General features: G+C 54.3%; 113 protein-coding genes and 1 riboswitch (2 of these 114 running past the window's edge). Of the genes, 30 read left to right on the forward strand and 83 right to left on the reverse strand.

What is annotated here, in order from left to right; genetic code table 11:
* Positions 1-677: the 5' portion of a divergent polysaccharide deacetylase family protein gene (locus NI000_RS05965; protein WP_253408662.1), read on the reverse strand. 100 nt of this gene lie to the left of the window's left edge; 677 of the gene's 777 nt are visible here — the first part of the coding sequence; the start codon lies at positions 675-677; its stop codon lies off the left edge, out of view.
* A gap of 187 nt (positions 678-864) precedes the next feature.
* On the opposite strand from NI000_RS05965, the gene NI000_RS05970 reads away from it, so the two are divergent.
* The gene (locus NI000_RS05970; RefSeq protein WP_253408664.1) at positions 865-2,832 is read left to right on the forward strand and encodes a ComEA family DNA-binding protein; all 1,968 of its coding nucleotides are present in this window, start codon (positions 865-867) and stop codon (positions 2,830-2,832) included.
* A 137-nt stretch (positions 2,833-2,969) separates the two neighbouring features.
* A complete protein-coding gene (locus tag NI000_RS05975; RefSeq protein WP_309247876.1) occupies positions 2,970-4,163 on the forward strand; it encodes a cytochrome P450 in 1,194 nt (397 codons plus the stop codon).
* Between the two features lie 90 nt (positions 4,164-4,253).
* Here the strand turns inward: NI000_RS05975 and ispG are convergent, their stop codons facing one another.
* The 6 genes from ispG to NI000_RS06005 all read right to left on the reverse strand — a co-directional run bounded on the left by ispG (position 4,254) and on the right by NI000_RS06005 (position 10,635).
* The gene (gene ispG, locus NI000_RS05980; protein WP_253408669.1) at positions 4,254-5,363 is read right to left on the reverse strand and encodes a flavodoxin-dependent (E)-4-hydroxy-3-methylbut-2-enyl-diphosphate synthase; all 1,110 of its coding nucleotides are present in this window, start codon (positions 5,361-5,363) and stop codon (positions 4,254-4,256) included.
* 101 nt (positions 5,364-5,464) lie between these two features.
* On the reverse strand, positions 5,465-6,730 hold the full coding sequence (gene clpX, locus NI000_RS05985) for an ATP-dependent protease ATP-binding subunit ClpX (RefSeq protein WP_253408671.1): 1,266 nt from the start codon (positions 6,728-6,730) through the stop codon (positions 5,465-5,467).
* A 15-nt stretch (positions 6,731-6,745) separates the two neighbouring features.
* Complete coding sequence (gene clpP / locus NI000_RS05990) at positions 6,746-7,336, reverse strand: ATP-dependent Clp endopeptidase proteolytic subunit ClpP (protein WP_010493986.1); 591 nt, start codon at positions 7,334-7,336, stop codon at positions 6,746-6,748.
* A 348-nt stretch (positions 7,337-7,684) separates the two neighbouring features.
* The gene (tig, locus tag NI000_RS05995; protein ID WP_253408673.1) at positions 7,685-8,974 is read right to left on the reverse strand and encodes a trigger factor; all 1,290 of its coding nucleotides are present in this window, start codon (positions 8,972-8,974) and stop codon (positions 7,685-7,687) included.
* 171 nt (positions 8,975-9,145) lie between these two features.
* Entirely contained in the window at positions 9,146-10,054 is a 909-nt protein-coding gene (locus tag NI000_RS06000) for a hypothetical protein (RefSeq protein ID WP_253408675.1), read from the reverse strand.
* Positions 10,055-10,293: 239 nt separating this feature from the next.
* Positions 10,294-10,635: a hypothetical protein gene (locus NI000_RS06005; protein ID WP_054977838.1), complete on the reverse strand. Its 342-nt coding sequence runs from the start codon at positions 10,633-10,635 to the stop codon at positions 10,294-10,296.
* Between the two features lie 311 nt (positions 10,636-10,946).
* On the opposite strand from NI000_RS06005, the gene asnB reads away from it, so the two are divergent.
* The gene (gene asnB, locus NI000_RS06010; protein WP_253408677.1) at positions 10,947-12,791 is read left to right on the forward strand and encodes an asparagine synthase (glutamine-hydrolyzing); all 1,845 of its coding nucleotides are present in this window, start codon (positions 10,947-10,949) and stop codon (positions 12,789-12,791) included.
* 16 nt (positions 12,792-12,807) lie between these two features.
* Here the strand turns inward: asnB and NI000_RS06015 are convergent, their stop codons facing one another.
* The 3 genes from NI000_RS06015 to NI000_RS06025 form a co-directional block, all read right to left on the reverse strand.
* Entirely contained in the window at positions 12,808-13,437 is a 630-nt protein-coding gene (locus NI000_RS06015; protein WP_253408679.1) for an XTP/dITP diphosphatase, read from the reverse strand.
* Positions 13,421-14,179: a ribonuclease PH gene (rph, locus tag NI000_RS06020; protein WP_253408680.1), complete on the reverse strand. Its 759-nt coding sequence runs from the start codon at positions 14,177-14,179 to the stop codon at positions 13,421-13,423. The genes NI000_RS06015 and rph overlap by 17 nt, the downstream gene beginning before the upstream one ends.
* A 151-nt stretch (positions 14,180-14,330) precedes the next feature.
* Positions 14,331-15,371, reverse strand: a complete 1,041-nt coding sequence (locus NI000_RS06025; protein ID WP_253408682.1) for a GerMN domain-containing protein — start codon at positions 15,369-15,371, stop codon at positions 14,331-14,333.
* A gap of 197 nt (positions 15,372-15,568) precedes the next feature.
* Here NI000_RS06025 and NI000_RS06030 point away from each other — a divergent pair, with 197 nt between their 5' ends.
* A complete protein-coding gene (locus NI000_RS06030; protein WP_253408684.1) occupies positions 15,569-16,441 on the forward strand; it encodes a sensor domain-containing diguanylate cyclase in 873 nt (290 codons plus the stop codon).
* 10 nt (positions 16,442-16,451) lie between these two features.
* The gene (locus NI000_RS06035) at positions 16,452-16,967 is read left to right on the forward strand and encodes a phosphatidylglycerophosphatase A family protein (protein ID WP_253408686.1); all 516 of its coding nucleotides are present in this window, start codon (positions 16,452-16,454) and stop codon (positions 16,965-16,967) included.
* 73 nt (positions 16,968-17,040) lie between these two features.
* Here NI000_RS06035 and NI000_RS06040 read toward each other — a convergent pair whose 3' ends face one another.
* The 4 genes from NI000_RS06040 to NI000_RS06055 form a co-directional block, all read right to left on the reverse strand.
* Positions 17,041-17,691 carry a hypothetical protein gene (locus NI000_RS06040; protein WP_253408687.1) on the reverse strand — a complete coding sequence of 217 codons (651 nt, stop codon included), beginning with the start codon at positions 17,689-17,691 and terminating at the stop codon, positions 17,041-17,043.
* A gap of 2 nt (positions 17,692-17,693) precedes the next feature.
* The gene (locus tag NI000_RS06045; RefSeq protein ID WP_253408689.1) at positions 17,694-18,770 is read right to left on the reverse strand and encodes a Ger(x)C family spore germination C-terminal domain-containing protein; all 1,077 of its coding nucleotides are present in this window, start codon (positions 18,768-18,770) and stop codon (positions 17,694-17,696) included.
* A 209-nt stretch (positions 18,771-18,979) separates the two neighbouring features.
* Positions 18,980-19,975 carry an MBL fold metallo-hydrolase gene (locus NI000_RS06050; RefSeq protein ID WP_253408691.1) on the reverse strand — a complete coding sequence of 332 codons (996 nt, stop codon included), beginning with the start codon at positions 19,973-19,975 and terminating at the stop codon, positions 18,980-18,982.
* Between the two features lies 1 nt (position 19,976).
* The gene (locus NI000_RS06055) at positions 19,977-20,714 is read right to left on the reverse strand and encodes a class I SAM-dependent methyltransferase (protein ID WP_253408693.1); all 738 of its coding nucleotides are present in this window, start codon (positions 20,712-20,714) and stop codon (positions 19,977-19,979) included.
* 212 nt (positions 20,715-20,926) lie between these two features.
* On the opposite strand from NI000_RS06055, the gene NI000_RS06060 reads away from it, so the two are divergent.
* A complete protein-coding gene (locus NI000_RS06060) occupies positions 20,927-22,135 on the forward strand; it encodes an ROK family transcriptional regulator (protein ID WP_253408695.1) in 1,209 nt (402 codons plus the stop codon).
* Between the two features lie 31 nt (positions 22,136-22,166).
* Positions 22,167-22,298: a hypothetical protein gene (locus NI000_RS36705; RefSeq protein ID WP_301292352.1), complete on the forward strand. Its 132-nt coding sequence runs from the start codon at positions 22,167-22,169 to the stop codon at positions 22,296-22,298.
* Between the two features lie 428 nt (positions 22,299-22,726).
* On the opposite strand, the gene NI000_RS06065 is transcribed toward NI000_RS36705, so the two are convergent.
* From NI000_RS06065 to NI000_RS06075, 3 genes are all read right to left on the reverse strand, one after another.
* Positions 22,727-23,899: a DNA sulfur modification protein DndB gene (locus tag NI000_RS06065; RefSeq protein WP_253408697.1), complete on the reverse strand. Its 1,173-nt coding sequence runs from the start codon at positions 23,897-23,899 to the stop codon at positions 22,727-22,729.
* Entirely contained in the window at positions 23,899-25,074 is a 1,176-nt protein-coding gene (locus NI000_RS06070) for a DNA sulfur modification protein DndB (RefSeq protein ID WP_253408699.1), read from the reverse strand. The genes NI000_RS06065 and NI000_RS06070 overlap by 1 nt, the downstream gene beginning before the upstream one ends.
* Positions 25,075-25,324: 250 nt before the next feature.
* On the reverse strand, positions 25,325-26,077 hold the full coding sequence (locus NI000_RS06075; protein WP_253408701.1) for a YqjF family protein: 753 nt from the start codon (positions 26,075-26,077) through the stop codon (positions 25,325-25,327).
* A 540-nt stretch (positions 26,078-26,617) separates the two neighbouring features.
* On the opposite strand from NI000_RS06075, the gene NI000_RS06080 reads away from it, so the two are divergent.
* On the forward strand, positions 26,618-28,291 hold the full coding sequence (locus tag NI000_RS06080) for a glycerol-3-phosphate dehydrogenase/oxidase (protein ID WP_375540945.1): 1,674 nt from the start codon (positions 26,618-26,620) through the stop codon (positions 28,289-28,291).
* A gap of 21 nt (positions 28,292-28,312) precedes the next feature.
* Here NI000_RS06080 and NI000_RS06085 read toward each other — a convergent pair whose 3' ends face one another.
* Together NI000_RS06085 and NI000_RS06090 are read right to left on the reverse strand one after the other, a co-directional pair.
* Complete coding sequence (locus tag NI000_RS06085; RefSeq protein WP_253408703.1) at positions 28,313-28,915, reverse strand: glycerol-3-phosphate responsive antiterminator; 603 nt, start codon at positions 28,913-28,915, stop codon at positions 28,313-28,315.
* Positions 28,912-29,799 carry an alpha/beta hydrolase family protein gene (locus NI000_RS06090; RefSeq protein ID WP_253408705.1) on the reverse strand — a complete coding sequence of 296 codons (888 nt, stop codon included), beginning with the start codon at positions 29,797-29,799 and terminating at the stop codon, positions 28,912-28,914. Before NI000_RS06090 ends, NI000_RS06085 begins: the two co-directional genes overlap by 4 nt.
* A 275-nt stretch (positions 29,800-30,074) precedes the next feature.
* Between NI000_RS06090 and NI000_RS06095 the strand changes: the two genes are divergently transcribed.
* From NI000_RS06095 to NI000_RS06105, 3 genes are all read left to right on the forward strand, one after another.
* Positions 30,075-31,379, forward strand: a complete 1,305-nt coding sequence (locus NI000_RS06095; protein ID WP_253408707.1) for an MFS transporter — start codon at positions 30,075-30,077, stop codon at positions 31,377-31,379.
* A gap of 134 nt (positions 31,380-31,513) precedes the next feature.
* Positions 31,514-33,187 (forward strand): ribonuclease J, encoded by a 1,674-nt coding sequence (locus tag NI000_RS06100; RefSeq protein ID WP_301292353.1) that lies wholly within the window; start codon positions 31,514-31,516, stop codon positions 33,185-33,187.
* 1,086 nt (positions 33,188-34,273) lie between these two features.
* Positions 34,274-34,750, forward strand: a complete 477-nt coding sequence (locus NI000_RS06105; RefSeq protein ID WP_253408708.1) for a hypothetical protein — start codon at positions 34,274-34,276, stop codon at positions 34,748-34,750.
* A 32-nt stretch (positions 34,751-34,782) separates the two neighbouring features.
* On the opposite strand, the gene NI000_RS06110 is transcribed toward NI000_RS06105, so the two are convergent.
* The 23 genes from NI000_RS06110 to NI000_RS06220 all read right to left on the reverse strand — a co-directional run bounded on the left by NI000_RS06110 (position 34,783) and on the right by NI000_RS06220 (position 57,576).
* Positions 34,783-35,121, reverse strand: a complete 339-nt coding sequence (locus NI000_RS06110; RefSeq protein ID WP_253408710.1) for a hypothetical protein — start codon at positions 35,119-35,121, stop codon at positions 34,783-34,785.
* A 203-nt stretch (positions 35,122-35,324) separates the two neighbouring features.
* Complete coding sequence (locus NI000_RS06115) at positions 35,325-35,549, reverse strand: helix-turn-helix domain-containing protein (RefSeq protein WP_010493958.1); 225 nt, start codon at positions 35,547-35,549, stop codon at positions 35,325-35,327.
* Between the two features lie 118 nt (positions 35,550-35,667).
* A complete protein-coding gene (locus NI000_RS06120; protein WP_253408712.1) occupies positions 35,668-38,871 on the reverse strand; it encodes an alpha-mannosidase in 3,204 nt (1,067 codons plus the stop codon).
* A gap of 223 nt (positions 38,872-39,094) precedes the next feature.
* A complete protein-coding gene (locus tag NI000_RS06125) occupies positions 39,095-40,285 on the reverse strand; it encodes a GntR family transcriptional regulator (RefSeq protein ID WP_253408714.1) in 1,191 nt (396 codons plus the stop codon).
* A gap of 84 nt (positions 40,286-40,369) precedes the next feature.
* Entirely contained in the window at positions 40,370-41,137 is a 768-nt protein-coding gene (locus NI000_RS06130; RefSeq protein ID WP_253408716.1) for a VOC family protein, read from the reverse strand.
* Between the two features lie 187 nt (positions 41,138-41,324).
* Entirely contained in the window at positions 41,325-42,176 is an 852-nt protein-coding gene (locus tag NI000_RS06135) for a MetQ/NlpA family ABC transporter substrate-binding protein (RefSeq protein ID WP_253408718.1), read from the reverse strand.
* Positions 42,177-42,231: 55 nt separating this feature from the next.
* Entirely contained in the window at positions 42,232-42,894 is a 663-nt protein-coding gene (locus tag NI000_RS06140; RefSeq protein WP_036690760.1) for a methionine ABC transporter permease, read from the reverse strand.
* A complete protein-coding gene (locus NI000_RS06145) occupies positions 42,887-43,909 on the reverse strand; it encodes a methionine ABC transporter ATP-binding protein (protein WP_253408719.1) in 1,023 nt (340 codons plus the stop codon). The genes NI000_RS06140 and NI000_RS06145 overlap by 8 nt, the downstream gene beginning before the upstream one ends.
* Before the next feature lie 111 nt (positions 43,910-44,020).
* Positions 44,021-44,155, reverse strand: a riboswitch (SAM riboswitch).
* 144 nt (positions 44,156-44,299) lie between these two features.
* Positions 44,300-45,730, reverse strand: coding sequence for a sensor histidine kinase (locus NI000_RS06150; protein ID WP_253408965.1), 1,431 nt, complete (start codon positions 45,728-45,730; stop codon positions 44,300-44,302).
* Between the two features lies 1 nt (position 45,731).
* Positions 45,732-46,421, reverse strand: coding sequence for a response regulator transcription factor (locus tag NI000_RS06155; protein WP_253408721.1), 690 nt, complete (start codon positions 46,419-46,421; stop codon positions 45,732-45,734).
* Positions 46,390-47,031 (reverse strand): DedA family protein, encoded by a 642-nt coding sequence (locus NI000_RS06160; RefSeq protein WP_253408722.1) that lies wholly within the window; start codon positions 47,029-47,031, stop codon positions 46,390-46,392. Before NI000_RS06160 ends, NI000_RS06155 begins: the two co-directional genes overlap by 32 nt.
* Positions 47,028-47,612, reverse strand: coding sequence for a class I SAM-dependent methyltransferase (locus tag NI000_RS06165; RefSeq protein WP_253408724.1), 585 nt, complete (start codon positions 47,610-47,612; stop codon positions 47,028-47,030). The genes NI000_RS06160 and NI000_RS06165 overlap by 4 nt, the downstream gene beginning before the upstream one ends.
* A gap of 250 nt (positions 47,613-47,862) precedes the next feature.
* Positions 47,863-48,324, reverse strand: a complete 462-nt coding sequence (gene mscL, locus NI000_RS06170; RefSeq protein ID WP_253408967.1) for a large conductance mechanosensitive channel protein MscL — start codon at positions 48,322-48,324, stop codon at positions 47,863-47,865.
* A gap of 165 nt (positions 48,325-48,489) precedes the next feature.
* Positions 48,490-49,131: a YcnI family copper-binding membrane protein gene (locus NI000_RS06175; protein WP_253408726.1), complete on the reverse strand. Its 642-nt coding sequence runs from the start codon at positions 49,129-49,131 to the stop codon at positions 48,490-48,492.
* An 87-nt stretch (positions 49,132-49,218) separates the two neighbouring features.
* The gene (locus tag NI000_RS06180; protein ID WP_253408728.1) at positions 49,219-49,893 is read right to left on the reverse strand and encodes a response regulator; all 675 of its coding nucleotides are present in this window, start codon (positions 49,891-49,893) and stop codon (positions 49,219-49,221) included.
* Entirely contained in the window at positions 49,893-50,708 is an 816-nt protein-coding gene (locus tag NI000_RS06185) for a sensor histidine kinase (RefSeq protein WP_253408969.1), read from the reverse strand. Before NI000_RS06185 ends, NI000_RS06180 begins: the two co-directional genes overlap by 1 nt.
* A gap of 246 nt (positions 50,709-50,954) precedes the next feature.
* The gene (rbsB, locus tag NI000_RS06190) at positions 50,955-51,905 is read right to left on the reverse strand and encodes a ribose ABC transporter substrate-binding protein RbsB (protein WP_253408730.1); all 951 of its coding nucleotides are present in this window, start codon (positions 51,903-51,905) and stop codon (positions 50,955-50,957) included.
* A gap of 23 nt (positions 51,906-51,928) precedes the next feature.
* Positions 51,929-52,882, reverse strand: a complete 954-nt coding sequence (locus NI000_RS06195; RefSeq protein WP_253408732.1) for an ABC transporter permease — start codon at positions 52,880-52,882, stop codon at positions 51,929-51,931.
* Positions 52,854-54,380 carry a sugar ABC transporter ATP-binding protein gene (locus NI000_RS06200; RefSeq protein WP_253408734.1) on the reverse strand — a complete coding sequence of 509 codons (1,527 nt, stop codon included), beginning with the start codon at positions 54,378-54,380 and terminating at the stop codon, positions 52,854-52,856. Before NI000_RS06200 ends, NI000_RS06195 begins: the two co-directional genes overlap by 29 nt.
* A gap of 16 nt (positions 54,381-54,396) precedes the next feature.
* Positions 54,397-54,792: a D-ribose pyranase gene (gene rbsD / locus NI000_RS06205; RefSeq protein ID WP_253408736.1), complete on the reverse strand. Its 396-nt coding sequence runs from the start codon at positions 54,790-54,792 to the stop codon at positions 54,397-54,399.
* 17 nt (positions 54,793-54,809) lie between these two features.
* Positions 54,810-55,724 carry a ribokinase gene (gene rbsK / locus NI000_RS06210; protein ID WP_253408738.1) on the reverse strand — a complete coding sequence of 305 codons (915 nt, stop codon included), beginning with the start codon at positions 55,722-55,724 and terminating at the stop codon, positions 54,810-54,812.
* The gene (locus NI000_RS06215; RefSeq protein WP_253408740.1) at positions 55,711-56,724 is read right to left on the reverse strand and encodes a LacI family DNA-binding transcriptional regulator; all 1,014 of its coding nucleotides are present in this window, start codon (positions 56,722-56,724) and stop codon (positions 55,711-55,713) included. Before NI000_RS06215 ends, rbsK begins: the two co-directional genes overlap by 14 nt.
* A gap of 309 nt (positions 56,725-57,033) precedes the next feature.
* Positions 57,034-57,576, reverse strand: coding sequence for a collagen-like protein (locus tag NI000_RS06220; protein WP_253408742.1), 543 nt, complete (start codon positions 57,574-57,576; stop codon positions 57,034-57,036).
* Positions 57,577-57,783: 207 nt separating this feature from the next.
* Between NI000_RS06220 and NI000_RS06225 the strand changes: the two genes are divergently transcribed.
* The 8 genes from NI000_RS06225 to NI000_RS06260 all read left to right on the forward strand — a co-directional run bounded on the left by NI000_RS06225 (position 57,784) and on the right by NI000_RS06260 (position 66,873).
* The gene (locus tag NI000_RS06225; RefSeq protein ID WP_253408744.1) at positions 57,784-58,824 is read left to right on the forward strand and encodes a YheC/YheD family endospore coat-associated protein; all 1,041 of its coding nucleotides are present in this window, start codon (positions 57,784-57,786) and stop codon (positions 58,822-58,824) included.
* A 253-nt stretch (positions 58,825-59,077) separates the two neighbouring features.
* On the forward strand, positions 59,078-60,244 hold the full coding sequence (locus NI000_RS06230; protein WP_253408745.1) for a glycosyltransferase family 4 protein: 1,167 nt from the start codon (positions 59,078-59,080) through the stop codon (positions 60,242-60,244).
* Positions 60,245-60,347: 103 nt separating this feature from the next.
* On the forward strand, positions 60,348-61,355 hold the full coding sequence (locus NI000_RS06235; RefSeq protein ID WP_253408747.1) for a mannose-1-phosphate guanylyltransferase: 1,008 nt from the start codon (positions 60,348-60,350) through the stop codon (positions 61,353-61,355).
* A 23-nt stretch (positions 61,356-61,378) separates the two neighbouring features.
* On the forward strand, positions 61,379-62,332 hold the full coding sequence (locus NI000_RS06240) for a GDP-mannose 4,6-dehydratase (protein ID WP_253408749.1): 954 nt from the start codon (positions 61,379-61,381) through the stop codon (positions 62,330-62,332).
* Positions 62,333-62,374: 42 nt separating this feature from the next.
* On the forward strand, positions 62,375-63,712 hold the full coding sequence (locus tag NI000_RS06245) for a glycosyltransferase family 4 protein (RefSeq protein ID WP_253408750.1): 1,338 nt from the start codon (positions 62,375-62,377) through the stop codon (positions 63,710-63,712).
* A gap of 34 nt (positions 63,713-63,746) precedes the next feature.
* Positions 63,747-65,459 carry a DUF4214 domain-containing protein gene (locus NI000_RS06250; protein WP_253408751.1) on the forward strand — a complete coding sequence of 571 codons (1,713 nt, stop codon included), beginning with the start codon at positions 63,747-63,749 and terminating at the stop codon, positions 65,457-65,459.
* Between the two features lie 33 nt (positions 65,460-65,492).
* Positions 65,493-66,122 (forward strand): acetyltransferase, encoded by a 630-nt coding sequence (locus tag NI000_RS06255; RefSeq protein WP_253408752.1) that lies wholly within the window; start codon positions 65,493-65,495, stop codon positions 66,120-66,122.
* 127 nt (positions 66,123-66,249) lie between these two features.
* Positions 66,250-66,873 (forward strand): class I SAM-dependent methyltransferase, encoded by a 624-nt coding sequence (locus tag NI000_RS06260; RefSeq protein WP_253408754.1) that lies wholly within the window; start codon positions 66,250-66,252, stop codon positions 66,871-66,873.
* A 15-nt stretch (positions 66,874-66,888) separates the two neighbouring features.
* Here the strand turns inward: NI000_RS06260 and NI000_RS06265 are convergent, their stop codons facing one another.
* Positions 66,889-67,035: a hypothetical protein gene (locus NI000_RS06265; RefSeq protein WP_157261474.1), complete on the reverse strand. Its 147-nt coding sequence runs from the start codon at positions 67,033-67,035 to the stop codon at positions 66,889-66,891.
* A 234-nt stretch (positions 67,036-67,269) separates the two neighbouring features.
* On the opposite strand from NI000_RS06265, the gene NI000_RS06270 reads away from it, so the two are divergent.
* The 3 genes from NI000_RS06270 to NI000_RS06280 all read left to right on the forward strand — a co-directional run bounded on the left by NI000_RS06270 (position 67,270) and on the right by NI000_RS06280 (position 68,005).
* Complete coding sequence (locus tag NI000_RS06270) at positions 67,270-67,551, forward strand: hypothetical protein (RefSeq protein WP_253408756.1); 282 nt, start codon at positions 67,270-67,272, stop codon at positions 67,549-67,551.
* Between the two features lie 85 nt (positions 67,552-67,636).
* On the forward strand, positions 67,637-67,807 hold the full coding sequence (locus NI000_RS06275; protein WP_253408758.1) for a hypothetical protein: 171 nt from the start codon (positions 67,637-67,639) through the stop codon (positions 67,805-67,807).
* Positions 67,808-67,840: 33 nt separating this feature from the next.
* Positions 67,841-68,005: a hypothetical protein gene (locus NI000_RS06280; RefSeq protein WP_253408760.1), complete on the forward strand. Its 165-nt coding sequence runs from the start codon at positions 67,841-67,843 to the stop codon at positions 68,003-68,005.
* A 61-nt stretch (positions 68,006-68,066) separates the two neighbouring features.
* Here the strand turns inward: NI000_RS06280 and arsC are convergent, their stop codons facing one another.
* The 12 genes from arsC to NI000_RS06340 all read right to left on the reverse strand — a co-directional run bounded on the left by arsC (position 68,067) and on the right by NI000_RS06340 (position 78,095).
* Positions 68,067-68,492 (reverse strand): arsenate reductase (thioredoxin), encoded by a 426-nt coding sequence (arsC, locus tag NI000_RS06285; protein WP_253408762.1) that lies wholly within the window; start codon positions 68,490-68,492, stop codon positions 68,067-68,069.
* Between the two features lie 25 nt (positions 68,493-68,517).
* Complete coding sequence (locus NI000_RS06290; protein WP_253408764.1) at positions 68,518-69,930, reverse strand: arsenic transporter; 1,413 nt, start codon at positions 69,928-69,930, stop codon at positions 68,518-68,520.
* A gap of 13 nt (positions 69,931-69,943) precedes the next feature.
* A complete protein-coding gene (locus NI000_RS06295) occupies positions 69,944-70,255 on the reverse strand; it encodes an ArsR/SmtB family transcription factor (RefSeq protein ID WP_253408766.1) in 312 nt (103 codons plus the stop codon).
* A 129-nt stretch (positions 70,256-70,384) separates the two neighbouring features.
* On the reverse strand, positions 70,385-71,164 hold the full coding sequence (locus NI000_RS06300) for a YheC/YheD family protein (protein WP_253408768.1): 780 nt from the start codon (positions 71,162-71,164) through the stop codon (positions 70,385-70,387).
* The gene (locus tag NI000_RS06305; protein WP_253408769.1) at positions 71,145-72,296 is read right to left on the reverse strand and encodes a 2-aminoethylphosphonate aminotransferase; all 1,152 of its coding nucleotides are present in this window, start codon (positions 72,294-72,296) and stop codon (positions 71,145-71,147) included. The genes NI000_RS06300 and NI000_RS06305 overlap by 20 nt, the downstream gene beginning before the upstream one ends.
* A 33-nt stretch (positions 72,297-72,329) precedes the next feature.
* A complete protein-coding gene (gene aepY / locus NI000_RS06310; RefSeq protein ID WP_253408771.1) occupies positions 72,330-73,457 on the reverse strand; it encodes a phosphonopyruvate decarboxylase in 1,128 nt (375 codons plus the stop codon).
* The gene (gene aepX, locus NI000_RS06315) at positions 73,454-74,353 is read right to left on the reverse strand and encodes a phosphoenolpyruvate mutase (RefSeq protein WP_253408773.1); all 900 of its coding nucleotides are present in this window, start codon (positions 74,351-74,353) and stop codon (positions 73,454-73,456) included. Before aepX ends, aepY begins: the two co-directional genes overlap by 4 nt.
* Positions 74,354-74,368: 15 nt before the next feature.
* A complete protein-coding gene (locus NI000_RS06320) occupies positions 74,369-75,106 on the reverse strand; it encodes a YheC/YheD family protein (RefSeq protein ID WP_253408971.1) in 738 nt (245 codons plus the stop codon).
* A gap of 376 nt (positions 75,107-75,482) precedes the next feature.
* Positions 75,483-76,235: a DUF1259 domain-containing protein gene (locus tag NI000_RS06325; RefSeq protein ID WP_253408775.1), complete on the reverse strand. Its 753-nt coding sequence runs from the start codon at positions 76,233-76,235 to the stop codon at positions 75,483-75,485.
* Positions 76,236-76,631: 396 nt separating this feature from the next.
* Positions 76,632-76,724, reverse strand: a complete 93-nt coding sequence (locus NI000_RS06330) for a dihydroorotate dehydrogenase (RefSeq protein WP_100085706.1) — start codon at positions 76,722-76,724, stop codon at positions 76,632-76,634.
* Positions 76,725-76,960: 236 nt separating this feature from the next.
* A complete protein-coding gene (locus NI000_RS06335; protein ID WP_253408776.1) occupies positions 76,961-77,770 on the reverse strand; it encodes a DUF2935 domain-containing protein in 810 nt (269 codons plus the stop codon).
* 73 nt (positions 77,771-77,843) lie between these two features.
* On the reverse strand, positions 77,844-78,095 hold the full coding sequence (locus NI000_RS06340; RefSeq protein WP_253408778.1) for a hypothetical protein: 252 nt from the start codon (positions 78,093-78,095) through the stop codon (positions 77,844-77,846).
* A gap of 163 nt (positions 78,096-78,258) precedes the next feature.
* On the opposite strand from NI000_RS06340, the gene NI000_RS06345 reads away from it, so the two are divergent.
* Positions 78,259-79,746 carry a hypothetical protein gene (locus NI000_RS06345; RefSeq protein WP_253408780.1) on the forward strand — a complete coding sequence of 496 codons (1,488 nt, stop codon included), beginning with the start codon at positions 78,259-78,261 and terminating at the stop codon, positions 79,744-79,746.
* Between the two features lie 5 nt (positions 79,747-79,751).
* Here NI000_RS06345 and NI000_RS06350 read toward each other — a convergent pair whose 3' ends face one another.
* The 10 genes from NI000_RS06350 to NI000_RS06395 all read right to left on the reverse strand — a co-directional run bounded on the left by NI000_RS06350 (position 79,752) and on the right by NI000_RS06395 (position 90,104).
* Positions 79,752-80,759, reverse strand: coding sequence for an N-acetylneuraminate synthase family protein (locus tag NI000_RS06350; RefSeq protein WP_253408782.1), 1,008 nt, complete (start codon positions 80,757-80,759; stop codon positions 79,752-79,754).
* A 21-nt stretch (positions 80,760-80,780) separates the two neighbouring features.
* Positions 80,781-81,410 carry an acetyltransferase gene (locus NI000_RS06355; RefSeq protein ID WP_253408784.1) on the reverse strand — a complete coding sequence of 210 codons (630 nt, stop codon included), beginning with the start codon at positions 81,408-81,410 and terminating at the stop codon, positions 80,781-80,783.
* Entirely contained in the window at positions 81,407-82,918 is a 1,512-nt protein-coding gene (locus NI000_RS06360; protein ID WP_253408786.1) for a hypothetical protein, read from the reverse strand. The genes NI000_RS06355 and NI000_RS06360 overlap by 4 nt, the downstream gene beginning before the upstream one ends.
* 134 nt (positions 82,919-83,052) lie before the next feature.
* A complete protein-coding gene (locus tag NI000_RS06365; RefSeq protein WP_253408788.1) occupies positions 83,053-83,259 on the reverse strand; it encodes a hypothetical protein in 207 nt (68 codons plus the stop codon).
* Positions 83,260-84,825 carry a CDP-glycerol glycerophosphotransferase family protein gene (locus NI000_RS06370; protein WP_253408790.1) on the reverse strand — a complete coding sequence of 522 codons (1,566 nt, stop codon included), beginning with the start codon at positions 84,823-84,825 and terminating at the stop codon, positions 83,260-83,262.
* Between the two features lie 51 nt (positions 84,826-84,876).
* Entirely contained in the window at positions 84,877-85,926 is a 1,050-nt protein-coding gene (locus NI000_RS06375; protein WP_253408792.1) for an N-acetylneuraminate synthase family protein, read from the reverse strand.
* Positions 85,926-86,738, reverse strand: coding sequence for a cytidylyltransferase domain-containing protein (locus tag NI000_RS06380; protein WP_253408793.1), 813 nt, complete (start codon positions 86,736-86,738; stop codon positions 85,926-85,928). Before NI000_RS06380 ends, NI000_RS06375 begins: the two co-directional genes overlap by 1 nt.
* Positions 86,739-86,751: 13 nt before the next feature.
* The gene (locus NI000_RS06385; protein WP_301292357.1) at positions 86,752-87,723 is read right to left on the reverse strand and encodes a Gfo/Idh/MocA family protein; all 972 of its coding nucleotides are present in this window, start codon (positions 87,721-87,723) and stop codon (positions 86,752-86,754) included.
* 15 nt (positions 87,724-87,738) lie between these two features.
* Positions 87,739-89,055: a glutamate-1-semialdehyde 2,1-aminomutase gene (locus NI000_RS06390; RefSeq protein ID WP_253408797.1), complete on the reverse strand. Its 1,317-nt coding sequence runs from the start codon at positions 89,053-89,055 to the stop codon at positions 87,739-87,741.
* Positions 89,052-90,104, reverse strand: a complete 1,053-nt coding sequence (locus NI000_RS06395; RefSeq protein ID WP_253408799.1) for a polysaccharide biosynthesis protein — start codon at positions 90,102-90,104, stop codon at positions 89,052-89,054. Before NI000_RS06395 ends, NI000_RS06390 begins: the two co-directional genes overlap by 4 nt.
* Before the next feature lie 169 nt (positions 90,105-90,273).
* Here NI000_RS06395 and NI000_RS06400 point away from each other — a divergent pair, with 169 nt between their 5' ends.
* Both NI000_RS06400 and neuC read left to right on the forward strand, forming a co-directional pair.
* A complete protein-coding gene (locus tag NI000_RS06400; protein WP_253408801.1) occupies positions 90,274-91,386 on the forward strand; it encodes a DegT/DnrJ/EryC1/StrS family aminotransferase in 1,113 nt (370 codons plus the stop codon).
* Positions 91,387-91,394: 8 nt separating this feature from the next.
* Positions 91,395-92,537, forward strand: coding sequence for a UDP-N-acetylglucosamine 2-epimerase (neuC, locus tag NI000_RS06405; protein WP_253408802.1), 1,143 nt, complete (start codon positions 91,395-91,397; stop codon positions 92,535-92,537).
* Between the two features lie 216 nt (positions 92,538-92,753).
* Here the strand turns inward: neuC and NI000_RS06410 are convergent, their stop codons facing one another.
* Complete coding sequence (locus NI000_RS06410) at positions 92,754-93,809, reverse strand: DNA-binding protein (protein ID WP_253408804.1); 1,056 nt, start codon at positions 93,807-93,809, stop codon at positions 92,754-92,756.
* Between the two features lie 406 nt (positions 93,810-94,215).
* Between NI000_RS06410 and NI000_RS06415 the strand changes: the two genes are divergently transcribed.
* The gene (locus tag NI000_RS06415; RefSeq protein ID WP_253408806.1) at positions 94,216-94,461 is read left to right on the forward strand and encodes a hypothetical protein; all 246 of its coding nucleotides are present in this window, start codon (positions 94,216-94,218) and stop codon (positions 94,459-94,461) included.
* Between the two features lie 402 nt (positions 94,462-94,863).
* Here NI000_RS06415 and NI000_RS06420 read toward each other — a convergent pair whose 3' ends face one another.
* The gene (locus NI000_RS06420) at positions 94,864-95,979 is read right to left on the reverse strand and encodes a DegT/DnrJ/EryC1/StrS family aminotransferase (protein WP_309247877.1); all 1,116 of its coding nucleotides are present in this window, start codon (positions 95,977-95,979) and stop codon (positions 94,864-94,866) included.
* 244 nt (positions 95,980-96,223) lie between these two features.
* Between NI000_RS06420 and NI000_RS06425 the strand changes: the two genes are divergently transcribed.
* Entirely contained in the window at positions 96,224-96,793 is a 570-nt protein-coding gene (locus tag NI000_RS06425; RefSeq protein ID WP_253408809.1) for a hypothetical protein, read from the forward strand.
* Between the two features lie 79 nt (positions 96,794-96,872).
* Here the strand turns inward: NI000_RS06425 and NI000_RS06430 are convergent, their stop codons facing one another.
* Entirely contained in the window at positions 96,873-98,699 is a 1,827-nt protein-coding gene (locus NI000_RS06430; protein WP_253408811.1) for an APC family permease, read from the reverse strand.
* Between the two features lie 276 nt (positions 98,700-98,975).
* Between NI000_RS06430 and NI000_RS06435 the strand changes: the two genes are divergently transcribed.
* The gene (locus NI000_RS06435) at positions 98,976-100,013 is read left to right on the forward strand and encodes a ketoacyl-ACP synthase III (RefSeq protein ID WP_253408813.1); all 1,038 of its coding nucleotides are present in this window, start codon (positions 98,976-98,978) and stop codon (positions 100,011-100,013) included.
* A gap of 35 nt (positions 100,014-100,048) precedes the next feature.
* Here the strand turns inward: NI000_RS06435 and NI000_RS06440 are convergent, their stop codons facing one another.
* From NI000_RS06440 to NI000_RS06510, 15 genes are all read right to left on the reverse strand, one after another.
* Positions 100,049-100,345: a hypothetical protein gene (locus NI000_RS06440; RefSeq protein WP_253408815.1), complete on the reverse strand. Its 297-nt coding sequence runs from the start codon at positions 100,343-100,345 to the stop codon at positions 100,049-100,051.
* Between the two features lie 17 nt (positions 100,346-100,362).
* Positions 100,363-100,686, reverse strand: a complete 324-nt coding sequence (locus tag NI000_RS06445; protein ID WP_253408816.1) for a hypothetical protein — start codon at positions 100,684-100,686, stop codon at positions 100,363-100,365.
* Positions 100,687-100,724: 38 nt separating this feature from the next.
* A complete protein-coding gene (locus NI000_RS06450) occupies positions 100,725-101,015 on the reverse strand; it encodes a nucleoside-diphosphate sugar epimerase (protein WP_253408818.1) in 291 nt (96 codons plus the stop codon).
* Between the two features lie 95 nt (positions 101,016-101,110).
* Complete coding sequence (locus NI000_RS06455) at positions 101,111-101,839, reverse strand: glycosyltransferase family 2 protein (RefSeq protein ID WP_253408820.1); 729 nt, start codon at positions 101,837-101,839, stop codon at positions 101,111-101,113.
* Positions 101,839-103,026, reverse strand: coding sequence for a glycosyltransferase family 2 protein (locus NI000_RS06460; RefSeq protein ID WP_253408822.1), 1,188 nt, complete (start codon positions 103,024-103,026; stop codon positions 101,839-101,841). Before NI000_RS06460 ends, NI000_RS06455 begins: the two co-directional genes overlap by 1 nt.
* Before the next feature lie 8 nt (positions 103,027-103,034).
* Positions 103,035-103,838 (reverse strand): glycosyltransferase family 2 protein, encoded by an 804-nt coding sequence (locus NI000_RS06465; protein WP_253408824.1) that lies wholly within the window; start codon positions 103,836-103,838, stop codon positions 103,035-103,037.
* Positions 103,839-103,904: 66 nt separating this feature from the next.
* Complete coding sequence (locus NI000_RS06470; protein WP_253408826.1) at positions 103,905-104,819, reverse strand: dTDP-4-dehydrorhamnose reductase family protein; 915 nt, start codon at positions 104,817-104,819, stop codon at positions 103,905-103,907.
* 212 nt (positions 104,820-105,031) lie between these two features.
* On the reverse strand, positions 105,032-105,298 hold the full coding sequence (locus NI000_RS06475; protein ID WP_253408828.1) for a hypothetical protein: 267 nt from the start codon (positions 105,296-105,298) through the stop codon (positions 105,032-105,034).
* Between the two features lie 106 nt (positions 105,299-105,404).
* Entirely contained in the window at positions 105,405-106,580 is a 1,176-nt protein-coding gene (locus NI000_RS06480; protein ID WP_253408829.1) for a CgeB family protein, read from the reverse strand.
* 44 nt (positions 106,581-106,624) lie between these two features.
* Entirely contained in the window at positions 106,625-107,740 is a 1,116-nt protein-coding gene (locus NI000_RS06485; protein ID WP_253408831.1) for a CgeB family protein, read from the reverse strand.
* Between the two features lie 21 nt (positions 107,741-107,761).
* Positions 107,762-108,226 carry a dTDP-4-dehydrorhamnose 3,5-epimerase family protein gene (locus tag NI000_RS06490; protein WP_253408833.1) on the reverse strand — a complete coding sequence of 155 codons (465 nt, stop codon included), beginning with the start codon at positions 108,224-108,226 and terminating at the stop codon, positions 107,762-107,764.
* On the reverse strand, positions 108,183-109,076 hold the full coding sequence (gene rfbD, locus NI000_RS06495; protein WP_253408835.1) for a dTDP-4-dehydrorhamnose reductase: 894 nt from the start codon (positions 109,074-109,076) through the stop codon (positions 108,183-108,185). Before rfbD ends, NI000_RS06490 begins: the two co-directional genes overlap by 44 nt.
* Entirely contained in the window at positions 109,073-110,059 is a 987-nt protein-coding gene (rfbB, locus tag NI000_RS06500; RefSeq protein WP_253408837.1) for a dTDP-glucose 4,6-dehydratase, read from the reverse strand. Before rfbB ends, rfbD begins: the two co-directional genes overlap by 4 nt.
* Positions 110,056-110,778: a sugar phosphate nucleotidyltransferase gene (locus NI000_RS06505; protein WP_253408839.1), complete on the reverse strand. Its 723-nt coding sequence runs from the start codon at positions 110,776-110,778 to the stop codon at positions 110,056-110,058. Before NI000_RS06505 ends, rfbB begins: the two co-directional genes overlap by 4 nt.
* A 197-nt stretch (positions 110,779-110,975) precedes the next feature.
* Positions 110,976-114,059, reverse strand: coding sequence for a leucine-rich repeat domain-containing protein (locus NI000_RS06510; RefSeq protein ID WP_253408841.1), 3,084 nt, complete (start codon positions 114,057-114,059; stop codon positions 110,976-110,978).
* Positions 114,060-114,214: 155 nt separating this feature from the next.
* Between NI000_RS06510 and NI000_RS06515 the strand changes: the two genes are divergently transcribed.
* The gene (locus NI000_RS06515; RefSeq protein WP_253408843.1) at positions 114,215-114,883 is read left to right on the forward strand and encodes a response regulator transcription factor; all 669 of its coding nucleotides are present in this window, start codon (positions 114,215-114,217) and stop codon (positions 114,881-114,883) included.
* Positions 114,880-115,343, forward strand: the beginning of a protein-coding gene (locus tag NI000_RS06520; protein WP_253408845.1) for a sensor histidine kinase. The gene runs 904 nt beyond the window's last position; only the first 464 of its 1,368 coding nucleotides appear in the window; the start codon lies at positions 114,880-114,882; the stop codon falls past the right edge of the window. Before NI000_RS06515 ends, NI000_RS06520 begins: the two co-directional genes overlap by 4 nt.

The following is a 115,343-nucleotide window of genomic DNA, read 5'->3' on the forward strand; positions in this document are numbered from 1 at the left end:
CCGACATGACCGATGACGATCGTGCTGTCATTCTCACGGACGAGCTTTTGCAGCCTTACCGCCTGCTTGAGAATATGGCTCCGGGTGTAGGTATCATCCATGAACAAATTGTTTTCCGCCGTACGCACGCCCATTTCTTTCGCCAGCTTACCGATGACGCTCTTGTCGGTCGTCCGGCTATCCAAAAAATACAAATTGCGCTCTTTGCATACGTTCAACACGATGCGCATGACCCGTTCGTCGGACGTCGCCTTCGATCCCATATGGTTATTGATGCCTACCGCATGCGGCACATCCTCAATAGCGGCGATGACTCTGCGCCGGATTTCATCGTCGGGAAGTCTCGTGGTTATCGCACCCGGACCAAGCCATTCCGGTTTTCCGTTCCGCGGCTCCATCGGCAGATGTACGATGACTTCCTTGCCGAGCTTATGCGCCCATTCCGCATCGCGTTTCGTTGTCGGCAGAAAAGGCATGACCGCCGCAACAAACGGAATCGGCAGCTCCATCATTTGCTCGGTGCCCGCTTGACCGTTACCGAAATCGTCGATGACGACGGCGATTTGCTTCGTTCCTGTCGCCGGGTCGATGGCTGAATATTGCCCAGCTGCGGTTACCGGAATGATCACACATAGACAAAGCCATCCTGTGACGGACGCCCACCATTTCCTTCTCATGGACCGCTCCTCCTTATCCGTGATTTCCTAACCTCATTGTTTGCAGTACGCCAAAAACCTATACGAGCGTTTGCTAATTTTGGATTTTTGGTCCAGAAATCGTATCCCGTTTTGAAGGAAAAATGCAGTTTAGTTCGTCAATAATTATTGGAATAACTTACATAGAGACAAGAAAGTGGGAGCTCAAATGAAACGATGGAAGCTGCTCTGCTTCACAGGACTTTTATGGATGGGGATGTGTGCTTGCGATGCCGCCCAAGCCGCAGAGTCTTCGGTTAAGGAAACCGATTCTTTTCTATCCTACGTCAGACCGGACCCCTCCCCGCCGTTCCGAATCGTTCGGGATACCGGAGAGAAGAAAGGCGAATACCCGATTTTCGAACATACCGACGATCCGAAGACGGAGCATTTATTCCGCGACTCGTTTATGGCTGAGTCCGTACGTTTGTTTTTCCTCGCTCAAAACTTGGTTAACCGCCCTAAGGAAACGCAGGCGCAAACGGAACCCCGCCAGGCAAGCACCCCGGCTTACTTGCTATTATCCGAACGGGAAGGCGGCTTCCCCGGGAAGGGCTTTTATTTGAAGCAGAATGGAGAGCTGCTCGACCATACGGGCACGCCGTATGTCGACCTTATGAAAAGCACGGCCGCGTCCGACTACTTGGGTTCCATGAGCCAAATTTATCCGCATGAGCTCGGCCATGTCATGTACCATTTGCTTTCGCCGGACTGGGACCGGACCGAAAGCCGTTCGGTCGATATGCATTACGTATCCTTGACCACGGACCGGCGGGTCGCGTTCGACGAAGGCTTTGCCGAGCATTTCGAAAATGTGTCTTTGGATCATGAACCGGACGAAGCCAGAAAAGCCAGCCTCGAATCCAGCGTCCGGCAGGCGCGGTTAAGCACAAGGACTATGGTCTCAGGTTACGAAAAAGATTACGTCTGGCCAATGCGGCTGCAGCTTTATCGAGCCGCCGTTCCGTTCTGGTATCAGCGGTTCGAAATGCTGAAGCGGCACGATTGGGTGAAAGAGGGAACGATTCGTTTCACGACGACACAGCCGTCTGCAGGGTCTCCCGAGCAAAACATTAAATTCCGCAATACGGGCGTTCGTTATGTTGAGAGCAAGCCAAGAAACATATCGCAAGCCTTGGCTACCGAGGGAGTCGTTTCCGCTTTTTTTACGAAGCTGCTTTCCAGCGACTTGAAGCACCGTTATAGGGAGGATTCGTTCTATTCGGCTTTTCTGGCGGATGCTTCACGTACCGTAGATGCCAGAACCGTGTTTACCCCACTGCAAAACGAGTACATGAAAATATTTTACGTTCTCCATAAGTATGTGAATCGAACTGATTCTCCGTTGGCGGATTTCGTTCAGGGCTACGCCGCCGAGTATCCGGACGAGAAAGAAGCATTATACCGGCTCCTAGGCGAAGCTACGGGGCTAAGTGTAAAGGAGCTTGAAGCAAGTCCACCGGAATTCTGGCTGTTGAACAAGAGCCATGCGCACAGCTATTTGGCGATCGATGAGGCAGGTTCGATTCGAATGCCGTTTTATGCGTTCGATCTGAATGCGGCGGATGTCAGCGATCTGATGACTTTTCCAGGCATCGGAGAGGCTGAGGCGAAAGCTATCATTCGGTACCGGGACAATCAATCGTTTATCCGGGAGCTGGATGAGGTAAGAAAAATCCCCGGTTTGTCTGCGGAGGCCATTCAAGCGCTCTTGGACGGGGCTTACGTTTCGAATTTTGCCCGGGAATCAAGAGCCCAAACGGAACAACGGTTGGGAGAAGACGGATTACTGCCGAGGCTGATTACGGGTTCTCTGTGGATGCTTGCGAAGTTTGCTCTTGCTTGGTTGGGGGTCTTTCTCTCAGTTTATTATGTGCTGGTTCTTAGGAAGCGGTTTGAGCTGAGGCGTGCTCTAAGGATTATCGTGACGAATGCGGTGAGAATGAGCGTCCTGGTGCTATTCGCTCTGGCTTCCGTCCTGGCAGGCCAGCCGCTGTTGATTTTCGCCATACTTGGTGTTTTGTTTCTGGTCATTGAACGTTTTTTGGTTTTGAGAAATAAACCACAAGGTAAGAAAAAAGAAGCTTTTTGCTCCAGCCTGTTTTTTATGGCGGTACTCCTGTACTCCTTATCTTAAATGGATGTCCACTTCAGAAAGATATTTAGTAAATTATTCTATTTTAATAATTTATCTACTATAATAGTAATATCAACCAAGTTATATTATATGAGTCTATTATAGGAAGGATGACACGGATGGAGTCTGCCAAAGAGTTGCCTAAAGCTATAGCACCGATAAAGGAATTATCTGCAAAAGAAACGCAAATTGATCCGTTTCCGTTTTTTCGCCAGTGCCGCGAGTCCACTCCCGTACGCTACGATCCCCAGAGGGAATGCTGGGATATTTTTCGTTATGAAGATGTGTACAACGTGCTTAAAGATCCCTCTACATTCTCTTCGGTAAGGCCGATCAAAGGCCCTGTCCTGCTCGGAAGCATCATTGGTATGGACCCACCCAAGCATATGCAGATGCGCAGCATCGTCAGCAAAGCGTTTACCCCGAAATCGATCGAGGAGTTAGGTCCGCGCATTGCATCCATCACCGAAGAATTATTGAACGAGGTTGCAGATGAAAGCACGATGGATTTGGTTCATGACCTGGCCGTTCCCCTGCCTGTCATCGTCATTGCCGAGCTGCTGGGGATTCCGGCACAAGACCGCCGGCTTTTCAAGGAATGGTCGGATTCGGTTGTCAAAGGGCCGGAATCTGGCGATAAAGAAGACATGCACCGGCTGTATTTGGAAAGAGAGAAAACGCGGCGCGAATTGGACGACTATTTCCTGAAAGTCATTGCAGAGCGTCGCAATCGTCCAGAGGATGACTTGGTCACAAAATTGGTGGAAGCCGAAGTGAACGGCGAGCACTTAAACGATATGGAAATTGTGGAGTTTTGCATTTTGCTGCTTGCCGCCGGCAACGAGACGACGACCAATTTGATTACGAATGCGGTACGGAGACTGGCCGAGGACTCTGCGCTGCAGACAAGACTTCACGATCAACCGGCTTTGATCGAGAGCTTCGTCGAAGAAGTACTGCGGTATTATCCCCCAGTTTTATCCCTAAGCCGTTATGCGACCAAAGACGTTCGAATCGGGCACACCGATATCCGGGAGGGTGAGCTCATTATCCCCTGGATCGGTTCGGCCAATCGGGACGAAAACAAGTTTCCCGCTGCCGATCAATTTATCGAGGACCGGACGCCCAATCCGCACATGTCCTTGGGCTTCGGCAATCATTTTTGCTTGGGGGCTCCTTTGGCCCGGTTGGAAGCTAAAATAGCGCTGCGCATCATCATGAATCGGATGACGAATATCCGCTTTGCGGAGTATTTCGAATTTAAACCGATCCGCAGCCCTTTTGTTTATGGTGTGAAGGACCTCCCGATACTTTTCAATACCAAGCTTTAGACAAAAAAATACACCCGCCAATGCCGGGCGGAAAGCCGAAACTCGCTTCCCTCCGCTTGCAATGTGCGGGTGTATTTATGATGTGCCCTATTAAATCGCCGTGTGATGCTTTCGGCCGGGAATTTCGCCCGTCCGATCGAAATGTTCGACGATAATGTCGATTTCCTTCTTCAGCTCGGACAGCAGCTCGGCTTCCGGCACTTTGCGGATCATCTCGCCGTAACGGAACAACAAGCCTTCGCCTCGGGCGCCGGCGATGCCGATATCAGCTTCCCTAGCTTCGCCCGGGCCGTTCACCGCGCAGCCGAGTACGGATACTTTAATCGGCACCTTCAGCTTGGAGATATACTCTTCCACCTCATTCGCGATAGAAAACAGATCGATATCCAATCGGCCGCAGGTCGGACAAGAAACCAAGGTGGCGGCATTCGTGATCAACCCGAACGATTTCAGCAGCTCGCGGCACACTTTGACTTCTTCAACCGGGTCCGCGCTGAGCGAAATCCGGATCGTCGAACCGAGCCCCATGCTTAGCAGCGCGCCCAAGCCTGCCGCACTCTTCACGGTACCGGAGAACAACGTCCCGGCCTCCGTAATGCCAAGGTGCAGCGGGTAACGGAAGGCTGCGGCAGCTTTGGTATAAGCCGCAATCGCCATCGGGACGTCAGATGCCTTCAGCGAGACGATGATGTCGCGAAAATCGAGCTCTTCCAGAATGCCGATATGATACAAGGCGCTTTCAACCATCGCTTCCGGCGTCGGATAGCCGTACTTTTCCAGCAAATGGTTCTCAAGCGAACCGGCGTTAACGCCGATCCGGATCGGAATCCCCCGCTCTTTGCAGGCTTTGACGACGGCTTCCACCTTCTCGCGGCGGCCGATGTTCCCCGGATTGATTCTGACTTTGTCAATCCCGTTCTCAATGGCCTGCAGGGCGAGCCGGTAGTCAAAGTGAATATCAGCCACAAGCGGAATGGAGATCTGCTTCTTGATCTCTTTGATCGCTTCCGCTGCTTCCTTATTGTTGACCGTAACGCGGACGATCTGGCATCCTGCTTCTTCCAGCCGGTGAATCTCGGCCACCGTAGCCTTTACATCCGCCGTCTTGGTCGTACACATGCTCTGGATGATCACGTCATTGCTGCCGCCGATGGTTAGATTGCCGACTTTAACCGGAACCGTTTCCGTTCTATGGAACATGTGCTTTCTTCTCTCCCATGATGCCAAACATCCTCCGCTCCGGGGGACGAATCATCGGTCCTGCGGATTGGAGGCGTTTAGGTTTTTTGTATATCCGGCGCTTACGCGCTTTCTTCTTTTTTCTTAATGGACTGGCCGTCCGCTGCGGTGATCTGAGGTGTGATCTTCGCTTGTACGGCTTCCTTGGTGACGATGCACTTGGAGCTCTCCGTGCGGGATGGCGCCTCGTACATTACTTCCAGCATAATGCCTTCGATAATGGCGCGAAGCCCCCTCGCCCCGGTATTACGCTTAATCGCTTCTTTCGCAATTTCCTCCAGCGCCTCCGGTTCGAATTCAAGGGACACGTTATCCATCTCCAGCATCTTCTGATACTGCTTAACAAGAGCGTTTTTAGGCTCGGTCAAAATGCGGACGAGCGCTGCTTCGTCCAACGGCTCCAGTGTCGAGATAACCGGCAGACGGCCCACGAATTCCGGAATCAAACCGAATTTCAGCAGGTCTTCCGGAAGCACAAGGGACAAGTATTCGCCCGGCTTCAAGTCGGCTTTATGACCGTCCGTGCCGAAGCCGATCACTTTTTTGCCGATCCGGCGCTTAATGATCTGCTCAAGCCCGTCGAACGCCCCGCCGCAAATAAACAGGATGTTCGTCGTATCGATTTGGATGAATTCCTGATGAGGGTGCTTGCGTCCGCCTTGAGGCGGTACCGATGCAACCGTGCCTTCCAAAATTTTCAGAAGAGCTTGCTGCACGCCTTCGCCCGAAACGTCGCGGGTGATGGACGGATTTTCCGACTTGCGGGCTACTTTATCGATTTCATCGATATAAATAATGCCGCGCTCGGCTTTTTCCACATCGTAATCGGCCGCTTGAATGAGCTTCAGCAAAATGTTTTCGACGTCTTCCCCTACGTATCCGGCTTCCGTCAAAGACGTTGCGTCGGCGATCGCAAACGGAACGTTCAAAATTTTGGCCAGCGTTTGGGCCAGCAGCGTTTTACCGCTGCCCGTCGGACCGACAAGGACGATGTTCGACTTTTGCAGTTCGACATCTTCGAGCTTGCTTTGCTGCGAGTTGATCCGTTTGTAATGGTTGTATACGGCAACCGACAGCGATTTTTTGGCCTGTTCCTGCCCGATGACGTAGGAATCCAGAATCGCGCGGATTTCCTTCGGCTTCGGTACGTCTTTCAGGTCGAGCTCTTCCTCGTGACCCAATTCTTCCTCAACGATTTCCGTACAAAGCTCGATGCACTCGTCGCATATATAAACGCCGGGCCCGGCAACCAGCTTGCGCACCTGCTCCTGGGACTTGCCGCAGAACGAGCACTTGAGCTGGCCTTTTTCATCGTTAAATTTAAACATGGGATCACTCCTTTTCTAAGTCAGATCACTGCGAGTGATAACCGCATCAATGAGACCGTACGCCTTCGCATCTTCGGCGCTCATGAAATTGTCACGGTCCGTGTCGCGTTCGATTCTTTCGTAAGGCTGCCCCGTACGCTCCACATAGATTTGGTTCAACTTCTGCTTCGTTTTGATAATCCAGTCGGCATGAATTTTAATATCCGATGCCTGCCCGCGGACGCCGCCCAGCGGCTGATGGATCATCACTTCGCTGTTCGGAAGCGCGTAGCGCTTGCCCTTGGCGCCTGCCGTAAGCAGCAGGGACCCCATACTGGCGGCCATGCCGACGCAAATCGTCGAAACGTCCGGCTTGATGAATTGCATTGTATCATATATACCCATACCGGCCGTCACCGAACCGCCGGGGGAGTTAATGTACAAATGAATATCCTTCTCGGGATCTACCGCCGACAAGAAAAGCAACTGGGCAATAACCAGGTTGGCGACGTCGTCATCGATCGCACTGCCCAAAAAAATAATACGATCCTTCAGCAAACGCGAGTAAATATCGTAAGAGCGTTCGCCGCGGCCTTCCTGTTCCACAACCATAGGTACCAGAGTCATCGTCCCAACCCCTTTACTTCATAAATGCAAAACATTTTCGAGCCTTACTCAAAACATTGTAGCACGTTTAAAGACTAAAGTCATTTCCTGCCCGATACGAACAAACGTTGCGGCCGCTAACGTAAGTCTCGCCGGACAGGACAGCCTTGCCGCCGCCTATGTATTTCCTTATGTACCGCATATGTAATGCTTCGCTTGCTTCATATGTAACGCTTATTATGTTATGCTTATGTACTTCTTATGTGCATGTTTCCGGGAAACCAGCAAACGCGGTTTAAGGTAAAACAAAGGCACGCATGGATGTACACGTGCCTTTGCATGTATGTTCGCGTTTATACAATTTCCGAATTAAGCCGTTTTGCTGTTGTCAACCAGGAATTTAACGGTTTTGCGGTTGACGATATCTTGCAGCAGCGATCCCAAGTTGCCGTTGGATGCGAAGATGCTGCGGATTTCGTCAGCGGAACGGCCGTACATTTGAGCCAGGTTCTCCAGCTCGGCGTTGATTTCTTCTTCCGTCGCTTCAAGGTTTTCCGCTTTCGCGATTGCCTCAAGCACGAGGTTGTTGCGTACGCGCTTCTCGGCGTCGGAGCGCATTTGACCTTTGAGGTCCTCGGCGCTTTGACCGGTGAACTGGTAGTACATGTCGATGTTCATGCCTTGCGTGCGCAGACGGTTTTCGAATTCTTTCACCATTTGCTCCGCTTCGTCATTAATCATGGCTTCCGGAATTTCCACTTGCGCAGCTTCGGAAGCTTTTTCTACCAGATCGTTTTCTTTCTTGCGGTCGGCTTCGTTTTGCTTGCGCTCTTTCAGCTTGTTCTCCAGATCCGCTTTGTACTCGTCAAGTGTGTCGAACTCGCTCACGTCTTTAGCGAACTCGTCGTCGAGAGCAGGCAAGTTTTTGCGTTTGATGTCATGCAGCTTGATTTTGAAAACGGCTTCTTTGCCTTTCAACTCTTCCGCATGGTAGTTTTCTGGGAAAGTTACGGTGATGTCCTTCTCGCCGTCTTTCTCCAAGCCGACAACTTGCTCTTCGAAGCCCGGGATAAAGCTGCCGGAGCCAAGCTCAAGCGAATAACGCTCCGCTTTGCCGCCCTCGAAAGGAACGCCGTCTACGAAGCCTTCGAAGTCGATCGAGACGATGTCGCCGTTCTCGGCTGCGCCTGCTTCTACCGGAACGAGTTCCGCATGACGCTTTTGCAGCTTTTCCAGCTCTTCGTTTACTTCTTCGGCCGTTACTTCGACGGAAGGAGCTTCGAGCGCGATTCCTTTGTACTCGCCAAGCTCTACTTCAGGCTTCACGGTAACTTTCGCTTTGAATTTCAGAACCTGACCTTTGCCGAATTGCTCGACGTCCACTTCCGGACGGTCCACCGGCTGAATGCCCGTCTCTTGAACGGCTGCAATGTAAGCTTCAGGCACGATGATATCGAGAGCGTCTTGATACAAGCTTTCCACGCCGAACTTCGATTCGAAAATAGCGCGGGGCACTTTGCCCTTGCGGAAGCCCGGAACGTTAACTTTGTTCACGACTTTTTTGAATGCCTTGTCCAGAGCGGCGGCTACTTGGTCCGCGTCCACTTCAATATCAAGAACGGCTACGTTCTTCTCTATCTTTTCCCAGCTTGCTTTCATTTTATGCTTTCCCCTCCAAAAATTATCCATCGCAATTTTGTCACGTTCTGGCGGAGTTGCGGTACAACCCGGACAAGCCCGCCGATATAACCACTATATTATAACCGTAATAAATGCGGTTTTCAAGGCTTCAAACGCGAAACCGTCGGGAAATCGTCCCGCGGCGCCATTTTATAATTTCCGGGTGAATACGTTTACGGCGAATTGCTGCATCATCCGGTAAGCCTGTTCCCACTGAAACGCCAGATCCGACGTAATCCCGTACAATTCGAACAACTCCGCTTTGTCTCCGCCTTCAAATACTTGTTCGAGCAAGGTCAGATGCAGCGCTGCCGCCCATACGTCCACACAGGCCGAGTCCTGCCGCAGCATTTGCCGGTAAGCGGAAGTTCCGTAAACAAATGCCAAAAATTCGTTCCACGTCTCCGATGCAAAATACGAGAGCGCCGGATGCTGCGTCTCGCTGATTTCCTGCACGCGGTTGATGATCTCTTGAATTTGCGAAGGAAACTGATCGAAGGCCGCCGGCGTATCCTCGATGTCGACGACCACCGCTTCGCCGTTCTTGTGCAGCGTTACGCTGCCGGTCACGCCCCGCTTCTTGAGTGTTTGCAGCGCCTTGAACTGGATCAGCGGATGCCGCCCGGCATCCTCCTTCAACCATCCGATCAGCTCTTCGTCGATCCCTTCGTCTTCCAGGAACGCAAGCTGATCCAAAGCCAGCATCTGCTTGTCCACGGCCCGCTGCTCTCGCAAACTGGCCAGCAACCGTTTCGCATAGTCGCCTTTCTGCTCGCCCTTGGCGTGCATATGCTGCCGCAGCAGGTCCGCTTCGCTGAGCTCTTCGCTTTCGTCCTCCTGCCCCAGCGCCAGATCCGGAAACATGACCTGCAGCCAGTCGAGCAAGGACCGCCATTCTTCCCGCGCCCGTTCGTCGTCCGATTGGCAGGCAAGCAAAAAGCGGAGGAGCTTCATCGCTTCTCCGTAGCGTTCCGCTTCAAGGAGCCGGGTCAGTTCGAATTGATAAAATTCGACGGTTTTTGGAAAAAGAATCACATTGTCATTGGTCTGCCCGCTCATGAAACACCGCCTTTCTTGCTGAGCTTCTTTATGAATGCCAGTGTACCCCAAAAAAGAAGCGAAAGCAAAATCTCCCGCCGTGACCTGCTTGCCTGTCCATTCCACCGTTCCCTTAAATTAGGATGCCGGATTCGGACGCGCGTTATGCGGACGTGAAAAAGCAGCCGCGGATGCGTAATAAACACGGCATCCGGGCTGCGCGTTATACAGGCGCTGTTCAGCGTTCGATTTTGCGAAATCTATTCCATTTTCATCGCGGCTTGGATGAGCTGCGCTTTAATGTGCGGATTTTGATCGATGAAACCGTACATGCGGTCGACCTGCTCTTTATTTTGCAAATAGTCGCGTTCGTTTTGAATCATCTCGTGCGACCATTTCAGAAGCGCGGCTTCCGCCGCACCGAGCCGGTTCAATGCAATATGAAGTCCCGTATCGCCGACAAGCTGCTCCATCACTTCCGGAGTTACGTTACCGAGTTTTTTCGTCGTAGCGAGCTTTTGCTCAAATTCTTTATTCGCCTTCTCGAAGTTTTCTTTGGCTTCCTTGTATTCTTTCTGCTGTTCTGAGAACGTTCTTTTCATTAATGAAGAACCACCTTTACCTGTTGATCAATTGTCTTCCTGCCTATCGTTCCTCCAGCTATAGCGTGAGACAAAACCGACGCTTTCTATACATCGGTTTCCAAAACGCAGGCCGTTATAAAAATACACCTATACGCTAAGTGTAACTTTTCTTCGTCCGTTTGTCCATTTTTTCATCAAGTTTTCCACGGTGTGCCTTGCCCGGACAGACATCATCCGCTCCCGCCAAGCATAACCTTTAACATCTTGCTGTCATCTTTGGACCCCTCATGGGAGCGACAGATTCTGGAAGACCGGAGAGGATGAAAGCTATGTGTGGAATCACGGGATGGATTGATTGGAACAAAGATTTGACCCAGTATCCGTCCGTTCTCGAAACGATGACGGATACGCTCGCCTCGCGCGGTCCGGATGCCTCCGGCAGCTGGATCACGCCCCGCTGCGCGCTCGGCCACCGCCGTCTGAGCGTCATGGATCCGGCAGGCGGAGCCCAGCCCATGACCCGGAAAGTCGGGGATAATACTATAACCATCGTCTATAACGGCGAGCTATACAATGCACCCGAATTAAAAAAAGAGCTGGAGCAGCGAGGCCACCGGTTCGCCACCACCTGCGACACCGAGGTGCTGCTCGTTTCGTTCGTCGAATGGGGCCGAGCCTGCGTCGACCGGCTCAACGGTATCTTCGCCTTTGCCATCTGGGATAACGAAGAGCAGACACTGTTCCTCGTACGCGACCGGCTGGGCGTCAAGCCTCTTTTCTATTCCTACTCGGAAGGCCGGCTGCTGTTCGGTTCGGAGCCGAAGGCCATCCTGGCGCATCCGGACTTTACGGTTCAGATCAGCGGCGAAGGATTGGCGGAAATTTTCGCCATCGGGCCGGCACGCACGCCGGGCCACGGCGTCTATAAAAATATGCAGGAGCTGAAGCCGGGGCACTGCATGGTTATGGATGCGCGCGGCCTAAGTATACGCGCCTACTGGAAGTTGGAAAGCAAGCCGCACGAGGACGACGTCGAGACGACGGCCGCCAAAGTGCGCGAGCTGCTTCAGGACACGGTGATCCGCCAGCTCGCTTCGGATGTGCCGATCTGCACGCTGCTGTCCGGCGGGCTTGACTCCAGCGCTCTAACGACGTTTGCCGCACAATACTATGCGCAGCAAGGGCTCGGAGCCCTGCACACCTATTCGGTTGACTATGCCGACAACGATAAGCATTTCCAAGCAAGCGCCTTTCAGCCGAATGCGGATGCGCCTTGGATCAAGCGAATGACGGAACACCTCGGAACCGTGCATCACGCGATCGAATTCGATACGCCGGAGCTCGTCGAGGCGCTCCAAACCGTCGTGCTGGCCAGGGACTTGCCTGGAATGGCCGATGTGGACGGTTCGCTTTATTTATTTTGCCGCGAAATTAAAAAAGGCGCCACGGTGGCGATATCCGGCGAAGCGGCCGACGAAATTTTCGGCGGGTACCCCTGGTTTCACCGGGAGGAAGCGCTGAATGCCGGAACCTTCCCCTGGTCGCTGGCGACCCCCGAACGCATCGCCCTGCTCTCTCCCGAATTCGTCGATTGGGTAAAGCCCGCCCAATACGTGCAGGACCGCTACCGGCAAGCTCTCTCCGAAGTGCCTCGTTTGGCCGGCGAGAACGGGCAGCAGAACCGAATGCGGGAGATGTCCTATTTGAATGTCACCCGATTTATGCCGACGCTGCTCGACCGCAAAGACCGGATGAGCATGGCGGTCGGCCTCGAAGTGCGCGTGCCGTTCTGCGATCACCGGCTGGTTGAATACGTATGGAATATTCCGTGGGAGGTCAAAACCGCCGGCGACCGGGAGAAAGGCATTTTGCGCAAAGCGCTCCGTGACATTCTTCCTGAAGACGTGCTGGCCCGCAAAAAAAGCCCGTATCCGAAAACACACAATCCGAACTATTTGACCGCCGTCCGCTCCTGGGTATTGGACATTTTAAACGATCCGTCCTCGCCTCTGCTTCCGTTCATCGATACGGCCAAAATCCGCACCCTCGCCGAGGACGACGAAGGCCGCTTCCAGCTGCCTTGGTTCGGCCAGCTGATGACCGGGCCGCAGCTGTTCGCTTATTTGGCCCAAGTCGACACGTGGCTGCGCCATTACAAAGTATCGGTTCGGTAATAGCGGTACGGCTTCCTTATGCCAAGCAGTCCCACAATTTGCGGATGGCCTGACCGCGATGGCTGAGCTCATTTTTCTCTTCGAGCGTCAGCTCCGCCAGCGTCCGGCCGAGCTGCGGGACGTAAAACAACGGATCATACCCGAAGCCCCCGCTGCCTCTCGGTTCGCGAATGATGACGCCCTCGCACGTTCCTTCGACTTCGACAAGCGGCGTTCCCTCCGCATCCACGAGCACAATGGCGCTGACGAAACGGGCGGGGCTGAGCGCTTCGGGGTGAGCCGCATGATCCGGCCGGGGCAGCGGCTCCAGCCTATCCAGCTCGCCGACGAGCTTGCGGTTATTCGCCGCGTCGTCCTTCGGCTCGCCCGCGTAGCGGGCGGAGTATACCCCCGGCGCGCCGTTCAGACGATCTACGCATAAGCCGGAGTCGTCCGCCACCGCAGGAACGCCGAGCCCCTGGGCCACCGCTCTGGCTTTGATCAAGGCGTTCGCCGCAAAGGTATCTCCGTCCTCGACGATGTCCGGGATTTCCGGGTAATCGAGCAGGCTTTTGACCGCGATGCCTTTCTCCCGGAACATCTTCTCGAATTCCTTAAGTTTACCTGCGTTTGTCGTCGCGATAACGACCTCAGGTCCGAGCCGCATGGGATGCCCCCTTAATACGTTCGGCAATCGGCCCAAGCGCCAGTGCTTGTTCCCGAATCATCTCCTGGATGCCCGTTTCGGCCAGCGCCAGCAGCGCGTCAAGCTCCTGCCGGGAGAACGGGGCTTCTTCGCCGGTTCCTTGCACCTCGACGAATTTGCCTTGGCCGGTCATCACCACGTTCATATCGACCTTCGCTTTGGAATCCTCCTCGTAGTTCAGGTCCAGGCACGGCTGCTCCTGAATGATGCCCACGCTCACGGAACCGAGAAAATCGGTGATCGGGAACCGGTTCAAATTCCGCTCCCGCACGATTTTATCCATCGCGATCGCCATGGCGACGAACGCGCCGGTGATCGACGTCGTCCGGGTGCCGCCGTCCGCCTGGATCACGTCGCAGTCCAGCGTGATGGAACGCTCGCCCAGCGCTTCCAGATCGACGACGGAGCGCAGCGCCCGTCCGATCAACCGCTGAATTTCCATCGTGCGTCCGCCGAGCTTCCCTTTGGCCGCTTCACGCTGATTGCGGACCGAAGTCGCCCGGGGCAGCATCGAATATTCGGCGGTTACCCATCCTTTGCCCTGCCCTTTCATAAACGGAGGAACCCGTTCCTCCACCGTCGCCGTGCAGATGACCCGCGTATCTCCCACTTCGATCAGCACCGAGCCCTCGGCGTGTTTATTGTAATTGGTTGTAATTTTCACAGGACGCGCCTGATCGACTTTTCTCCCGTCGCTTCTCATTTAAGTCTCATTTCCTCCTTTTGGCTTTCACGTTCCCATTGTACCAGAGCGCCCCAGGAAAACCAAACGGGCCTGCGGAAACGAAAAATCGCTCCTTCCGAAAGCGGGCCGCACAGGAAGGAGCGTTCGTTTTATGAGGCATCGCGTACAGCTACAGCTTCAGCTGATTCACGGTTTGAGGCCGGGATACGGGCTTCGCGTAGCTTTGATTATCGGTTGCGCTTACTTTGGCGTCGCCGTTCACGAGAATTTGCACCTTGGCGGCCGCGTTCGTATTTTCCGTGAGCGACAAGACGACCGCTTTTAACGCTTCGGCAGGCGCTTTCTTATCCGGGCCGAGCATTTTGTCCGAGAAATTGACGGTAATCAGTTCTTCCGTTTTGTCCACTTTCAGCAGCTCGGCTCCCGGAGCCATAACGGCAACCAGGCCTTTCTTCTGATCCGGTCCTGCAATAAGCTGCCGGATGACCGCTTCCGCGACGTTGTCCGTCCTGGGGACGAGCCGGGTGACGGGCACGTAATAGCTGTAATTTTCCTGATTCTGATTTAAAAAATACAGCGTAACCGGCGTCGATTGTCCGTACTCTACGCTTTCCGGCTTCTCCACGTTGATTCCGATCGCCCGGGTGAGCGGTTCGTCCAGCGGTGTGCCGCCGACCGGCATTTCTTTCAAAGGCTTGCCTTCGACGCGGAGCTGCACTTTCTCCACCGAAGGAAAGCCCGTCAAAGTCCAGGTGACGGCTTCCATAATTTTTCTTTCGTCCTGCAGGTTATAATCCGCAAACATTTTGGAAAAATCAACGATAGCCAGTTTTTGATCTTCCACGATGTTAATGCCTTTAATTTCGGTACCTTTGGGAAGGAGGCTTGTAAATCCGGCCGGCAGACGTCCTTGTACCGGACCGCCGTCCACCATGTATTCCAGCGCCTTGCGGGCGGCGCCTTGGGACTTTTCGACTTGAACGGCAATCGGAGCGACAAACCCTTTTTCATCCTTGGCATAAACCGTTACCTGCATCGGATTGGCCATCGTCTGGGACACCTTGCCGCTTGTGGCCATGGCGTCCGCTCCGGCCGGCGGAGGATCGATTTGCTGCGACTGTTCCTTCTTTCCTAAAGGCGAGCAGCCGGAGGCAAGCAGAACGACTATTCCGACAGCGGCGGCCCATCGTATCCATTTGTATTGTTTCATTGCGTGTTCCTCCTTGGTATTGGGGTGTTGTCCGTTTTTACTTTTATGTATACGGGCGGCAGACAAGTTTATGACACCAATTTGTCCGATTCGGAGGACGATTTCGTTTATGGTACTTTGGACGGATATATCCTTGATTTATACAGTACTAAAAGCCTATAATATAGATGTGTTTTTCCAAAAAGAGGTGATTTCCCATGGAAAACCGTCTTCATGATTTCGTGCCTGACGACCTATACCGGGCCGTTGTGCTTCAATCTCCGGACTGGCTGTGGGTATTCGACGAAACCGGTTCGCCGGTCGGCTTGTCCCCGGAGCCCAACTACGGCTCGGCATTGTTCCGCTGGGTATACGAATCCGATCTCCTTCCGCTGCAGCAGGCATGCCGCCGGCTTCTTCAAGAATGCGAACCGTTCGCGATGACGTTTCGGGTCGTGCTGCCGGACGGAGCTCTCGTATGGCTTGAAGGCCAAGGATATCCGTTAGCAGGCAAGTCTTCGGGATGGCAGGCCGCCCTGACAGCCAAAGACATCACGGCTTTCAAAAAGCAGGAGGAACGGCTGACCCGTCTGGCTTACTACGATCCATTGACCCAACTGCCGAACCGCAGGCTGTTTCAAGATCGTTTTATCCAATCGCTGCACATGGCGAAGCGCTACCACCATAAGCTGGCCGTCATTTACTTAGACCTCGATGATTTTAAACGCATTAACGATACATACGGCCATGCCACCGGCGACGAGCTGCTGACCATGGCCGCTTCCCGTCTCTCGCATTCCATCCGGGAACCGGATACGGTCTGTCGGATGGGCGGCGACGAGTTCGTCGTGCTGGTGCAGCAATTTGAGCACCGCGAGGATGTTGCCAAGATCGTCGGCAGAATCGCGCAGACGCTAAACCAGCCTTTCGAGCTGAACGGCCAAACGATGAGCATTACGAGCAGCATCGGCGTTTCCTGCTATCCCGAGGACGGGCATGATATCGAAACGCTGCTGCAGTGCGCCGATACGGCGATGTACGCATCGAAGCAGCAAGGCAAAAACCACTTCCGGTTTTTCTCGGATTCCTAAGGAGGCCTCTATGAGCTACAGCTTGAACAGCAAGCAGGTTGCCGAAGCTTCGGCTTTGTGGCTGACGAAGCGCGGCGTCACGATAGAAGATATGACGGAGCTTACTTATTTTCTGCAAAAAGACTATTACTCCAACCTGACAATGGACGAATGCCGGGAAAGCGTGGAGCAGGTCCTCGGCAAACGGGAAGTGCAGAATGCCATTTTGACGGGGATTCAGCTCGACGTGCTGGCCGAGGAGGGCAAGCTGCTGTCTCCGCTTCAGGAGATGATCGAAAACGACGAGGGGCTGTACGGCTGCGACGAAATCCTCGCTCTGTCCATCGTCAATGTGTACGGCAGCATCGGGCTCACCAACTTTGGATATATCGACAAAATCAAGCCAGGGCTGGTCGGGCGGCTGAACGATAAAAGCGGCGAGCACAAACATACGTTCCTCGACGATATCGTCGGCGCCATCGCGGCGTCCGCCAGCAGCCGCATCGCCCATCGCAAGCAGAAGGAAAAGGAAAGTACGCAGACGTAATGGAAAACGGCGCTTCTCCGAGGAGAGCGCCGTTTTTTACTGTGAGTCCGTTCCTAATGCGTTGCCTTGCCGCTTATTTCAATGTTGCCAGCGATTCGGCTACGGTTTGCAGGTCCGCTTGGGACAGCTTGTCCGAGCTAAGAGCAATATAAGTCTTGTCCAGCTTCAGGTGCAGGGTCTTGTGCCCGTCAGCCGTAACCCATTGGCCTGTCCCGTTGCGAAGCTTGACCTCCTGCTTCGATTCCACCTTGCCGCTCGGCTTGATCTCTTCCGGCGATTCCAAGATCGTCATCTTGTAATATTTCAGCGTCAGCAGCTTGGCGCTGGTTCCCATCTGGTCGATCTTATCGTCCGAGGCTCCACGCTCCGGCAAATAATACGTCGGAACGCCGGCGGTTTTGGCCGTCGTGGCGACGGTCGTCCGCTCCAATTCGGTGTATTGAAGCTGACCCATCTTGATAGGAGCTTCCTCCGGCGGCTTGGCCGCCTCTCCGCTTTGGCCGGTCTGACCCGGCGTCGTCGTCTGTCCGGGTTGGCCTGGCGGGGTCGTTTGCCCCGGTGGAGTCGTTTGTCCCGGCGGGGTTGTCTGCTCCGTCGGAGCGGGCTCCGGGGTTTTCGGCGGCTGGGCCGCCTCTTTCTTGCAAGCTGTCAGCGTCACGGTGAGAATCAGTGCGGACAGCAGAGCCGCCGTTCTCATCCAATGTGCGTGTTTTTTTGTTTTCATCGTCAAGCACCTCCGTCGAATGTAACCCTAACCTGCAGATCGATTCGGGCGCGGGTGAGAGCGTCACGCCAGCGGTCCTGGTTCCACACGCCAGGATATTGCTGCCGCACGGACTCCCCCAAGCGCAGCGGATCGGAGCGCAGGCCTTGAAGCAACCGGATCAATTCCGTTCCTTGCCGCTGCAGGTTCGATGCCCAACTATCGGCGGTAACGGATGGTCCGCCGGGCGAAGCCGCCACCCGTATCACCATGTTCAGCCGGGGCTGCTTCAAATCGCCGTTGCTCGCAATTTCAGCCCGGCAAGTAATATTACGCAGCAGCGGGGAATCGGTAGCAAACGACGTCTCCGTCGAAGACCATTCGAGCTTCGGCAGGCCGTAACCCCCCATCATGCAAGCGAGCAGATTGCTTTGGGACGAGGTTAACTCGGCCACAAGCTCTTGTTTCTTAAACAAAAGTGCCCGGGTTGAAACACCCGATTGGCTGGGAATATTATCCGTCGCTGCCAGACCTGCGGACAAGTAGGGCAGGACCACATCGTCCTCGTACGCGCTCCCCGCGAAGCGGAGCGGGTCCGCGGTCCAGCCTCCTTCCCGGAGCCGCGCAATGCCGTCGTTCATCGTGTCCGGGCTGCTGACGAACCGTTCCGCCGTCCCTTCCACCACCGCCACTAGCGGTCTGCGGCCCTGCTTCACGCCGAGCATCCGGATCTGCCTCGTCCACGAAGCGGGGAAGCCGTGCGAGCGCGCCCAGGCTTCGCCGATCGCCACAAGCTCAGGCGGCCGGTTTCGCTCCCATCGGTAAGCCGCAGCCTGGAACGAAACAAACGATTGCATCCGCGGACCAGCATTCGAGTATGGCTGCAGCGGGCGGCCGGACGCAGGCGGTCCGTAGCCCGTCGTTACGCGAAGGCCGCCGGGGCCCTCGTCAATGCCTGCGGCTACGAGCCTCGCTTCCTCCGCTTGCAGTGCGCGAGGCTCCGCATCCGTCAAGCGGACGCAACCCGCCGCGGGCAGCAGGCAAGCCGCAGCGAGCGGCAGCGATACGGCCCGGTTCATCAAGATTCGCTTTATGTTCAAAGGAAGCCGCCTCCAGTTGAAAAAATAGTCCGATAACCGTTAACGAAAAACGTGTTACAGATCATCTACTATTCCCCAAAGGCTTCCTTTTTATTCCAGAGCTTGTTTTCTCATACCCGGCCCACATCAAAAAGCGGCCGGCTCCGTTCCAAAAACGGAGCCGTGCCGCCTGACAGCCGGTCGGTCGAAACCGGCGGATTGGATTAGTACTACGCTTGCCGGTAAAATACAAGCCCCTCGCGCACGCTTTCAGTCAGCTTACCGGCTTCACGCAGCCAGATCAGGTGTGCAATCGTTTCCGACAGCGCAAAGCGCAGCTGGTGCAGGCTGAGCCGCTCCCCGAAGGTCGCCCGGCATACGTGGTACGCCGTGTCCGGCTCCGCAAGCTTCGACAGCATCATCTCCAGACGCTCCGCATGATGGGCGATCAGCTCGTCGGCCCGCTGCTGCAGATGGCCGAAAGGCTCCCGGTGACCGGGAAAAGCGAGCCGCACCTCGTAGCGGCGAATCGCTTCCAGGCTGGCCAAATAGCTGGCAAGCGGGTTCTCGTCGATCCCTCCGGGCAAATAGCTGACGTTCGGGGATATTTGCGGGAGCACGTGATCTCCACAGAACATGACGGCCGTCTCCGCGCGGTAAAAGCACAAATGCCCTGCGGCATGCCCCGGCGTCTCGATCGCTTCGTATTCCTCGCGGCCGAGCCTCACACGCTCCCCGGCTTCCACGACGGTGACCTCCGGCTGCGGCGAAACGGACGCGACGAAGCCCTGCATATGCTCCTCCAGCGGCTTCACCAATTCCTCCGGCAGCCCTTCCCGCCGGAAAAGCCCGGTGATCTGCTGCGTCATCGGCTGTCCGTCTCCCCAGAGCAAGCGCGTTTGCTCAAGTCCGCTCCGCGACATCAGCACGGGCGCGCCGGAGCGCTCTTGGAACCATCCGGCCAGCCCGTAGTGGTCCGGGTGATGGTGCGTCAGCACGATGCGGTCGATGTCGGAGTATCTGAGCCCAAGTTCCTCAAGTACCGACGTCCAGACGGCTTCGGCCGCCTCGGTCCGCAGCCCCGGGTCGATCAGCGTCCAGCCGCTCTCCCCCGGCAGCAAATAGCTGTTTACCCAGCGCAGCGGAAACGGCAAGGGCACCTTGATCTGGAGCACGTCGCCGTGCTTCGTCACGCTCCCGTGGCGGCTTGATGGCGATCCGTCCATATTATGCGTCCCTCCTGCCGACAAAGATCATTCGTTTTGATCGGTCGGGTTCGTAAGCCGAGGCGTCGTAATCGCCGTAAATGGCGTCGATTTTCAGGCCTGCCAGCTCCAGCATTTCCAGGAAACGCTCCTGTCCGATCAGCTTCACCTGCTCCTCGTAGACCCGGTCGCCCGATCCGCTTCCGTCCTGAAGCAATATCGTTTTGCGCACGAATCCGTCCTCGATCCGGCGTTTCTCATCGATATGGATTCCTTCGACGCTTCTAACCGAGTGCGGCACCAAATGCTCCGCCACATAGGCCGGATTCAAATAATCGATAATGAACCGCCCACCCGGCGCGAGTAGACGGTACATTTCCCGCAGCACCTGCTCGTTGTCCCGATCGCCGGAAAAATAACCGAACGACGTAAACAAGTTGACAATCGCATCGAACTGATCGGTTATCGGAACGTTGCGCATATCCCCATGGACCCAGCGCACTTCGCCTGCGGTATCCAGCTTTCTCGCTTCCGCCAGCAGCACCTCCGACAAGTCCACTCCGGTAACCCGAAAACCGAATCCGTTCAGCGCCATCGAGTGCCGTCCCATGCCACAGCACAGGTCAAGGACCTCCGCTCCCTCGGGCAGCTCGAGCCATTCCATCATCCGGCGCACTTCCTCATAAGCGCCTTGCATATCGCGATGCTTATAGACGAGCAGATAGTCCCGTCCGAAGCTTTTTTCGAACCATTCGGTCATTTCGCTTTCGTCCCTTCTATCCCAGCTTTCCTGGACAAACTAAGCCCTATTTTACCAGAAGGTCCCGCCTGAACGCACGTTTTTGTTCGAAACTGCCGTTAGCGCTGAAGCCGGACTTCGTTTTTCTCAGGAAGGATAGCGGGCCATCGGGGGACTGTAGTATAATTAACGGTTGAAAACGAAAGAGACCCTTCTGGCAACGGAGGAAAAAGATGACAACCGCCATTGAACAGCGCATTGCCGGGCGCAAGCATAAAGAAATTTTCGAGCAGATCCGCAAGCAGGGGACGGTCTCCAAGATCGATCTGCTGGAGAAAAGCGGGTTAACGGGCAGTACCTTAACCCGGACGCTGGAGGAATTAACGACCCAAGGGGTTATTGCGGAGGCCGGCTTCGGCGAGTCGACCGGAGGGCGCAGGCCGATTTTATATACGGTGAATCCCGATTATGCCTATGTGTTCGGATTGGATATATCGCGAATGTATTCCAAGCTCATTCTGTTCGACTTGCAACTGAACAAGCTGGACAGCAAGCGCTGGGTCATGACGGAGGACGTCACCCCCCAGGTGCTCCTCGAAGAGATTGTGGCGGAGGCCCGCGCCATGCTGGATCGCCGCTCTCTTCCGGCTGACAAGGTGCTCGGGATGGGCATCGGGGCCGTCGGGCCGCTGGACCGGGCTTCCGGCACGCTGCTGGAGCCGCTTCATTTCGCCGCCGCAGGCTGGAAAAATGTCAGCGTCACCGGCTTTCTGGAGAGCCGTCTCGGCTTTCCGGTTGTGCTCGATAACGGAGCGAATACGGCTCTCATCGGCGAGTCGTGGTCGGACCGGGAGCGCGATTACCGCCATTTGCTGTATGTTCACGTCGGCGTCGGCTTGCGTTCGGCCATGATGACGAACGGGCAGGTCGTCTACGGGGCGGTGGATATGGAAGGATCGATCGGCCAAATGATCATCCAAACGGACGGCCCCCGTCTGTGGAATCACGGCAACTTCGGCGCACTCGAATCGTACGCTTCCATTCACGCGCTGGAGCAGCAAGCGCAGGCCCGGCTCAAGCAAGGCCGCGACAGCCTGCTGCTCCGGCTGGAACCCGACCCGGAAAAGATCGGCTTCGCCCATCTCCAGCAGGCGTTGCAGGCCGGCGATCCGCTGACGGTCGAGCTGTTTACGCAAGCAGCTACCTATTTCGGCATCGGGCTGTCCAACCTGCTTAACATTTTGCATCCGGAGAAGGTCATTCTGGGCGGCGCCTTGATCGGCGGCCATGCCGGCTTCTTCCATACTGCTACGCGCGTCGCGATTCAAAGAACGTATTATTATCCCAAATATCAGGTTGTGTTCAGCCAAGGCACGCTCGGCGAAGAAGCGCTCGCCACCGGGGCGGCGCTGCTGATCGTGAACAAGCTGAGCGCGGTATAATCGAGCGGGTCGGGCACGGAAGACCGGGTACGTGACATGGTACCGATGGGGGCGCCGGGGGAAGCTGGCGAGTGCCGACGACCAAGCGCTGGCGACCAGACGGATAGCCAAGAGCGGATGGCAAGGTTCCTGGGCGGATGCCCAAGACTTTCATCAAAATTAGCGGAACTGCAAGTACCCTATGTCCCCAGAAATGGCTTGGCATTTCAAAATAGCGAATCTGCGGTGCGCTAACAGCCCTATTTTTGGGGATATGAACACTTTTCGACACGATTAGAGCACCTGGGTTCCGCTATCCCCGTTACAACATTTAAAATCCCTGCTTAACGGCACCTTGCCCGGTTATCTGACGCGTTCGAAACCAATGAATGGACAGCACTCATAACTTCTTATAAACTAACCTTCACCAGTGCAAAGTGGCATCTCGTACGGTACGGGCCAACTACCCGCTGAATCCTCTGCAAATTGTTACACGTCCCTCTGTCCGGTGCCTCTTCCGCCTCTTGTCATCCACGAGCATATAAAAAAGACGTCCTGCATGTTGCAGAGACGCCTTTTTTTGACATTACTTACCCTCAAGTCCGAGCTTCTTTAAGCCGACGCTTCGCCTTCTTCGGCCGGATCGCCGTGCAGCTCTTGGAACAGCTGAACGAGCTTGCCGTGCTTGCGCAGCGATTTTTCGTGAATCAGGTTCAGCTTGCCGTTGTCCAGCACTCCGAAGCGCTCGATCAACTGCTCGTTCTCGTGCGTCCAATCGAAGCCTTCGAAAATGTTCAGACAATTGGTCCAATTCTTCGTATACTTGCCGTCCGTGAACAAATGACGGTGCGCGTACAGCGCGACGCTTTCCTGCATGGCGCGGGACGCCGAAGTGTACTGCGGCACCCCCGGCTGCTCCGGCATGAGAGGAATCAGCGTGCTATAGAATTGGTGCAAGATCTCGATGTACGTGGACGGGTCCTGCTTGATCCGGCGCGCCAGCTCGTAGGACGGCTGCATTTTGCCGGTAAACAGCATCGTCGCCGTCGAGTACATCCAGCTGAACGACGTAAAGTTTTTGTTGTAAGCAGTCAGGTTAGCCCGTCGCTCTACGCCCGCGGACTTCAAGAAGACGTTGTGGTCCACGACCTGCTGAATGACGACGTTGAGCGGATCGATCGAGTCGAACGAATGGCCGAGCTCTTTGCTGACGAGCTGAACCTTGGAGTTGATATCCCCGAACAACTGCTTCTCTTCTTCCTCGCTCAGTCCAATGTAGATTTGCACCGCCAGCTCGCTTTCCATCAGCTCCAGACGGCGGCGTTCCAGCTGCTCGACCTGACCTTCCAGCTGCTCCAGCTCGCTTGCGATCTCCGCATTGTCCGGCGCTTTCCGGTGCTTGATTTTCATAGCGGCCACTTTCTTGTCCAGACTGCGCGCTTCTTTGAGCATTTGCTCGTTTACGTAGCCGAGAGCGAGAATGCGGTGCTGGCCGTCCAGAATGCTCAGCTTCGAGCCGGGACGCAGGTACAGGCCGTTATGCACCTTAGCCAAGCTGCTTACGTCGCGCAAGCTTAAAGTGACCGGACCGAAAAAGACGCGGTCGAGCTCGCGCTCCTGCAAGTAGTTGGAAATTTTGCGGCGTTGTCCTCCGCTCAGCTTCCGCTGCACCATCGGATCGATGGTGGTGTAGTTAAGCAGATCCTGCACTTGTATCGCAACCGTTGCGAGTCCGAACCGATCGCAAAACGGATGTATGGTCATTTGCAAATTTAAACCGTCCATTAACCGACGTCCTCCTTAGAGCTATCTCCCGGAAAAGCTTGCTGCCCCATCGAATCGTCGCGGATCAGGAACATGTGGTGCTCCACGTAAAAATCTTTGACGAACTGATACGCTTTTACGATGCGCGAGCGTCTTGGCAAACGGTCTTTCTCGTCCCCGCTGTAAATGGCACTCCAGTCGATATGCGGCAAAATTTTGAGCGCGTAATCGAGCGCGTATTTGTTGAACGTGCCGGTTTTCGTTACTTCCTCGTGGAAGAACATCGCCAGCGCGATCTGCAGGTTTTCCGTCCAGCAGAGCTCGCCCTTTTCCGGCTCCGGCAAGTATTTGAGCAGGCTTTCGAAATAGAGCGCCGCCAGCTTCAAATGCTCTTCGATCTCTTTTTCCTCAAAATAGTACCCGTTGTTGCGCGCCGCCGACTTGAGTCGTCCCTCGAACAAGCCGATCAAAATCTCGATCAGCAGGTGGTAGGAGAACAAATACTCCGGCCCTTTGCCCCGTTCCGTAAACATGTCGACAGGCAGATTCTTCATCACAGGCGCATCTTCCACCAGCCTCGAGGCCAGCACGTGATAGAACCGGCGCTGCTCGCGGAGAACGGCCAGATTTCCGCCGATTTTGCGCGGAAGCTTGTTGATGTCGGAGAACAGCTGGCGTTCCTGACGCGCGTTGATGTCCAGATAAATCATGGTGGACATAGGGAAAGCGTACAGCTTGCTCAGCTTCGCGCTGATTTCCTCCATGCGGTCGTACTCCCGGCGGTCTTTTGCCCGGGCCATCGCGCCCTGCAGCGTTTCCATCAGGCGGCGGAAAGCGGCTAGCCGGTGCTGGCCGTCCACGACGTACAGCTTCTCGATCGCCTGCAAACGGTAGACCTGCGCCTGCGCATCATAATCTCCCGCGCCGCGGGCCGAGAGGATGATCCCCGGAAAATAAATGCCTTGTCCGTGATCCAGATAGAGCATGATATAGTCCATCATCTTGGACAAGTTTTGCGGAACGATGGCGCGCTGAACCTCCAAATCCACTTCGTAGATGGCGAACAGCTTGCTCATCGGAAGCGTGGTCGAAAGCGTAGTCTGTCCGAACGTCCGGGACATGGCCCCGGGGATTTCGATATACGATGACGCTTTCTGCTCCGCCAGCAGCTCCGACAGAGATGAAATTTGATCCATAACCGTTTTCCTCCTTGGCTTACCTCGCGTAAAGCTATATGCATATAGTTTACTATAATAGGTTCATATAATTCCATTATACACCGAAAAGACACGAAACATTCAGGATATTGGCAAAATATGCGTCTTTTTTTTCGTTTTCCGAGCTTGCTTTTTTGAAAAGGTACAAAACAAGAAAAGCCGACACTTCGGGAAGAAACGTATCGGCCGGTTACAGAGCTATGATGGATTCGTCCCGAACGGACGCAGGTTAAGACATTCGGTCAGCGGCCTTCAGGAGCGGCCATATGCGCACTTCCAAAGCTTCCGCATAATGAAGAAGCGGAGGAACGTCCGGCGCGAACGGAAGGCCGTTGCCCGTCAGCATCGTATTCTCGTAAAGCTCGGCTTCCGCCTTCTGCAGCGGCCAGGGCCGATGATGGATGTCGCAGCGCATGACGTCCCGGTGCCCGTTCAAGGTATACAAGCAGTACCGTTCGGTCAGCCAATGCTCCAGTGATCCCTGCTTGGCCGTATACGGTGCTGACACGGGCCGGTAACGTGCGGCAAAGGCGGGGCCCGCCTGCCGTCGTTCGCTCCGGTAAAACACGGTTTCGTTCTGCACGGTTACGCCCATATCGGCCCGGTAGTACGGAAGATGGTACAGCCGTCTGGCCAGCTTGACGGCAAGCGTATGCGCCGCATCGAGGCTGAAAAAATAGACGCCAGGCTTGTCATGGACCGTGACGTAAGTTCTGACGTTAAGCTCCGGAAACCGGCTCGTTCCCGGAATCGGCGGCAAGCCGCGCAGCCGGATATCCGTCATCCGGAAGGGAACGACAGCGAGCCACGCGCTGCCCTCGCAGGTATCCAGCGGCAGCTCCTTCGGCACGTAAGCGCGAAGCTCATCCGCCGGAACGGGCCAATGGGCAAACAACAGATTGCGCCAAGTCTGCTTCATAATCCACGGCAGCTCAGGCAGCGGCCACGGGCGGTGCGCGGTATCGAAACGGTCAGACTCCATGTTCGGTCCTCCTCGACTCCTTGTCATGAACGAGCGCAGACCCGCGAACCGCCGGGTCGACCCCGCGCTTGCTGCGGGCCTCATTGACGGTTTATCGGTCTTTCAATTGATAGGGCAGCACCTGCCGCCAGCCTTCGTATTTCTGTTCGCGCGTCAGGTCGTCGCAGGCCGGCCCGAACGGTGCGGCCGAAGCCTTGCAATTGCTCCAGTTTACTCAGGTCGACCCAAAATCCGACGACAAGCCCGGCTTCGTCATATCTATTCCTCCCCCGAGGATATTTCACTAAATATAGGAAAAAGGTTGCAAAGGGAATCTATCATAAGCCCGATTTCGCTGTCAAGGTTGATCCGAAGCCGGTCTCGTGCTATGATAAAGTTAACAAGTTAATCAGGTCAGAGATCAAGAGAAGACCGTGAGCAAGCTCTTCAGGAGCGCGTATGCAATAAGCGACGTGCCGACGTAGAGTTGTTTCACGTCTTCTCTTTTTTGCTTTTACCCGGAACCGGGCGGCCGCACATTTCGAAAGGGGATCGATACACATGACAAAACAGGCGCAATTTTCAGGGGAACACCGACAAGAACGGCTTCGGGAGATGGCCGGAGCCCCGCTCGATCTGCTGGTCATCGGCGGAGGCATCACCGGGGCGGGAATCGCGCTCGACGCGCAAACCCGGGGTCTGAAAACGGGACTAGTCGAGATGCAGGACTTCGGCGCGGGCACGTCGAGCCGTTCGACGAAGCTGATTCACGGCGGCTTGCGTTACTTAAAGCAGCTCGAATTCAAACTGGTGGCCGAGGTCGGCAAAGAGCGGGCCATCGTCTACGAGAACGCGCCGCATGTCACAACGCCGGAGTGGATGCTGCTGCCGATTATTGAACGCGGCACCTACGGCAAGCTGGCAACCTCCGTCGGGCTGATGATGTACGACTCCCTGGCGGGCGTCAAGCGGAGCGAGCGCCGGATCATGCTGTCCAAAACCGAGACGCTGCGGCGCGAGCCTCTTCTCCGTGAAGACAAGCTGAAAGGCGGCGGGTATTACGTCGAGTACCGCACGGACGACGCCCGGCTGACGATTGAAACGATGAAAGCCGCAGCGGATCGCGGCGCTTTGGCCGTCAACTATGCGAAGGTGGAAGAACTGCTCTATGAGGGTGGGAAGCTGAAGGGCGTGCGAGTCGTCGACATGCTGAGCGGCGAAACGTATGACATCTTTGCCCGCAAAATCGTCAATGCGGCGGGACCTTGGGTCGACACGATCCGGGAAAAGGACGGCTCGAAGCAGGGCAAGCGACTGCACCTGACCAAAGGCGTGCACCTTGTCATCGACGGTGGGCGGTTCCCGCTCAAGCAGGCGATCTACTTCGATACGCCGGACGGCCGCATGGTGTTCGCCATTCCGCGCGACGGCAAAACGTATGTCGGCACCACCGACACGAACTACAGCGGCGATATCGTTCATCCGCGGATGACGACGGCCGACCGCGATTATATTTTGACGGCGGCGAACTTCATGTTCCCGAGCCTCAAGCTGACGGCGGCCGATGTCGAGTCCAGCTGGTCCGGGCTGCGTCCGCTCATTCACGAAGACGGCAAATCGCCGTCGGAGCTGTCGCGGAAAGATGAAATTTTCATCGCCCCTTCGGGTCTCATTACCATTGCCGGCGGTAAGCTGACCGGCTACCGCAAAATGGCGGAGCGCATCGTCAACCTGGTCACGGGCCAGCTCCAAGAGCAAAGCGGCGGTTCGTATCCGGGTTGTACGACGGACCGGATCAAGCTGTCCGGCGGGGACGTCGGCGGCTCCGCGCAATTCAAAGCGTTCGCGGAAGCGAAAGTACGCGACGGCGAAGCGCTTGGTCTGACGAAGCGTCAAGCCGAGTCGATCGTGCAGCGCTACGGCTCCAACGCGGACCGCGTCTTCCAGCGCTGCACGCAGATGCGCGAAGAAGCGGAACAAACCGGCCTGCCGGTAGATGTGCTGGCTTCGCTCGCCTACGGCATCGATGAGGAAATGGTCACGACGCCGCAGGACTTTTTCGTCCGCCGTACCGGCGCGGTGTACTTCGACATCGCTTGGGCGCAGCGTTGGAAGCAGCCTGCGACGGCTTACATGGCGAAGCGCTTCGGCTGGACGCCGGAGGTCGCGGAGGAGCATCTGCGCCGACTGGACGTGCTGCTGCACGATGCGGCGACGCCTGCCGCTTCCGAGTAATCGCCCGGTCCCGGCGAGCCGTTACACCGGCGCATAGGCGTCCCACAGCTCCCTGCGGGAGGTGGTGACGGCTACCGCGCCGGAGCCGAGCGCAAGCTCGACATCCTCATTCGTCCGGATCAATCCGCCGGCCAGAATCGGAATGTCGAGCTTGCTGCGCATTTCGGCGATAATATGCGGCATCACGCCCGGCATCACTTCAATGTAGTCGGGTGCGACTTTCTCCGACAGCCGGTAGGTCGTGTCGAGCGCAATCGAGTCAAGCAGGAAGTGCCGCTGAATGCCGAGCACTTTATGCTTCTTCGCCGTCGCTACGGCGCTGCTTCGGGTGGAGATGATGCCCGCCGGCCGCATGGATTGGCATAAAAACTCGATGGCGTAATCGTCATTTTTCAGGCCGTGAATCAAATCCACATGCACCAACAGCTGCTTCTTATGCTGCCGGACAAGCTGCGCGACGCTCATCAGCTGCGACACATGGCTGTCCAGCAGAACGATCCAAACATAGGAGGATGCGAGCAAATGCTCCAAATCCTTCAGCTTGCGTACGGCGGGAAGAATCCGCTGTCCGTAAAAATCCGACGGAGCCGGGACCGATGTCCCGGCTTTTCGTTCTGCGTTCAACCTTGCCTGCCCCTTTCACCGGCATTGCGCATCCGGCCGTCCAGGAAACGCGCGGTCGCTTCGAGCGCTTCCTCAAGCTGTGGGGTCGTTCCGGCAAACGGATGAACCGCGCCGAACGTATGCGTCCCCCCCTCAATTGTCACGAAAGATTGGTTCGGAGCGGCCTCGCGCAGCCTGCGGAAGCCCTCCTTCAGCCGGTCGGAGTCCGCGTCGCCCTGTACGGACAGCACCTGTGTCTTCAGCCCGGCGAGCCGCGCGGTAATATCGAAGCGCTCTGCGTTTTGCTTCAAGTCATCGTAGAACGTTTGCCGGATCGGCATGCTTTGCCCCGTCCTCGCGTTCGCCACGTAGGCGACACCGTTGCGGGCGATTTCTTCCTTGAACGCGTCGTCGAACAGGTCGGCCGAAGCGATGCCGTTCCACGTGACCACGGCCTGCACGTCCGGATGCTCCGCGGCGAACACGATGCTGTTTCCGCCCCCGCGGCTGTGGCCGAGCAAGGCAACCCGGCAGGTATCCGCCCGCTCCGCAAAGGGCAGCCGCTTCTCCTGCAGCAGCTCCCAGACGACCGCCAGATCCGCCTGCTCGCAAGAGTACGTGTTTACGGCGAATTTGTCCAGCTCGTCGAAATCGCGCTCGTTCACCCCGTTACAGGAAAAATTAAACCGGACGACGTAATATCCGCGGCGGGCCAGCTCGGCGGCGGCATAAGGCTGAAAGCCCCAATCCATGAAGCTTTTAAAGCCGTGCGCCATGATCACGACGGGCACCGGCCCTTCGCTGGCCCCCTCCCGTATCGTCACCTCGCCCCGAAGGGTCAGCCCGGCGTCAATCGGCTGCTCGAAACGCTGCTGCCGCAATCCGGATGCTTGCTGCTCGCTCATAAGAATTCCTCCTTGAATACGTGGAATGATATGGAATAACGGCTAATGTACAGCCCTTCCGTCTTTTGTGCTGCGCATGGCTGTATTTCCTTTCCATTGTATCAAAAGCACCGGCATTTGCCATGCTCTCTTGGTCCCGCAGTGCGAATCCGCCCCGAACTGGGGGAACAAGTTCCAATGGCAAAACGTAAAATTTCCGTAAAGAAACAGGAATAAACCCGTCGTACCGAGAATAAGCGATCGATATACGTCAATGCGCGAAGGGTGGACTGCATATGGTTGAATCTCCGCGGAGCGGCTGGAGGCTGTATTGGTCGATGCCGATTCTGGCTTGGGCGCTGTACGATTTTGCGAATACGATTTTTTCAAGCAACATCATCACGATCTTTTTTCCGTTTTACTTGCAGGAAACGATCGGCGGCAGCGAGACGACGAACCAAATCGCCGGCACGTTCGTAACGTATACGAATGCGCTTTCGAGCTTCTTTCTCGTGCTGCTGTCGCCGCTGTACGGCGTATGGATCGACCGGACCGGACGCAAAAAAGCGTACCTCGTCCCCTTCACGCTCGCCTGTATCGTCAGCACCCTGCTGATGGGCGTCTTCGCGGGCTGGCAGACGGATGCGGGGATCGCCGGTCTCCCGCTGTCACTGGCCGCCGTGCTGCTGCTGTTTATGATCGCGAAGTTCGCGTACAACTCCTGCCTCGTCTTTTACGACGCGATGATCTCTGACCTCGGGAGCGACAAACAACTCCCGCTCATCTCCGGCTTCGGCGTCGCCGTCGGCTACATCGGTACGCTGGTCGGCCTCACGGTCTACCCGCTTGTCGGCGAAGGCGATTTTCACCGGTCCTTCGTTCCGAGCGCATTGCTGTTTTTGCTTTTCTCGCTCCCCATCTTCTTTCTATATAAAGACCCCAAGCCCGCACCGTCGGCAGCGGCGGCAAAGCCTTCTTTTCTCAGCGGGTACCGCGATATTGTCCTAACGTTCCGCGAGGCGCGGTTGTACCGGCCCGTGTTTCTGTTTATGATCGCTTACTTTTTCTTCAACGATGCGGTCGCTACGGCCATTACGGTCATGGGCGTGTATGCGAAAGCGGTCATCGGCTTTTCTACGAAGCAATTCATCTTGCTGTACCTGGTCTCTACCGTTTCAAGCATCGTCGGCTCGTTCGCCTTCGGGTATGTGACGCGCAGTGTCGGGGCCAAACGCTCGGTCGCTATCGTCGCATGCGTGATGATAGCTGCCATATTGCTGGCATCGACCGCTTGGAACGAGCCGATGTTCTGGACGGCCGGCAGCTTGTACGGCATTGCCATGGGCGCCATGTGGGTTGCCTCGCGCACGATGATCGTCGAGCTGACCCCGGAGCATAAGCGCGGCCAATTTTTCGGGCTGTTCGCCTTCTCCGGCAAAGTATCGTCCATCGTCGGACCGTTGCTGTACGGCTCCATTACGTGGGCGCTGGCCGAAGCGGGCAACCTCGCCAGCCGCATCGCCTTGGGTTCGCTGCTCGTTCTGGTGCTGATCGGACTGATCGTTCATGTCCGCGTTCCTTACCGGTCCGGGGCAAAATAACGCTTCTTTCTCAACGGTTCGTCCAACATTTACTTTTTTTCCGAGAGTTGTGTTATAATAAAAGCAAGTGACTGGTTCGGATCTTTTGAGTTTGATTTGTATGTTCGTCGTCAATTCCATCGAGGAGGTCTAACTTGGCTGGTTCAGAAAAAAAGTTGTCCATTTTTGCCTTGGGCGGCGTAGGCGAAATTGGCAAAAACATGTATGTGGTACAATACGCAGACGACATTGTTGTTATTGATTGCGGTTCGAAATTCCCGGATGTGGAGCTGCCCGGCATCGATATTATCGTACCGGATATCTCCTATCTGATCGAGAACCGGAATAAAGTCAAAGCGCTCGTCATTACACACGGTCATGAGGATCATATTGGCGGGTTGCCTTATATCCTCAAGCAGCTCAACATGCCCGTCTATACGAGCAAACTGACGATGGGACTTATTGAAGGAAAATTAAAAGAACACGGGCTGCTGGGTTCGACGGAACGGGTGTTAATTCACGCGGATTCCGTATTAAAGTTCGGAACAATTGTCGCTTCGTTCTTCAAAACGAATCACAGTATCCCGGACAGCCTTGGGGTCGTGCTTGATACCCCCGAAGGCGCAGTCGTTCATACCGGCGATTTTAAATTCGACCAAACTCCCGTTAACGGCCAATATGCGGACCTTCACCGCATGTCGGATATCGGCAAAAAAGGCGTCCTCGCTCTGCTGTCCGAGAGCACGAATGCGGAGCGTCCAGGGTTCACCCCTTCGGAGAAAAGCGTCGGCGTCAATCTCGAGGACGTATTCCGGACCGCACGCCAGCGCGTGATCGTGTCCACCTTTGCCTCCAATGTGCACAGGCTCCAGCAGGTCATCGAAGCGGGCATCGCGTCGAACCGGAAGCTGGTCGTCATCGGACGCAGCATGGTCAATATGATTACCATCGCCTCCGAGCTCGGTTATCTGAACATTCCGGACGGCATGCTGATCGAGCCGAACGAAGTGAATAAATACGCTGCCGATCGTATCGTTATTCTGTGTACAGGCAGTCAGGGCGAACCGATGTCGGCACTGACCCGGATGGCGCGCTCGAACCACAAGCAGGTAGAAATTCTCCCAGGGGACACGGTCATCATCTCGGCCACGCCCATTCCGGGGAACGAAAGAAATATCGGACGGACGGTTGACGAGCTGTTCCGCCTCGGCGCTCACGTCATCTACGGCTCCGGCTCGCTGACGGGTATGCACGTTTCCGGACATGCCAGCCAGGAAGAATTGAAGCTGATGATCAATCTGATGCGTCCGAAGTTTTTCATCCCGATTCACGGGGAATACCGGATGCTCCGTCAGCACAGCACGCTGGCGCAAGCGGTCGGCGTCGACCCGGCCAACATCTTCATTGTCGACAACGGCGAAGTCGTTGAAATCCAGAACGGCGCAGCCCGCAAACGCGGAAAAGTTCCGGCAGGCAACACGCTCATCGACGGCTTAGGCATCGGTGACGTCGGAAATATCGTCCTGCGAGACCGTAAGCATTTGTCTCAGGACGGCATCCTGATTGTTGTCGTTTCGATCAGCAAACAGGAAGGTACGATCCTCTCCGGACCCGACATCATCTCCCGCGGCTTCGTATACGTCCGCGAATCGGAAGGCTTGCTCGACGATGCAAGCCGCATAGTGTCCAATACGATCAACAAATTAACTCACGAGAATGAGAACCAATGGTCTACGATAAAATCAAATGTAAAAGATGCGCTTGGACGATTCTTATATGAGCGAACCAGAAGAAAGCCGATGATTCTTCCGATCATTATGGAAGTTTGATCGAACCAAACCAACCAGTCCACTTACAACGAGCAAATACCCTCTATCCTTTGCGGGATGAGGGTATTTTTTGTCTGGGATTATTCGTCGAGCTTCATGGTTTCTTGGATATCCGTCTGGACAAGATCCCCCGTGGGCTTCGCTGTTCGTTGTCTTCGTATTTACATAGAATGATACACTAATCGTTAGAAATTTGGTGCATAATTGTTATCCTGTTCTGTATCTTAAAATCCCCTATTGACATCCTTTTAGGGTTCGTAAAGACTGGGTTACATTTGTTATTAATTTATCATCTTCCTAGCGGCGGTAAGTATCTAGAGTAGGATAAATTTGATTGGGAAACAGTCCTTAGACTTGCAGCCATTTCACTAAGATCGTTCCTGTTCAATCAGAATCATTCGTTTTAATATAAGATAAATTTAAAGTTTTTTACCATTACTTCTAAATATGAAAGGAATTTCTTTTCATTGGAATCATTAAGTTGGATTAGGAATAAATACTTAAAATTGATATTTTTTATAGAACGGCACAAAGAAAGAATCCCTTTAAGTAAATTCATACTCGTATACTTAAGAATTCCTACAGCGCTGAGAATACTTGTCACTATTGTCTTTTTTGGATTTTCTCATGGATTAGCATATATAATTGGTTTTATTATCTTACAGAGTAAAGCGAGAAATGAGGTACTTTCCTTAATAACTGCTTTTCAAAATCCTGTAAACTTCACTGACAGACTTTATTTTTATTACGCGTTCGTGTACATGTTCATCACTATATTAACCATGGCCCCTTTTGGTCTTTTCTTGTTTTACGGAAGAAACTTTTTGAGAAAAATAAAAAAGAATAAACTCTATTTCAGGATAGGATTTTTATTATGGGCAATTTCTGTAACTCTCTTATCATTTATACTACTACAAACTGCATCTCTGTTAACTTATTACTTGTTCTACGCTTCGAAAAACGCCTCCATTTGGGAGGTATCAATAAAATACTTTTTTTTATTCCAAAGAACTACAATGGAATTCTCCTTCATTTGACTTAAAAGCTTTTCAAAAAGAAGTTTTTATTTCACTACAATCAGGAAACATGGCTGCTGTACTTTTAGCGTTCCTATTTTTCATCTACAAAAAAAATTTTAAAGAAAGAGAACAATTTCATCGAAATATGCTAAGCTTAGCACTTGTTGAGTCAGAAATGATTTTCTGGTCAAAATTCAATTGGAACATATTAAAAATCAGTACATTTATTTCATATTTAAAAATTAAAAAATCTATATCATTTATATTATATATCTTAATAACATATGTTTTCATTTTTGCTGCTCTTATTGTATTTGTTTCACACACAGCCTATCAATGGGGTGGTTTTGGAAAAAACCTTGCGCAATTTGATACAGATTTCGTCGTAGTGGACTATAATTTAAATGGAGAAATTAAAACTGTTCAAGGGATTCGAGTTTATCATGATAAGAATTACATTGTGGTAAGGGACAAGCAAAACAATATGCACAATATTTTTACGGACCAAATTCATATTCAGACGAAGCAACTTCAAACAAATTAAAGGAATAACATAAAGCAAATTTGTTTTTATCTTCATAAAAACAAAGAGTGAAAAAATTTATGCCTTATCATATTCCCATCATGCTCTTCCTGTAGAAGATTTTCTTTCTCCTTGATTTCTCCTACGGGCTGACCCTTTCCTAGGAGCGTGGATGATAATGAAAGCTTATCGAAAAAATCACAATCAAGCATATGCCAGGCATCACAGAAAGCGGTTATTAGGCGCCAAAAACGCCCGTTAACAAACGAAGACCGGTTGTCAAATGCGGCAGTAGACTCGCCAAAGGAAAAATCCATTGTTCCTGCTGGATTTGTAGTGAAAGAAATAAAACGATTAGGCCACCCCAAATCAGAGTTAGCAAGAATAGTCAACTGCCAGCAGCAGCTTCTGGATTGTGTCTAAACTCCATCTATCAAACCAAGCAAATGCTGTTTATTCACCAATTGTAGGTTTTTTATTATTGATGTGAGTTTACCGCTGCACTAAATGCACCGAAAACCAAATAGCCCTCTTCCCGCGCTTCCCCGGAAGGAAAGCGGAAAAAGAAGGCTGGTGTGGTTGCTTCGCGAATGCTTCAAATCTGCAGTTCCCCAAGCTTGATCAGCTCGACAACTGCTTGCGAACGGCCTTTGACATTTAACTTCTGCATGACGTTAGAAATATGGTTCCGCACTGTCTTTTCACTAATAAACAGCTGCTGTGCGATATCTTTTGTCGTTTTGTCCTGCACCAGCAGTTCAAAGACCTCACGTTCGCGATTGGTGAGCAAAAATTTACTTTTGTGATCGCTGCCTTTCAAAGTGTCACCCCTCCTTGCCCGGGTTTTGGTTTCATTACAAGGTCTAGGGATACAGTCAAATTCAGTTTATGAAAGGCAGCACTTGCTGGTGCGTTCGTACTTAAAAATGGGCTTCCCGCTAAGCTTTCAGAGTGATTCGGAGCGTCTTGATCTCGTACGGCTTCATGAACAGCCTGACCTCATGCGGACCGTGCTCCACCGCTTGCGGCTGCTCCTCCATCAGGTTCGTCTCTTCTACGGAAACAAACTCCCCGACCCGCGCATCCGTGCAAAAACGGACGTCTCCCCGAATGCCGCCGTACTCGTACAAGCGGACGATGAATGTCTCGTCGTCTTCGGATTTTTTGACCGTATCGATCATGACGTGGGAGCCATCGACGTGGAAAAGCCCCAATTGCTCAGGAAGGCCGTCCGTATGCGCCGTTCCGGCCAATTGTACCGGAAGCAGCGGCATGTTGAGTTCGCACGCCTGACGGTGCGTGTCCGCCTCCAGCCAACCGTTTTTATGCGGATAAAGCGAATAAGTAAATTCGTGCAGCCCCTGATCGGCTTCCGGATCTGGCGATACCGCCGACTTAATGAGACTGAGACGCAGCACATGATTGCGGATATCGTGGCCGTATTTGCAATCGTTCAGCAGGCTTACGCCGTAGCCCCCTTCGGACAGATCGACCCAGCGTTGCGCCACCGATTCGAATCGCGCCCAATCCCAGCTTGTGTTCCAGTGCGTCGGCCGTTCCACGTTGCCGAATTGAATCTCATACGTCGCCTTCGTCGACCGCACGTCGACCGGGAACGCCGCCTTGAGCAGGTGCTGCTTCTCGCGCCAGTCAACCCGGGTACAAAAATCAATTCGCGGATGGTCGCGGTACAGCGTCATTTTCTGCTCGATGACGGAGCGGTGGTAACGCCATACAAGCTTAAGCACGGCACGCAGCGGTCCCTGCTCCTCCACTACCGCTTCGGTCAGCTCCCCGACGGTCCAGCTCTTCTCTTGATAGTAGATGTCGATATCCCAAGCGTCGTGCGCCATCGGCTTATCCTCGAACACCTGCAGCACATTCGCCGCTTCGCCCGGCTTAAGCACTTCCCGCGCGTTCCGTTTGTCGTACAGAGATACGATCTGGCCGCTGCCGTTAAGCTCAATCCGGTAAAAAGGCGTCTCCAGCAGCCGTTCGCCGATGCTCCATGCCCCGCTGCTTGCCGCCGAAGCGCTGTTCGTGCTTTTGCCGACGATGGTCGTATAGCCTAATGCCGGAACGTTCGGCGTATGAACGAGCATCGAGACGGGCTGACCTTCGGCGCCGCGAACAAGTTGACTTTCCAGCGCTTCGCCGCTTGGCGAGGACCACGCTATTTGCTCGGCAGAAGCCGGGAGGGCCTCCAAAGGAATTTCCACAAGCGCCGACCGTTCCCAGCCTAACGGGTTGATCACCCGATAACCGACTCCCCCTTCCGCCGCAGCTCCGTCCTGCCCGCGACCGCCTGCGATCGCTTGAGTGCCTTGTTCCAAAGCTGCGACTGCCAGTTGCTCCGCTTCCGCGTACTCTTCCCGGCTGTCCTCGTATACTTCGCCGATCGAGGAGCCCGGGATAATATCGTGGAACTGGTTGCGGAGCGTAATGATCCAGCTCTTCCGCAGCGTTTCAACCGGATACGCATGCTCGCCGTTCAGCAGCATCGCAAGGCTGTTGACGAATTCCGCTTGGTGCAGCAGCGTCTCCATCCGGCGGTTCATCCGTTTGTTGTAGGCTTGCGACGTATACGTGCCGCGGTGGTATTCCAAGTACAGCTCCCCGTCCCATAAGGGCAGGCGCGGGTGATCCGATACCCGGTCATCGAGCGCTTCGAAAAACTCCTCCACCCGGCCCTGACGCACCTGAGGCATCGCCGGCATGTCCTCGAAGCGCCGCACTGCCTCCAGCATATCGCGGGTCGGTCCGCCGCCTCCATCGCCCCATCCGTAGGCGAGCAGCAGTTGGTCGTTCAATTCCTTTTGCCGGTAGTTGTCCCATAGCCCCTGTACGCTGGACGCGGTCACGTTGCCGTTGTAGGTGTAGTACCAGCTGCCGTCGTTGTTGGGCGTCGTAATAAAATGAGTCAGCAGCTCCGTACCGTCGATGCCCCGCCAATGGAACGTATCGTGCGGGAAGCGGTTATACTGGCTCCAGCTGATTTTGGTCGTCATAAAGTAATCGATGCCGGCCTTCTTCAAAATTTGCGGCAGTGCCCAGCTGTAGCCAAACACGTCGGGCAGCCACAAAATCCGGTTGTCCACGCCGAATTCTTCGCGGAAAAACCGTTTGCCGTAAAGCAGCTGCCGGACGAGCGATTCGCCGGAAGGGATGTTGCAGTCCGACTCCAGCCACATCGCTCCGGACGCTTCCCAGCGGTTCTCTGCCACGCGCTGTTTGATTTTCTCGTAGATGTCCGGATAGTCTTCTTTCAAATAAGCATAAAGCTGCGGCTGGGATTGGAAAAAGATATATTCCGGATAGCGGTCCATCAGCTGCAGCACGGTCGACCAGGAGCGGGCGGATTTCTCACGCGTATGCTTCAATCTCCACAGCCAGGCGACGTCGATATGGCAGTGTCCGACCGCCGTCACCTGTGGCCGAGCCCCGCGCGGCAGCTCTTCCAGCCGCTGCTTGAGCAGCGCCAAAGCCTGTTCCGCCGCAGCGTAAAAATCGTCCGAGCCCGGCGCGCGCCAATCCAGCAGTTGGATCGCATCGTCGAGCGCCGACAGCATGCCGTGCTTCTCGCTGCTGCGGTCCTCCAGGCAGCGCACCGCTTGCAGCACGTGCAGCGCCGTATAATACAAATCATCCGTGGCCGGGTCCAGCCAAGCGAGATCCAGCTCGTCGATCCGGTGATCGAACGGCTGATGTCCCGCGTCCGGCGGCGTCAGGCCGCTCCAGGCTTGAATGATCAGCTCCGCGCCGCCCTTATTGACGGCCTCGGCCGGGATAAACAGCTCCCCATGGTTCCGGTCCAGCGCCTGCGCCGGCTCCCCGTCCAAATAAGCGAGCGCCTCGTAGCCGCTGCAATTGCCTCCGCCCGTGTTGCCGAGCCGGATCAAGCCTACGACGTCCCGATCCTTCCATGCCTCCGGGAACGTCAGCGCGCCCACGAACCAAGCGGTCTGATCGCGTCCTCCCCAGCGGATGCCGACCGATACCGGTGTTCCGGCTTGCTCCCAGGCTTCCTGCGGGGAAGCGGCTTGCTCCACAATGCGAATGCCGGTCAACGGGAACCGATCCCGGTATCTGGCGTGCGCCAAATCGTTGATGCGGCGCTCTAGCTTTTCTTGTACGAATCTCATGTCCGTTCTCCTTTTCTATGGCTAAGATATACCTCCAATGTACGATATATCAAATATATTATCAATATGCATATTTGCTATAAAATTATGATGATACACACGGCAAAAAGCCCCCACCAAGCATGCATCTTGGCGGAGGCTTGCAAACGCAGCATGATAAAGAGGATAGCAAACGCTAGGAAAGTTCCGCTCCTGCAACGCAATCTGCCCCGGATTGCGAAAGCTAGGAAGGCTTTACGGGACCGGTCGATCCTCTTACGACCAGTTCCGGTCTTAAGATGATTTTCGTGTACTGCCCGTTGTCCTTGTCTTTGTCATGCGGGCGATCCAGCAGCCGGATCAAAATTTCCGCGGCTCGGCTTCCGATCTCCCCTTCCGATTGGGCCACGTGCGTATACCGTCCGGGCTCTTCCAGCCCTGGAGAAGGATCGTCGAACGTCAGGATGGACAGATCGTCGGGAATGCGAAGCCCGAGCCGCCGGGCCAGAATCGCAGTGTGAATGCCAAGCTTCGCGTTCAGCGCGATATAAGCCGTGGCCGATTTGCTCTGCAAATGCCGGTACAGCGGGTGATGCTCATCTAACAGGACGTCGTCGATCCGAAAGTCCGTCAAGATCAGCGAAGGATCGATCATCGCTCCTTGCTCTTTCAGCGCCTCCATGTACCCGGCGATGCGCTCGTCTACGGATACCGTCGGCAGCGGCGAGTCCGAGCAAATTGCGATTCTCCGGTGCCCGAGCTCCCACAGATGCGAGACGGCCAATTTGGCGCCAAGCGCGCTGTCCGAACAGACGAAATTTGTCTCCACCCCGGGCAGGTAGCGGTCGATTAACACGAACGGAAACTTGTTGATTTTGAGCGCCAATATTTCTTCGTTATACGTCTCCGCATCGACCGGGAAAATAATCAAGCCGGTCGCCCCCATCCGGGTCAGCTCGACGATCGCTTCCCGTTCCCTCTCCTTGGAATTGTGTGTCAGGACGGTGGCCAGATAATAGCCGGTATCGTTCAGCTCGTTCACGATTCCCTGCACCAGCCGCAGCGCGAAATAGTCGGCCATGGACGGGATGAGAAGGCCGATCATTTTGCGCGTTCCGGCGGTGATCCGAGCGGTAGGGGTACCGGCTGCAGCGCCCTGTACTCCCTTCTCGGCCTGTATACCGCCCGCTTGAGGGCTGATCGAAGCGCCCTCTCCGCTGCCGACGAAGCTGCCGCGTCCGGGAATGCGGTAAATCCAACCGTCCTTGGCAAGCTGGGCAAGCGCATTGGCTACCGTAATCCGGCTGACGTTAAACCTCGCGATCAGCTCCTTCTCGGAAGGAATCCGGTCCCCGTCGGCCAGTTTACCGGAGGAGATGAGCTGCTTGAAGTGCTCCTGAATTTGCACGTACAAGGGCTGTCTTTCGCTTTGCATGCGTCACGACCTCTGCTATCGATAATATCATTATGTCAATTATATCAATCCCTCGAATGTGTGACAAACCAGAAGATGCACCTTTTACAGACAAATCATCACCACGTTACCTTCCGGGTCCTCGACGATAAAATAGTGGTCGAACTTCACGTCGCGGACGATTGTAATGCCGCTGCTCCGAACGAACGCGCAGGCTTCATGGATGTTCGCAGCTTTGAGCATAAACGTCGGCAGCGCCGCAAGATCTTGGTTGTTGCGGTTATCGTCGAGCAGAATTCCCGTGCCGTTCGGCATATCGAACCAATAGATCGGCCCGCCATCCTGGCGATCCGGCTTGATCTGCTGGCCGAGCAGCTTGCCGTACCACTCGGTCGCTCTTTTCAGATGGGTCACGGGGATAACGACGCTGTTGATGCGGTTTTGAATCGGGGAATCGGGGACGGTCGGCCGCACCGGATTCGGATTGATCCACTCCGATTGTACGATCATGATCTCATTGCCTTCCGAATCGACAATATGGAAATACGCGAGCCCGGGATGAGGACGCTGCAAGTCGTGAGAGATCGTAATCCCGTTCTCCTGAACATATGAGCGTACCCGTTCAATATCCGTAGTCCTCATCATGCAAATCGGATATTTATCCCGCCCCTGTACATTGCGGTGATCATCCAACAGCAGATTGACCTGATTACTCATGTCGAACTCGTAAAACGGTTGGTCGTCATCCAGAGGTTGGAGCGGCATGCCCAGAAGCTTGGCATACCAAGCCGCCATGCCGGGCAAATCCCGGACATGCAGCACAGCGGCTTTAACCTCATGCAAGAGCTTTGTTTCCTTCGTTGACGTATTCATCGGCTTTCCCCTTTCAAAATGAATTTCATCAACTACGACGTTCCGATCATCTAAAATGTTCTGTCATCAAGGCGCGTCCTTTCCAATCCATTCGTATGCAGAATACGACTAAACGCGGATAAATTCAAGTTGGCGGACAGCACGAAAAAGCGGGACCCTAAGGCCCCGCTCAGCTTACCGCTATTGCTTATTTAAACGCAGGCACGACTGCGCCTTTGTACTTCTCTTCAATAAACTTCTTCACATCTTCGGACGTGAGGGCTTTAGCCAGCTTCTGCATCGCCTCGGAATCTTTGTTGTCCGGGCGGGATACGAGAATGTTCACATACGGGGAATCGTTCGATTCAATGAACAGCGCATCCTTCGTCGGTACAAGCTTCGCTTCGAGCGCGTAGTTCGTGTTGATGAGCGCCAAGTCGACTTCACCCAATGTACGCGGCAGCATAGCGGCTTCCAGCTCTTTGAACTTCAGGTTTTTCTTGTTTTCGACGACGTCTCTGACCGTTCCTTTGACGCCAACGCCTTCTTTGAGCTTGATCAGGTTGTTTTTTTCCAGCAGCGCGAGCGCGCGGCCGCCGTTGGATGGATCGCTCGGAATCGCGACGGTTGCGCCGTCTTTCAGCTCGTCGATCTTTTTAATTTTTTGCGAGTAGCCGCCGAACGGTTCGATATGAACGCCGGTCACGGTAACGAGATTCATGTTTTTGTCTTTGTTGAATTGCTCCAGATAGGGCGTATGCTGGAAGAAGTTCGCATCCAGCTGCTTCTCGAATACCTGTACGTTCGGCTGTACGTAATCCGTGAATTCTTTTACTTCCAGGTTGACGCCTTGCTCTTTCAGCTTCGCTTTGACGGAATTCAAAATTTCCGCATGCGGCGCGGCGGTAGCGCCGACCTTCAGCGTCACTTCTTTTTTGTCGGGAGCCGGTGTCGCTCCTCCGGTTTGCGGTGCTGCCGAATCCGGAGCGGATTTGGTGCCGCAAGCGGCCAGCGAGAAGGCCATCACGACGGACAATGCGGTAATCATCATTTTTTTCATGGTAAGATTCCTCCACCTTTTCCTATAGTATCGATTCCTTTGTATATAAAAATCCTTATTTCCGCTGAAATTTCCGGACAAGCCGGTCGCCCAGCGACTGCAGGATTTGAACCAGCACGAGCAGGAGAAGCACGGTAACGATCATCACGACCGTTTGGAAACGCTGGTAGCCGAAGCGGATCGCCAGGTCGCCAAGACCGCCGCCTCCGATGACCCCCGACATGGCCGTATACGATACGAGCGTGACCGCCGTAATCGTCGCCCCGGCGATCAAGCCCGGACGTGCTTCGGGCAGCATCACCCGCGACACGATCTGCCAGTACGTCGCGCCCATCGATTGCGCGGCTTCCACGACGCCGCGGTCCACCTCGCGCAGCGACGTCTCCACCAGGCGGGCGAAGAACGGAGCTGCCGCAATGACCAGCGGGGGGATCGAGCCCGATACCCCGAGGGATGTGCCAACGACCAGCCTCGTGAAGGGGATCAGCATAATCATTAAAATCACGAACGGCACGGAACGCAGCACGTTGACCACGAGCGACAGCAGCGCGTACACCACGGGCTGCCCGAGAAGCTGTCCCCGCGAAGTGACAAAGAGGATGATGCCAAGCGGCAGACCGATCAGCACGGTAAACACCATGGACAAGCCAAGCATCGTCAACGTGTCGTAGGTCGCCTCTCCGATCGCTCCCCAATCCAGATTAAGCAGTTCATCCATGCTGAATCACCTCCACATCCAATCCGCGGCCTCGCAGCAAAGCGATAGCCTGCTCCGCGCCGCCTTCCTGCCCCTGCAGCTCTACGACAAGCTGTCCGTAAGGGGTATCCTTGAGCTTCGATACCGTCCCTTGCAGGATAACGAACGGCACGTTCGTCTCGCGCATCGTTTCGTATAATACCGGCTGGTATGTCTGTTCGCCGATGTACGTCACCCGGACAAGCGTCCGATTGCTTGCCCCAGCGCTCCCGGAAGTCTCCAGTCCGATCGCGGCCACATCGGAAACTTGAGCGACGAACTCTCTGGTCGTCCGGTGCTGCGGCTTCAGGAACACATCGGTTACCAGTCCCTCTTCCACGATCTCTCCGCCGTCAATGACCGCCACGCGGTCGCAAATCGTGCGAATCACGTTCATCTCGTGCGTAATCAGGACGATCGTAATCCCGAGCTGCTTGTTAATATCCAGCAACAGCGACAAAATCGCGCCGGTCGTCTGCGGATCAAGCGCCGACGTCGCCTCGTCGCACAGCAGCACCTTCGGATTCGTCGCCAGCGCGCGGGCGATACCGACACGCTGCTTTTGGCCGCCCGACAGCTGCGCCGGATATTTGCTGCCGTGGCCGGTTAATCCGACGAGTCCGATCAGCTCCTCCACCCGGCGGGCGATCTGCTCCTTCGGCAGCTTGGCGAGCCGCAAAGGGAACGCAATATTATCGGCCACCGTCGCGGACGACAGCAGGTTAAAATGCTGAAAAATCATCCCGATCGAACGCCGCTCCAATTGCAGCTTGCCGGTGCCCAGCTTCGTCATCTCGACACCGTCTACAACGACTTCCCCGGCTGTCGGGCGCTCCAGCATGTTGATCGTACGGATCAGCGTGCTTTTGCCTGCCCCCGAATGGCCGATGATGCCGAAAATCTCGCCTTTGCGGATCGTCAAATCGATATTCCGCAGCGCCGTAACCTGTCTGCCCCCGACATCGTAGTTTTTCATAACGCCTTTCAAATGAATCAAATCGTCTTCCTCCCCGGAATAAACGGCCCTTGTTCGGTTAAACGGGCGCGTTCGCTTGCGCAAAAAAACCCTGCACGACGAGGTACAGGGTTAGCGGTTTAACTCATGTCCCTCTCATCTGCCAGAACCTTTGCTTCGGTTCTGGAGGAATTGGCACCTGATTTCCTACAATTCTGAATTTCCGAACTGTAAGGAACGGTTGCCGGGCTTCATCGGGCCTTGTCCCTCCGCCTCTCTTGATAAGAAGTGCTTCTATGAAATTAAATGAAATTTTCGAATCCAAATGGTATGAAACGTTGTTAGTGTACAAAATTATTCATGTAAAGTCAATAAGAACATACGGAATTTCGGCTTGTTAAAATATTGAAGCCGGCGAAGAAGCTCCCCGCATTACTCGTTCAGAGGCAGCTCCAGGCGAAAAACAAACCGCCCCTGCTCGTGCCGGAACACCAGCCGTCCTCCGTGCAGCTCGGCAATGTTGCGCGCGATCGACAGCCCGAGTCCTGCGCCGTCAGGCAATGGATCCCCCGTCCGCGATTCGTCCGCTTTATAGAACCGCTCGAACAGCAGCTCCTCCTGCGCCTTCGTAATCGGCCGGCCTTCGTTCTCGAATTCGATGGCCGCGCGCTTCGGGTAGGCCGCTAATGTCACGGTTATACGGCCGGGAGCGACGGAATATTTTACGGCGTTCATCAGCAGATTATCCAGCGCGCGAACGAGCTTTTCCGCATCGGCAACAACATACAGCGGGGCTTCCGGGAGCCGGCATTCGATGGCAATCTGACGCTGCTCCGCAATCGGCTCGAATTCGCTGACCAATTGTTCCAGCAAATGGTGAATGTCGATCTCGCGCCGTTCCAGCTTGGCCTCACCCCCGGAGAGCCGGGTGTATTCGAATAAGTCGTCGATCAGCTTCTTCAGCTGATTGGCTTTATTGTAAGCGCTCGTCAAATACCGTTCCCGCTCAGGAGCATTCGTTTGCGCAGGATTCATCAGCAGATTTAAATATCCGATGACGCTTGTAAGCGGGGTCCGCAAATCGTGGGAGACGTTCGTGATCAAATCCATCTTCGACTTTTCCAGGCGCCGTTCCTTCTCCTGCTGCCGGGCCAACTGCTCCGCCATGGAATTGATATTGGCGGCGACCAAGCCAAGTTCGTCCCGGCTGTTCGTCGCCAGCCGCACGGACAGCTCGCCGTGGGCGATATCGTTCAAGCCGCGATTGATGTAGCGAATCTGCCGCATTTTGCGCCAGGTCAGAGCATAGAAGAACAGCACGAACAAAAGGATGAACAGTAAAAATTTGAACATTTCGTTAATCTCGTACCCGTTCCCCGGCTGCGGAATCAGCTTGCTGGAAACGATCAAATAGACGGCCTGCTCCCGATAGTGCGCCGGCAGCACCGCCGTATACGCCGCACCCGGCTGCCTGTTGTTTGCCTGTTTGGCCGACATCAGCAGCTCATACAAGCTCAGCTTGCTTTCCGGGGCTTCGGAAGAGCGAAAAAGCACACGTCCGGACTCATCCGTTACGTATGCTCTCAGCTTGCCTCCCTCTCCGGCCTGTTCTACCAGCGAAGCCGCCGTCCGTTCATCCGAATCCGCTGCGCTCAAAGCCGCCCATTTCCTGTCGAGGTTATCCAGCCGTTCGTTTACCGTTCTTCGGATTGAATTGTAATTGTCCGAATCGTTCGGCTGAATTTCCAGGTAACCCCATTCCAATAATGTTGAGGTCAGCGTGCTCAGCATAAGGCATCCGACGAAGGTCAGCATCAACTTTACGCGAAGCGTGACCGAAAACGGCCGTTTCGGCAAACGCACCTTACTCAATTTTATAGCCCACTCCCCACACGGTTTTTATATACCGGGGTTCCCGCGGGATGTCTTCGATCTTTTCCCAGAGATTGCGGATATGCACCATAACGGTATTGTCGGAATGGAAAGCGCCTTCTTTCCACACCTGCTCATAGATCGCATCGACGGAAAACACTTGGCCCCGGTTTTTAGCCAGCAGAGCCAGTATTGCGAATTCGATCGGCGTGAGATTGACCTTTTTGCCGCGAACCGTCACCAAGTGACGGGCCGGATCAACGACGAGGTCGCCGACCTCCACCCGGCCGCGTTCCGCCTTCTTGCCGATCATGTGCTGCCGTCTCAGGCAGGCCTTGACCCGGGCGACCAGCTCCAGCGGGTTAAACGGTTTCACGACGTAGTCGTCCGCGCCCGTCGACAAGCCGGTGATTTTGTCCAGATCCTCGCCCTTGGCCGACAGCATAATGATGGGAACGTCACTCTTCTCCCGGATTTTCACGCACGCGCGAATGCCGTCCATCTGGGGCATCATAATATCCAAAATGATGATATTTACCTTCTCCCGTTCGGCCAGCTTCAAGGCTTGCACTCCATCCTCGGCTTCCAGTACGCGATAGCCTTCGTTCCGTAAATAAATTTGAATAATATCCCGGATATCCGGATCGTCGTCAGCTACCAATACGCTGTTCGCCTGCTCCAATCGAACCGCCCTCCTGCAATTTTTTGCGCTGCGCGAGCTTGACAAGGCCCCATGCGGCAGCAAGCGCCAGCGGAATCCACAGCAGCTTGAGACCGTAGCTATAGATGAGCATGCCGATTTCTTGAGCGTGACCGGCCGTTAGCCGCCCGATGAAGAAAAAGGCGAAAGTCCAAACGAACCCCGTCGTGTAGGAAAGGAGAGCATAGCGGCGAAAGGACATTTTGTTCATTCCTACGAGGTATGGCAAGACGTGGCGGACAACGGGGAAAAAATAGCTGATGATCAAGGCCAGACTGCCGTATTTTTGATTGAGCTTTTCCGACATCTCTATCGCTTTATCCATTTTCTTCTTTTTCCGGAGGCGCTCCAATACCGGGGTGCCCGCGTACCGGCCGAGGACGTATCCGAGCGATAATCCCGATACGACGCCGAGATAGGTTAAGAGAAAGGCGGGAACGGGGTGAAGCAGGCCGCTGGCCGTTACTGCACCGCCGGTCATCACGATGACTTCGTCGGGAATCGGCATCCCAACAATGCCGAGCCACAGCGCGAAAAACAAAGCCAAATACCCGAACTGCCCGATCCACAGCATCAGCGTATCGTAAGTCATTGCGGCGTTCCTCCCGGTTTCCGGCACACATATACGAATGCAGGAGGAAAATTAAACGGGACGAAGCGGATCGTCTCAATGTCAAAGTATTGTTCGAGCTGGGGCTTCATTTGAAGCGAATATTGAAACGCGATAAACCGGCCGCCCGGCTTGAGGGACGACGTGATTTGCTCAATCAGCCGGTCGCGCAATTGCTGCGGGAAATTGTAGAAGGGCAGCCCGCTGATGACGGCATCCAATCCCTTGATTCCCTGCTGATTCAGCACTTGCCCCATACTGCAGGCGTCGGCATGACAGGAGAACTCTGGGAACTGTACTGCCAGCTGCTCCCTTAGTATCTGTTCCTTTTCGAACAGCAGCACTTTCGTCTGCGGCCCCTTGGCTTGCCGGATGAACCGGGTTAATGCGCCTGTCCCGGCTCCGAGCTCCGCCACAACCTGCGCTTGAGCCCAAGGAACGGGCTTGGTCATCGCCCGGGCCAAAAATCGGGAGCTGGGCGTAACGCTGCCCATTTCTCGGGGAGATTGAAAAAATTTATTTAAAAAAAGCACCTTTTCTTGAACGTTGGCGTGGAAACTCATGAATGCATTGCCCTCCTTGTTGCTCTAAATTTAACCATTTAGACGCTATTCGAACCTTGTTACCCTTCAATCATTTACTTTTAAAACGAATGTAAGAGTCCGTTTGTTTCGTCCAATGGGATTCGATGTACTTAGGATATCCAAAATATCTTTAGAACAAATGGAGGTTTTTCTGAATTATTTCTTAAGAAAAAAGCCAGGCTCCCTAAGATTTCAAGCAGGAGCACAGGCTGTCTGAGCTGTAAGGGGGCTAAGCGCGTTCCGCTGCCGGAGCTTCGAGAACGGCGGTGCAGTATTTGCAGCGGGATGCTTTTTTGGGGATTTCGGACAAGCATTCCGGACATTCTTTAATGTTTTCTTTCGGGTCGGGCTTGGCCTCTTCTTTGCGGCGGAACCGGTTGATCTGCTTGACGGCGATAAAGATGACGAACGAAACGATCAGAAAATCGAGCAGCGTGCTGAGGAACAGCCCATAATTTAACGTTGCTACTCCAGCTTTCTTAGCAGCATCTATGGTTGCATATGAGTTCCCGTCAAGACTGATAAACAGGTTAGTAAAATTCACTTTACCCAACAGTAGCCCGATCGGAGGCATAACCAGATCGTTAACGATCGACGTGACGACTTTGCCGAACGCGCCTCCGATGATCACCCCGATCGCCAGATCGATCATATTCCCTTTAATTGCGAATTCTTTAAATTCTTTCAAAATTTTTGACGGCATCCTACGGCTGTCTCCTTTTTTGACTTGGTGTAATTAGAATGGCGTTTTCACCAGTTTAACCGTTTTTCGGGGGAAAAGACAAGCCAAAAAGCCCATTTCCTATCGGAACGATGGAAACGGGCCTTGCATGTAGCCGTCAGAATTGTTGACGGACTAGGCTTTTCTGCGCATCAGCGAAACGATCAGAGCTGCGGCGCCGAGCACGACGCCCGCGATGGACAAGTAAAGCGGCGTTTGGGACGCGGCGGGAGCTTCGGCTGCAGCCTTATCGGCCGCCGGTGCCGCAGGCGCCGTCGCATGGCCGTGGCTGTCCGCTCCGGCTCCGGCCGGTTTCGCGTTCACTTTCGTCACGGAAGCCGGTTTGTCCGAGCCGTCCGCGCCAACCCATTCGACGACACTGCCGTCTTTGTAGGTCTGGTAAGCCTTCCACGTAATTGCGGTAGCGGTATCCGCTACTTTGCCCTGCATGTAAAATTCACCGAATTCCGTGGCGCCCAAGCCTTCGCCGGTAGCTGTCCATACCACGCCGGTAATTTTATTGTTCGCATCCTTCGTCAGCTCGTACTTCCAGCCTGGCTTCGGCTCGAAGCGGGAGATCGATACGGAGTCAAGCGGGAACCTCACTTCGACTTTAACCGTCGGAATTTCTTTCTCCGTAGGAACACGAACGGTAAATTTCTCGTAGCTGCCCTGGGTCGTTTCTTTTGGCTGTACCGTCACATGGGCGCTGGCGAAGCCGCCTCCGAGCATGGAAGCGAGCAGCCCGACCGCGAGCGCAAAATGCAATTTTTTCATAAATAAAAGCCCCTTTCTCTTTAAGCAGTCAGTTTATCCTACTGTACTGTATCGTAAACCGCTTATCGAAAGAATGGCTCTACCGGGCTATTTTCCCCCTTGTTTTTGTCCGATCTGTGTCAATCCGTGACGCACCGCATAAGCGGTCAGCTGCACCCGGTTGTCCAGCGCCAGCTTGGATAAAATGTTCTTGATATGGTTCTTGACCGTGTTCTCCGTAATAATCAGCGTCTCGGCGATCTGGCGGTTGCTCTGTCCGCTGGCGACGCAGCTCAGGATCTCGCATTCGCGCTGGGAGAGCACGCCCGGCCCGATGTCGCTGGCCGTGGATTCGCCGGTCGACCGGAACGAATGGAACAGCCGGTCCGCCATACCGCGGGAAATTTCGCTGTTCTCGTCGAGCAATCCGCGCAAGTAGGCGATCCAGTCGTCAGGGTCCATGTTTTTGAGCAGGTAACCCTGCGCCCCATGCCTTACGGCCGTGAACAGATCGGCCACGTCGTCGGATACCGTGAGCATGACGATGCGGATGTGCGGATACAGGTGTTTGATCCGTTTGGTCGCTTCAAGACCGCTCATCCCTGGCATCTGAATGTCCATCAGCACCAGATCCGGCAGCAGCCGGCCGCACAGCTCGACGGCCTCGGTGCCGCTGCGGGCTTCCCCTATCCATTCGAAGCCGGCCTCCCCGTCGATCAGCGTCCGGATGGCGCGCCGGGCTAATGGGTGATCGTCGGCGATCAGCACCCGGTAATTCATCATCACAGCTTCACCTCCCGCAGCGGTCCGGTAACGATCAGTTCCAGCCCTTGCCCTTCCTTCGCCTGGATCTCCAGCTCCGCCCCCAGCTCCTGCGCCCGCTTGCGCATAATCGATACGCCGTACCGGTTCGGCCGCTGTCCGCCATCGCCCTCCATGCCTTTGCCGTCGTCGGCAATGCGCAGTCTCCAACTTCGCCCATCCTGCGTCGGGCCAAGTTCCACCTCCGCGTGATTGGCATACGAGTGCTTGCGAATGTTCGTGAACGCCTCCCGGATAATGGAGAACAAAGGCACCTCCGCCGACGGCGATATCCCTTCCTCCGGAACCGTAATCCGGTGGCTGACGGCGATGCCGCTCATGCCGCTCCATTCCTCCAGCCACGTCCGCAAGCGCGAGCCGAAATCGGCCCCCTCCTCCGGCGCTGTCCGCAGGTTGAAAATCGCCTGCCGCAGATGGTGGTCGATTTCGGAAACGGCCGAACGCGCCTCTTCAATCTGCCCTTTCTTCAGCTGCACGTTCAGGAAAAATAAAATTTGCGCGATATTGTCGTGCAGCTCCTGAGCGAGCCGCTCGCGCTCCTCGTATACCGCCCGTTTCGATTGCTCGACGGACAGCTTCGCGTTCATGGCCTCGATCCGGTTGAACATCCAGTTGCCGAACAAGAACGACAACAGCAGCGTAAGCAGCGTCATGTAGAAATTACCCGTCTCCATGGACAGCACGTCCAACAGGAAGTCGTGGCGTATATACTCGAACCCTCCGATGACCAGAGGCGGGAGCAAGATCGTTAATATTTTTAGCATGCGCATCGACATAAAATCTTCCATCGCCTTTCTCCCTATATTAACCTGTCGCCGTTTCGTATCCATTATATACCGATAAGTCGCAAGCTTTCGAGTTAAATTCGGCGGTTTGCGAATCCGGATGAAATAAAAATAGTCCCAGACCAGTTCGAGTCACCGGCGGGGATGACAAAAAAAGAGGACGCTCTCGCGGCATTGTTCCGCTCCGGGATCGTCCTCTTTCCGTAGAAAGCGTTTCTTTTAGCTAAACGCTATGTCTTACTTTTTCGTAATCAGCTCCAGATCGACAGGGATCGAAGCTTCCACTTTCTCGCCTTTCGATACCTTCACAGCCGTTTTTATGGCCACATCGCCGATGGCTGCCGGCTTTTGCGCTACCGTAGCGGCCATTTTTCCTTCGTTTACGGCTTTCACCGCATCGTCAGTTGCATCGAAGCCGACGACGACGATATTTTTGCCGGAGGCTTGGATCGCCTGCAGCGCGCCCAGCGCCATCTCGTCGTTGTGAGCGAATACGGCTGCAACGTCCTTATTCCCCTGCAGGATGTTTTCCATAACGGACAGTCCTTTGGCGCGGTCGAAGTCGGCCGGCTGGGAAGCGGCCATTTTCACACCGTCTTTGCCGTCTACGGCATTATGGAAGCCTTTGCCGCGGTCGCGGGCTGCCGAGGTTCCGGCGATGCCTTGCAGCTCGACGATGTTCCCTTTGCCGCCGATCGCTTTAAGAATGTAGTCGCCGGCCATTTGTCCGCCCTTGACGTTGTCGGATGCGATGTGCGAGACGACTTGACCGCCGTTCGCCGCGCGGTCGATGGTGATTACCGGAATGTTGGCTTTGTTGGCTGCCTCCACCGCCGTAATGACCGCCACGCTGTCCGTTGGGTTGATGAGGATGACGTTTACTTTTTTCTGGATCAAATCCTCGATGCCGCTGATTTGCTTCGAGGTGTCGTTCTGCGCGTCGACAACGACCAGATCGGCTCCGGCTTCCTTCGCCGCTTTCTCGGCGCCCTCTTTCAACGTAACGAAGAACGGGTTGTTGAGCGTAGAAATGGAGAGACCGATGGTTGCTTTACCGGAGGCGGCGCCTCCCTCTTTCTTCGGCTCGGCCGTCTTCGCTCCGCCCTCCAGATTGGACTTGGTGGAGCAGCCGGCGGCTGCCATGACGAATACCAGCAGAAGCGACAGAACCATGTACATTTTTTTCATGTTACTTTTCCCCTTTGCTTTTTTTATTTTGCGGCTTTAGACCGGTCCAGCAGCACCGCAACCAAGATGACGGCACCCTTCACGACCAACTGATAAAAGGATGAAACGTTCAGCAGGTTCAGACCGTTGTCCAATACGCCTATGATCATGGCGCCGATCAGCGTCCCCACCAGCCAGCCCCGTCCGCCGGATAGGCTGGTTCCTCCGAGGACAACCGCGGCAATCGCATCAAGCTCGTAAGAGGTGCCTGCCGTCGGCTGCGCGGAGTTGAGTCTGGAGGTGAGTATAATTCCGCTTAAAGCTGCCAATAATCCGCTTACCGAATAAACCATAATTTTGATTCTGGAAGTATTGATCCCGGAAAGCCAAGTCGCTTCCTCATTGCTTCCCAGCGCATACACGCGCCGCCCAAAGGTGGTGTATTTCAATATGATGAACAGAATGACAAAGGTCAGAACCATCCAGACGATCGGCATCGGAATTTCGAGAAAATACCCTTTCCCGATGATGGCGAAATCTTCGTGCAGCCCCGTAATCGGTCGGCCCTGCGTATAGACGAGCGTCAAGCCGCGGTAGACGGTCATGGTCGCCAACGTGGCGATGAAAGGGGCGACCTTCCCTTTGGTGACCAGCAGGCCGTTGACGGCTCCGAACACCGCCCCGCAGCCGAGGCCGATCAGAACGGCCAGCCACGGATTCATGCCGGAGGCCATCATGCCCGCCGTAAACGCGCTGGACAGCGCCAGAACCGCTCCGACGGAAAGGTCGATCCCTCCGGTCAGAATAACGAACGTCATCCCGAACGCGATTAAGGCGTTGATGGAAATTTGACGAAGCACGTTGAAAATGTTGGTGACGGTCAAAAAGTCGCTGTTGATCACCGATAAAACGACGACGATTAAGGCGAGTCCGAGCAGCGGACCCAGGCTGAACGCTTTGCCTGCCCGCTTACCGCCCGCTTTCGCTTCCGTTTGCATGATGTTTTCCTCCTCCTGTCGCGCAGTGCATAATTTTTTCCTGCGTGGCTTCCCCTCTGGCGAACTCTCCGGCAATCCGGCCTTCGTGCATCACCAGGATGCGATCGCTCATGCCGAGAACCTCCGGGAGCTCCGACGAAATCATCAGGATGGCTACGCCTCGGGAAACCAATTGATTCATCAAATCGTAGATCTCCTTCTTGGCGCCGATGTCTACCCCGCGGGTCGGCTCGTCCAAAATAAACACCTGCGGATTCGTTTCGAGCCACTTGCCGATCACGACCTTCTGCTGATTGCCTCCGCTCAGGGAGCCGACCTTCTGCTCGCCGTTCGGGGTCTTGATCAGCAGTTGCGAGATGAGGCGTTCCGAGATGCCGGTTTCTTTGCTGAGGTTGACAAACCCGAGTGAGGAAACGTCCTTCAAATTAGGCAGCGAAATGTTGTCCTTCACGGACAAGTTCAACAACAGCCCTTCGTCCTTGCGGTCCTCCGTGACCAGCGCAATGCCCGCGCGGATCGCATCGACCGGCTTGCGGATGGCGATGGGCCGGCCGTCGACGCAGATTTCCCCTTGGCGGGCCGGCGTCACCCCGAACAAGGCTTTGGCCAGCTCGGTCCGGCCGGCCCCCATCAGACCGGCGATGCCGACGATTTCCCCGCTGCGTACGGCGAAGGAAATGTCTTGCAGCTTGCCCGGCAGCGACAGGCCCTTAACCTCCAGCTTGGGCTCGCCGACGGAAACATCGATTTTGGGAAAGCGGTCTTTGATTTCCCGGCCTACCATCATTTTGACCAGCTTGTCGATATTCGTATCCGCTACGCGGTCCGTCCCTACCGTATGCCCGTCTCTCATGACGGTGACCCGGTCGCAGATGCGGAAAATTTCCTCCATCCGGTGGGAGATGTAGATCATCCCGACGCCCTTGGCTTTGAGCGATTCGATCACCGTAAAGAGCGCTTCGATCTCACGGTCGGTCAGCGCCGCCGTCGGCTCGTCCAGCACGAGAATTTCCGCATTCATGGAAAGCGCTTTAGCAATCTCGATCATTTGCTGCTGTCCGACGGACAGCTCGCCTGCGATGATGCCGGGATCGATGGACAGGCCGAGCTGGGATAAGAAGCGAACCGATTCCTGCCTCATTTTGCCCCAGTTGATCATCCCGCTCCGGCCGTAGGTAAACTCCCGTCCCAGAAAAATATTTTCCATCACCGTCAGATGCGGGATTAAGTTCAATTCCTGATGAATCATGGCAATGCCCAAGCTTTGCGCCATGGAAGGGGAAGGGATCTCGCAAGGCGTCCCCTTCAGGATCACGGTACCGCCGTCTCTGCGGTGAATGCCGCCGAGAATTTTCATGAGCGTGGATTTCCCCGCGCCGTTCTCCCCCATCAGCGCATGCACTTCCCCGCCGGTCAGGTTAAACGTCACCTGATCCAGCACTCGGACGCCCGGAAAGCTCTTGCTGATGTCGTTCATTTCCAGCAAGTATGTCGTCATGACAGCCACTCCTTTCTTAAAAGATCACGCCGGCCTGCAGTACGATGTTCGCATAAGGTGTAAATTCGCCTGTCCGAATAACCGCTTTCGCTTCGTGCGTAAGCCTTTTCAATTCCTCGTGACTAACCGTACGAACCGGAATGCCCTTCATGACGGCTTCCAGCTCCCGCTTGAACTGCGGGCTGGCCCGCTCCATTTCGTCCGCGATGAACGAGGCCTCCACTTCCATTTCCTCGAGCACAATGGACAGCGTCTCCAGCAGGGAAGGCACACCCTGCTTCAAGGCCAGATCGATCCGCCGCACATGGGAGGGGATCGGTAGCCCGCTGTCGCAAATAACGATCGTATCCGTATGGCCCAATTTGCTGATGACTTCGGAAATTTCACTGTTGATGATTCCGATTTTTTTCATGATGGTTTCCCCTCCGCTCACCCGTTAAAATCGAGTACTTCCTGTAGCGTGGGCATCCCCGGTTGAGCCCCGAATTTCGTCACGGCAAGCGCCGAAACCTTGGCCGCGAACGATACGGCTTCCTCCAAGCTTTTCCCCAAAGCAAGCGAATAAGCCAGCCCTGCGTTGAACGAATCTCCGGCTCCGGTCGTATCCACGACCTCCATGACATAACCGGGAACGCGGGTCAGCGTGCCCTCCTGCGCCATAAAGGCGGAGCCTTCCGCGCCGAGCGTCGTGATCACGTGCCGGGCGCCCATGCCGGCCAGCTCCCGCATCGCGGCTTCCAATTCGCCGCCTTCCGCGGAACGCCCGGTCAGCAAGGCCAGCTCCGTCCGGTTCGGGGTAATGTAATCGACGTTGTGCAGCAATTCCTCCGGCAGCTTCTGCGCCGGGGCGGGGTTCAATACGACCGTGCGCCCGCATGCCTTCGCCACTTGAGCCGCATGCGCTACGGTATCCACGGGAATTTCCATCTGAAGCAGCACGATGTCCGCCGCGGCGATGACTTCCCGGCAAGCGTCGATATGCGCGGGGAGCAACGTATGATTTGCGCCAGGCAGGACGACAATACTGTTATCTCCCTGACAAACGTAAATGCTGGCAACTCCCGTAGCCGCCTGCTCCGCGATCCGCACCGCGTCCGTACCCACGTTCTCGGCTTGCAGAGCGTGCAGCAGCTCTTGCCCGAAGCCGTCGGTACCGACCGCGCCGACCATCGTCACGGCCGCGCCCAGCCGAGCCGCAGCAACGGCCTGATTCGCGCCCTTTCCTCCGGGAAGAAAACGGATGCCGTGTCCGAGCATCGTCTCCCCTTGCTGCGGATACCGGTCCGCTTCGATAACAATATCCATATTCAAGCTTCCGATAACAACGATTTTAGGAGCTTGCATGTCCGTTCCTCCTTAAGGTCGACTCTCTGGGCACGAGCGCGACGTCCAGCTCGTACGTCTGGTCCGCTTCCAGCGTGCCTTCGATTTTCTTGATCAAAATCCGCGAGACGAGCGCGCCCATCTCATAGATCGGCTGGGCGACCGTCGTCAGCTCCGGCTGCGTAATCTCCGTCATGCCGATGCCGTCAAAGCCGCATACCGCCACTTGCCCGGGCACTTGAACGCCCATCCGGTGAAGCGCCTTGAGCGCGCCTACCGCCATCAGGTCGTTCCCGGCAAAAATGGCGTCCACATCGGGATGACGTTCCATCAGCAGCTCCGTCGCCCGGATTCCGCCTTCGATCCGGAAGTCTCCCTGAATCATAAACGTCGGCGAGTACCAGTCCAAATGCTTCACCGCTTCCTCATATCCGGCCAGCCGCTCCTTGGCCGTAATGAATTCCTGCGGGCCGTAGATATGGGCGATTTTCCGGCAGCCTATGCTCAGAAGATGCTCGACGGCCAGCTTCGCGCCTTCCCGGTTTTTGGAGCGGACCACGCTGCACGACTGCTTCGGCGGCACCCGGTCGAGGCAGACGACGGGGATGCCTTTCTTGGTCATCTGCTCGACATCGGCGGAATCCAGCGTATTGGAAGCAAAAATAATGCCGTCGATATATTTTTTCTTCAATACCTCAATATAGGACTTCTCCTTGACCCCTTCGTCGTCGGAGTTGCACAAAATCACCGTATACCCGTACATCGAGGCGACATCCTCGACGGCCCGGGCCAGCTCCGGAAAGAACGGGTTGGAAATATCGGGAAGAATTAAGGCGATGGTGTTCGTCTTCTTTCCGGCCAATCCCCGGGCCACCGCATTCGGCTCGTAGTTCAGCGCTTCGATGGCCTTTTTGATTTTCTGCTCCGTTTCCACATTCACATAGCCGCTTTTGTTTAAGTACCGGGAAATCGTCGCAACAGACACGCCCGCCAACTTGGCTACATCCCGAATGGTTGCCATACTTTCTTCACCCCTGCCATGTGGTACCGGTTACATATGGATTAAAAAAAATTTCCGATGATGCTATTGCATTTTAATAAGTAATAAAAATTCTCACCTGATTAAGTATGTGGTACCGGTTACACATAAAATATAGCACTCCGCGAGAAAGGAATCAACCTCTTTTTTGTGACAGATTGCCGAACGGCCTGCCAAGCTCTTCTGATGCTGCACGGCAACAATAAGCGGCGCCCCGCTCTACGCGGAAACGCCGCTTATGCTCTTCCTTGCAGGTATCGATGGGGTCTGGCGCGATTCTCAGTCCACCCGTCAGGTTAGCTTCTCGATATAAAGCGATGCGCTTACCACCGGCGTGCCGCCTCCGATGGTGCTTTGCAATACCACGTTGCCCGTATTGTCAATCCGGTTCAACGTCAGCACGCCGCCGGCCGTCAAGTTAGCGACGACCTGCCCCGTATAAGGCTGGTTTCCTGCATTGGTGCCGTAATTGCTGCACAGGACCAAGCTTGCCGGAACCGGACCGGCGCCATCCGGGTCGAAGAACAAACCGAAAGCGTTGTTGCCCGGTGTCGGGAACACCTCCCAATTGATATGATAAATGCCGGTTTCCAGAATGTTAATGCTTGAGGTCGGGGTGAAAGTAATGGCCGTACCATTGATGACCGAATTGTTAAAGGTAACGGCCCCGCCTTGCCCGCCTGGAGTCGGCGCAGCGGCAACATTCTGGTCTATCGTACTGCACAGAAAAGCAAATGCGGTGATCCTCGCCGGACCTTGCGGTCCCTGTGGTCCTTGTGGACCCTGCGGTCCTTGTGGTCCTGGAGGCCCTGGAGGGCCCGGTATTCTACCCATACGTGTTCACTCTCCTTTTTGATTTCACAAACAATGTACTCATTACATCTGCCTTTAGGCAGGGCGGGTGCCCATATCATCCCGATTTTTTTTTACTGTCTCCTGCACACGCCTGTTTTCGATCAGATTGTGTTGTTGTCCATGCATTTTCCATGCGTCTACATACCTTGTTTACAACTCACTTTATAACGATAAAGGAGAAAGCGTATGAAGAAGAAAAGCGGTACCGTCAAAACCTTCGGCATCATGGTCGCGAACGCCAAGCAAAAGAAGTATGTCCTGAGAAAATATCTTGCCTGCAAAACGGACCATATGAGACTCTTCTGTTTCACACCGTCCGAGATCGATTGGAAGCGGAAAAGCATCCTCGGCCTCCATCATTCGAACTGGAAGTGGGTACAGCACCGGTTTCCTTTCCCCGAAGTGATATATAACCGCTGCTACAATACGAAAAAGACGACCCACCAAAGGCTGAAGACCCTCATCGGGAGCAACAAATGCTTCAATCAGCAAAATCGATTCGACAAATACGAGATCTACAAGCTATTAAGCCAACCGCTCGCACCTTATACGCCCGAAACCGCTCCTTACGACCGGGAGACCGCGGCACAGCTGCTGGAAACTTATAAAGTGCTTTATGTGAAGCCTTGCTACGGACATCAAGGGAAAGGGGTATACCGTGTGGAGGCGAAGGAGTCGGGGGAAATTCATATTAGCCAGCATTATTTTTTGCCGCAATTTATCGCTGCAGACGTCCCGCAATGCCAAGCGAAGCTAGACAAACTTCTCGGGTCCACCCATTACCTCATCCAGCAAGGGGTCCATCTGCAGCAATGGAATGAACAAGTTTTCGATATCCGGGCGCTTGTTCAAAAAGACGAGTCGGGCGTATGGTCCGTAACGAACGTCGTCAGCCGGATCGCTCACAAGGGCTGCTTTAATACGAGCATCTGCGCCCAAATTTGTTTGTCCGAAGAAGTGCTTTGCCATTTGTACCCACAGGAGAAGAGCGACGCCTTCCTTCAATCGATACGCGATATCAGTCTAAGAGCCGCGCAAACCGTAGAGTCGGGCACAGGCCTTCATCTGGGCGAGCTTAGCGTCGATTTTGCATTGGACAACAACGAGCGGCTGTGGATCATCGAGGTGAACGGCAAGCCGCAAAAAGAGATCTACGACCAGCTCTCCGGCCAAAACGAGGTTTATAAGCGTCCTCTGCAATACGCAGCCTATTTGCATACCCATTGACCATTGCATTGGTCCAGTATATGGGTAAAAGCTTGGCAAGGTTATTCGCCTGTTCTGTACGATGAAAATTTTTTCGGCAACACCCGCCGCCTGTCATCCATCGATGGCAGGTTTTCATTTGTGCGAAAATTAGGGTCTCGACAAAATTATTCCGACGGGACATACGTCGTGCCGATGAAGAGGCCTATCCCATATGTTAGTACATACGAATACACAAACCTGACAAACTTTGCCCTCAAGGAGAGATCGCGGAATGAAAATTTTGATATGGAGCTACATGTTCTCCATCGGTGGCGGGGGCAGGCTGCTGACGAATTTGGCGACGGCGCTTGCCCGGCAGCCTGGCGTACAATTTGTCCGGGTCGTCCTGTCAGCTCAGACCGGTTTTAAAGACAGAGTCAACACACAGCTGCATCCCAAAGTTAGCATTGTATACAGCGAAGAGGACATTCGGAACAACCCGAATCATTCGTGCATTGCCGATTGCGACGTCGTGTACGTATTTTGGCCGCACGGCCCGGCATTCATCGACTTTCGCAAGCCGACCGTCATTACGTTTCACGATGCCACCATCTTCGATTACGTGCCGCCGTTCACGCCGGGATCGGTTGTTCGCGAGCATTGGGAGAAAGCCAAGGGCTGGCTGGAAAGAAGCACACACGTCGTCGTTTCTTCCGAATATGTGAAGTCGAGACTCGTCGCGCATTTCGGTCCGGTCTGCCAATCCGCCTTCCTGATTCAGCATGCGATTTCGCCGTCCAAATATTTCGAGAATCCGGCGCTGGATTCCGCACTCGCCCAGAGCTACCCGTTCCCCTACTTCATTTATCCGGCCAACACCTCTCCGCACAAAAACCACTACAATCTGCTGCTCGCCTACTCGCGCTTCTCCCGCCGAAGCCAGCACCCGCTTTTTCTGATCGGCTACAATACGGAGTTGCTAAGAAGCGTTCCGCCCCACTGGCCGGAGCTGGCTTCGATTCCGACCTTGGTCTCGCTGATCAAAAGATTGGGGCTCCAAATCGATAAAGACGTCTTCCCGCTCGGGCTGGTGCAGGACCAGTTGGTCGCTCCGTTAATCAAAAACGCCTACGCCCTGATTATGCCAAGTCTTGCCGAGGGAGGAGGCAGCTATCCGGTGGAGGAGGCGCTCAGCATGGGAACGCCGGTCTTATGCTCGGACATCCCGGTCATGCGTGAGCATCTGGTGAGACGGAGCGCGGAAGTAGCCTGGTTTAACCCCGAATCGCCGGACGATATGACCCGCGCGATGGAGAGCTTGGCCGACAACTACGCGCGCTACAAGCAATCCGCTGTCCTGGGCATGAACGACCCTACGGTTTCCTGGGACGATATTGCCAGGAATTACTTGGCCGTATTCCATTCCGCCCATTACCGTTATCGCGGGTATTCCTTGTAATTTGTACGATTGTACGGGGGACAGTCGACGTTCCGATGAACCGGCCCGCCCCAATATATTAATCGGAGGCGGAATGATTAACTGCATAAGGAGGATGAGACCGATGAAAATCATGATCATGGCTGGCGGACAAGGAACGAGATTTTGGCCGCGCAGCGTCAAATCGAAGCCGAAGCAATTCCTCTCCCTAACCTCCGAAGAAACCATGCTGCAGCAAACGTACCGCAGATTTCTCCAGTATGTGCCGGGTACGTCCATCTATGTCGTGACGACAAAGCAATACGCCAGCATTGTTCACGAGCAGCTTCCCGAGCTGAAGCAGGAACACCTCATTATGGAGCCCGAACCGAAGGATACGGCTCCTTGCATCGCTTTGTCGGCGCTGCATTTTTTGCAAAAAGGGGATGACGACGTTCTGGTGACGACCCCGTCCGACCAATATATCCCGGAAGGAAACAGCTTGTGGGAGGCGTTGAAGCAAGCGGAGACCGTCGCCAGGTCGGGCCATTCGATCGTTACTTTGGGAATCGCGCCGACCCGGCCGGAAACCGGATACGGCTATATCGTGACGGAAGAGCCGACGGCCGAGGGGCCGGCGCTTGCGGCGAAAGCCTTTATCGAGAAGCCCCCCCTGGAGCGGGCCAAGCAATTGATCGAGCAAAAGAACGTGTACTGGAACAGCGGCATTTTCATTTGGAAGCCCTCGACCATCGCCTACTATATGAGCCGCAGCCAAAAGGACATGTGGACGCTGCTCGAAGGATGCGGCGGGCAATGGGAAGACGTCTATTCGCGCTTGCCCAAAATATCCGTGGATTACGCCATCTTGGAGAAAGCTTCGTTGATCTATACGATCCCCGTTCATTTCGAATGGGACGATATCGGTTCCTGGACCTCGCTGGAACGCGTACATCAGCCGGATGACCAAGGAAACATCGTGATGGGGGACGCCTCCCCTCTCTATACGAGCAACAGCATCGTCTATACGGAGAACCTGAAGACCGTCGTCATCGGAGTCAAAGATTTAATCATTGTCACGACCCCCGACGGCCTGCTCGTATGCGACAAAGCCCACGAGCAGCATATCAAGGACGCTCAGAAATTTATGTAACGTTAAAGGAGGATAACGAACTTATGAAGGTGCTTATTACGGGGATTTCCGGCTTTGTCGGCAGCCATATGGCGGAGTATTTGCTGCAGGAGCATGATGTCGTAGGGACGATTCGCCAGCGAAGCCGACTGGATCACATCAAGCATTTAAAGGATCTTCAATTGGTCGAATTGGTCGAATGCGAGCTGCGCGATCCTTTTTCCGTCGAAGCCCTGATCGCCAGCGTGAAACCCGACCGGATTTTCCATCTGGCCGCCCAAAGCTTCGTGCCAACCTCCTGGAACTCTCCGATCGATACGATCTACAACAACGCCGCCAGCCAAATCAACATCATGGAAGCCGTCCGGCGGATCAAGCCCGACTGCAAAATCCAAATCGCCTGCTCCAGCGAAGAATACGGCCACGTCGAAGCCTACGAGGTGCCTATCAAGGAAACGAACCCGCTTCGGCCGCTCAGCCCGTATGCCGTCAGCAAAGTGACGCAGGAGTTTTTGGGCTATCAATATTACAAAAGCTACGGCCTGCACACCGTCATCACCCGGACCTTCAATCACACGGGACCGCGCAGAGGAGAAAACTTCGTCACTTCGAACTTTTCCAAGCAAATCGCCGATATCGAAAAAGGGAAGCAGCCCCCGGTGCTTTATGTCGGCAATCTGCAAGCCAAGCGGGACTTTATGGACGTCCGGGATGTCGTGCGCGCGTATTGGTTGGCGCTGGAGAAAGGCGTGCCCGGGGAAACGTACAACATCGCTTCCGGCTCCTGCATCACGATCGAAGAGCTGCTTCAGAAGCTGCTTGCGCTTAGCAAGGTAAAAATCGAGATCAAGGTCGATCCGGCCCGTCTGCGTCCGTCGGATGTGGAAATATTGCTGGGAGACTATCGGAAATTCCATGAAACAACCGGCTGGAAACCGGAAATTCCGTTGGACCGGACGCTCAAAGACCTTCTGAATTATTGGCGCTCCTTCCCGTAAGGCGGCGGCCTGCAGATCCATTCCAGTCTGGAGATGAACGACATGCGAAAGAAGAAAACCCGGCGCGCTTCGGGCTCTCGGAGCCACAGGCGGACCTTGTCCAAAGCCTCCAAGAGGCCGAAGCGCAAAAAGGCGCTCCGGAGAAGCCGTGCAGCTCTTCGCCGGCATCGAAAAGGCGCGAGCCGCAAGCGGAAAAAGCGGCTCCCGTCCTTGCGTGCCCGCCGACCTAAGGGGGCCAAATCCGTTCCCTCTTCGCCGTCCGCTGCGGCCCCTCCCGCCGCCGGGGTGAATTTGGTCGGGTTAATCCGCGCCGAGACCGGCATCGGCGAATCCGGCCGGTTAGCAGCCCGGGCGCTGCAGACGACGAGGATTCCGTTCGGGTTATTGAACTGCCCCGTATACGGAGACTACCGCAACGAAGATATGACGTGGGCGCATAAAGAAATGCAGGGACCTGCCTATAACGTGAACATTTTCCACGTCAACGGGAACACGCTGAAGCATGTCGTCGACCATTTCGGAGCTTCCCTTCTGCATGGGCGCTACAATATCGGCTTCTGGCATTGGGAGCTTGCGGAGCTCCCCGATTTTTACGCCGAAGGCTTCCAATTCCTGCAGGAGGTATGGGCGCCCTCGACCTATGTGGCGGCCAATATAGCCAAAAGATCTCCGGTTCCCGTCCTCCATATCCCGCACGGCATCGAGGTAGCTTACGATGCGGCGATGAACCGGACCCACTTCGGCTTGCCGGACAACCGGTTTCTGTTCTGCTCTATGTACGACACGCAGAGCTTCCGGGAACGGAAAAACCCCCTCGCCGTTATTGAAGCATTCAAGGCGGCTTTCGGGAGGGACGATCCGTCGGCCGGTCTCGTCGTCAAAGTGAACAACGCGGGGGTGAAGCCGGACGATATGGCGCTTCTGCATCGCGTGACGGCCGGCTTTCCCCAAATTACCATTATGGACCGTACGCTTGCGCGTCATGAAGTGAACGCCCTGATCGCCTGCACCGACAGCTTCGTCTCGCTGCATCGCGCCGAGGGCTTCGGTCTCGGCTTGGCGGAAGCCATGTACCTCGGCAAGCCGGTGATCGGTACGCACTGGTCGGGGAATACGGATTTCATGACCCCGGAAAACTCATGTACGGTCGGGTATAAACTCGTACCAGTAGGAACGGACTACGGACCTTACGGCGCCCATCAAATATGGGCCGATCCCGACATCGGCCAGGCGGCCGGACATATGCGCAATCTGGTCCGGGATGCCGGGTGGCGAAGCCGAATCGCGGCGGCCGGACAGCAGACGATCCGCAGCCGGTATTCGCCCTCTGCCGTCGGCCGTATGATCGAGCAGCGCCTGGCCCATCTCGGCTTGCTGTAACGGCAAGACAATTCATGGTAAGGGAGGTTGTCGTATGGACATGATCAACTTAAGATTGGGCAGCGCCCGCTTTGCGGAAAAGCTGAAGCAAGCGCCGACGCTCCGCTTTATAGACATTTTGCGCAATCTGCTGCTGCTGGAAGGAGAGGCGTTCATCTGGGAGCTGTACCGGCAGTTCTTTTTCCGGGAAGCCGATCCGGAAGGCTTTCATTCGCATTTGAACGGGCTGAACGCCGGTGTGCCGAAAACCAACTTCCTGCTCCATTTCCTGCAAAGCGGCGAAGCCGAACGTCTGTACAGCTCGTCCCAGTCTCCGGCGAAATATCCCCATACGACGTTCATCGGTACGTTTCACCGGATTCATCATGTGACCGATGTGGAATTCGTCTATTGCTTATATCAAGACTTGCTGCTGCGCCAGCCCGATCTGCCGGGACTTCACAGCCACATTCACCATCTCTCGCTCGGCTTGCCCCGGGTCCGGCTGCTCTGCAGCTTTATCGAATCCGGGGAGTTTCAGGAGAAGATTCATACCGTGCCGCCGTTAGCTGCGCCTCTGCTGCCTCATTCGTCATCCATTAAGCATATCGGCATGTTTCTTGGGTATCAACCGAAGATTCATTTGGACGGGGAAGGCATCGGGCGCTTTGTCGTCCGATTGACGGAAGGCTTACTGTTGAACGCTCCGGACGTTATGATCCACGTCGCGACGACGGAGCATAATTTTGCGGAAGTGGAGAAATTGTTCCAAGCCTTCGCCCCGCTCTATCCGAACCGGCTGTTTATACATCATTTTCCAAACGTATCCTGGTTGAACCAGCATCTCCCGGTTGACATCTGGTGCGTGCCTTATGTAGGAATGGAAATGGCTTTGCAGCTTGAGCGCCCGGTTGTTTTATGCATTCACGACCTCGTGTACACGCATTTTCGGGAGCTGTACGTCCGCAAGCATCCGGAATTGGTTCAAGGTTTGGACGCGATCGTTCATGCCATGGCGAGCAAAGCGGTTAAAGTGGTCTTCAACTCGGCATACGTTCAAAATAATGATGGTCTCGGCTACTTGCAGCTCCCGCTTCATAAAACGCAGGTAATCCGATTGGCCGCCCCTGTAGAGGAATACCGCAATCTGGGATTGCTGGCCGAAGAAGCTTTTCGCAGCAAGCATCAATTGTACGGGGAGTATCTCGTGTTCCCTTCCATCATCCGGGCGCATAAAAATCACGACCGGCTGCTGGAGGCTTTTCTGAATTACAGGCAGTCCCCCGAAGGCCGGGCTTCCAAGTTGAAGCTCGTTCTGACGGATCATTACAGCCACAGACCGCTGGAACGTGAAATCGCCGCCGTGCTGGGACGGTGCCGGGATCATGAAGCTTTGAACAGCATCGTTTACTTAAGACTCCCGTCCGGCGACATGCCTTCGCTGTATAAGTATGCAGCGGGAACGATCGTGCCTACGCTTTTCGAAGGAAGCTGTCCCTTCCCGATTCTCGAGTCTCTGACCGTCGATACGCCGGTCGCGATCAGCCGGATCGAGGTCGCCAGAGAAGTCATCGGCGATATGAACGCGTTCGTCACGTTCGATCCTTACTCGGTGCCCGATATGACCGCCGCCATCGCTCGGCTTTACCGCACGCGCCAAGCATTGATCGCCCAAGAAAAAGCCGCCATCTGGGGAACGCTGCAGCGTACGTGGTCCGTCGTGGCGCAAGAGTATTACCAGCTATTTCAAAGCCTCATATATCGATGATCGGAATCGGCGAAACAGGAGGTAGATTCCGGAATGACGACAATACGCAAAGTGGTCGTTATCGGCGCAGGAGGGCATGCCAAAGTCGTCATCGATATTTTAAAGTCCGATCCTACGGTACGCCTGGCAGGCTGCACAACCAAAGCGCCAGGCACCGAAGTGTCGGGCATTCCTATCCTTGGCGACGATTCCGTGCTGCCGCGCCTGTACGAGGAAGGCGTCCGGCACGCCTTTGTCGCTATCGGAGACAACCGGCTGCGCGAGAAGCTGTGCCGGCAGACGACCGAGGCTGGCTTCGGGCTCGTCAATGCCATAAGCCCCCGCGCCTTTATTGCCGAATCGGCGACGCTCGGAAGCGGGATTGCCGTTATGGCCGGCGCCGTGATTCACGCCGAAGCGCATATCGGCGATTACACTGTCATCAATACGAACGCGTCGGTCGATCACGAATGCCGGATCGGCACCGCATGCCATATCGCGCCGGGGTCGACCTTGTCCGGGAACGTGGCGGTCGGAACGGGCACCTTCCTCGGCACGGGAACGAAGGTGATCGACGGCATCCGGATCGGAGCATGGTCCGTCGTCGGAGCCGGAGCGGCCGTTGTCCGCGACATTCCGGACGATTGTACGGCCGTCGGCGTTCCGGCGCGGGTCATAAAGTAGAGAAACTAAGGCGAAAGACGCCTCCTATCCTTTGCAGGATGAGGGGCGTCTTTTTGCGTAAGGTATTTTCTTCTTGGATTTTTTTCAATCCATCAGGTTAAATTATACTTCATGACTACATTGAAAGATGGTGAATTCCATTACGTTTTCATTCGCGCCGCGGCTGTATCATTGGTTTGTCCGTCCGAAATGGGTTACCAAAAAATATATTCATGATCGCGTCCAATCGAATTTTGCATTTGACGGTAAATCTATCTTGGATTTCGGTTCGGGTACCGGGGCTAATTGTTCCATGTTCCATCCGATGTATTATGTTGGAATGGACCCGGATGCCGGGAGAATTCATTATGCCCGGCGATTGTATCCCGATCATCAATTTCAAGTACTCGAAAATAATGCGATTCCGTATCCGCACGAATCGGTCGATTACATACTGATTATCGCCGTGCTGCATCATATTTCTTCGGACGAAATCTCGAAATACTTGAAGGATTTTCAACGTGTGCTGAAACCGGATGGAACGATCATCGTGATGGAGCCTTGTTTGTGCAAGAGTAAACCTTTATGCAACACGTTTATGAAATGGTACGACAAAGGGGAATATATTCGTAACGAGGTACAGTACCTGCAATTGTTTCAAGACCACGATTATAACTGTACGGTTCTGGAACGGTTCCGCAAATGCTTCTTATATCACGAGCTATTTTTTTCGGCCAAGCCTAAACTTCAAAATAAAACCTCACCGGAATAGGTGAGGTTAAACCCATTATCGGAATAACCGAAATCCCCGCGCGCCTTGCAATACGTTTCTGCGGCTGCCGTTGCGTCTTGCCACGCCGTAGGCGACAGCTCCGCCTGCCGCTAACGCCAGAAGCGACACCGTTGTCCATGTTCCAAACATTTTTCCATTCATGATTGATATGATCGCTCCTTAAGAACATGATGGGTTAATGCCCTTAACCATGAGTAGTTTACGACGGATTCGACAAAATCATTCGTTCAATATTTGGGTTCGGGAGACATTGAGAAACGCAATAGAGTCGATAAGAGTCTAGCGGAATTTAACTATATTCAGATATATACCACGTTCAAATCTTATTTATAGATCATAGAATAAATAGACCAACGCGAGAGAGGAGGAGAGCAAATGAGTAGTGTGAAACAATCCGTAAGCCATAGCGGCAACTCACATGTGACGGTTATCGTAGATACGACCCCTATCGCCTATGCCATGGTTCTCTGTTTCTATGGCTCGGGAAAACTAAGTCCAGTGGAACTAAACTCTTTTTTGGCTAAATTTAAAAGTTCTCTTAATCTGCAGCAAATCACCGCACCTGAACGTGCTTTGCGGAACTCCGCTAAAGGAAAAATCGCTCAAATCAACAACAAATCGATACGCTATGACTATCAAATTTATCCTGTGAACTAAAAAGACTATGAAAATATGAGCATCTATCAGTCTCACAAAAGCATGAAGCTTCATATGCTATTATTAAGAAAGGCGGTGATTTCCAATGTCTACCTCCAAAGGTCATTCAAATTCCGGATATTCTGTTAGAAACTTCATTAAAAACAGCGGAAACTCAAACGTAAAAGTTAAAGTTGAGACAGAAGCCATCTCCAAAGCCGTAGCAGAGGCTCTGCAAAAACAGCAGCAACAACAACGGCAAAATAAATGGCACTAATTGCGGCTATCATAAAGAAAGGTGAAGATTCCCATGTCCAACTCCAGTAATTCTTCGGGCTATGACAAAAACTTCATTAAAAACAGCGGAAATTCTTTTGTAAAAGTAAGAGTGGATACAGAAGCCGTCTCCAAAGCCGTGGCAGAAGCCCTGCAAAAGCAGCAGCAACAACAACGGCAAAATAAATTTAATGGTTAACAGGCGCAACAAGTAATGCTCGGGCCCCGATCACCCAGGGCCCCTTTCATTTTACAATGGACTAAACCCCTTTTTGCACGAACTGTTCAATCCGATGCTTAATCGAATCGCGAACGTTACGGAACTGGGCCATAATCTCCTCTTCCGTACCGGTTGCTTTGGCCGGGTCGTCAAACCCCCAATGCCACTTGATTACGTTCGTGCCCGAAATGACAGGACAATGCTCATCCGCATGTCCGCATAGCGTAATCACATAGTCCGCCCGGTTTAACACTTCCGGATCAATGACATCCGACGTGTTGCCGCTGATATCCACGCCGGCTTCCTTCATGACTTGAACGGCACGGGGATTCAACCCATGTGCTTCAAGCCCGGCACTCTTCACTTCGTATCGATCATGGCCCATGGCTTTCAAAAACCCGTCCGCCATCTGGCTTCTGCATGAATTTCCTGTGCACAAAAAGTAAACCAAAGGTTTGTTCCTCATCGCGATATCTCCCCTGAATTTCGAATTAAACGCCTTGTTGTCCGCTTTTACTCAGCTTGCTCCCCAACACCGCTTTCACGATCATCGCTATAACAACCAGAACTATGGCAATCGTTATCGTAGAGATCCATACATTCGCGTGAGTAGCTTGGAGCAGATAAAGCCATAAATAAAGACTTGTGAGCGTAATAAACAAAGTAGGAACGGTTAAAATAATACCGATTTTAAAATAATAGCCCCAGCCGATTTTCATGTTTTTCGCAGATAATACATGCAGCCACAGCAGGGTAGCCAGGGAGCCGATCGGCGTAATTTTGGGTCCCAAATCGGAACCGATCACATTCGCATAAATTAACGCCTCGCGAATGAAGCCCTGGGTTTCCGTCCCCTTAATGGCCAGCGCATCGATCATGACGGTCGGCAAGTTGTTCATAATCGACGATAGGACAGCCGCGATGAACCCTGTTCCTACGGCAGCCGCGAATAGTCCGTTGTCTGCGACTGCTTGGATGACGCTGCCCAGCGCATCGGTTAGCCCGGCATTTCGCAATCCATAAACAACCACATACATGCCGATGGAGAAGACAACAATCTGCCAAGGGGCTCCTTTAACGAGCTTCCAAGTATGAACCGCCGGGCTTTTTCTCGCGGCTGCAAGAAAGGCGATAGCGGCGATCCCCGCAATAGCCGATACGGGAACGGAGAACAACCCGCTTACGAAATAAGCGATAAGCAGCGCCAGCAAAATGACCCAAGACCATTGAAACAGCCTCCTATCCTTAATGGCTTCGCTTGGCCTTTTGAGCCGGGCGGCATGATAGCTCCTTGGGATACTTTTGCGAAAATACAGGTACAGCACAAGAAGACTCGCCAGAATGGAAAAGAAATTAGGAACGAGCATACGGCCTGCATATTCCGCAAAGCCGATGCCGAAATAATCGGCAGATACGATATTGACCAGGTTGCTTACGACCAATGGCAAGGAAGCCGTATCGGCAATGAAGCCGCTCGCCATAACAAACGGCAGGACCATTTTGTCCTCAAACTGAAGCGCCCGGACCATAGCGAGCACAATCGGCGTCATGATCAAGGCTGCGCCATCATTGGCAAACAGGGCAGCAACCGCCGATCCGAGCAAAATGATACTAATAAACATGAGCATTCCGTTACCTCGTGCAAGGCGCGCCATATGTAACGCCGCCCATTCAAAAAAACCGACTTCATCGAGCACCAATGAAATTAAAATAATGGCTACAAATGTCAAGGTGGCATTCCATACGATGCCGGTTACGGCGGCAACATCCGTGAAGCTCACCACGCCGAACATTAAAGCAAGGACAGCTCCCGCACTTGCCGACCAGCCGATATTCAATCCCTTGGGCTGCCAGATGACAAACGTTAGAGTAACCAAGAAGATAAGAAACGCAGTGATAGCCATATACTCCTCCATCCTATTCGCAAACGTTTTTGAGCTGCCCGACTTTTTCTTTAAACGATGGAACGAAGTCCAAAACCGCTTGAAGATAGGGCTTGTGTTCGAGGTTTAAAGAATAATAAATCCATTGCCCTTTGCGCGTTTCGTTTACAAGCCCGGCGGCTCGTAATTTGCGCAAATGCTGGCTTGCATTGGGCTGCGACGTTTCCAAAAGCTCCACAATGTCGCAAACGCACAGGGCCCGCTCTTTCAGCAAAGCAAGGATCGTTAAACGTGTCTTGTCACCAAGCAGCTTGAAGCTGTCGGCCATTTCATTGATTTGTTCCATGGAACCCCTCTCTCGCCCCGAATTAAAGAAATTACAAAACAAATATATATCAATTCAATTATATAATCAATTGATTATATAATAAAAATATGTAAACATCCTATAGACATGGTAAAGCCCCTCTACTAATTAATAGTAGAGAGGCCGACGGTTTACGACTTGTTGCGTCCGCACAGATTTTTTATAGGCCATAATTCGCCGATACATGGTTCGATCTTTCAGTTTAAGAAAATGGGACATGGACGGAAACAGATTGGCTTCAATGATCCACGGATGGCCTTTCAGGTCCAGTCCCACATCCAATCCGTATATACGATGGTGTGGAAACAGGGCTCTTAAGCGCCTGGCCGACATTAAAGAAATTCGGTCGATCTTCGACTGCAAGCTTTGTGGAGAAAGATGTCTTATTGTAGATTTTTGAATGGCAGTCTTCACTGGAAGTAACCTTCCTTTACTTCTCTCATTATTCGAGACGACATAACCTCTGCCTGCAACTTTGGCAAGCTTCGCCGTCACTTTCCATGTACTGGAGGTCTCTTTCCGCTGTATGATGACCCGCATATCGAAAGGACAGCCGCCTATGGTCGGACGATCAACTCTGCGTTGAATCATATAACGGGTGGACCCGACTTTTCTTTGGATATAGTTATACGTGTTTTCTTTCCCCTGTAACTTGATTTTGATATTCTCAAAGTGCAAAGCATACGTATTGACGCCTGCCGAAGATACTTGAATGATGCCCCGCCCCCGGCTGCCTCTTACCGGTTTAAAGATGACATGTCGATATTTGGAAATGAGATTCCAAAATGCAGGTTTCGTCATCATTCTCGTTTCCGGCACGTAGGGGGCCAACGGTTTGTATTTTTTCAAGAACCAATATTTCAGCCACTTATCTTTTGTCGCTGACATCACCCGTCTCCTCCTCCCGTTTTACAAAACCGATGCTTTGGAGATAGTGCTCAAGCCGTTCCAGGAACGCTTCGATATCTTGATAAGCAATATCCCCCATCGTTGCGATTCTGAACGTATTCAATCGATCGAGTTTCCCGGGGTAAATGGTGATTCCCTCGCTGTAAAAATAATCGTGCATCTCTTGAAAATGAAAGGCGGCGCAATCCGGTTCGAGGATGGAAGTGACGATTTTGGCGTGATATTGTTCGGGGACAAGGTAGGTTAAACCTAGCCGGGTGATGCCGTTAATGAGCGTGGTCCACGAATTCACATACCTTGCGTAGCGTTCCTCCACGCCCTCCTGCTTTAATTCCTCAATCGCTTGTTTAAGGGCATACAGAGTCTGCACAGGCGGCGTAAACCGCATTTGCCGAAATTTCGAAAAATATTGATATTGGGCATAAAGATTCAAATAATAATTTCTCGGCTTCTTGTGCTTCAGGCTCTCCAATTTGCTTTTTTCCGCTACGATAAAGGAAACTCCCGCCATGCCCTGAAGATTTTTATTGGAGCTTGCAGCCAAATAACGGATATTCATTTCCTTCATTCGAATCGGAACAGCGGCAAAAGAACTCATGGCATCCACGATCATGTCGATTCGATACCGGCTGCATAATTCGCCAATCGCCTTAATATCGTTAAGCAGACCCGTGGTCGTCTCGTGATGCACGACGGCAAGATGCGAAATCGCGCGGCCAGAGGCTTGTATGAACCTTGCCAGGGCATCCAAATCAATCGTATCATCGGAAGGGCTTTTAAATTCCAGATAATGCAGCCCGTAAGCTTCCGCAATCTCGCCTATCCGTTTCCCATACGCTCCGTTATTGATGACGACGACAACATCTTGTTCCGCCAGAACCGAGCTGATCATGGATTCAACCGCTGCCGTGCCGGAGCCGCCGAACAAAACCGTCGTATAATGATCCGGATCGGCGACCAACCGGGTTAGCTCTGCGGAGATATAGGCCATCAAATCGCCGAATTCCGGTTCGCGGGGACAAATATCCGGTACCACCTGCGAGAGCTTCACGCTATCGCTTGTTGTCGCTGGACCGGGATTAAGCAAGATATTCCTCTTCACAGCCCGCATAGCATTCCCTCTTCCCTACTGTCCGATAGATGTCTATTTCAAAAACCGCTGCAGCCGTTCTTTTACTTCGTAAGGCTTCATGTGAGGACGTCCAAGCTGCTTCTTGGAATTTTTGGATATTTTCATATATAGAAAAGTCAATCCTTTGGTTTGTTTCCAGTCGCTCAAGGCGGCTTCTAATTCTTCCAAATTATGAATATATAGCGACTTCGTGTAGCCGCAGGAAGCGGCAATGGTGACGAAATCGCTGTTATGGGATACCGTGCTTTGTCCTCCTGTCGATTCATGCGCGTTGTTGTCAAGCAGAATATGAATCATGTTGGGTGGATGGTAATAACCGTTAGTAGCCAAGCTTCCCATTCGCATAAGCAAGGAACCGTCTCCGTCAATCACCACAATATCCCTGCCGCTTTGGGTCAATGCCATCCCAAGTCCAAAAGAACTAATGCAGCCCATGGAGCCTACCATATACAGGTTATGATCGGCATCTTCGATTTCATATAATTCCCGCCCGGTTTTGCCGGTTGTGGCAAGCTGTACGGTCTTGCTGTCCTTCAAAGCGTTGATGACGGTCAAAGCTTCATACCGCGTCGGCATCTGAAGCTCCGCATGACGGTGCGTTCGGAGTTGATTCGCATGGATCGACGATTGTTGTTTTCGTAGCACCTCTTCCTCGAACGTCCCTTTTCGAACGACAAAGAAAAAAGAACGGTTGTTCGCGATATGTGCATCAGCCTGTACCAGTTGACGCTTGGCCTCTTCCAAATCGTTAGACAAATACTGCCATTCCACTTGCATCAAATCCAGCAGCCCGGTTGTGATTCTGCCCATCAGTTCATGCTGAGGCTCGTCGGGAATACCCGGCTCCCCGCGGAGACTGACAAATCCAAGCAGCGGAATCCGGAACGGATAGGTAAGGGAGGTCAATGGGGATACGGCATTGGTCAGACCCGAATTTTGCATGAGCACAACCGACTTCTTTCCCCCCACATAGGCACCGGATGCAATGGCGACCGCATCCCCTTCATTCGCTGCTGCAACGTATTCGCATTCGTTGATGGCATAATTGATTAAATTTTTCAGAAAAGAGCAAGGGACACCGCTGAACAGCTGAAATCCCAAATTTTTCATTTCCTGTCCAAATAACCTCGTGTTGATCATAAGCGTTCATCCGAATCTTTTTCCGTGGAAGGAAGATATTGTTGCTCCGCTGCCTGAAGCTCCTCGGCCCTTTGAAGCCTGAACACTTCCTCAAGCGTAGCGACACCGTTCTCTACATGGACAAGGCTCTTCTCCTGAAAAATTTGGCCGGATACTTTTTTCATCGCCTCGATTGATGCCCGCAAATTATGGTTTGCCCAGATGACGAGGCTGATCCCGAGCTCCTGGAAGCGGGCTGTCGGAGTGGTGTAATATTTGGTAGGCACGATCACGACCGGCAATCTTCCGCCCCATTCCTTCATAAACGATTCGATTTCCGCGGTGTCCGATCTCTTGCTGTGAATGAGAACGGCATCGGCACCCGCCTGCCGGTAAGCCTCCGCTCGCCGCAATGCCTCTTCCAGCCCCCATCCTGTAATGAACGCTTCCACTCTGGCCACGACGACAAAATCTTCGTCCGATTGCGTATCTTTCATTGCTTTAATTTTGCCGCAAAATTCATCCACATCGGCAAGCGGTTGAGCTTTGGTATGAATGAAGGAGTTGGTTTTCGGAAAGAGCTTATCTTCGATACAAACGCCTGCAATTTGGCGCTGCTCCAATTTTTTCACCAATCTCCTGGCATTGTTGAAGTTTCCGTAGCCGGTATCCCCGTCAAGCAAGATCGGAATAGACGTGGCGTCGCTCATAAATTCCAAAACATCCAGCACCTGCGTCCAGGAAGCTTCATTGTTGTCCCTTACTCCCATTGCTGCGGAGATGGATAATCCGCTGGCCCAGATCCCTTTGAACCCGGCCTCTTCGGCAATGGCAGCCGACAGCCCGCTATGGGCTTCCATGATAAACTCCAAATGTTGCGAGTGAATCATTTGTTTTAGCTGTTTTGTCTTTTTCATTGGCCGTTTTCCTTTCTAATTCATAAGCCGCCTCCGCATCAAGCGCTTATTTTTCATAATTCTACGCAGCGAGGTCTTGTCTGGAAGTTGAGTGAACAGCTTATGCCCGGGCCTCGAATTGGCTTCGATAATCCATATACGGCCGTTTTTCTCAATCCCAAGATCAACTCCCAGTTCACGGATCGCATGCCGTTTGTTAATGGTTCTAGCCATGTTATGGGATATCGTTGTTATTTTGTTTAACGTGTGATTTACTTTTCTTCGATCCGCAAAGAGCCTCGATAGCACCCGGTTGAGCTGTACTCCATGTCCGCCTTTGTGATAATTAGTAACGAAACGGCGCGGAGCAGCCACACGGGCAGCCATACCGGAAATTTCCCATCTCTTATTCGGTTTCTGCATGTAAATTCTGGCGTCAAAAATCGATCCGTTGTATTGGGCCAAACGAAGTCCCCTCTGCACAAGATACTGTCCGGATGGTCGCATATAAGACTGAATCGCCTTAGACAAAGAGGCGGAACCGACGCGTGTGCGCCTAAGACCGCACCGGACCTCGTAACCGTTGCGGACCCTATTGACTCTGATGATGCCGTTTCCCCCGCTGCCATGATTGGGTTTGATGAAGATGGTCGAATACGATCTCAGCATCCGCAAAGCCCTCGCATGGGTAAACCAGAGCGTTTCGGGTAAATGGCCCCGCAAAACGGAATGTTGCAGCATTTCCCTATGTTTTTTCATCTTTCCAATTCCCACGGCCATCCTCTTTTCATCTTAATATTTTTTTTACATTTTATGATAAATATAAATTCCAGCCACGGTGTAAACCTATAGTTCGAAAAAATTTTGTCCCACAACTCTCGGACATCACTTGCCTATGATGTGCCTACAAGGGAACGATGTTCTACGACTGGCTTAAAATCATTTTCTATGAAGCAATTTGGCAAGTTCAGTATCGAATAAAATAAAAAAGCCGCGATATACGCGGATTGTTTTCACATGAATATGTGTTCTGATCCTAGTAAGCTCTAAGAGCAGTGGTCGCGAAATCTATTCACGAACCAATAATTATTCCTTCCCTTTTTGCAACATAATTTATGTTATGTTACGAAGCCGATATTAACATAGCCACTCATTTTTCCTTTACATGATACGTTTTTTCCAATGCCGCTTTCAGCCCCCGGGCCAATTTCTCAGGATCGTCAACCCCCCAGAAATGCAGGAAGAACAGCCGCGGAGATTCAACCAACATGTGATTGTGGATTGCCGTAACGGTTATACCGTGCTCTGTCAAAGCGCGAACGACTGGGTTAACTTCGTTTGCCAAAAGGACGAAGTCTCCTGTTGTCGCGGCCTTCTTTCCGACCGCTTGAAAATTGATTGGTGAAGCTACTCCCATGAATGGAGGGATTACCATATTATTTTCCGTTATGGTTTCCGCGCGCGAAATGTTGAACTGTAGAAGATTCCCGCTGCGGTGACCCTTCTGCCCCATAATGGCTTGGTGATTATGCAAACCCGTTATTTCGATGCCGCTGCTGCTTAGTTTTGAGATTGCCTGAGGCACTTCCGTATCAAGCAGAACGAGATCGCCCATCATCATCGTTTCGTTTCCGTGTGGCTGAAAAGCGAGCCAGCCTGTAAGAGCAAGACCCGGATCGATCAGGACTTCGCCGACTTTTACTTTTAAATCGGATCGCGGAAACGTAACCTTGAACACGCTGTCTTGCATCTTACCCTTTCGACCGAAAATCTGTTCAAGCGTTTTCCAGTCGTGTTGTTTTTCTACGCTTTTTTCTTCAGCGAAGATTTTATTAGCTGGCCAGATAACCGGTTGCCCCAAAACGATCATAATCAGTAACAGAAATAGGGTGAGTTTTTTCATTTGTACCTCCAGGATTCATGCAAAGTGTTGAATCATAAGAGAAGTAAATGTAACAGAAGGGGGCAGCGCCATAGCTGATAACTACGCTCCCTAGTGTATTGGTTTAGTATCCACTACCCGAGGTACAGTTTACCCGTGAAATTTCTTCATTATACAAAAAAAGGAATGATGTAACACAACTCTCCAAGTGGTCTTTTAACAGCGGCGGATCGATACTTATGTACTGGAAGAAAACTTCCCAATGTTCAAAATGCCCCCCGTTATTCGTGAACCGGAAGAAACAACTCTGCTTGGTATGGATATTTCCACGTTGATTGAGAAATTGGAAAAGGGCGAATTATAAGCCCTTTTCCACCATAAATTCCGAATATCCAATTTTTTTAAAAAAATCTGCGTTTAAATAAAACAGATACTGCAAGCAACGATAACGAGCAGAATGAAAAGAACCAGAATAACACCTGTGGAAGTAAAACCTCTAACACAACTCATTAGTCAACACTCCTTAACGGTATTGTTGAGTATCGGCTTAAGCTACCGTGTACTCTCGATTTTAGTTTATTCAGTAGTCGAATGATTGCTTGGACAAATGACAGGCGGCAAATGACGTGTAATTATATAAGCCCGTATTCCCATTAGTACTTACCAAGTGGTAGAGAGCAGCGAAAATAAAAAACGATGCCCCTAAGTAACTAGGAACATCGCTTAACCCGGTTCATTGCCTGTCGTCAATATGATTCGAAGCCATCCCGGCCTTGTAAAAACTGTTCAAACATATCTAGAATGACAAGAAAATGCTCGGCTTCCCTAAATACATGATCCGCTAACAGCGGATGAATAATGCTTTTTATACGACAGTCGTTTATCAAATCGCGCGCAGTCTTCTTAAAGTCGCGCAAAGACTTGACGGATACTTTATTCTGATCGACAAATTGGCTCAGCAGAGGAACCGTCTGGGATTGGGGGCGCATGGAGCTTAAATCTACGGCTTGAAAGACGAGCTGGTCAAAATCATGGCTAAATTCTCGCGCTTGTTCCACCAGCTTTCGTTCTGACGGATCAAGCAAATGACCGATGAATTTGGCATGGTCGGCCATGATTTTCAAGAAAAATACGTTTTCGTCGATAATGGCATCGGGCAGCGGTTCCAGCCTTCCGGCATTCAGCTCGGCCAATCGATTTCTAAAATAGTTTGCTTCGCGGCTTATATGATCAACCAATAGCGGGAAGTTATTGGCCCCGGGTAATTGGCAGCTCAGGATTAACCCCAGCACCTTTCTTTTAAAAGCCCAAATATAGCTAACTGCCGTGTAAACTTCCTCATTAAATTGGCTAATCGTCTGCGGATCCGTATTCGCTTCATAAGCGTGCGATTTTAGTTCAATTTGTTCAAATACCGCATAAAATTGATTGGCTTCATGAATCAACTGCGTATCTTCACATCTGAACCCCAGCCTGAGAAACAAGGAATGTTCCTTCATAATACGGGACCAAAACCTTATTTCTTCAAGTGAACGAGCAACGAACAGATCCGACATAGGCATTCCTCCCGGCACTTAATTGCTTCTATAATAATGCCTATGCGGTCGATTCGTTTTTAAGATCAATTATTTACCGGATTCCGTCTATCCGATCGTACACCTTCCGAATGCCCTGCCTGTTTAATTCCGACCTTCCGTGAAATATCGTCAGCTCCGGGCGATGCTTGATCCGGCGCATATAATCGTCCGCCTCCTGCCCGCTTCCCTTCAAGCTTACCGTCAAGGAGACGCGTCGACTCCGCCGTAATAAGACTGGTAAACGAATAATCCCCCCGGTTTTAAAATTGAAATATTCCTCCGCTTGAACCTCGTATTTATTCAACGCCGGGCCCCCCTTCATTGCTTATAATTTACTTTCTAACCATTCTATGAATCAATTTCAACTCGTGCGAAAGATGAACGCATGCCAGGTAACACTGGTTATCGCTGGGACATACATTATATTGTGCGGCCAATGAGAGAAATGAAAGGAAGGGAAGCTAACCATGTACAGCGAGATTCATATAAACGACCATATGCTGCTGCGGTACGGCTATACGGATGATTTGTTTACCGCCTTTCAATCGCTCGTCTATGAAGGAATCGAACTTCCATTGCTCATGCTTGGTGCTTACTACTACCATATAAGAGAAACGGTGGACACCCAGCTGCAGCAGCCCGATATCGTAACACAGCAGCGGATGAACAGGCAAGTGCAGTACATGCACGAGTATTACGACCGGCTGCAGCACATGCCGGAGACGGTTAGCGACTACTCGCTGGATCCGGGGCGCGATGCCATTGCCTTCTGCGGCCAATTTCTCGATGCGGCGCTCAAGGTGTTTCCCGATCGAAAAGCGCTGGTCCTCATCAGCAACGGCCACGACCAGACCGCCGTTCAAGGCAAAACGCTTCCCCCCGGATTTACGCCTTTCTATTTCCAGAAAGCTTATGTCGAGGAGATTCGTCAATTCAAGTTCTGCCAACCCGTATGGCTTCAGGTTCACGACCTGGTATCGAAGCATAAGGACCATCCGGTATTCGGAAGTGAAAAATTCGGAAACTGGCTCTACGCCCAGGCGAGAGATGCCATATGCTTAATCAACGTCGGTGAACGCATCATACGGGAGCATCCCGTCGGCCTCTTTCTCGATCATTCGGAGCTGATTTACCCCGGCAATGTCCTTTCTCTGCTCGCTTTAAAATACAAGCTTCCATTTATTCAGGTGCAAAGCAGACTCTTGAGCGATGTTAATATTATCCCGTCCCGCGCCTCCCGTTACGCCGTATACGGCCCGCATACCAGAAACTGGATGACGAAGATTGGGATCTCCCCCGATAAAATCACAACCGTCGGCAGCTTGCGCTTCGAAGATATATCGGGGGGAGATCTGAAGACGAAACAAGACTTGCTGAACGATCTGGGCATAACGGATGCTCGCTGGATCGTGGCTTTTACAAGCTCGCCTTATTCCGTGGAAACCAACGAACAGATCATGCGCTGGTTTTCTCAAGCCGGACAAGAGTTGCCGGTGCTGGTGGTGATCAAGATACATCCGGATGACCGTTATCCTTATCATGAACATCCGGACCCTCATATCCGGCTGATGCCGGACGGGTATTCGCTGCAGGATTTGCTGCATGCAAGCGATTGTGCGGCTACGGTCGTATCGGAAACGGCCTTGGTGGCGGCGATGCTGGAGAAGCCTTTACTTGTTCTTCAGCCCTCCATCAGCTACCATTACATCCTTCACAACAACAGCTATCCGAAGCATTTGGCCAAAGCCCATGCCGGAGCTGTCATTCATTCCGCAGACGATTTGCGGCAATGCTTGACCGGTCTGATGCACGATGACAAGACCAGAAAGAGGCTTGCCATCCAGGCGAAACGCTTCCTGCGGCAATCGTTGACGATCAAGCAGCCGAAACCTTCGCAGCGCCTTTACCGCTTAGTGCGGGAATGGATGGGAACGAAATGGACCGAGGGCGAATAGTTCGCTCACGCGAAATCCTTTTCGCTTAGAAGCTCGTCGCAGCCGATCGTTCTGGATGCCGTCTTCCCGATCATGTGCTTCATCAACGAGGGAGACAAACCCGTCCCGGGCCGCTTCGCATCCAGATCGTCGGCTTCGATCATTTTCCCGGCGGGAATGTCCCTTGCCGCCACGATGCTTCTGCGAAAGATACGCCGGTTATCCTGCTCCTCCGCGCTGAGCTGCCGCTCATAATTGCCCAATGCCGCTTTAATACGCCGGGCGCCGTCTACAATCTCCTTCATCTGCTCCGGCGTGGCGGACACTTTATGGTCCCAGCCGGGCAAGCTCTGATCCAGCGTAAAGTGCTTCTCAATCACGCATGCGCCTTTGGCGACCGCGGCAAGCGGAATGGCGGTCCCCAGCGTATGATCAGAGAAGCCTATCGGATAGCCGAACCGTTCGCGCAGCGAATCGATATTGTTTAAATTGACGTACTCGTCCTTCGGCGGGTATACCGATACGCAATGCAGCAGCACAATCCTCGTATTTCCGGTTTCTTCCACGGCCTGTACGGCTTCCCGAATTTCATCTTCCGTTCCCATACCAGTCGACATGACCAGAGGAAGACCTGTACTGCCGGCGTGCTGCAGCAGGGGAAGATTGGTCACTTCCGTGGAGGAAAGCTTGAGAAATGGCACTCCGATCCGCACCAGCAAATCGACTTCGGTGCGGGAAAACGGAGTGCACGCAAAATCAATCCCGATATGATCGCAAAGGCTCTTCATTGCCCGAAGCTTCTCTTCCGTCATACTGTATTGATCCAGCGTGCGTTCCAGCTCCGGATCATAGCCCGACTTGACCATCAGGCTCGTTTTCGTCCAGGACTGGAACTTCACGCAATCGCAACCGGCTTCCTTCGCCTGCTTGACCATTCGTTCGGCGAGAGCCATGTCACCGTTATGATTGGCGGCAATTTCCGCAATGATATACGGCGGTTCCGCTTGTTGGGACAGACGATTCCATAGGTTCATCCTACATAACTCTCCTGTCGTTTAATTTGATGACCGTTTAATAATCCGCGCGGGTACGCCGACCGCGACACTATGATCGGGAATATTGTCGATGACGACTGCGCCTGCGCCGATCACGCAGCGCTTCCCGATCGTCACGCCCGGAATGACAATAACTCCCGCCCCCAGCTCGCTTAACTCGCCGACCTTCACCCCGCCGGACAATCGGCAGCCCGGGCCGATATTCACATACGGCCCGATCCTGCAATCATGATCCACACTGGACGCCGTATTCACAATGCAGCCTCTCCCGACCGCCGCATACGGGTTAATCACGGCGCCTGCCATGACGCTCGCGCCCTCCCCCAAGACCGACGACTCCGCGCGAACACTTCGCTCGTGAACGGCCTGGATGACCGGAAACCCGTAGGCGATCAGCCATTCGAGCTTGTGCTTCCGGACCGCCGGATTCCCGATGGCCACATGCCAGCCCTTCACAGATGCCCGGAGGGCTAACAGTTGCTCCTCGTTGTCGCGGTAATGGGCAGCACGGTTCGCCCAAGCAGGGGGAAGGCCCGCCGAGAAATAAGCCATCGGCTCTTCACCCTGTCCGCAGCTTATGATGTCTGCAATGACTTTGGCATGCCCCCCGGCCCCAATAATTCCAATCATCGCACTCGCTCCTTTCCGCTTGATTGAAGCAGCCGCCGGACAAGCTCGTAAACGGCTCCCCCGGGCGACGGCTCCCCTCCGGTTAACGTCTTCCGCAGAAACGACCGGCCTTGGTCCAGCAGCGCGCTGCGAAACGATTCGTCTTCCAGCCACGTCCGCAAGCACGCGGTCAGCACACTTCCGGAAGTTACGATTTCCCCCGCTTCCGCCTTCGCCAAATGCCGCACATAGCCGTTATAGTTCAAATGGTAATCGTACGCCATATCCGGCTGCAGCACGATCACTCCTTTTTCCGCCATCGCCGCTTCGACCGCCGTCGTTGACGATATGGTCAGCACCAGGTCGGCCGCATGCAGTATCTCATCCAAATGAAAAAAGGGCGGAGCGATTGCCAGACGCTCCGAAACAAACGCATCGTAGCTCAACCGATCGTCGGGATGCGGCTTGATTATCGCGTAAACCGGCAGACTCCGCACGGTCTCCTGCAGCCATGCAGCGACGTTATAGTTGACAGAAGCGTCATACTGCTCCGTCATCAAAACGAGGATCGGCGTGCCCGCTTCCCATCCGCAGCAAGCAAGCAGGTCGTCGCGGGTATGAACGACCGGCCTGCGGCTCAGCTCCAGTCTGACGCTGCCGGTTTCCGTGATGGCCGCAGAAGGAATCCCTCGGCGAATCAGCCATTCCCTCATATGCCGGCCCCAGACGGCATAATGGCTCGCCCGGGCCGGCACCATGGAAGCGTCGCTGGATAAATGATGCTGCACATGAAGAAACGGCAGGCCGTGAATGCGGGCAAGCAGCGAAAGAATGCTTTGCCGGGGAGGCAGCTCCGTATGCTCGACGATCAGCTTGATCGGCCGGGTACGAAGCAGTTCGTGCAGCGCATCGATCAATTCCACGATAAATGGAATTTCCTCGTGCATCCAACGGCGAAACGCCCCCCGGGCGAGCACCTCATGCTGTCCCGCTTGCCGGTGGAAAGCGGTGTGCAGCCGATCGAACGACCGCAGCAGCTCTTTGGTCTCTTTTCGCACCCGCTTGGAGGGGGTGCCGAATAGCAGCTTATCGGCCAGCCGATAGATTTCAAACTGCGCGGGCAGCTTTTTGTTTTTCAAATATCTGCGCTCGTACAAATAATGGGAAAGCAAAATGACTTTGTGCGAGGTTAAATGCCGCAGCGCAAAATCGACGTAATTGCCGCACAGCAATATCGTATCGCGGCCCGGCTCTGCCCCAAAGCTTCCCGATTGCCCTGGGAGACGCCGCAATCGCGTCTGGACATCGAACATGGAGTGCATGTTCCACGAGCTGCCTCGTTCGCGCACATAAGCGTCGTTCGTTCTTCGCCGGTCGACCGTATCGCGGATGAAATGATGATACGGTCGAATCAGCGCCAGGGGCAGCTCGATTCCATGCATCCGAAGCGGAGCGAGGGCTTCGAAGAAGTCCAGCGTGTAGCCGTAACGCAGAAGCAAATGCGGGTTCCATTCCTCTCCGCCATACATCTAGCAGCTTTCCCCATGCTCCAAATCGTGGATCAGGCGAATCAACAGCCTTCTATTTCTTCGAATGCTTCTTCTTAATAACCGAAGTTGGCGAAGCAGTCTGCGTTGTCTCTGATTCATACCGGTCCCCCCCGTTATTTTTGATTTTCAATCGTATTCGTGTACGAATCGATCAATATCCGCAAATTTTTAACGAGCTTAATGTCCTGGTTGGTGATGATTCGATCTTCCCTCACCTTGGCGGTAAGCAGGTTAGTCACTTCCTCCGCGACATTCAAGGTGTGAAGCTCCATGATCAAAAAATCCTTTAAGCAAATGTGGATCGTCTTCAAGTCAGCCATTCAATTCCCCTCCACGTCCGGCAATAGGCTTTCATTCGTTGATGCATGATTCGGTCCTTCGGTTCGGATATAGGCCTGACGGCATTCGTTATCCAACAGACTCTTCACCAGCCCGCCCATCCTCTGGCTCGGCGTCCGGTCATCCGTGAACACCATCTGCCTCAAAAACTGCTGTCCGGCCTGCACGACCGCCTCGCTCTCCCCTTCCCGGGTGAGAAGAGCGGCGATGCAATCCACCAGCTCCCGGGCCGAATGCACCACGGGCCCCGCCTGCCCCCTGTCCAGAAAATACGGATAGCCATTGTAATTGATATGGTAATCGTACGGGAGCTCGGGCTGCAGCACGATGATGCCTTTCTTCAGCATGGCCCCTTCGATGGCCGTCGTCGAAGAAATGGTCGCTACGCAATCCGATGCGTTTAGGATATCCTGCAGATCGAAGCCGGACGGCGCTAGATGAATGCGTTCGGAGACGAACGATTCGTAAGACAGCTTGTCGCTCGGATGCGGCTTGACGATCACTTGAACGTCCGGAAGCATCCGGACCAGCTTTCTCATCCATCTCATGACGGTAAAATTGATGCTTTCCGGATAGCTTTCCGTCGTGTAGACCAGAACAAAAGGAGCCGGTTTCGCGCAGCATTCGCGGAGCAACTGCTCGCGCGTTTTTTGGATCCGTCTTTCGTTATGCTCCAGCCGCAGGCTGCCCACCTCCACAATGGAGCTTTCATCGATACCGCGCTCGACGAGCCATTGCGTCATGCTCGGCCCCCATACCGCATAATGCGTTGCTCTTGTCGGAATCATCGAGGCGTCGCTGGTCAAATGGTTCTGCACATTGATGAACGGCAAGCCGTACGAACGCGCCAGAAGAGATAAAATGCTCCCGGGATAGATCAGCTCCGAATGATCCATGATCACCCCGACCGGGTACTGCTTCAGCACCCCCTCCAGCAAATCAACCAAAACGATGCCTTGCCCGATACAGCTGCGCATCCATTCGGGAAACCGCGGCATCGAGAAGATTTCATGCTCTGCGGCCCCCCGTCGATCGGCCAGTGCTTCATCGATTAACGCAAACAGCTCTGCTCTGGCCTGCTGGGACGCGCTGCTGCGCAGAAGCCGCTCGTGCAAGCTGTACACCTCGAACGTCGAAGGAAGAGATTTCCCCTGAAGCGCCCGAAGATCGTACGGATTCGAATGCAGCAGCAGCACCCGGCGATCGCTGAGCTCGGACAGCGCAAAATCGACGTATTGGCCGCACAGCAGGATCATGTCCCGGCTGGCGTCCTTGCCCCAGTCTTCGCGCTGTGGCGGCAGCCGCTGCAATTGCCGCTGCACGTCTTTCATCGAACGGAAGCTCCATTGTTTGCGTTTCCGCTCGACGAACGATTCATCTTCTCGTTTCCGGTCGATGAAATCGCGTATCAACACATGGTACGGCCGCAACAGCGTTAGCGGGAGCTCGACTCCTTTATAGACGACCTGCGAGAACCGTTCGAACAAATCGTGCGTATAGCCGTATCGAAGCAGCAAATGCGCATTAAATTCATCCCCACCGAACATGCTTTTCCCTCCTGCGACGATGTTGGGCCGTCCGTCATGCGGACATCCGCATCACGGCCGCCCGTTCTCGCCAAGATGATGCCAACAGAATGCGTCTCCTTTGCGGACCGGCTGCTGCAGCGTCTTGCCCAGCAAGTGAACAATATCTCTTTGATCCATATCGCCCTGCGTTTGCGTCCGCTTGTATTTGATATGCTGCTCCGTGAGGAGGGTTCCTTGCGGAAGATCCTGGCCTGCGACGAGACACTTGCGGACGGCGGAGAAATACGCCCGCTCCTCCGTGCCGATATTCATGACCGCAGAGCCGGTCATGCGCGAGACGAGCTCCAGCTGCCCGCGCAGCTCGGCAAACGCGTCCGGCTCCAGGGCCGCCTCGTCGTCCTCCCGCTTGACAGACAGATCGAGCGTCACATGCTGCTCGAACAAGCGCGCGCCGAGACCGTAAGCCGTCGCGAAGGCCAGATAACGGCCGAGCTTTTCCCGGCTTGCCGTATGGTCCGCATAGCCGACCGGGCATTGAAACTTCGCTTCATATAAAGGAAGCTTCTGTAAATGCACATGCTCGAGGGGCGTCGGATATTCCTGGATGCCATACATCATCATGAGATTCCGCTTGTCGCCGAGCAGCTTCAGCATATACTGGATCTCCGTAAACGAGATTCCGCCGATCCCGACGAAAAGCGGCTGCTGCGCTTGCGCAAGCCCCTTGAGCATATACGTGTCGTTGATGCTGGTCGCATGGATGGCGATAGCCTCCGCATTTTCTTCGATGAGAAATTCCAGCGAAGGCAGCTCGTCGGCCAGTCCGACGATTTCCATGCCATGCTTGCGGCAGCGCGCAAACAGCTCCCGCCATTGTTCGCGGGTGAACAACCACTTCTGCAGTTCCTTATACAGCGGATGCTCCGGAACCATATATTCGTCCGGATTCAGCATAATATGGAACTTGACCGCGTCTGCCCCCTGGCCTGCCAACGCATCGATCAAACGCAGCAAGTAATCGTATTCCCCTTGGTGGACGTAGGCGGGCTCCGCAATCCAATACATGGACGTCTTCGTCCCATTCCGCAACTGCTCCAATAGGTCAAGTAACCGCGCCATCAGCGATTCCTCCGTTGTTTGAGATAATTGCCTTCCTTGATCGCGACGAACAGCTCCCTATTCTTCGCATAGCGCTCGTTGATATCCTCAATAACCGCATCGGGCGGCCTCAGCTGCTGCACATGACGGTTGACGAACAGCTCCGCAGGCATCCGGTCGGCCGCAGAGAGCAGCGATCGGTAGCTCATGCCTCCATGCGGGCTCACATGTTCCGCCAAGGACCGTAAAAAAGCGAGATCGTCCGCCGTATCCAAAGTAAGCCGGATGTCCCGGGCTTCCGCCGCCTCCGCTTGAAACAAATGAACGTCAAACAGGTCCGGACGGTTCAACCAATAGCCCCATATTTCGGTGTCGGTACGATGCTTGAATTCAATCACCGTCTTCAATGCCTCATAACGAATCCCGTATAAGCCTGCGCCGATCGGGAGCCCTTCGACCGCCATATAGTCCGGAGTCGTCAATTTGGCCTGATTCGCAAGCCGGTTGGCATATTCGACCGAGAAGAACGGATCGTCCGCCGTAATGGACAACACATAATCCAGACTAAAAAAAGTCGCCGCATCGTACAGCCGCCGAAGAACGTCCTCCGGATCGCCTGTAAAGTAATAAATGCCATGTTTTACAGCCGTCTCCGCAAGAAGCGCATCCTGCGGATGCGGGGAGGTGCACAGGATGACCTGATCGACGAACGAAACAGCCTTGCACCGTTCGATCACCCGATCGATCACCCGTTTGCCCCCGATTTCGTACAAGAGCTTGAGCGGAAGCCGCGTCGATTTATTTCGGGCCGTGATCAGCATGCCGATTTTCATGGTTCCACCGCCTTCAGCTTAACTTTCCGCGCTCGAATTGCTCGAGCCATTCCAACAAAGCCAAATCCTGCTCATAATCGTGAGGGAACGGCTTCCCGCCTGCGATAGCTTCCAGGAAAGCCCGCATTTCATTCATATACATATCCTCATACTGGAACGGCCTGTCGCCGCTCAGGACCGGAATCCGCCTGGTCGTTCGCCGTGTCCCGTCGTATACCTCTACCGCCGAATCGAAGAAATTCCAATGTATCGTCCCCTGCTCTCCAAGCAGGGAGAAGGCTCTCGTCGCTTTGCGCGACACGACATCGACCGTAACTTGCCCCGAGGTGCCGTCTGCGAATTCCATGACCATCTGGTACACGTCGTCAATATCGGTCTCCAGCGTGGTCACTTTTCGTTTCAGAGAAAAGCCGCCCCGGATCGGCCCGAACAGCGAAGTGAGCCAGACCCATTCGAAAGGCACGATTTCCCGGCAGCCCCCCGTCTCCTTGCGCGAAACATAGAACGTGCGATAATCTTCGTGGGGATGCCAATCGGGCAAGTATTGCCCGGAATGGTACATAAAGAAGCAGTTCCCGCCTGCCGCCTTGTCGTTGACAAGCTTGGAGAGCAAAGCCACTGCGGGATGAAACCGCATCGTACAGGAGGGGGCGGCGACAAGTCCGGGCTTCTCCCGCAGCTTGGAAACCAGCTCCGGAATGCCGTCCTTCGTCACGCTTGCCTCCGTAAAGAACGGGAGCCCCAAATCCGCAGCCAGATGCGCATAGGGCATGTGCCGATCGGGAGGCGTGGAAATGATGAGCGCACGCGGTTCAAGCTCCAGCGCCCGTTCGACCGAGTCGAACGTTTCAATGCCGAATTTCTCTTCCGCTTCCGCGCGTCTGTCCGGACGGGGATCGAAGCCAATGACACGTTGTCCCGACAGAGCGAGCAAATCCCGCACTCTTCGTTTTCCCATCGACCCAAGACCAATAACTAAGAACATGCGAATCGCTTCCTTTTAATTAAATTTACGAAAGACCGGTTTCACCGCCGGGCCGACCAATACGGATTGCGCGCCTTGCTCCAGCGCCTTCTTGTATGCCTTGCACGTTTGATCCAACGCTTCGAGAGTCTTCGCCACTTCGCTTCCGCCATGCGAGTAGCTGATCGAGACATAGGGCATAAGCACGCCCTCCCGAATCATTTCCTGAAGAAAAACGGTGCGGAAAGCGAAGGACGAATTCTCCTGCCCATCCTTGCAGACAATGACCGGACTGTTGGGGTAACCGACGATTTGCAAATAACGCTCAAGTCCGTGAATGGCGGTCACTTGCCGCCAACCGGCCATCAGCTCCTTCCCGATACGTTCGATATGACCGATAATGTCTTTCTCCTGGAACTCTAGCACCGTTTCTTGGACGGCAGCGAGGGCATGCGTCTCCGCCGCGTTGGTCGCCGACAACAGGAAAGTGCGGGTGTGCGGATGATCGAGTCCGCCCAGTTCCATAATTTCCCGTTTCCCGGCCAGCACCGCGCAGGAAAATCCGTTGCCGATCGCTTTGCCGAACGTCGACAGGTCCGGTTCGACGCCGAACGCCGTTTGCGCCCCGGGCAGTCCGAACCGGAAGCCTGTGATCATTTCGTCAAAGACAAGCACCGCACCGTGCTGCTGCGTAAGCTGACGGACCCGCTGCAAAAAGTCGGCGGCGGGACGCTCGCCGGTCAAGGGCTCCATAATCACGGCCGCGATATCGTCAGGGTACTGCTGGAAAATACGTTCCAGGCTTGCAATATCGTTATAGTGAAAAGGAACCGACAGCTCCGACAGTTGATCCGGGATGCCGTTATCGCATGGGGTCGTACCGATAAACCAATCGTCGAAGCTGAAGAAGGGGTGCTCCTTGCAATAAGCGACCCGCTTACGTCCGGTGTAGGCCCGGCTGAGCCGGATCGCCGCTGTCGTCACGTCCGAGCCGTTTTTGGCGAACTTCACCATATCCGCAGACGGAATCATATCCGTTAACAGCTCTGCCACCTCGACCTCGATCGGAGACGGTCTGGTGAAATTGCTGCCGCGACGCACGTGCTCCATCACCTTCCGGGTCACGCGGGGATAATCATAGCCCAGCGAAACGGAACGCAAGCCCATGCCCCAATCCAGAAACGTGTTATGATCGACGTCCGTCACCCAAGCGCCGCTGCCGGATTGAATAAAGCCGGGAGCGAGCTGCGGAAACTGATCCGCTCCTTTGCTGTACGTGTGGCATCCTGCCGGAATAAGGCGGGCAGCTTTCTTGGCTAGATCTGCCGATCTCAGAAAACGTTCGGCCTTCATTCTGATCCACCGCCACGACGAACCCGATATTTTTGATGCTCTTGAGCGACAATGCTTTTTAACTCGTCTTTCGTAATGTGAGCGCCTTGATTCGAGCGGTAGGTATGGATCGACGCCGGATTGAAATGCAGATACGTCCCGGCTGCATCAGCTTCCGTCGGGAAGACGGCGTACAATTCGCCGTCCTCAAGAACCCGCTCGCGTTCGCAGTCAAAAATCAGCTCTTCGTGGAATTTCTCGCCAGGCCGCAATCCGATGGTCTGAATCCGCGGTCTGACGCCCGACTCGCCGAAATAATCGCAGAGGGCATCCGCCAACTCGCCGATTCGGAACGACTTCATTTTCAGTACGAACGTTTCCCCTCCTTGGCAGTAGTAAGCCGCCTTCATCATACGGTCGACCGCTTCGGGGATTGTAATGAAAAAACGTGTCATCTTGCGGTTGGTGACCGTGATCGGCCTCCCCTGGCTTACCTGATCGAGAAAAATGGGCAGAACCGATCCCCGGCTTCCAATCACATTGCCGAACCGGATGGTGCATAGCCGGGTCTGCCGGTTCGCGGGATGGGCGTTGGCGCTGGCGAACAGCTTCTCGGCGATGAGCTTCGAAGCTCCGAGCGCGTTGTACGTATTCACCACCTTATCCGTGCTGATATTCACTACCTTCTTCACTCCATTGCGGATGGCGGCGCGGATCACATTTTCGCTTCCTATAATATTGGTCTTTACCGTCTCATACGGAAAGTTTTCACATACGGAAACTTGTTTTAACGCCGCGGTGTGAAACACCATATCCATGCCCACGGTCGCGTTCTCCACACTCTCGTAGTCCCGGATATCACCCAAGCAAAACGAAACAATAGGATCATTTTCATAGCTGAGCTTCATCATATATTGCTTGCTGTCGTCTTTGCTGAACACGACAATCCGCTTAGGCCGATAGGATAGAAGCGCTTCGACAATCCCCCGACCGATGGAGCCCGTGCCGCCTGTTACCAATATCGATTGGTTGGAAAAAAAAGAGTAGAGCATCTCCCTAGTAGCTATCATTGACTCTCCACCTTTCTACAACTATTCATATGTTCCGGACAACCAGAGGGTCATGGACAACGGTTGAACCTTTGAAAATTTGGTAAGAATGTGCATTTTCCAATAACCTTTTTGAGAGATAGACATACACTAAACATATCAATGCCAACTAGGAAGGGTTGAAACGACTATGTTCGTGCCGTTAGCCCGCCCGGATCTGACCGATCTGGAAAAACAATATGTTCTCGAAGTGCTAGACTCGGGCCAGCTTAGTTTCGGAGAAAAGCTTGCTAGATTTGAGGATGCCTTCCGGCAGCAATTGCAGATCCCGCACGCCGTCGCGATGAACAGCGGAACAAGCGCTTTGCACGTGGCGGTGAAAGCGCTCGGCTTGAAATCCGGCGATGAAGTCATTACGACGCCTTACAGCTTCATCGCTTCTTCCAATTGTTTGTTGTTCGAAGGAGCCGTCCCCATCTTCGTCGATATTGACCCGCATACGTTAAATATGGATACAAGACAGATCGAAAGCGCCATTACCCCTCGCACGAGGGCCATTTTAGCCGTTCATGTCTTCGGCCAAACGTGTCGGATGGACGAACTGATGCGAATTGCCAAGAAGCATAATCTGCATGTGATCGAAGATGCCTGCGAAGCTTTGGGGGCCGAATGGAAAGGCAAAAAAGCAGGAACGTTCGGGGATGCGGGGGTGTTCGCCTTCTATGCCAACAAGCAGGTGACGACCGGTGAAGGGGGAATTCTGGTCACGCAGCGGGAGGATGTCGCAAACGCGGCCTACAGCCTGCGCAACCAGGGCAGGGCGCCGGAGGACGGCTGGCTGGAGCATACGCAGGTCGGCTACAATTACCGGATGTCCGATCTTCAAGCCGCCGTTGGCGTCGCCCAGATGGAGCGGCTATCCGAGCTGTTGCGCAAGAGGGAGGAAAAGGCGGAGCGGTACAAAGAGCTTCTTCGGGAATACCAGGTTCCCGTTACCCTTCCGCAGGCTCTTGAGGAATGTAAAATCAGTTGGTTCGTCTTTGTGGTCATTTTGCCGGAAGGCGCCGATCAGGCCCGGGTCATCCGCTTCCTGCATGACAAGGGCATCCAGTCGAAGCCTTATTTTCCGGCCATTCATTTGCAGCCGTGCTATCGGAAATCATTTCTCTTCGAGGCCGGAGCATTTCCCGTGACGGAACAGATGGCTAAGCGGACGATCGCCATTCCGTTCCATACGCGGTTGACCGAGGAAGAACAACGATACGTGATCGGCCAGCTCGCCATGGCACTGCAGAAAGGATAGGTGGAAGCTTGCATATCGTTTATGTGACCGGAACCCGCGCCGATTACGGAATCATTCGCCCTGCGCTGCTGGAGCTCCGAAGCGATCCGAGATTTCAATTGGAGCTGATCGTGACGGGGATGCACCTGCACTCCGAATACGGGGAGACGATCACGGAAATTCGTAAGGACGCCTTCCCCGTGATTGCTGCGCCGTCCATTCTGATGAAGGGCGATTCGCGCGAAGCGATGAGCAAATCGCTGGGGCTTGGCTTGCTGCACTTCTCCGACATTCTGCAGCGAAGCAAGCCCGATGCCGTGCTGCTGCTCGGCGACCGAGGCGAAATGCTGGCTGCCGCGATTGCCGCCCATTATCAAAATATCGGCATCGTCCATCTGCACGGCGGAGAGCAGAGCGGGTCGGCAGACGACGCGGTGCGGCATGCCATCAGCAAGCTGGCGCACCTTCACTTCGTCGCCTCCCTTCAGGCCAAGCGATTCTTGCTTCAAATGGGAGAAGCGGACTGGCGCATTATCCCGATCGGCTCGATGCGCAAACGGCAAATCGAACAGGTCAAGCAATTAGATGAAGCGACGGCACGCCGCTGGACCGAAGCCTACGGGCTGAGCTCGCCGTCACGCAAGCTGCTGCTGTGTATCCATCCGGACTCCAAGGAGCAGCTTTCCTACGAAGAGCAGATTTCCACCGTATTGAAGGGACTAAGCCCTCATGCCGGCCATGCGAACTATGTGATTGGCCCGAACAGCGACTCTGGCGGCGACTTGTTTCGCGAGAAACTGCTAGCCTTTGCCGGGGAGCATTCGCATATCCGCTATTACCCTTCGATTCCGGACGATCAGTTTTTATTTCTGCTCGGACACGTCGACCTGATGATCGGCAACAGCAGCAGTGCGATTATCGAATCGCCCTTCTTTGGCCTCCCGGCCATCAACATCGGCAACCGTCAGCACGGACGGGAAGCGGCAGATAACGTCGTATCCGTCCCATTCGATGCCGCCCGGATTGAACAAACCATCGCCACGCAGTTAAACCGGGGACGCCTGCCAGGGCTCCGCAACCCGTACGACCTTACGGCTCAGCCGGAGAAGGAATTGGCCGAGCAGCTCGCTCGTCTTCAAACGCTGCCTGGGGTTTGGAATAAGTTGAATTGAAAAAATCGCCCTCTTCTTGGCCGAAATGGCAAGTAGAGGGCGATTTTTTTAGTAGGTATACTTGAGAAGCTAAAAAACTCTTTCCAAAGTTTAAGTTGATTTAATGGCCTACTCCGTTATGAGCATTAGTAATTACAGACTCAGGCTGTTGAAGCATTGTACCGGACACACCGCTGAATAAAAGTAACCCCATAACTAAGGATACCCATACTTTTTTCATAGATCCGACACTCCCTCCAATAGATTTCGGTAATGCCTTTTTTGTTGTTCCGTCGCGTAATCGGCATGCTTCGCAAATAAGGAAACACACCTTTCGAAGCCTGAGTAATGCTTCATCTTTTGAGAAAGGTATAATGCGTATAATAATTCATTCAATCCAGTTATGATTTGTTGATTTCTAAAACTGTATACCGCTTTCTCATACCAGAAGTGAAATAATTGCGTACCATTTATGTATGTAACGGAAGTGTTGATAGGGGGAAGCTTCACACAGAATTTTGCTAATAATTCATCGACCTTAAAGTTGTATAGGTTTGCTGATTCGATAACCGTTAATAGACTTGGAAGTAATTCGATGGGGTTCTCATCTAAAAATTCTGACAATTCAGTAAGGACTTTGTCATTCCCGCATTTTAATTCGAGATTGTACATATTCGCCTTGCCCCATATGCGAAATTTCTCGACCTCCTTGTGTCCGTGTTCGTCAAGGAATTCAAACCATCCAAGATCGGAATATTCCGAGACATAGCGTTTCGCTTCTTCACACCGTTCTTGCATGGTTAGGGCGACTCCTTTTAGAAGGAACCCTTGTCCATAATACACTACTAAATGACGCTCGGATTGTAGAATTTCAGGAAGTGTGTTATTTTTTTTATTTTCAAGCTGTCTATCGTAGATGGTTCTAGCCAAGGTTCTTAATTCATCTGCATATCTTTCGACTTTTTTCCAGTTCCATAAAGTGTAATAGACGTTTGCCATTTGTAGCAAGGCATCCAGCTTCACATCTTCCGGCAGATATAAATAATGAGACTCAAATCTAGCCAATGCTTCTTTGTTTTCTTCTGATCCGATGCCAATAAGAGACTGAAATAACCGAAATTGGCTCATGATGTATTGCGGATGGTGGGTATCCTTCACGTTATCGATGACATGACGGAACAAGGGAACTGCCTCTTGCTTCCTTCCGGCCTTGTAAAGATGCTCTGCCATAGAAAAATAATGTGAAAGATCGACATCCGATCCTAGACAGGTAACATCAGGCTGTCGCTCCATTTCTTTTACCTCCCTTAATAGTTAAATTTTAACAAATAAGAATGCAAAAAACAATGTTTTTCATCAATCTTTTGTTAAGAAATCCGTCGAGATGGAGGGCTTGAAAGCGCAAAAAATCGAACTAACGCATGCTTACGACGTGTAAGGACGATAATAGAGGAAGATTGTTATTCAAGCAGTGTGGTCAAATATTTTGGTGGGGAAGCTTCTTAATTGGCTTCGAGTCCGGTCAATAAAAATCATAAAGAAATAAACTTCGTAAAAAGAACGAGAGTCGAATGATTACTTTTACTCATGCAATTCATTAAGCTCACCTTATGTGACCTCTTCGGGTTTGTAATCCTCGAGTGAAGAAGTACTCCACCGCCAGAATCGCTTCTGTGAAAGAATCCCCCATCCGGATATCGTGACAACTCATATTAAAAGAAAACAATTATTCCGCTTTTGGTACGAAAAAGCCATCTACAATTTTAAACATGGAAGAAGAAGCTGCGGCATTAAGGATCTGCTTTCCGCCTTGTACTTAGCTGAAAAAATGGAATATTCTTCAGGGCTAAGAAAAATGATTCTACTCATGTTGTATGAAGTCGACGGTACGAACGAGCAACAAGGAATTCAAAAAATGCTAGAAGAAATGCGGATCGAAAACTAGTCAGTCCTCCAATTTTCTCACCTATGTAACGTTGTAGCACAAAAAAGGACCTGTTGTCAGGTCCTCAGAGTGTTGGTCATCCCAACATCCACGTCACATAGGTTGCCTACAGCATCCGTAGCTCCAGTAGCAGTAGTAGTGCGGTGCCCGCAAAATCTGTCCGCAATCGGGACAAATAGCTTCTTGGCGTGGATTAACGCGAATGACGGCCACATCCTTCAGATTGAAGATCGATTGCACGGCCTCCCGTCCATGCTCGCTGATTCACTGCTGCATGAACTCATATGCGCCGTACATACCCCTACACTGGCACTCAATACGGTTGGAGTAGGCAAGTCTTGTTTCCCTCGATCCCCAAATTGGACTGGATGCGAGCCTTTTTATGATTCCTTTTAAAAAGTGTCAAAGACTTGAAACGATATCTAGCAGCGTAGAACTAATATATCTCACATCGGCTTCGGTTAGCGTGCCGTAGCTCGGGAGATTGATGCCTTGAGCGGCAATCCGGCCCGCCACCGGAAACTCAGACGCGGATTGAAGCTTCTCGTAGGGCGGCAGCACGTGCATCGGATAAAAGAACGGCCGGCTCTCGATCCCTCGGAGCTGGAGCCGACGGATGACTTCATCGCGCTCGGCCTCCGAGCCTTCGCGCAGCACGACGCTGAACAGCCAATAGACGTTCTTCGCCCAATCCTGCTGGACAGGCAGTGCAAGAGCGCTGCAATCCCGCAAATACTTGGTATAGTGGTCTGCAATCCGCAGTCTCTGCGCGATATGCCATTCCGCGTTTTGTAATTGCGCACAGCCGATGGCCGCTTGAATGTTGGTCATCCGGTAATTGTACCCAATGACGGCATGGAAATAACGGCGTTGCGGGTCCATCCCCTGTCCCCGAAGCAGCCGGGCCCGGTCCGCAAGCGCAGCGTCGTTCGTCGTCAATACCCCGCCTTCGCCTGTCGTAATGATCTTGTTGCCGAACAAGCTGAAGATCGCGCTGTCCCCCAGTCCCCCGGTACGCTGTCCCTTATACTCGGCACCCAACGCTTCAGCCGCATCTTCCATGACGAATAAGCCGTACTGCTGCGCAAGCTCCCGAATCGGGTCCATGTCGGCAGGATGCCCGTAGAGATGGACCGTGACGATGCCCTTCGTTCTCGGCGTAATCCGTTCTTCGATCCGCTTCGGATCGATGTTCCAGGTCTCCGGCTCCGAATCGACGAACACCGGCCTCGCACCGCAATAGGTGACCGCATTGGCCGTAGCGACGAACGTTAACGTAGGGACGATAATCTCGTCGCCCGGCCCCACGCCGTGCGCGAGCAAAGCCAGATGCAGCGCCGTCGTTCCGTTGCTGCAGGCGATGGCGTGCTTCACCTGGCAGAAGGCGGCGAATTCTTCTTCGAAACGCTTGATATATGATCCGTTAGAGGAGATCCACGTCGAATCGAGACAATCCATCACGTATTTCTTCTCATTGCCGTTCAAGATAGGCAGTGCAACAGGATAAAATTTATCCACATTGATTTCCTCCTTCAATGATGGTACGGTGCTAAACCACGGCATATCCATTTGTTCATCATATGCATTCCTCTTCGGAACGCCTGTACGGAAACCTATGGGAGGCGGTAGGAAGAAACGATTTTCGTAGAGGAGGGCAAGAGTTCAGATCAATAAATACGCGGCTATCTCCAAGGCATGTACCGTGGCGGTTTCTATTGTCCACTCATATGATTTAGTATCTTACAGAAAAGGAGTGATTCACGTGGGTGAAACAGGACTGACCGGCCTTACCGGGTTGACTGGTGTAACAGGCCAAACTGGACCGACGGGCCAAACCGGACCTACCGGACCTACCGGACCGACGGGCCAAACTGGACCTACGGGACCGACAGGACCTGCTGGACCGGCAACGGATGTGACCGGCGTTCAAACTGCGGCTGCGCTGGGACTTCCGAACGGAGTCGAAACGACCCTGATTACGCTGCCCGGCGTTACGTTTACCGCTCTTAACGATACGGCGCAAATCAATGGCAACTTTAGCATCGCAACAACGGCACTCGTCGCACTTGATACTCTCTATACGGTGAATTTGTACAGAGACTTCGGTACGGTAGACCAAACCCTGCTGGCGACGGTATTTCTGACTCAAACGCTGGACGCCGTAACGGCCCTTTTAGGCGCGGGTCATGTCACCGGAAGTATCCTCTTTACAGATACTCCTACGCTCGGTACACATTCCTATACACTTCGAGTAACCCCTACCACGCTTCTCGGCGTCGGGGTTACGATGACTGCAAACTACAGAGCACTGAGCGCCGTTGTCGGCACGTAACCGAAAACGATACACCTGCTTTGCAGCGCAAACACCCGCGTCCGAATGGATGCGGGTGTTTGTTTTGCGCTTGCCGGTACTATTTCTTCAAGTGATACGGTACGGTCGTAACAATGACATCCCTTCGAAAGAGCAGGTGTGCTCGTATCAGCAGGCTTGACTGGTTATGCAAAATATTATGCCATCCCTTCTTGGGAATGAACTGTGGGATCACAACCGTAACCTGGTAGTGGGACTCACTTGCTTTGCGTTGCACCGTATCGATAAATTTAGTCAGCGGCTGAATAATACTTCGATAAGGAGAATGCAGGGTAACCAGTCTAATATCGGGCTGCCACTTTTTCCATTTTTCTTCAAACATAGCTTCGTCTTCTCTGTTAAAAGGAACATGGACGGCTATGATCTGGTGCGGGGAAAGCGACTTGACATAGTTTAAGGAGTTTTCCACCACTTGGGTAATACCGGCCACAGGGAGAATCATGACATTGCCTTCAATGGACAGGGCAGGTTCGCAAGTGCTGATTCTTAGTTGGTCCCCTACGTCCTCATAGTGCTTCCGGATGCGGTGGAAAATGAGGATGATGACGGGCAAGAAGACCAAGACGGACCATACCTGCGCGAATTTGGTAACGAAGAAAATGATGCTGACCAGTAAACTAATCAAAGCGCCGATTGAATTAATAAGAAGCTTCGAAACCCATCCTTTCGGCTTCTCGCGAAACCATTTGACCATCATGCCCGTCTGGGACAAGGTAAAAGGGATAAATACGCCGACCGCATACAGCGGAATGAGATGTTCGGTTTGTCCTTTGAAAGCGACAATTAACACAATGGACAACAAGCCGAGAATGATAATTCCATTCGAATAGCCCAACCGGTCTCCCCGGATCGTGAACATTCTCGGGATAAACCTATCCTTGGCCAGATTTACCGCGAGCAACGGGAAAGCCGAGTAGCCGGTATTGGCAGCAAGGATCAGGATCAGGGCCGTCGTCCCTTGAATGAAAAAATACATAACATTTCGGCCGAAGGTCTGTTCGGCGATTTGCGAGACGACGGTAACTTCCGGCCGCGGGACAACTCCGTAATAGTAAGCCAGGTAGACGATTCCCGAAAATAACAGGGCCAGCAAGGAGCCCATCGCGATTAACGTTCTCGCCGCATTGTTCGGTGCCGGGTCTTTGAAGTTAGGAATGGCATTCGATATGGCCTCTACTCCCGTTAAGGCAGAGCTGCCCGAGGCGAACGCTCGGAGAAGCAGGAATAACCCGATCCCGGCTACCGGTGCGCCCACTGGCGTATGAAGATCGGTGGATACGTTTCCTGCAGCAATGTGATATATGCCTACGCCAATTAAAATAAATAACGCCAAGACGAATAAATAAACGGGATAAGCCAAGATCGAAGCCGATTCGGTCACCCCTCTTAGATTGAGGATGGTAATAAATAGAACGAAGGCAACGGCGATGATGACCGTATAGGGATGCAAGCTGGGAAAGGCGGACGTAATCGCATCCGTGCCTGCGGACACGCTCACAGCCACCGTTAATATATAATCCACAAGCAAGGAGCCTCCGGCGATTAATCCGGGGTACAACCCTAGATTCTCCTTGGAGACGACATAGGCTCCCCCGCCATGAGGATAGGCAAAAATAATTTGCCTGTACGATAAAATTAAAGCCACCAATAAGATTAAAACCCCCACTGCAATCGGGAGCGAATACCAGAATGCGGCGGCACTGACCGTCATGAGAACTAACAGGATCTGCTCCGGGCCATAAGCCACCGACGATAGCGCATCGGAGGAAAGGATGGCCAATGCCTTCAGCTTGGTAAGCTTTTGCTCCCCCAATTCATCGGACTTTAAGGGTCGTCCAATAAGGAATCGCTTTAAAGAAGAAAACATCCGATGACACCACCCTTATAACAATTTGACCTTTATTACCCGCTTTGTCGTGCTGCCGATCAATCCCAAAACCTTCGCGTTCCTTAGTTTCTACAATTTTCATTTTTTTATTTACTGAATGCCTCAGAACTATCCCCTGTACCCAAAGTCAACATAGGGTCATCAGCCAATTGACAGAAGCTAGAAATCGAAGTATTATTTTTAATACCAGGTACTAATACTAACTCATGATATCAGGCAATTTATTTTACATTACATTTAACGAGGTGAACCCGAATGGAACCATCTGTTCAATCTGCTTCCTCTTCGACACTTTACCGCTCCCGGATTACCGCCATCGGCAGCTACGTTCCCGAACGCCGTCTGACGAATGCCGATCTGGAACGCATGGTCGAAACCAACGACGAATGGATCGTACAGCGCACGGGCATCCGCGAGCGGCGCATCAGCGCGCCGGAAGAGTATACGAGCCACTTGTGCATCGGGGCGGTGCAGCAGCTTGTTGACCGTTACGGCGCCGTGCTGGAGGATGTCGATCTGCTGATCGTCGGCACCAGTACGCCGGATTTCGCTTTCCCTGCCACCGCCTGCCGGATTCAGGCGCATTTCGGCATGAAGCAGACGACCTCCTTCGATTTAAGCGCCGCCTGCGCCGGATTCGTATACGGCCTGCATCTGGCTAACGGGATGATCGCTTCCGGCCTGCATCGCAAGGCGCTCGTCATCGGCGCCGACGCCCTGTCCAAGATCGTCGACTATACGGACCGTACGACGTGCGTGCTGTTCGGCGACGGTGCCGGAGCGGTCCTGCTCGAACGGGACGATTCTGGCGCTTCCAGCCCTCAGTTTATTGCCTATACGGGCGGTACCGACGGCACCGGCGGGGCGCACATTTATCGCTCCCTGCTTGCCGATCATATGGAAGGCAACCCGGTGAATACGAGCGGCAAGCTTGTCCAGAACGGCCGCGAGGTGTACAAATTCGCCGTTCAAACGATTCCGAAAGGCGTAAACGACCTGCTGAGCCAAACCGGCTTGTCCACGGATCGGATCGACTGGTTCGTCCCGCATAGCGCCAACCTCCGCATCATCGATTCCGTATGCGAGAAGATGGGGATTCCTATAGAGCGGACGCTGCATACGATCGAGAAGTACGGCAATACGTCCGCCGCGACAATTCCGCTTGCGCTTGAAGAAGCTACCCGGGAACAGAAGCTGAAGGACGGCGATACCGTTCTGTTGTTCGGCTTCGGTGGAGGGCTCGTTTACGGCGGGCTGCTGCTCCGCTGGAAGGCGCTGTCTCCGACAGCCTAAACATGCAAAAAAGAGTCCGTCCTTCCTCCCTGAGGTTAGGTACGGACTCTCTCTCTTAACACGGTCTTCCTCACCTTTTCGCCAAGCCAAGGCTTTCCCGGAATTCCGCGCCGCAAGCGGCGGCGTATGCGAACTCCGGTCATTTTCATGGCAATTTGGCGCTGATACCGGCTGATCGACTCAATGTGCACCAAAAGTCTGCGAGCCGCTTCCTCGGAGCCCTCCACGACATCGGCCATGCTTTCGATCATGCGGGCCAGCGCACGCTGGCTGCGGGCGAGCGAATGAAGAATATGGAGCTTTACTTTATTTTCCTCTTCATGCCAATTCATTGGGAGTCTCCGCTTCCTCACGAATAATAATTTCCTCCGTCCCCATTTACCGAACCCGTTCCACCCGCCTCGCTGCCTACCAGTAGGATGTGCAAATGCTTGGCAAGCGCCATCTCCATCTTCGTCATGCCTTCGATCACTTCGATCATCTGATCGTGCACTTCCAGCAATTTCTTCACTTGGTCGCCATGGTCCTCGAAGTGGGCGCCGGACAAATGTCCGGATATCCATTGGCACGAACGCGAAGCCTCCAGCGCTTTGGCTTCCAGAATCAATGCGATGTTGTATTGGAATTGGGAAGCGGCTTGCAGCATTTTATGGTAGCTTTCGATTCTGCTCACGTATAACCCCCTCTTCCTTCGGACAACGGGATGCGGATTCATTCCTCGTCGTCCGGGATTTCAACGATTTTGACAATGACCGCCATATGCTCCGCCAGCGCCTCCTCCAGATCGGCGAGTCCGCTTAAATAACCCGCGATGCTTTTCGAGACATTCAAGGAATGCTCCGTCAGCGACTGGATATCCTGAAAGGAAGGGTTGTTGGGCGGAATGTCGTGAACCAATTGGGCCATGCGTACGGCCACATGCCGATTGGCTTCGAGAATGTTGGCCATTTCCTGCTGGGACGCCGCCATATGCCGGATCATCCTGGTCACTTGCCGATGCATCGTTCCCTCCACCTCCTCGCCGGCCGAATGCGCTCCGCTTTCCTAGTATCCTATGCGTCCGCAGCCCCCTGGTCCACGGCATCTGCCCAAGCGGTTCATATAAAAGAATGCGGATCGATGCCCCATTTATTGATGAACTTCTGGCGGTTCGTTGCCAGCAGGGCTTTGATTTTGTGTTCGTTTTCGAGCCGGAAGGTTGCGCTGCCTTCGTGATAGATGAAGGCGTCCCCCGCGATCAGCAGCCGGGATCCCGCTTGCCGGGCGCGGTAGCAATAGTCGTCGTCTTCAAAATGTCCCGGCGAAAAGCGCTCGTCAAGCTCTCCTATACGATCCATCAGCTCCCGCTTGAACAGGAAGCACAATCCGACGATCCGTTCCGTCTGCCGCCATTTTCCGCTGTCCGGCCGATTCATGCGCGCGGCCATATCGGCGATCGAGGTGAATGGCCCCTCGATCTGCTGCTTGCCGCTGGCATAATTCGTCATGGGACCGACGATGCCGACATCGCCGCTGCTGTACAGGCAGCGCATCATATTGTCCAGCGCGCCGGCCGTCAACCTCGTATCATTGTTAAGCAGCATCAGCGCATCGCCTGAGGAAAGCCGCAGCCCGAAGTTGCACGCAGCGGGAAAACCGCGGTTCTCGGGCAGCGAGACGAGCTTAACTTCATGCTTCAGGCACAGCCGCAGCGACGAATCGGCGGAGCCGTTATCGACCACAATCACTTCGTGAGCCACGGTGACGTGCTTGCGGATCGATTCCAGGCATAAAGCCAGCCACTCGGCTCCGTTATAATTCGGAATAATGATACTGACGGTCTGCATCAGGCATCGCCTCCGATATAGCGTCGTTTGCGCAGCACGTCCGGATACGCGAGCCGCTCGCCCATCCGGTCGCCGGCCAGCTTCAGCGCTTCCAGATGGTCTCCCACGATCATGGAAGCCACCGGATTGCCGCGGCCGCTGTTCAGCTTGCGCCTTTTGTTGCCCCGGATGACGTTAACCTGGCCCGCATTGCCGACCCGGAGCTTCAGAAGCAAGGCAAACGCCTGCGCTTTCGGCGGGACCGACAGCAGCTCAAGGCCCAGCGTCTCTACCGCGCGCCGCGACAAAGCGTGCGGCACGGCCGTGAGCGAGCTGGCCTTCAGATCCGGCCGGTCCAGCGCCATGTTTAAAAATCGCTTCATGATCGTGACGGTATCCTGCCGGCCGAACGACCCCAGATACGGATAAATGTCGTTGAGCGCTACATCGAGTCCTTGCTCGATGCCGTGAATGAAGGGCACGAGCTGCTCCGCCGGAAGCGGCATATCCCCGTCCGTGAAAAGCAGAATGTCGGCCCGGGCCAGCTTGGCACCGACCGATCTTCCTACGTCGTGACCGAGCGCCTGCGGGTAAGATAGCACGATAGCCCGTGAAGCCTCTCTGGCTTGCCGGAACGTCTCGTCATTCGAGCCGTTGACGATGACATACGTCTCGTCCGTCAACCGGTTCGCCTCCTTCAGCACGGCGGCGATCGTGCGCTCCTCGTTCCTGGCCGTCACGATAACGGCCACCGAACGCTCCGTCGGAAGCGGAATCCAGTTCGGCGCCGGCCGGCCCATGCCTGCGAAGAAGCCGCGGACATAACCGGCTGCCGCAGTATAATAGCGGGCCCATGGATAACCGGCCAAGCCCCGCTCCTTCACCCTCGCCGTCCAGCGGCGGTTCAGCAGCCGCCGCAGCTCGCTCTCGCCCTCCGGCGGCTCAGACGGAGTGTCCGCGCGGCCAAGCTGCAGACCGAGCCGATAGGCGGCCCCGCCGTAAGCCCTGGACGCCGCCCGCTTCTTGGGCAGAAACAGCCGAGGGGCGGCAGCGGTACGTTTCCGGGCGCGCTTGACCGCCGCTGCAGGCTTCTTCCGCGCAGGCGCAGCCGATATGACCGCCTTGCCGTCTTCTTCCGGCGGCGGTTTGCGGACCAGGCGGCCCCGAACCGCCGGTTTCTCGAACAACATCGCCTGTTGCTGCCTCATCGATCCATTCACCTCGCCATGTTGCGGTTTCGCATCAAATCGGTATGGCTTCCTCGCTCACCCGTCGTCGCGGTCAGCCAACGAATCGCCTCCAAATGGTCTCCTACGATCAATTGACCGACCGTATCGGTGCCATGCGTTGTCCAGCGCCGTTTGCGCCGCGGATTCAAGCGTCCGACCGGCACGAAATGGACCGGTCGCACGACAAGCCCCTTCTGCACGGCCATCGCGTGCGCCTTGGGGGGAACCGCAAGCGCCCCCGCTCCGACCGCTGCGAGCGCCCTGCGGCTGATCGCATGAGGAATCGTCGTCATTGAGGTCCCCTGCAGATCGGTCCGGCCGAGCGCCGCGTTCAACGCGTACTTCGCCAGCACGACCGGATGGACGCTTCGTGTCCGGATCGGTCCCAGATAGCGGTTCAAAGCCACATCCACCCCGCTGTGCACCGCATAAACGAACCGCCTCAGATCGTGCGCGGGAATGACCATATCGCCGTCAAGGAACAGCAGGATTTCCCCGTTCGCGAGACCTGCTCCGATGCTGCGTCCGACGTCATGACCGAGCGGCTCCGCGAAGCTGACGACCCTCGCGCCCATCGATTCGGCGATTTGCTTCGAGCCGTCCGTCGAGCCGTTGGCCACAACGATGATTTCCAGCTTCCCCGCACCGATCTTCCTCACTTCCCGGAGCACGGAAGGCAGCTTTTTCCGCTCGTTGATGACCGGAATAATGACCGAGACGTTCGCCGTCCGTACCGCAGCCGCTCCCAAGGCGCTGCCTTTCCGATTAAGAGACTTGCGAATATGCCGCATAGGTCTCCCTCCTCTCCATGAAACGATTCCGCAATTCCCTCGCCAAAGCAAGCCGCCGCTTCTCCGTTACGGGGCCGTTTCCATCCAGTCACGCAGTTCTTCAAGCATGCGGTCGTGGCCGGGAACAGCGAAATCAAGCTCGGGGCGGGTCGAGCGCAGCGTACGGTCCAGCGCGACGGTATCGTCGGGCCGGATGCGGACATCGCGCTTATCGAAGACCCGCCTCATTCGCTCCAGCAGCTCGTATTTGCTGACGCTCTCTGCCGCGGTCAAATGAACGATGCCGCTTAACCGGCCTCCCCGCTCTGCCGCATAATGGATAAATCTCGCCAGCTCCAGCGTCGTCACCCCGTTCCACGGCACGCGGACGAATCCCCGGATCTCCCCCCGCTGCCTAAGGAACCAAGGAAGCAGCCCGCCGCCTTCCTCCCGCAGCTCCGGTCCGATCAACGACGCGCGGATCGTCAGATGGGGGGCGCGCACCACTTCGCCAAGCGCCTTCGTTCTGGCGTACGCCGTCGTCCCGTCGGGCACGTGTCGTTCTTCGTAGCGGCCGCGATCTCCCAGAAACACGCTGTCCGTGCTGATCTGGATGAGCCGGACGCGCAGCCGGTCGGCCAGCTCCGCCAGCTGGTGTGGCAGCAGGCCGTTAATCCGGACGGCCTCAATCTCCCTTAGCCGGGCCGCATCGTACATGATCCCGAGGGCGTTGACGATCAGATCGGGGCGCACGGCCTCCACCAGCTTATCGACCATCACGCTATCCGACGCGTCCAAGCAAAGCCCCGCCCCCGGGAGCGGCCAAGATCGCCCGCCCTCTCTTTTTCCATGCTCCGTCGTATAAAACACCTCATACGAAGTATAAGCCGCCAAATACCGCAGCAGCATATGTCCCGCCATCCCATCGCCGCCAATCACGAGCACTTTCATCGGCTCGCGAGCTCCGTAGGGCCACCTTTCCTCATCGTGGTGCCTCACCACCTTTTGCCGCCTCCCTGATTGCAATCCTCTCAGGTCTTTATAATATATTAGGGAAATAACCAGTCCGGCACGACATTTACCCATTCTGCCGCCTAAAGAACCGGCTCCATGCCTGTCTCTGTCCTTGGAAGCTTGTCCGGTTTCGCGGGAGCGGAATGCCGGGACATTCCTCTTTGAGAAATTCTCGGCAAGTTGGCCCTGCGGTTTTCCGCTCAGCCTTGCGGCACTCCGCCGTCTTGGAGCCCTTTGGCAAAGCCCGCTGCAAAGCCTTCGTTGTACGCTTTGTTGAATGCGTCGTTATAAATCTGCTTGTAGCCGCGCCGCCTTGGTCTTACAACCCGCCGGCGCCGCCGTCCCGTCCTCAGCGTACGGCGTCTGACCCGCCGCCGGTTGCGGAGCGGCCGAAGGCTGCGCTTCCTCTTTCGGACCCGGCGCAGCCTGGTTCTACCCGCCCGCTTGCGCGCAGTGCGTTTGGCCATCCTCCGTCCCTCCTTCCATCCGCTTACGTCTCTATACCATATGCGGATGTTGGCGGAAACGGACGAATCAAAAGCGCCTATTTCACGGCAGACGTCAAGTACCGCATCAGCCGGTGGCGCCTTCGAACAGAATGCGCATCATCTGCGCCATCCGGTGGGGATACGTGTGCTCCAGCATGGTGCGGCGCAGCGCATTAAGCGCGATAAACCGCCGCTCTTCTTCATGGTGCAGGTAATAGTCGATTTTGTGCATCAGCTCGCTTGGCGAAGCATAGGTGACGATCTCCTGTCCCGGCGTATAGAAACGGGTAATGTCGCTGCGGACATCGGTGAGCAGCAGCGTCCCGCAGCCTGCAATCTCGAATGTGCGCGGATTCGGCGATACGGCTCCGACCTGTTGGCTGTTGAAGTTATAGCTCGGATCGTCCGTTGCCCGGTGCAGATTGATGACGATTTTCGTCCCATTGTAATGCGCGGCCGTTTCCTCCGGCCCCATCCAATTGTTCAGGGCGATCTTCGGCCTGAGCATCTGAAACTGGCGCAGCCGCTCCCACCAGATGCCTGCGATGTACGTATTCCTCTTTGCCAAAAAAGGCGTCATCTGATTGAAAAAGGCAACCCGGTTCCAATACGCGGAGCCGATAAAGCTGATATCGTGCCGGAATTGGCTCGGAATCGGCTTCGGCCGGAAGATCGCCGGGTTCGAGCCAAAAGGCAGGTAGTGAACCTGCTTGCAGCCGAGCCGGCGGTAAAACTCCACGCAGGCAAGCTCCAGCGTAAATACGACGTCGTAATGCGTGACGAGAGACGCCGTCAGATCGGTATAATACGGATCGTCCGTCAGCCAGATGGCCGTGCGGATTCCTTTGGCCCGCAACTCGTCAATCCGTTCGCCAGGAATAACCAACCCTTCCAGCACGAGCACGATATCGGGCCGCATCTTGACGGCCGCGGTCTTCAAATCGTGGGTCGGCTGCAGGACGATCAGCTCTCGCACCAGCCCCTGCAGCGCAACGATCACTGCTTCGTCGAGCGGGGAATACGGGACGCCTTTGCCCGAGGTCACATACATGACCCGGACGTCCCACCGGCCGACCGGATCGTTTGGCAGCAGCCGCATGACGGCATCGCACCGGCCGTAATGATAGCCGCCGCTCATGCCGAACCGGAACCCATTCTCCCAGCCGCGGTGCCAAGCCGTGCGGCTGCGGGCCCGCGGCACCCGTTTTACCGCACGCTTTACCACTCGCTTTATGGTGAAACGCGCTGTTTTTCTGGACATGCTCCTGCCTCCTTTCTTGTGCTTGGCCGCTTGATGCTTCGCATTCAGTAGCCGAGCAAGCCTAGCAGCTGGCCGATCCGCGTGACGAACGAATGCTCCTGCATCGTCCGCCGCAAGCCGTTCAATGCGATCGTCTGCCGCTCGGCATCGTGCTTCAAATAATAATCCAGCTTATCGATCAGCTCTCCTGCCGACTGGTAGACCTCAAGCTCAACACCAGGCGTATAATAACGGGTCAGGTCGTCGCGAATGTCTGTAAGCTGCATCGTTCCGCATGCGGCCATTTCATAGGTGCGCGGGTTGATCGATTGTCCGGGAAGGCCTCGAAGGTTGCGGTTATCGGTTCCGTGATGTCGGCAGCCGCGGTGCAGATTGATGACGATCTTCGCTCCGTTGTAGTAGCGTACCGTTTCGTCGATCGGAATCCATCCGGCGCGGACGCTCGGCTTGATCAGCCGGTAAAGCCGCATCCGTTCCCACAATCCGCCGCCGATGATCACCTTTTTGCCCGATAAGTACCCGGCGATTCGATCGAACAGCTCGACGCGGTTCCAGAACGCCATGCCGATAAAGCAAATGTCGGCATGGTAACCGGAACTGACGGGAACGGGCCGGAATGTGTCGGTATCTACAGCCATCGGCACATACAGCACCTGAGAGCAGCCGAGCGACAAATAGAACGGCACGCAGCTCTGCTCATGCGTCGCCACGACATCATAATGCGGAGCAATCGCTGCGGTATCGTCCGTAAAATACGGATCGTCGGCGAACCAGATCGCCGTACGAATGCCGAGCTCGCGAATCCGGTCCACCTGCTGCAGATGATCGGCCGGAAACACGTGAAGCCCGTTCAGCACCAGCAGCAGATCGGGCCGGTGCTGCTCCGCCAGCGCGAGCATGGCTTCCGGCGTCCCGATGACGGCTTCCCGAACCGTCCGCTGCAAGGCGGCGGCAACGCCGTTATCGATCGCCGGAAAGCCTTGCGGGATAAAGAGCACTTTCAGGTCATGCCAAGTCGGCGCGACCGGCGGGGTTAGCTTCCGTACGGCCTCGCACCTTCCGTACCGATACCCTTGTTCGTAGCCGAGAAGCCCCCCCGCACGGCTCCCCTGCTGCCGCACGGCCGCTTTCCGGCGTGCGAGTTGTTGAGTGCGGCTCATTGCGGTCACCCTCCCTATCGATTACCGGAACCGGGTCGTCCAGTCGAAGCCGATCGCAGGATCGTCATAGGCAATGCGGTATTCGTCAGGCTGCCCCGGATCGTAAGCGAGATTGGTAAAATAAACGATCGTCGCCGGCTTGACGCCGAGTACCCGGTAGCCGTGAGCGACACCCCGCGGAATGAACAGCAGATACGGATGATCTTCCCCCATGTAATGCACGGACGTTTGCCCATGCGTCGGGGAGTCGGCCCTCATATCATGGAGCACCACCTGCGCGTGCCCGCTCGGAAAGAACCAAATATCGTCCTGACGTTTATGATAATGAAACGCCTTGATAACGCCCGGAAACGACATGGACAGCGACGCTTGACCGAACCGGCCGAACAAAGCGTCGTCCTCCCGCAAAATTTCCATAAAAAAGCCGCGGTCGTCGCTGTACCTAACCAGCGGCTTCGTTTGAACTCCTTCGATCGTCGTTTTCATCGGACTTCCCCCAATCGTTGCGCAAAAATGCCTCCAGCGCCGTTTTCCAATCCCTCATTCTCGGCAAGCCGGCGAGACGCAGCCCCCGGTCCGAGAAAGCCGAATGCGCCGGCCGGGGCGCAGGCAGCACGTAATCGTCCGAACGTGCGGGCCGGACCGCAATTTCGGTATGTCCGGTCAGCTCCAAGATCGTCTTGGCCAGCGTCCATCGGGAGCAATACCCCCGGTTCGCTACATGATAGATGCCATAACGGTCCGTTTCCAGCAGCCGGCCGATGCATTCGGCCAAATCGTACGTGTAGGTCGGCGAACCGAACTGATCGTCGACGACGGTCAGCTCCTGCTGCCGTTCCGCAAGCGCCAACACCTTCGTGACAAAGTTGTTTCCATCCTTACCGTACAGCCACGACGTCCGGACGATAAAATGCTGCGGGCATACCGCCTGCACGAACTGCTCACCGAGCAGCTTCGATTTGCCGTAGACGCCGAGCGGATTCGTACGGTCCTGTTCGTCGTACGGCTCCCCCTTGGTACCGTCGAACACGTAATCGGTACTGACATACACCATCTTCGCGCCAACCGTTTCCGCGGAGATGGCGACGTGGCTGGCACCGATCGTATTAATCCGGTACGTCTCTTCCAGCTCCGCCTCGGCTTGATCCACCTTCGTATAGGCCGCCGCATGCACAATGACCTCGGGCTTCGCCTCTACAATGAGCCGCCGTACCGCCTTTTCGTCGGCGATGTCCAGCTGCTGCCGGGTAAAGGCCGCGCAATCGTGCCGCCGCCCGAGCACCCGGACGAGATCCCGTCCCAGCTGCCCCCCGGCGCCGGTAATGAGCACCTTCATACGCCACCGCCTCTCTTGGCCACTTCGCGCCACCAAGCTTCATTGGCGGCGTACCAAGCGACCGTGCGCTTCAACCCTTCTTCAAGGGGAACCTGGGGCTTCCAACCAAGCCGGCTTGCGATCTTGGCCGGATCGATCGCATAGCGCCGGTCATGACCAAGACGGTCCGGCACGAACCGGATCAGCGACTCCGGCTTCCCGAGCTCGGCCAGAATCGTCCTGACGATGTCGAGATTCGTCCGTTCGCTGCGGCCCCCGATGTTGTACACTTCCCCGGGGATGCCCTGATGCACGACCCGGTCGATGGCCGCACAGTGGTCCTCGACATACAGCCAGTCGCGAACGTAAAGACCGTCCCCGTACACCGGAACGGGTTCGTCGCGCATCGCCCGCGTAATAATCGTTGGAATAAGCTTCTCCGGGTATTGGTACGGCCCGTAATTGTTGGAGCAGCGGGTAATGATGACGGGAAAGCCGTACGTCTCGAAATAAGCCCGGGCAAGCAGATCGGAACCCGCCTTGCTTGCGGCGTAGGGACTATTCGGCGCAAGCGGCGTCGTTTCGGTGAAAACCCCCTCTTCGCCGAGCGCTCCGTACACCTCGTCGGTGGAAATATGAACGAACCGCGACACCCCCGCGCGCCGGGCCTCTTCGAGCAGACACCCCGTTCCCAGCACATTGGTGCGCACGAACGCTTGCGGATCGGCAATGCTGCGGTCGACATGCGATTCGGCCGCAAAATGAACGACCGTATCGACGGCCTCCTCGTCCAGCACGCGTCTCACGGCGTTTGCGTCCGAGACATCCCCCTGCACAAACCGGTAATTCGGCAAACCGGCAGCATCGGCCATATTGGCCGGTTGTCCCGCATAGGTCAACAAGTCGTAATTGACGATGCGGTCCTTCGGGTGGCGCTGCAGCCAGTAGCGGACGAAATTGCTGCCGATGAAGCCCATCCCGCCTGTAACGAACAGCGTCCTCATGGCTGCTCACGTCCCATCAGGCGGGCGCCCGCTTCCATCAGGGAGCGATGCGTCCCCGCATCCGTCCACCAGCCGCTCAGCATGCTGTAGCCCAGCTCTCCGGCCGCAGCGTAAGCGTTATTGACATCCGTGATTTCCAGCTCGCCGCGCGTCGAAGGCTTCAGCGAACGAATAACGCCGAAGACGCTCGAATCATATAAATAAATCCCGGTAACGGCGTAATGGGAAGGCGAGTTCTCCGGCTTTTCCACGATCCGGACAATTCGCCCGTCCACCAGCTCCGCCACTCCATAGCGCTCCGGGTCCTGCACTTTTTTCAAAAACACGTGGGCTCCTCCCTTCTGCCGCTTAAACTCGTCCGCCGCCTGCTTTAACGAATCCTCGAACAGATTGTCGCCAAGCAGCACCATCAGCTTCTCTCCGGGGCGGACGAACGATTCGGCGATTCCGAGCGCATGCGCAATACCGCTCGCCTCGTCTTGAATTCCGTAGCTCACCTGTACCCCCCAAGGTTTTCCGCTGCCGATATACTCGGTATATAATCCGGCGGATTGTTTGCCGGTCACCAGCATCAATTGCGTAATGCCTGCTTCCGCCATTTTGCGGATGGCGTAATGGATCATCGGATACTTGCCTACAGGGAGCAAATGCTTGTTGATGATATTCGTCATCGGGCGCAGCCGGGTACCGGTGCCGCCTGCGAGTATTATGCCTTTCATCGCGCTTCTCCTTTCTCTCGTATGATGAGTGTGCATGGTTGTACGGATGAATGCCATGCTCATATGATATGCACCCTTAAGGCTGGTCTGGTGGACGAATACCATACCGGCGGAAAAATTGGCTCTTGTACCGAAAAATAGGAAAACGGCAAAAAACCTGCCTCCATGAATAGAGACAGGCCTGCTTTATAATCTTATTATTCGTCATGCCAATCCTTGCGGTACCCGTCCTTGAACTCGCCCTCGTATTCCGGCTTGCCGTCCGTGTCGAACAGCTTGCCCCGTCCGTGCGCTTTGCCTTCCGCAAGCTCTCCTTCGTACGTCGTGCCGTCGGCGTAGTACAGCTTGCCGGTACCGGTGCGCGCCATGTTGATGCCGGACAAAGGCTGCCCTTTGGCATCCGTGAAGCTGCCGCCCTCGCCGAATTCGGAGTAGTCGAAGGCCCCCGTGTAGACAATGCCGTCGGCATAGTAGAGCTTGCCTTGGCCTTGGAATTCGCTATCCTCGAATTCCCCTTCGTAGAGCAGGCGGCCTTCTTTCGTATAGACCTTCCCGCTGCCCGACCACGTGCCGTAATCGAATTCCCCTTCGTACTGCAGCTTGCCGTTCTCGTAGAACGATTTGCCCTGCCCTTTGGCATAGCCGTCCGCGTACGCGCCTTCGTGCCATAAATGACCGTCCAGGTCGAAGCTTTGACCGAAGCCGTTTCGTTTGCCGGCCCGGTATTCGCCCCGGTGGTTCAGCGTACCGTCCTTGTTGTACATTTCGCCCCGGCCCTGAAGGACGCCGCTTTGAAATTCGCCTTTATAGATCGTACCGTCAGCGAAGCGGTATACGCCCGTGCCCTGGTCCGCTCCGTTCGTAATCGTCTTCCCGGACGAATCGGCGAAGGTGCCGCGCTCTCCGTATTTTCCTTGATTGAATTCTCCGGTGTACGTATCTCCATTAAAGAACGTCAGCTTGCCTTGGCCATGATAGAGCCGACCGTGAAACCCGCCTTCGTAGACCGCTTTGTCCTTCCGGTACTCCGTGCCTTGACCGTTTCTCGTTCCGTCCTTGAATTCGCCGGAGTAGATGAGGTGACCCTGCCAATTGTACTCCTTGCCCTGGCCGCTGTATTCTCCGGCCTTGTAGCCGCCCTCGTAGTGAAGCTTGCCTTCCGTATTATATTCTTTACCGCTGCCGCTGCGCTCCCCGTCCGCATAGCGTCCTTCGAACTCCAGCTTGCCTTTCTCGCTGTATACCTTCATTTCGCCGTTCATCACGCCGCCGAGGAATGATCCTTCAACCCGTCCGTTCCCCAGAAAATGGTATACCCCTTGTCCGTTCGGCTCTCCGGCCGCCGTCTCCCCCTCGTACCAGTCGCCGTTGGCGTAGAACCGAAAGCCCTTGCCGTCCTTCGCCGGGTCGAGCGTCTTTCCTTGCGCATCGAGGAACGTCCCCTTGTCGAACTCCCCGTCTGCGAACGTTCCTTTATAAACTGCTCCGCTCGAAAAATACATCGTCCCTTCATGAAAACGATTGTCCTTAAACGTTCCTTCGAACAGCAGCTTGTCCGAGGCGAAATATTTGCCCTCGACCATCGACTGGTCGTTAACTTTTCCCTCGAACCGCTCGCCGTTTGTAAAATAGACGATGCCGTGGCCTTTTTTGACATTGCGCTCGAATTCGCCGGTGTACTTTTCCCCCGTCGCAAAATAGACGGTTCCTTTGCCATGCAGGTCGTTATCCTTGAAGCCGCCTTCATAGAGCAGACGGCCCTCCACGAACAGCTTGCCGTGGCCGTTCAGCTTGCCTTGAACAAACTCGCCCTCCAGCCGGCTTCCTTCCGAATCGTACTTCTTGCCCTGACCGTTCAGCAGATCGTCCCGGAACTCCCCTTCCAGCATTAAACGGCCGATCGGATCATATTGCTTACCCTGGCCGTGTTTGCGGCCGTCCTTCCATTCGCCTTCATATGCGATTTCGCCGCTGCTTGCGTATTGAGTTCCTTTTCCGTTATACTTGCCGTCCTTCAGTTCGCCGCTGTAGATCAGCCGCCCCTTCTCGTCGTAACGCTTGCCGGTACCGTTCGTGACGTTGTCGACTATATAAACGGCTTGCCTGTCCTGATTCCAGACGACAAGCTTGTCCGCAGCTTCCCCTACCAAACGCAGCGGCACCAGCGTCGTCCCGTTGTGAAGCTCCGGCGCGGCCGGCAGCTTGACGGGCTGCCCGTTCACGCGGGCTTCATCCTGCCCGATCGTCAGCACAAGCTCCAGCCCCGGCTTCGTCCCGGTTACCTGGCGCTGCTCCTCGTTCCACGCCACCTGTAACCCGAGCTTCCCGAACACGCCGCGAAACGGCACAAGCACGGAGCCGTTCCGGTTGAGCGGCGGCTCCTCGAAGGCGATCCGCTCGTCGTCGACAAATACGTTAATACTGCGCTCATAGCTTGGGAACAATGTCGGCTCAAACTCGACACGGACTCCGCGGTCCTGCAGCGCCCGTACCGTGTCCACAGAGGCCGCCTCCAGCGGGTTGCCGCTGAGCCGCACCTCGCTCAGCTTGCTCAAGTCCGCGAGCGCGCGGATGTCCGTGATCTTGTTGTCCCGCAGATCGAGGCTCCTCAGCTCCTTCAGAGCGGCAATCCCCGAGAGGTCGGCAAGCTGCGTATTCCGAAGCTTCAATTGCTGCACTCCCGCAAGCTTCGTAATCTCGCCCAGCTTGCCGAGCGGATTGCCGGATAAATCCAAATAGAGCAGTCCCGCCAGCGAGCCGATGCCGTCCACGGCTCCGATGCCCGCGCCGCTTGCCGCCAAGCTTTCCAGCCGCGTCAGCTTCCAAAGCGGCGTCGGGTCTTGCAGCGGATTGCCGCTCAGGAACAAGTGTCTCAGCTTCGGCAAATCAAGCGGACGCACATCGGCGATCCGGTTATCCGTCAGGTCCAAATAAGTCAGCTGCTTGAGCCCGCTGATCGGGTAGACGTCGCTGATCTGGTTGCTGCTCACATCGAGCCGCGTCATCCGGTCAGCGTACTGCAGCCCGACTAGCTGTTCGATCGGCCGCGTTTTCTTGCCGTCCGAAGCCATAAGGCGGGAGAGGCTGTGCAGGTCCTCCGGCGTCAGGTCGCCGTCCGGCTTCTTCAACTGGCTCCGGATCACCTTTTCCAGATTCGCGTCGGGCACCAGGGCGGCCGCCGCGCTCCATACGCGCTCCGTCGGCAGCGGCATGACGAGCGGCGCCGCCATGACCCATGCGGAGAGAAGCGTGATGGCATACATGCGATTTTTACGGAACATGTGAGCGAATTCCCCTATTCGTAAGTTATGTACAGACAATTAATCGATTGGTACTTTCGACATAATTCTACAGAACCAAGGAAATTCCTGCCGGTGCAAAACGTGATATAATTTCAACGAGTTCATACCGCTTGCGAAAAGAAAGGATATCCAATATGAAAATTTTATATATTGAAGACGATGCGGAAATCGGACAATGGGTCAGCGGCGATCTGACCGAAAGGGGGTACGAGGTTCTGTGGCTGACGTCCGGCGACCGGGCGGGCGAGCAGATGAAGGAAGCCGATCTCGTGCTGCTGGACGTGATGCTTCCGGGACTCGACGGCTTTACGATCGGGCAGCGGCTGAAGAAGGAGTACCCGGCTACGCCCATTCTGATGATATCGGCGCGGTCGTCGATTGAGGACAAGCTTCACGGGCTGCAATTTGCCGACGACTATGTGACGAAGCCCTTTCATCCCGACGAGCTGGCGGCGCGGATCGAAGTGCTGCTGCGTCGCTTCGACAAGCGGGTTTCCCCGCAGCTCCAGCTCGGCCATCTGTGCGTCCATCCGGATGAGAATCGACTAGTCGACAGCGAGACCGGCGAAGAAATTATTTTGACGGGCAAGCAGTTCCAAATCTTCATGTATTTTTTGCGTCATCCGAACCAAATTTTGACGAAGGATCAAATCTACGAAGCGGTATGGGGAGAGCCCTACCTGGAAGGCGACAAGACACTGATGGTGCATATCCGCTACCTTCGCGAGAAAATCGAACGCGATCCCGGAAACCCGCAAATCATCGAAACGATTCGCGGCATCGGCTACAGGGTGAGATTATGAGGCCGACACCCAAAACGAAGATCCGGAATTCGCTGTTGGCCCGGTACGTGTTTATTATTTTAATCGCGCTGTGCATATGGCCGCTCGTGTTTCCGGTCGGCAGCCTGATTTATTACATGCAGAGCCAATTGTTTTACCCCGAGGAGTTCAACATCTATGACAGCCGCAATCTGGAAAAAGCATGGCACCAAGAAGCCAAGGATCTGGACAAAGCGTCGGAAGATGCAGTGGACGCCAAGCTTCGGGTATTGAAGGAACAGTATCCGCGTGCGTCGATGTTCTGGGTGGACGCCTCCGGCCGGCTGCAGCTCAAACTTGGGGTAACCGTTGCGATTCCGGAGCAATGGACGATGACGGACAGCATGCAATTTATGAAAAGCAGCTATGGCGGGGACCCGTTCACCGTCGTTGCTTTTATCGGCCAAGACCCGAAGCAGGGCTTCATGGTCGTGCAAATTCC

The sequence above is a fragment of the Paenibacillus tyrphae genome (genome assembly GCF_024158745.1).
In the GTDB taxonomy this organism is placed as follows: domain Bacteria; phylum Bacillota; class Bacilli; order Paenibacillales; family NBRC-103111; genus Paenibacillus_G; species Paenibacillus_G tyrfis_A.

What these genes read in the sequence shown, in the direction of transcription:
- NI000_RS06005 (WP_054977838.1), bottom strand. Translation starts at nt 10,635, where the DNA reads ATGAAAAGAACGTTCTCAGAACAGCAGAAAGAATACAAGGAAGCCAAA.
- NI000_RS06175 (WP_253408726.1), bottom strand. Translation starts at nt 49,131, where the DNA reads ATGAAAAAATTGCATTTTGCGCTCGCGGTCGGGCTGCTCGCTTCCATG.
- NI000_RS06330 (WP_100085706.1), bottom strand. Translation starts at nt 76,724, where the DNA reads ATGAGTTGTGTTAGAGGTTTTACTTCCACAGGTGTTATTCTGGTTCTT.
- NI000_RS06395 (WP_253408799.1), bottom strand. Translation starts at nt 90,104, where the DNA reads ATGATAGCTACTAGGGAGATGCTCTACTCTTTTTTTTCCAACCAATCG.
- rbsK (WP_253408738.1), bottom strand. Translation starts at nt 55,724, where the DNA reads ATGCAAGCTCCTAAAATCGTTGTTATCGGAAGCTTGAATATGGATATT.
- NI000_RS06135 (WP_253408718.1), bottom strand. Translation starts at nt 42,176, where the DNA reads ATGAAAAAAATGATGATTACCGCATTGTCCGTCGTGATGGCCTTCTCG.
- NI000_RS06040 (WP_253408687.1), bottom strand. Translation starts at nt 17,691, where the DNA reads ATGAAAACAAAAAAACACGCACATTGGATGAGAACGGCGGCTCTGCTG.
- NI000_RS06360 (WP_253408786.1), bottom strand. Translation starts at nt 82,918, where the DNA reads ATGTATGGCGGAGAGGAATGGAACCCGCATTTGCTTCTGCGTTACGGC.
- asnB (WP_253408677.1), top strand. Translation starts at nt 10,947, where the DNA reads ATGTGTGGAATCACGGGATGGATTGATTGGAACAAAGATTTGACCCAG.
- NI000_RS06485 (WP_253408831.1), bottom strand. Translation starts at nt 107,740, where the DNA reads ATGAGCCGCACTCAACAACTCGCACGCCGGAAAGCGGCCGTGCGGCAG.
- NI000_RS06370 (WP_253408790.1), bottom strand. Translation starts at nt 84,825, where the DNA reads ATGTTCGGTGGGGATGAATTTAATGCGCATTTGCTGCTTCGATACGGC.
- NI000_RS06290 (WP_253408764.1), bottom strand. Translation starts at nt 69,930, where the DNA reads ATGGCTATCACTGCGTTTCTTATCTTCTTGGTTACTCTAACGTTTGTC.
- arsC (WP_253408762.1), bottom strand. Translation starts at nt 68,492, where the DNA reads ATGAGGAACAAACCTTTGGTTTACTTTTTGTGCACAGGAAATTCATGC.
- NI000_RS06265 (WP_157261474.1), bottom strand. Translation starts at nt 67,035, where the DNA reads ATGAATGGAAAAATGTTTGGAACATGGACAACGGTGTCGCTTCTGGCG.
- NI000_RS06465 (WP_253408824.1), bottom strand. Translation starts at nt 103,838, where the DNA reads ATGCGGCATATTCGCAAGTCTCTTAATCGGAAAGGCAGCGCCTTGGGA.
- NI000_RS06385 (WP_301292357.1), bottom strand. Translation starts at nt 87,723, where the DNA reads ATGTTCTTAGTTATTGGTCTTGGGTCGATGGGAAAACGAAGAGTGCGG.
- NI000_RS06275 (WP_253408758.1), top strand. Translation starts at nt 67,637, where the DNA reads ATGTCTACCTCCAAAGGTCATTCAAATTCCGGATATTCTGTTAGAAAC.
- NI000_RS06305 (WP_253408769.1), bottom strand. Translation starts at nt 72,296, where the DNA reads ATGCGGGCTGTGAAGAGGAATATCTTGCTTAATCCCGGTCCAGCGACA.
- NI000_RS06375 (WP_253408792.1), bottom strand. Translation starts at nt 85,926, where the DNA reads ATGGCGCGGTTACTTGACCTATTGGAGCAGTTGCGGAATGGGACGAAG.
- NI000_RS06165 (WP_253408724.1), bottom strand. Translation starts at nt 47,612, where the DNA reads ATGAGTTTCCACGCCAACGTTCAAGAAAAGGTGCTTTTTTTAAATAAA.
- NI000_RS06035 (WP_253408686.1), top strand. Translation starts at nt 16,452, where the DNA reads ATGAGCTACAGCTTGAACAGCAAGCAGGTTGCCGAAGCTTCGGCTTTG.
- NI000_RS06440 (WP_253408815.1), bottom strand. Translation starts at nt 100,345, where the DNA reads ATGAATTGGCATGAAGAGGAAAATAAAGTAAAGCTCCATATTCTTCAT.
- rbsB (WP_253408730.1), bottom strand. Translation starts at nt 51,905, where the DNA reads ATGAAAAAAATGTACATGGTTCTGTCGCTTCTGCTGGTATTCGTCATG.
- NI000_RS06185 (WP_253408969.1), bottom strand. Translation starts at nt 50,708, where the DNA reads ATGTCGATGCGCATGCTAAAAATATTAACGATCTTGCTCCCGCCTCTG.
- NI000_RS06335 (WP_253408776.1), bottom strand. Translation starts at nt 77,770, where the DNA reads ATGTCGGATCTGTTCGTTGCTCGTTCACTTGAAGAAATAAGGTTTTGG.
- aepY (WP_253408771.1), bottom strand. Translation starts at nt 73,457, where the DNA reads ATGATCAACACGAGGTTATTTGGACAGGAAATGAAAAATTTGGGATTT.
- NI000_RS06300 (WP_253408768.1), bottom strand. Translation starts at nt 71,164, where the DNA reads ATGTCAGCGACAAAAGATAAGTGGCTGAAATATTGGTTCTTGAAAAAA.
- NI000_RS06365 (WP_253408788.1), bottom strand. Translation starts at nt 83,259, where the DNA reads ATGGCTGACTTGAAGACGATCCACATTTGCTTAAAGGATTTTTTGATC.
- NI000_RS06090 (WP_253408705.1), bottom strand. Translation starts at nt 29,799, where the DNA reads ATGAGCGAGCAGCAAGCATCCGGATTGCGGCAGCAGCGTTTCGAGCAG.
- NI000_RS06270 (WP_253408756.1), top strand. Translation starts at nt 67,270, where the DNA reads ATGAGTAGTGTGAAACAATCCGTAAGCCATAGCGGCAACTCACATGTG.
- clpP (WP_010493986.1), bottom strand. Translation starts at nt 7,336, where the DNA reads ATGACTCTGGTACCTATGGTTGTGGAACAGGAAGGCCGCGGCGAACGC.
- NI000_RS06245 (WP_253408750.1), top strand. Translation starts at nt 62,375, where the DNA reads ATGCGAAAGAAGAAAACCCGGCGCGCTTCGGGCTCTCGGAGCCACAGG.
- NI000_RS06125 (WP_253408714.1), bottom strand. Translation starts at nt 40,285, where the DNA reads ATGCAAAGCGAAAGACAGCCCTTGTACGTGCAAATTCAGGAGCACTTC.
- rfbD (WP_253408835.1), bottom strand. Translation starts at nt 109,076, where the DNA reads ATGAAGGTGCTCATTACCGGCGCCGGGGGGCAGCTGGGACGGGATCTC.
- NI000_RS06180 (WP_253408728.1), bottom strand. Translation starts at nt 49,893, where the DNA reads ATGATGAATTACCGGGTGCTGATCGCCGACGATCACCCATTAGCCCGG.
- NI000_RS06510 (WP_253408841.1), bottom strand. Translation starts at nt 114,059, where the DNA reads ATGTTCCGTAAAAATCGCATGTATGCCATCACGCTTCTCTCCGCATGG.
- aepX (WP_253408773.1), bottom strand. Translation starts at nt 74,353, where the DNA reads ATGAAAAAGACAAAACAGCTAAAACAAATGATTCACTCGCAACATTTG.
- NI000_RS06240 (WP_253408749.1), top strand. Translation starts at nt 61,379, where the DNA reads ATGAAGGTGCTTATTACGGGGATTTCCGGCTTTGTCGGCAGCCATATG.
- NI000_RS06505 (WP_253408839.1), bottom strand. Translation starts at nt 110,778, where the DNA reads ATGAAAGGCATAATACTCGCAGGCGGCACCGGTACCCGGCTGCGCCCG.
- NI000_RS06000 (WP_253408675.1), bottom strand. Translation starts at nt 10,054, where the DNA reads ATGAGCGGGCAGACCAATGACAATGTGATTCTTTTTCCAAAAACCGTC.
- NI000_RS06350 (WP_253408782.1), bottom strand. Translation starts at nt 80,759, where the DNA reads ATGAACCTATGGAATCGTCTGTCCCAACAAGCGGAACCGCCGTATATC.
- clpX (WP_253408671.1), bottom strand. Translation starts at nt 6,730, where the DNA reads ATGTTTAAATTTAACGATGAAAAAGGCCAGCTCAAGTGCTCGTTCTGC.
- NI000_RS06450 (WP_253408818.1), bottom strand. Translation starts at nt 101,015, where the DNA reads ATGCATCGGCAAGTGACCAGGATGATCCGGCATATGGCGGCGTCCCAG.
- NI000_RS06130 (WP_253408716.1), bottom strand. Translation starts at nt 41,137, where the DNA reads ATGAATACGTCAACGAAGGAAACAAAGCTCTTGCATGAGGTTAAAGCC.
- NI000_RS06280 (WP_253408760.1), top strand. Translation starts at nt 67,841, where the DNA reads ATGTCCAACTCCAGTAATTCTTCGGGCTATGACAAAAACTTCATTAAA.
- NI000_RS06160 (WP_253408722.1), bottom strand. Translation starts at nt 47,031, where the DNA reads ATGACTTACGATACGCTGATGCTGTGGATCGGGCAGTTCGGGTATTTG.
- NI000_RS06250 (WP_253408751.1), top strand. Translation starts at nt 63,747, where the DNA reads ATGGACATGATCAACTTAAGATTGGGCAGCGCCCGCTTTGCGGAAAAG.
- NI000_RS06345 (WP_253408780.1), top strand. Translation starts at nt 78,259, where the DNA reads ATGTACAGCGAGATTCATATAAACGACCATATGCTGCTGCGGTACGGC.
- NI000_RS05970 (WP_253408664.1), top strand. Translation starts at nt 865, where the DNA reads ATGAAACGATGGAAGCTGCTCTGCTTCACAGGACTTTTATGGATGGGG.
- NI000_RS06480 (WP_253408829.1), bottom strand. Translation starts at nt 106,580, where the DNA reads ATGTCCAGAAAAACAGCGCGTTTCACCATAAAGCGAGTGGTAAAGCGT.
- NI000_RS06075 (WP_253408701.1), bottom strand. Translation starts at nt 26,077, where the DNA reads ATGGAGTCTGACCGTTTCGATACCGCGCACCGCCCGTGGCCGCTGCCT.
- NI000_RS06060 (WP_253408695.1), top strand. Translation starts at nt 20,927, where the DNA reads ATGACAACCGCCATTGAACAGCGCATTGCCGGGCGCAAGCATAAAGAA.
- NI000_RS06325 (WP_253408775.1), bottom strand. Translation starts at nt 76,235, where the DNA reads ATGAAAAAACTCACCCTATTTCTGTTACTGATTATGATCGTTTTGGGG.
- NI000_RS06015 (WP_253408679.1), bottom strand. Translation starts at nt 13,437, where the DNA reads ATGCGGCTCGGACCTGAGGTCGTTATCGCGACGACAAACGCAGGTAAA.
- NI000_RS06120 (WP_253408712.1), bottom strand. Translation starts at nt 38,871, where the DNA reads ATGAGATTCGTACAAGAAAAGCTAGAGCGCCGCATCAACGATTTGGCG.
- NI000_RS06475 (WP_253408828.1), bottom strand. Translation starts at nt 105,298, where the DNA reads ATGGCCAAACGCACTGCGCGCAAGCGGGCGGGTAGAACCAGGCTGCGC.
- NI000_RS06065 (WP_253408697.1), bottom strand. Translation starts at nt 23,899, where the DNA reads ATGGACGGTTTAAATTTGCAAATGACCATACATCCGTTTTGCGATCGG.
- NI000_RS06200 (WP_253408734.1), bottom strand. Translation starts at nt 54,380, where the DNA reads ATGACGACATACTTGCTGGAAATGAACGACATCAGCAAGAGCTTTCCG.
- NI000_RS06390 (WP_253408797.1), bottom strand. Translation starts at nt 89,055, where the DNA reads ATGAAGGCCGAACGTTTTCTGAGATCGGCAGATCTAGCCAAGAAAGCT.
- NI000_RS06295 (WP_253408766.1), bottom strand. Translation starts at nt 70,255, where the DNA reads ATGGAACAAATCAATGAAATGGCCGACAGCTTCAAGCTGCTTGGTGAC.
- NI000_RS06220 (WP_253408742.1), bottom strand. Translation starts at nt 57,576, where the DNA reads ATGGGTAGAATACCGGGCCCTCCAGGGCCTCCAGGACCACAAGGACCG.
- rfbB (WP_253408837.1), bottom strand. Translation starts at nt 110,059, where the DNA reads ATGAGGACGCTGTTCGTTACAGGCGGGATGGGCTTCATCGGCAGCAAT.
- NI000_RS06460 (WP_253408822.1), bottom strand. Translation starts at nt 103,026, where the DNA reads ATGAGGCAGCAACAGGCGATGTTGTTCGAGAAACCGGCGGTTCGGGGC.
- NI000_RS06380 (WP_253408793.1), bottom strand. Translation starts at nt 86,738, where the DNA reads ATGAAAATCGGCATGCTGATCACGGCCCGAAATAAATCGACGCGGCTT.
- NI000_RS06050 (WP_253408691.1), bottom strand. Translation starts at nt 19,975, where the DNA reads ATGGACGGATCGCCATCAAGCCGCCACGGGAGCGTGACGAAGCACGGC.
- NI000_RS06255 (WP_253408752.1), top strand. Translation starts at nt 65,493, where the DNA reads ATGACGACAATACGCAAAGTGGTCGTTATCGGCGCAGGAGGGCATGCC.
- ispG (WP_253408669.1), bottom strand. Translation starts at nt 5,363, where the DNA reads ATGTTCCATAGAACGGAAACGGTTCCGGTTAAAGTCGGCAATCTAACC.
- NI000_RS06070 (WP_253408699.1), bottom strand. Translation starts at nt 25,074, where the DNA reads ATGGATCAAATTTCATCTCTGTCGGAGCTGCTGGCGGAGCAGAAAGCG.
- NI000_RS06400 (WP_253408801.1), top strand. Translation starts at nt 90,274, where the DNA reads ATGTTCGTGCCGTTAGCCCGCCCGGATCTGACCGATCTGGAAAAACAA.
- tig (WP_253408673.1), bottom strand. Translation starts at nt 8,974, where the DNA reads ATGAAAGCAAGCTGGGAAAAGATAGAGAAGAACGTAGCCGTTCTTGAT.
- NI000_RS06230 (WP_253408745.1), top strand. Translation starts at nt 59,078, where the DNA reads ATGAAAATTTTGATATGGAGCTACATGTTCTCCATCGGTGGCGGGGGC.
- NI000_RS06105 (WP_253408708.1), top strand. Translation starts at nt 34,274, where the DNA reads ATGGCTGCTGTACTTTTAGCGTTCCTATTTTTCATCTACAAAAAAAAT.
- NI000_RS06235 (WP_253408747.1), top strand. Translation starts at nt 60,348, where the DNA reads ATGAAAATCATGATCATGGCTGGCGGACAAGGAACGAGATTTTGGCCG.
- NI000_RS06435 (WP_253408813.1), top strand. Translation starts at nt 98,976, where the DNA reads ATGGAACCATCTGTTCAATCTGCTTCCTCTTCGACACTTTACCGCTCC.
- NI000_RS06515 (WP_253408843.1), top strand. Translation starts at nt 114,215, where the DNA reads ATGAAAATTTTATATATTGAAGACGATGCGGAAATCGGACAATGGGTC.
- rbsD (WP_253408736.1), bottom strand. Translation starts at nt 54,792, where the DNA reads ATGAAAAAAATCGGAATCATCAACAGTGAAATTTCCGAAGTCATCAGC.
- NI000_RS06260 (WP_253408754.1), top strand. Translation starts at nt 66,250, where the DNA reads ATGGTGAATTCCATTACGTTTTCATTCGCGCCGCGGCTGTATCATTGG.
- NI000_RS06410 (WP_253408804.1), bottom strand. Translation starts at nt 93,809, where the DNA reads ATGGAGCGACAGCCTGATGTTACCTGTCTAGGATCGGATGTCGATCTT.
- NI000_RS06430 (WP_253408811.1), bottom strand. Translation starts at nt 98,699, where the DNA reads ATGTTTTCTTCTTTAAAGCGATTCCTTATTGGACGACCCTTAAAGTCC.
- NI000_RS06215 (WP_253408740.1), bottom strand. Translation starts at nt 56,724, where the DNA reads ATGGCAACCATTCGGGATGTAGCCAAGTTGGCGGGCGTGTCTGTTGCG.
- NI000_RS06355 (WP_253408784.1), bottom strand. Translation starts at nt 81,410, where the DNA reads ATGATTGGAATTATTGGGGCCGGGGGGCATGCCAAAGTCATTGCAGAC.
- NI000_RS06080 (WP_375540945.1), top strand. Translation starts at nt 26,618, where the DNA reads ATGACAAAACAGGCGCAATTTTCAGGGGAACACCGACAAGAACGGCTT.
- rph (WP_253408680.1), bottom strand. Translation starts at nt 14,179, where the DNA reads ATGAGAAGCGACGGGAGAAAAGTCGATCAGGCGCGTCCTGTGAAAATT.
- NI000_RS06055 (WP_253408693.1), bottom strand. Translation starts at nt 20,714, where the DNA reads ATGACCGAATGGTTCGAAAAAAGCTTCGGACGGGACTATCTGCTCGTC.
- NI000_RS06140 (WP_036690760.1), bottom strand. Translation starts at nt 42,894, where the DNA reads ATGGATGAACTGCTTAATCTGGATTGGGGAGCGATCGGAGAGGCGACC.
- NI000_RS06195 (WP_253408732.1), bottom strand. Translation starts at nt 52,882, where the DNA reads ATGCAAACGGAAGCGAAAGCGGGCGGTAAGCGGGCAGGCAAAGCGTTC.
- NI000_RS06225 (WP_253408744.1), top strand. Translation starts at nt 57,784, where the DNA reads ATGAAGAAGAAAAGCGGTACCGTCAAAACCTTCGGCATCATGGTCGCG.
- NI000_RS06030 (WP_253408684.1), top strand. Translation starts at nt 15,569, where the DNA reads ATGGAAAACCGTCTTCATGATTTCGTGCCTGACGACCTATACCGGGCC.
- NI000_RS06490 (WP_253408833.1), bottom strand. Translation starts at nt 108,226, where the DNA reads ATGAAAACGACGATCGAAGGAGTTCAAACGAAGCCGCTGGTTAGGTAC.
- NI000_RS06455 (WP_253408820.1), bottom strand. Translation starts at nt 101,839, where the DNA reads ATGCAGACCGTCAGTATCATTATTCCGAATTATAACGGAGCCGAGTGG.
- NI000_RS06025 (WP_253408682.1), bottom strand. Translation starts at nt 15,371, where the DNA reads ATGAAACAATACAAATGGATACGATGGGCCGCCGCTGTCGGAATAGTC.
- NI000_RS06095 (WP_253408707.1), top strand. Translation starts at nt 30,075, where the DNA reads ATGGTTGAATCTCCGCGGAGCGGCTGGAGGCTGTATTGGTCGATGCCG.